General features: G+C 61.6%; 111 protein-coding genes, 2 pseudogenes and 1 riboswitch (2 of these 114 only partly in view). Of the genes and pseudogenes, 68 read left to right on the forward strand and 45 right to left on the reverse strand.

What is annotated here, in order from left to right:
- Positions 1-282: the 5' end (the start) of a trypsin-like peptidase domain-containing protein gene (locus tag QM694_RS01735; protein ID WP_415005224.1), read on the reverse strand. Its footprint begins 546 nt before the window's first position; only the first 282 of its 828 coding nucleotides appear in the window; the start codon lies at positions 280-282; its stop codon lies beyond the left edge, outside the window.
- Positions 283-415: 133 nt separating this feature from the next.
- Positions 416-1,645, reverse strand: coding sequence for a hypothetical protein (locus QM694_RS01740; RefSeq protein ID WP_415005225.1), 1,230 nt, complete (start codon positions 1,643-1,645; stop codon positions 416-418).
- A gap of 408 nt (positions 1,646-2,053) precedes the next feature.
- On the opposite strand from QM694_RS01740, the gene QM694_RS01745 reads away from it, so the two are divergent.
- From QM694_RS01745 to QM694_RS01760, 4 genes are read left to right on the forward strand one after another with little or no spacing between them, the layout of a single operon-like run.
- Positions 2,054-4,603, forward strand: coding sequence for an Ig-like domain-containing protein (locus QM694_RS01745; protein ID WP_415005226.1), 2,550 nt, complete (start codon positions 2,054-2,056; stop codon positions 4,601-4,603).
- A 1-nt stretch (position 4,604) separates the two neighbouring features.
- Positions 4,605-4,883 (forward strand): OmpA family protein, encoded by a 279-nt coding sequence (locus QM694_RS01750; protein WP_415005227.1) that lies wholly within the window; start codon positions 4,605-4,607, stop codon positions 4,881-4,883.
- 10 nt (positions 4,884-4,893) lie between these two features.
- Positions 4,894-5,040, forward strand: coding sequence for a hypothetical protein (locus tag QM694_RS01755; protein WP_415005228.1), 147 nt, complete (start codon positions 4,894-4,896; stop codon positions 5,038-5,040).
- A complete protein-coding gene (locus tag QM694_RS01760) occupies positions 5,037-5,621 on the forward strand; it encodes a hypothetical protein (RefSeq protein ID WP_415005229.1) in 585 nt (194 codons plus the stop codon). The genes QM694_RS01755 and QM694_RS01760 overlap by 4 nt, the downstream gene beginning before the upstream one ends.
- On the opposite strand, the gene QM694_RS01765 is transcribed toward QM694_RS01760, so the two are convergent.
- Both QM694_RS01765 and QM694_RS01770 read right to left on the reverse strand, forming a co-directional pair.
- Positions 5,618-6,484 (reverse strand): alpha/beta fold hydrolase, encoded by an 867-nt coding sequence (locus QM694_RS01765; RefSeq protein WP_415005230.1) that lies wholly within the window; start codon positions 6,482-6,484, stop codon positions 5,618-5,620. The genes QM694_RS01760 and QM694_RS01765 overlap by 4 nt on opposite strands.
- Positions 6,485-6,486: 2 nt before the next feature.
- Complete coding sequence (locus QM694_RS01770; RefSeq protein ID WP_415005231.1) at positions 6,487-8,586, reverse strand: transglycosylase SLT domain-containing protein; 2,100 nt, start codon at positions 8,584-8,586, stop codon at positions 6,487-6,489.
- 202 nt (positions 8,587-8,788) lie between these two features.
- On the opposite strand from QM694_RS01770, the gene dapA reads away from it, so the two are divergent.
- From dapA to QM694_RS01785, 3 genes are read left to right on the forward strand one after another with little or no spacing between them, the layout of a single operon-like run.
- Positions 8,789-9,670: a 4-hydroxy-tetrahydrodipicolinate synthase gene (dapA, locus tag QM694_RS01775; RefSeq protein WP_415005232.1), complete on the forward strand. Its 882-nt coding sequence runs from the start codon at positions 8,789-8,791 to the stop codon at positions 9,668-9,670.
- A gap of 1 nt (position 9,671) precedes the next feature.
- Positions 9,672-10,169 carry an SsrA-binding protein SmpB gene (smpB, locus tag QM694_RS01780; protein WP_415005233.1) on the forward strand — a complete coding sequence of 166 codons (498 nt, stop codon included), beginning with the start codon at positions 9,672-9,674 and terminating at the stop codon, positions 10,167-10,169.
- Positions 10,169-10,669 carry a peroxiredoxin gene (locus tag QM694_RS01785; protein ID WP_415005234.1) on the forward strand — a complete coding sequence of 167 codons (501 nt, stop codon included), beginning with the start codon at positions 10,169-10,171 and terminating at the stop codon, positions 10,667-10,669. Before smpB ends, QM694_RS01785 begins: the two co-directional genes overlap by 1 nt.
- Here the strand turns inward: QM694_RS01785 and QM694_RS01790 are convergent.
- Together QM694_RS01790 and QM694_RS01795 are read right to left on the reverse strand one after the other, a co-directional pair.
- Complete coding sequence (locus tag QM694_RS01790; protein WP_415005235.1) at positions 10,657-11,331, reverse strand: uracil-DNA glycosylase; 675 nt, start codon at positions 11,329-11,331, stop codon at positions 10,657-10,659. The two genes, QM694_RS01785 and QM694_RS01790, sit on opposite strands and share 13 nt — an antisense overlap.
- Positions 11,276-11,893, reverse strand: a complete 618-nt coding sequence (locus tag QM694_RS01795) for an NYN domain-containing protein (protein WP_415005236.1) — start codon at positions 11,891-11,893, stop codon at positions 11,276-11,278. Before QM694_RS01795 ends, QM694_RS01790 begins: the two co-directional genes overlap by 56 nt.
- A 69-nt stretch (positions 11,894-11,962) precedes the next feature.
- Here QM694_RS01795 and folK point away from each other — a divergent pair, with 69 nt between their 5' ends.
- The 4 genes from folK (at position 11,963) to QM694_RS01815 (ending at position 15,353) form a co-directional block, all read left to right on the forward strand.
- Entirely contained in the window at positions 11,963-12,451 is a 489-nt protein-coding gene (gene folK, locus QM694_RS01800) for a 2-amino-4-hydroxy-6-hydroxymethyldihydropteridine diphosphokinase (protein ID WP_415005237.1), read from the forward strand.
- Between the two features lie 68 nt (positions 12,452-12,519).
- Positions 12,520-13,146: a L,D-transpeptidase gene (locus QM694_RS01805; RefSeq protein WP_415005238.1), complete on the forward strand. Its 627-nt coding sequence runs from the start codon at positions 12,520-12,522 to the stop codon at positions 13,144-13,146.
- Between the two features lie 86 nt (positions 13,147-13,232).
- Positions 13,233-14,591, forward strand: coding sequence for a peptidoglycan DD-metalloendopeptidase family protein (locus QM694_RS01810; RefSeq protein WP_415005239.1), 1,359 nt, complete (start codon positions 13,233-13,235; stop codon positions 14,589-14,591).
- 93 nt (positions 14,592-14,684) lie between these two features.
- Entirely contained in the window at positions 14,685-15,353 is a 669-nt protein-coding gene (locus tag QM694_RS01815; protein ID WP_415005240.1) for a glutathione S-transferase family protein, read from the forward strand.
- A 3-nt stretch (positions 15,354-15,356) separates the two neighbouring features.
- Here QM694_RS01815 and QM694_RS01820 read toward each other — a convergent pair whose 3' ends face one another.
- Entirely contained in the window at positions 15,357-16,220 is an 864-nt protein-coding gene (locus QM694_RS01820; protein ID WP_415005241.1) for an ATP-binding protein, read from the reverse strand.
- A gap of 114 nt (positions 16,221-16,334) precedes the next feature.
- Between QM694_RS01820 and yajC the strand changes: the two genes are divergently transcribed.
- The 6 genes and pseudogenes from yajC to QM694_RS01850 all read left to right on the forward strand — a co-directional run bounded on the left by yajC (position 16,335) and on the right by QM694_RS01850 (position 20,334).
- Positions 16,335-16,679, forward strand: a complete 345-nt coding sequence (gene yajC / locus QM694_RS01825) for a preprotein translocase subunit YajC (protein ID WP_415005242.1) — start codon at positions 16,335-16,337, stop codon at positions 16,677-16,679.
- A gap of 8 nt (positions 16,680-16,687) precedes the next feature.
- Positions 16,688-17,689 (forward strand): annotated as a pseudogene (locus QM694_RS01830) (SecDF P1 head subdomain-containing protein); the annotation flags it as partial.
- A 139-nt stretch (positions 17,690-17,828) separates the two neighbouring features.
- A complete protein-coding gene (locus QM694_RS01835) occupies positions 17,829-18,302 on the forward strand; it encodes a SecD/SecF family protein translocase subunit (RefSeq protein WP_415005243.1) in 474 nt (157 codons plus the stop codon).
- 15 nt (positions 18,303-18,317) lie between these two features.
- Entirely contained in the window at positions 18,318-19,280 is a 963-nt protein-coding gene (gene secF, locus QM694_RS01840; RefSeq protein WP_415005244.1) for a protein translocase subunit SecF, read from the forward strand.
- On the forward strand, positions 19,277-19,648 hold the full coding sequence (locus QM694_RS01845; protein ID WP_415005245.1) for an Mth938-like domain-containing protein: 372 nt from the start codon (positions 19,277-19,279) through the stop codon (positions 19,646-19,648). The genes secF and QM694_RS01845 overlap by 4 nt, the downstream gene beginning before the upstream one ends.
- Positions 19,645-20,334: a phytoene/squalene synthase family protein gene (locus QM694_RS01850; protein WP_415005246.1), complete on the forward strand. Its 690-nt coding sequence runs from the start codon at positions 19,645-19,647 to the stop codon at positions 20,332-20,334. The genes QM694_RS01845 and QM694_RS01850 overlap by 4 nt, the downstream gene beginning before the upstream one ends.
- Positions 20,335-20,337: 3 nt before the next feature.
- Here the strand turns inward: QM694_RS01850 and trmFO are convergent, their stop codons facing one another.
- Positions 20,338-21,741, reverse strand: a complete 1,404-nt coding sequence (gene trmFO / locus QM694_RS01855) for a methylenetetrahydrofolate--tRNA-(uracil(54)-C(5))-methyltransferase (FADH(2)-oxidizing) TrmFO (protein ID WP_415005247.1) — start codon at positions 21,739-21,741, stop codon at positions 20,338-20,340.
- A 37-nt stretch (positions 21,742-21,778) separates the two neighbouring features.
- Positions 21,779-23,881 (reverse strand): tetratricopeptide repeat protein, encoded by a 2,103-nt coding sequence (locus QM694_RS01860; RefSeq protein ID WP_415005248.1) that lies wholly within the window; start codon positions 23,879-23,881, stop codon positions 21,779-21,781.
- A 119-nt stretch (positions 23,882-24,000) separates the two neighbouring features.
- Between QM694_RS01860 and QM694_RS01865 the strand changes: the two genes are divergently transcribed.
- From QM694_RS01865 to QM694_RS01925, 13 genes are all read left to right on the forward strand, one after another.
- Positions 24,001-25,197, forward strand: a complete 1,197-nt coding sequence (locus tag QM694_RS01865; protein WP_415005249.1) for a glycine C-acetyltransferase — start codon at positions 24,001-24,003, stop codon at positions 25,195-25,197.
- On the forward strand, positions 25,194-26,231 hold the full coding sequence (gene tdh, locus QM694_RS01870) for an L-threonine 3-dehydrogenase (RefSeq protein WP_415005250.1): 1,038 nt from the start codon (positions 25,194-25,196) through the stop codon (positions 26,229-26,231). The genes QM694_RS01865 and tdh overlap by 4 nt, the downstream gene beginning before the upstream one ends.
- 3 nt (positions 26,232-26,234) lie before the next feature.
- Positions 26,235-26,783: an SIS domain-containing protein gene (locus tag QM694_RS01875; protein ID WP_415005251.1), complete on the forward strand. Its 549-nt coding sequence runs from the start codon at positions 26,235-26,237 to the stop codon at positions 26,781-26,783.
- Between the two features lie 44 nt (positions 26,784-26,827).
- Positions 26,828-27,841, forward strand: a complete 1,014-nt coding sequence (locus tag QM694_RS01880; protein ID WP_415005252.1) for a magnesium transporter CorA family protein — start codon at positions 26,828-26,830, stop codon at positions 27,839-27,841.
- A complete protein-coding gene (locus tag QM694_RS01885; protein ID WP_415005253.1) occupies positions 27,832-28,485 on the forward strand; it encodes a lysozyme inhibitor LprI family protein in 654 nt (217 codons plus the stop codon). Before QM694_RS01880 ends, QM694_RS01885 begins: the two co-directional genes overlap by 10 nt.
- A 154-nt stretch (positions 28,486-28,639) precedes the next feature.
- Positions 28,640-29,017 (forward strand): fluoride efflux transporter CrcB, encoded by a 378-nt coding sequence (gene crcB / locus QM694_RS01890; RefSeq protein WP_415005254.1) that lies wholly within the window; start codon positions 28,640-28,642, stop codon positions 29,015-29,017.
- Entirely contained in the window at positions 29,014-30,000 is a 987-nt protein-coding gene (locus tag QM694_RS01895) for an RluA family pseudouridine synthase (RefSeq protein ID WP_415005255.1), read from the forward strand. Before crcB ends, QM694_RS01895 begins: the two co-directional genes overlap by 4 nt.
- Positions 29,997-30,671, forward strand: coding sequence for an HAD-IA family hydrolase (locus QM694_RS01900; RefSeq protein WP_415005256.1), 675 nt, complete (start codon positions 29,997-29,999; stop codon positions 30,669-30,671). The genes QM694_RS01895 and QM694_RS01900 overlap by 4 nt, the downstream gene beginning before the upstream one ends.
- Positions 30,668-31,354 carry an ATP12 family chaperone protein gene (locus tag QM694_RS01905; RefSeq protein ID WP_415005257.1) on the forward strand — a complete coding sequence of 229 codons (687 nt, stop codon included), beginning with the start codon at positions 30,668-30,670 and terminating at the stop codon, positions 31,352-31,354. The genes QM694_RS01900 and QM694_RS01905 overlap by 4 nt, the downstream gene beginning before the upstream one ends.
- 117 nt (positions 31,355-31,471) lie before the next feature.
- Positions 31,472-31,852 (forward strand): hypothetical protein, encoded by a 381-nt coding sequence (locus QM694_RS01910; RefSeq protein ID WP_415005258.1) that lies wholly within the window; start codon positions 31,472-31,474, stop codon positions 31,850-31,852.
- A gap of 164 nt (positions 31,853-32,016) precedes the next feature.
- Positions 32,017-32,571, forward strand: coding sequence for a hypothetical protein (locus QM694_RS01915; protein WP_415005259.1), 555 nt, complete (start codon positions 32,017-32,019; stop codon positions 32,569-32,571).
- Positions 32,572-32,727: 156 nt separating this feature from the next.
- Positions 32,728-33,435, forward strand: a complete 708-nt coding sequence (locus QM694_RS01920) for a hypothetical protein (RefSeq protein ID WP_415005260.1) — start codon at positions 32,728-32,730, stop codon at positions 33,433-33,435.
- A gap of 3 nt (positions 33,436-33,438) precedes the next feature.
- Positions 33,439-34,260, forward strand: a complete 822-nt coding sequence (locus tag QM694_RS01925) for a hypothetical protein (RefSeq protein WP_415005261.1) — start codon at positions 33,439-33,441, stop codon at positions 34,258-34,260.
- Here QM694_RS01925 and rimO read toward each other — a convergent pair.
- Positions 34,257-35,582 (reverse strand): 30S ribosomal protein S12 methylthiotransferase RimO, encoded by a 1,326-nt coding sequence (gene rimO, locus QM694_RS01930; RefSeq protein WP_415005262.1) that lies wholly within the window; start codon positions 35,580-35,582, stop codon positions 34,257-34,259. The genes QM694_RS01925 and rimO overlap by 4 nt on opposite strands.
- Before the next feature lie 99 nt (positions 35,583-35,681).
- Between rimO and QM694_RS01935 the strand changes: the two genes are divergently transcribed.
- The 3 genes from QM694_RS01935 to QM694_RS01945 all read left to right on the forward strand — a co-directional run bounded on the left by QM694_RS01935 (position 35,682) and on the right by QM694_RS01945 (position 40,055).
- Positions 35,682-35,885 carry a type II toxin-antitoxin system HicB family antitoxin gene (locus QM694_RS01935; RefSeq protein ID WP_415005263.1) on the forward strand — a complete coding sequence of 68 codons (204 nt, stop codon included), beginning with the start codon at positions 35,682-35,684 and terminating at the stop codon, positions 35,883-35,885.
- 276 nt (positions 35,886-36,161) lie between these two features.
- A complete protein-coding gene (gene aspS / locus QM694_RS01940; protein WP_415005264.1) occupies positions 36,162-37,943 on the forward strand; it encodes an aspartate--tRNA ligase in 1,782 nt (593 codons plus the stop codon).
- 93 nt (positions 37,944-38,036) lie between these two features.
- A complete protein-coding gene (locus QM694_RS01945) occupies positions 38,037-40,055 on the forward strand; it encodes a beta strand repeat-containing protein (RefSeq protein WP_415005265.1) in 2,019 nt (672 codons plus the stop codon).
- 310 nt (positions 40,056-40,365) lie between these two features.
- Here the strand turns inward: QM694_RS01945 and QM694_RS01950 are convergent, their stop codons facing one another.
- On the reverse strand, positions 40,366-41,571 hold the full coding sequence (locus QM694_RS01950) for a hypothetical protein (RefSeq protein WP_415005266.1): 1,206 nt from the start codon (positions 41,569-41,571) through the stop codon (positions 40,366-40,368).
- Positions 41,572-41,704: 133 nt separating this feature from the next.
- Here QM694_RS01950 and QM694_RS01955 point away from each other — a divergent pair, with 133 nt between their 5' ends.
- Entirely contained in the window at positions 41,705-42,427 is a 723-nt protein-coding gene (locus QM694_RS01955; RefSeq protein WP_415005267.1) for a L,D-transpeptidase, read from the forward strand.
- A 554-nt stretch (positions 42,428-42,981) separates the two neighbouring features.
- Here the strand turns inward: QM694_RS01955 and QM694_RS01960 are convergent.
- From QM694_RS01960 to QM694_RS01975, 4 genes and pseudogenes are all read right to left on the reverse strand, one after another.
- Positions 42,982-44,158: pseudogene (locus QM694_RS01960) on the reverse strand (fumarylacetoacetate hydrolase family protein).
- A gap of 3 nt (positions 44,159-44,161) precedes the next feature.
- Positions 44,162-45,616: a biotin carboxylase gene (locus tag QM694_RS01965; RefSeq protein ID WP_415005268.1), complete on the reverse strand. Its 1,455-nt coding sequence runs from the start codon at positions 45,614-45,616 to the stop codon at positions 44,162-44,164.
- Between the two features lie 87 nt (positions 45,617-45,703).
- On the reverse strand, positions 45,704-46,303 hold the full coding sequence (locus QM694_RS01970; protein WP_415005269.1) for a PilZ domain-containing protein: 600 nt from the start codon (positions 46,301-46,303) through the stop codon (positions 45,704-45,706).
- 81 nt (positions 46,304-46,384) lie between these two features.
- Complete coding sequence (locus QM694_RS01975) at positions 46,385-47,014, reverse strand: PAS domain-containing protein (protein WP_415005270.1); 630 nt, start codon at positions 47,012-47,014, stop codon at positions 46,385-46,387.
- Between the two features lie 105 nt (positions 47,015-47,119).
- Here QM694_RS01975 and QM694_RS01980 point away from each other — a divergent pair, with 105 nt between their 5' ends.
- Together QM694_RS01980 and QM694_RS01985 are read left to right on the forward strand one after the other, a co-directional pair.
- Positions 47,120-47,863, forward strand: coding sequence for a rhomboid family intramembrane serine protease (locus QM694_RS01980; RefSeq protein WP_415005271.1), 744 nt, complete (start codon positions 47,120-47,122; stop codon positions 47,861-47,863).
- Between the two features lie 48 nt (positions 47,864-47,911).
- The gene (locus QM694_RS01985; protein ID WP_415005272.1) at positions 47,912-48,343 is read left to right on the forward strand and encodes a CBS domain-containing protein; all 432 of its coding nucleotides are present in this window, start codon (positions 47,912-47,914) and stop codon (positions 48,341-48,343) included.
- Here the strand turns inward: QM694_RS01985 and hisI are convergent, their stop codons facing one another.
- Positions 48,344-48,751: a phosphoribosyl-AMP cyclohydrolase gene (gene hisI / locus QM694_RS01990; protein WP_415005273.1), complete on the reverse strand. Its 408-nt coding sequence runs from the start codon at positions 48,749-48,751 to the stop codon at positions 48,344-48,346.
- Positions 48,751-49,365, reverse strand: a complete 615-nt coding sequence (gene folE, locus QM694_RS01995; RefSeq protein WP_415005274.1) for a GTP cyclohydrolase I FolE — start codon at positions 49,363-49,365, stop codon at positions 48,751-48,753. Before folE ends, hisI begins: the two co-directional genes overlap by 1 nt.
- Before the next feature lie 100 nt (positions 49,366-49,465).
- On the opposite strand from folE, the gene QM694_RS02000 reads away from it, so the two are divergent.
- Both QM694_RS02000 and QM694_RS02005 read left to right on the forward strand, forming a co-directional pair.
- Complete coding sequence (locus tag QM694_RS02000; RefSeq protein ID WP_415005275.1) at positions 49,466-49,909, forward strand: iron-sulfur cluster assembly scaffold protein; 444 nt, start codon at positions 49,466-49,468, stop codon at positions 49,907-49,909.
- The gene (locus QM694_RS02005) at positions 49,902-50,375 is read left to right on the forward strand and encodes a cupin domain-containing protein (RefSeq protein WP_415005276.1); all 474 of its coding nucleotides are present in this window, start codon (positions 49,902-49,904) and stop codon (positions 50,373-50,375) included. Before QM694_RS02000 ends, QM694_RS02005 begins: the two co-directional genes overlap by 8 nt.
- A gap of 1 nt (position 50,376) precedes the next feature.
- Here the strand turns inward: QM694_RS02005 and QM694_RS02010 are convergent, their stop codons facing one another.
- Positions 50,377-51,864: a flavin-containing monooxygenase gene (locus QM694_RS02010; protein WP_415005277.1), complete on the reverse strand. Its 1,488-nt coding sequence runs from the start codon at positions 51,862-51,864 to the stop codon at positions 50,377-50,379.
- A gap of 197 nt (positions 51,865-52,061) precedes the next feature.
- On the opposite strand from QM694_RS02010, the gene QM694_RS02015 reads away from it, so the two are divergent.
- Positions 52,062-53,174 (forward strand): MFS transporter, encoded by a 1,113-nt coding sequence (locus tag QM694_RS02015; protein WP_415005278.1) that lies wholly within the window; start codon positions 52,062-52,064, stop codon positions 53,172-53,174.
- Here the strand turns inward: QM694_RS02015 and betC are convergent.
- A complete protein-coding gene (gene betC, locus QM694_RS02020; protein WP_415005279.1) occupies positions 53,171-54,715 on the reverse strand; it encodes a choline-sulfatase in 1,545 nt (514 codons plus the stop codon). The genes QM694_RS02015 and betC overlap by 4 nt on opposite strands.
- 31 nt (positions 54,716-54,746) lie before the next feature.
- On the opposite strand from betC, the gene yidD reads away from it, so the two are divergent.
- Positions 54,747-55,001, forward strand: a complete 255-nt coding sequence (yidD, locus tag QM694_RS02025) for a membrane protein insertion efficiency factor YidD (RefSeq protein ID WP_415005280.1) — start codon at positions 54,747-54,749, stop codon at positions 54,999-55,001.
- Between the two features lie 30 nt (positions 55,002-55,031).
- On the opposite strand, the gene QM694_RS02030 is transcribed toward yidD, so the two are convergent.
- Together QM694_RS02030 and QM694_RS02035 are read right to left on the reverse strand one after the other, a co-directional pair.
- Positions 55,032-55,730, reverse strand: coding sequence for an outer membrane protein (locus tag QM694_RS02030; protein ID WP_415005281.1), 699 nt, complete (start codon positions 55,728-55,730; stop codon positions 55,032-55,034).
- Between the two features lie 132 nt (positions 55,731-55,862).
- The gene (locus QM694_RS02035) at positions 55,863-56,498 is read right to left on the reverse strand and encodes an outer membrane protein (protein ID WP_415005282.1); all 636 of its coding nucleotides are present in this window, start codon (positions 56,496-56,498) and stop codon (positions 55,863-55,865) included.
- 278 nt (positions 56,499-56,776) lie between these two features.
- On the opposite strand from QM694_RS02035, the gene thrS reads away from it, so the two are divergent.
- Positions 56,777-58,735: a threonine--tRNA ligase gene (thrS, locus tag QM694_RS02040; RefSeq protein WP_415005283.1), complete on the forward strand. Its 1,959-nt coding sequence runs from the start codon at positions 56,777-56,779 to the stop codon at positions 58,733-58,735.
- On the opposite strand, the gene QM694_RS02045 is transcribed toward thrS, so the two are convergent.
- Genes QM694_RS02045 through QM694_RS02060 form a run of 4 tightly spaced genes read right to left on the reverse strand, consistent with a single transcriptional unit; the run spans position 58,736 to position 61,933 of the window.
- Positions 58,736-59,494, reverse strand: coding sequence for a class I SAM-dependent methyltransferase (locus tag QM694_RS02045; RefSeq protein WP_415005284.1), 759 nt, complete (start codon positions 59,492-59,494; stop codon positions 58,736-58,738).
- Positions 59,491-60,435, reverse strand: coding sequence for a GNAT family N-acetyltransferase (locus QM694_RS02050; RefSeq protein ID WP_415005285.1), 945 nt, complete (start codon positions 60,433-60,435; stop codon positions 59,491-59,493). Before QM694_RS02050 ends, QM694_RS02045 begins: the two co-directional genes overlap by 4 nt.
- Positions 60,425-61,516, reverse strand: coding sequence for a DegT/DnrJ/EryC1/StrS family aminotransferase (locus tag QM694_RS02055; protein WP_415005286.1), 1,092 nt, complete (start codon positions 61,514-61,516; stop codon positions 60,425-60,427). Before QM694_RS02055 ends, QM694_RS02050 begins: the two co-directional genes overlap by 11 nt.
- Positions 61,517-61,933: a sugar 3,4-ketoisomerase gene (locus QM694_RS02060; RefSeq protein ID WP_415005287.1), complete on the reverse strand. Its 417-nt coding sequence runs from the start codon at positions 61,931-61,933 to the stop codon at positions 61,517-61,519.
- Positions 61,934-62,037: 104 nt separating this feature from the next.
- Here QM694_RS02060 and QM694_RS02065 point away from each other — a divergent pair, with 104 nt between their 5' ends.
- Complete coding sequence (locus QM694_RS02065) at positions 62,038-63,051, forward strand: LLM class flavin-dependent oxidoreductase (protein ID WP_415005288.1); 1,014 nt, start codon at positions 62,038-62,040, stop codon at positions 63,049-63,051.
- Here QM694_RS02065 and QM694_RS02070 read toward each other — a convergent pair.
- Positions 63,048-64,970 (reverse strand): potassium transporter Kup, encoded by a 1,923-nt coding sequence (locus QM694_RS02070; protein ID WP_415005289.1) that lies wholly within the window; start codon positions 64,968-64,970, stop codon positions 63,048-63,050. The genes QM694_RS02065 and QM694_RS02070 overlap by 4 nt on opposite strands.
- Positions 64,971-65,125: 155 nt before the next feature.
- Between QM694_RS02070 and QM694_RS02075 the strand changes: the two genes are divergently transcribed.
- The gene (locus tag QM694_RS02075) at positions 65,126-66,043 is read left to right on the forward strand and encodes a pirin family protein (protein ID WP_415005290.1); all 918 of its coding nucleotides are present in this window, start codon (positions 65,126-65,128) and stop codon (positions 66,041-66,043) included.
- 5 nt (positions 66,044-66,048) lie between these two features.
- On the opposite strand, the gene adhP is transcribed toward QM694_RS02075, so the two are convergent.
- Both adhP and QM694_RS02085 read right to left on the reverse strand, forming a co-directional pair.
- On the reverse strand, positions 66,049-67,080 hold the full coding sequence (gene adhP / locus QM694_RS02080; protein ID WP_415005291.1) for an alcohol dehydrogenase AdhP: 1,032 nt from the start codon (positions 67,078-67,080) through the stop codon (positions 66,049-66,051).
- Positions 67,081-67,093: 13 nt separating this feature from the next.
- The gene (locus QM694_RS02085; RefSeq protein WP_415005292.1) at positions 67,094-68,062 is read right to left on the reverse strand and encodes a hypothetical protein; all 969 of its coding nucleotides are present in this window, start codon (positions 68,060-68,062) and stop codon (positions 67,094-67,096) included.
- Positions 68,063-68,216: 154 nt separating this feature from the next.
- On the opposite strand from QM694_RS02085, the gene QM694_RS02090 reads away from it, so the two are divergent.
- From QM694_RS02090 to QM694_RS02120, 7 genes are all read left to right on the forward strand, one after another.
- Positions 68,217-68,804, forward strand: a complete 588-nt coding sequence (locus QM694_RS02090) for a nitroreductase (protein WP_415005293.1) — start codon at positions 68,217-68,219, stop codon at positions 68,802-68,804.
- A complete protein-coding gene (locus tag QM694_RS02095) occupies positions 68,801-69,508 on the forward strand; it encodes an HAD family hydrolase (protein WP_415005294.1) in 708 nt (235 codons plus the stop codon). Before QM694_RS02090 ends, QM694_RS02095 begins: the two co-directional genes overlap by 4 nt.
- A complete protein-coding gene (locus QM694_RS02100; RefSeq protein ID WP_415005295.1) occupies positions 69,508-70,104 on the forward strand; it encodes a flavin reductase family protein in 597 nt (198 codons plus the stop codon). The genes QM694_RS02095 and QM694_RS02100 overlap by 1 nt, the downstream gene beginning before the upstream one ends.
- 64 nt (positions 70,105-70,168) lie before the next feature.
- Positions 70,169-71,131 (forward strand): hypothetical protein, encoded by a 963-nt coding sequence (locus tag QM694_RS02105; protein WP_415005296.1) that lies wholly within the window; start codon positions 70,169-70,171, stop codon positions 71,129-71,131.
- A complete protein-coding gene (locus QM694_RS02110) occupies positions 71,131-73,263 on the forward strand; it encodes a hypothetical protein (RefSeq protein ID WP_415005297.1) in 2,133 nt (710 codons plus the stop codon). Before QM694_RS02105 ends, QM694_RS02110 begins: the two co-directional genes overlap by 1 nt.
- Before the next feature lie 270 nt (positions 73,264-73,533).
- Positions 73,534-73,902, forward strand: a complete 369-nt coding sequence (locus QM694_RS02115) for a response regulator (protein ID WP_415005298.1) — start codon at positions 73,534-73,536, stop codon at positions 73,900-73,902.
- Between the two features lie 27 nt (positions 73,903-73,929).
- Positions 73,930-75,144 (forward strand): DUF2336 domain-containing protein, encoded by a 1,215-nt coding sequence (locus QM694_RS02120; RefSeq protein ID WP_415005299.1) that lies wholly within the window; start codon positions 73,930-73,932, stop codon positions 75,142-75,144.
- Here the strand turns inward: QM694_RS02120 and cobO are convergent.
- Genes cobO through cobW form a run of 3 tightly spaced genes read right to left on the reverse strand, consistent with a single transcriptional unit; the run spans position 75,141 to position 80,523 of the window.
- Positions 75,141-75,758: a cob(I)yrinic acid a,c-diamide adenosyltransferase gene (gene cobO / locus QM694_RS02125; RefSeq protein ID WP_415005300.1), complete on the reverse strand. Its 618-nt coding sequence runs from the start codon at positions 75,756-75,758 to the stop codon at positions 75,141-75,143. The genes QM694_RS02120 and cobO overlap by 4 nt on opposite strands.
- On the reverse strand, positions 75,755-79,486 hold the full coding sequence (gene cobN, locus QM694_RS02130; RefSeq protein ID WP_415005301.1) for a cobaltochelatase subunit CobN: 3,732 nt from the start codon (positions 79,484-79,486) through the stop codon (positions 75,755-75,757). Before cobN ends, cobO begins: the two co-directional genes overlap by 4 nt.
- Positions 79,486-80,523: a cobalamin biosynthesis protein CobW gene (cobW, locus tag QM694_RS02135; protein ID WP_415005302.1), complete on the reverse strand. Its 1,038-nt coding sequence runs from the start codon at positions 80,521-80,523 to the stop codon at positions 79,486-79,488. Before cobW ends, cobN begins: the two co-directional genes overlap by 1 nt.
- Before the next feature lie 86 nt (positions 80,524-80,609).
- A riboswitch (cobalamin riboswitch) is annotated at positions 80,610-80,817 on the reverse strand.
- 109 nt (positions 80,818-80,926) lie between these two features.
- Here cobW and QM694_RS02140 point away from each other — a divergent pair.
- Together QM694_RS02140 and QM694_RS02145 are read left to right on the forward strand one after the other, a co-directional pair.
- Positions 80,927-82,144: an SPOR domain-containing protein gene (locus tag QM694_RS02140; RefSeq protein WP_415005303.1), complete on the forward strand. Its 1,218-nt coding sequence runs from the start codon at positions 80,927-80,929 to the stop codon at positions 82,142-82,144.
- Between the two features lie 106 nt (positions 82,145-82,250).
- A complete protein-coding gene (locus QM694_RS02145) occupies positions 82,251-82,874 on the forward strand; it encodes a restriction endonuclease (RefSeq protein ID WP_415005304.1) in 624 nt (207 codons plus the stop codon).
- Between the two features lie 4 nt (positions 82,875-82,878).
- On the opposite strand, the gene QM694_RS02150 is transcribed toward QM694_RS02145, so the two are convergent.
- Positions 82,879-83,088, reverse strand: a complete 210-nt coding sequence (locus QM694_RS02150) for a dodecin family protein (protein ID WP_415005305.1) — start codon at positions 83,086-83,088, stop codon at positions 82,879-82,881.
- Between the two features lie 107 nt (positions 83,089-83,195).
- Here QM694_RS02150 and QM694_RS02155 point away from each other — a divergent pair, with 107 nt between their 5' ends.
- Entirely contained in the window at positions 83,196-83,612 is a 417-nt protein-coding gene (locus QM694_RS02155; protein ID WP_415005306.1) for a DUF1489 family protein, read from the forward strand.
- Positions 83,613-83,616: 4 nt separating this feature from the next.
- Here QM694_RS02155 and panC read toward each other — a convergent pair whose 3' ends face one another.
- A complete protein-coding gene (gene panC, locus QM694_RS02160; protein ID WP_415005307.1) occupies positions 83,617-84,459 on the reverse strand; it encodes a pantoate--beta-alanine ligase in 843 nt (280 codons plus the stop codon).
- Positions 84,456-84,962, reverse strand: coding sequence for an Lrp/AsnC ligand binding domain-containing protein (locus QM694_RS02165; RefSeq protein WP_415005308.1), 507 nt, complete (start codon positions 84,960-84,962; stop codon positions 84,456-84,458). Before QM694_RS02165 ends, panC begins: the two co-directional genes overlap by 4 nt.
- Positions 84,963-85,076: 114 nt before the next feature.
- On the opposite strand from QM694_RS02165, the gene QM694_RS02170 reads away from it, so the two are divergent.
- The 3 genes from QM694_RS02170 to QM694_RS02180 all read left to right on the forward strand — a co-directional run bounded on the left by QM694_RS02170 (position 85,077) and on the right by QM694_RS02180 (position 88,796).
- The gene (locus tag QM694_RS02170; RefSeq protein ID WP_415005309.1) at positions 85,077-86,441 is read left to right on the forward strand and encodes a proline dehydrogenase family protein; all 1,365 of its coding nucleotides are present in this window, start codon (positions 85,077-85,079) and stop codon (positions 86,439-86,441) included.
- The gene (gene putA / locus QM694_RS02175) at positions 86,428-88,203 is read left to right on the forward strand and encodes a bifunctional proline dehydrogenase/L-glutamate gamma-semialdehyde dehydrogenase PutA (protein ID WP_415005310.1); all 1,776 of its coding nucleotides are present in this window, start codon (positions 86,428-86,430) and stop codon (positions 88,201-88,203) included. Before QM694_RS02170 ends, putA begins: the two co-directional genes overlap by 14 nt.
- 71 nt (positions 88,204-88,274) lie before the next feature.
- Complete coding sequence (locus QM694_RS02180; protein WP_415005311.1) at positions 88,275-88,796, forward strand: autoinducer binding domain-containing protein; 522 nt, start codon at positions 88,275-88,277, stop codon at positions 88,794-88,796.
- Here the strand turns inward: QM694_RS02180 and QM694_RS02185 are convergent, their stop codons facing one another.
- The 3 genes from QM694_RS02185 to QM694_RS02195 are packed head-to-tail and all read right to left on the reverse strand — an operon-like array spanning position 88,797 to position 91,033.
- Positions 88,797-90,077: a DNA polymerase IV gene (locus tag QM694_RS02185; RefSeq protein WP_415005312.1), complete on the reverse strand. Its 1,281-nt coding sequence runs from the start codon at positions 90,075-90,077 to the stop codon at positions 88,797-88,799. It abuts the gene before it with no gap.
- A gap of 18 nt (positions 90,078-90,095) precedes the next feature.
- Entirely contained in the window at positions 90,096-90,755 is a 660-nt protein-coding gene (locus tag QM694_RS02190; RefSeq protein ID WP_415005313.1) for a hypothetical protein, read from the reverse strand.
- On the reverse strand, positions 90,752-91,033 hold the full coding sequence (locus tag QM694_RS02195; RefSeq protein ID WP_415005314.1) for a DUF3572 domain-containing protein: 282 nt from the start codon (positions 91,031-91,033) through the stop codon (positions 90,752-90,754). Before QM694_RS02195 ends, QM694_RS02190 begins: the two co-directional genes overlap by 4 nt.
- A gap of 198 nt (positions 91,034-91,231) precedes the next feature.
- Here QM694_RS02195 and QM694_RS02200 point away from each other — a divergent pair, with 198 nt between their 5' ends.
- From QM694_RS02200 to QM694_RS02235, 8 genes are all read left to right on the forward strand, one after another.
- Positions 91,232-91,639 (forward strand): response regulator, encoded by a 408-nt coding sequence (locus tag QM694_RS02200; protein ID WP_415005315.1) that lies wholly within the window; start codon positions 91,232-91,234, stop codon positions 91,637-91,639.
- Positions 91,636-93,006: a PleD family two-component system response regulator gene (locus QM694_RS02205; protein ID WP_415005316.1), complete on the forward strand. Its 1,371-nt coding sequence runs from the start codon at positions 91,636-91,638 to the stop codon at positions 93,004-93,006. The genes QM694_RS02200 and QM694_RS02205 overlap by 4 nt, the downstream gene beginning before the upstream one ends.
- A 151-nt stretch (positions 93,007-93,157) precedes the next feature.
- Positions 93,158-93,376 (forward strand): twin-arginine translocase TatA/TatE family subunit, encoded by a 219-nt coding sequence (locus tag QM694_RS02210; RefSeq protein ID WP_415005317.1) that lies wholly within the window; start codon positions 93,158-93,160, stop codon positions 93,374-93,376.
- A 32-nt stretch (positions 93,377-93,408) separates the two neighbouring features.
- Positions 93,409-93,753, forward strand: a complete 345-nt coding sequence (gene tatB, locus QM694_RS02215) for a Sec-independent protein translocase protein TatB (protein ID WP_415005318.1) — start codon at positions 93,409-93,411, stop codon at positions 93,751-93,753.
- A 6-nt stretch (positions 93,754-93,759) separates the two neighbouring features.
- Complete coding sequence (tatC, locus tag QM694_RS02220) at positions 93,760-94,530, forward strand: twin-arginine translocase subunit TatC (RefSeq protein WP_415005319.1); 771 nt, start codon at positions 93,760-93,762, stop codon at positions 94,528-94,530.
- Positions 94,531-94,587: 57 nt separating this feature from the next.
- On the forward strand, positions 94,588-95,868 hold the full coding sequence (serS, locus tag QM694_RS02225; protein WP_415005320.1) for a serine--tRNA ligase: 1,281 nt from the start codon (positions 94,588-94,590) through the stop codon (positions 95,866-95,868).
- Positions 95,868-96,629 (forward strand): 5'/3'-nucleotidase SurE, encoded by a 762-nt coding sequence (surE, locus tag QM694_RS02230; RefSeq protein WP_415005321.1) that lies wholly within the window; start codon positions 95,868-95,870, stop codon positions 96,627-96,629. Before serS ends, surE begins: the two co-directional genes overlap by 1 nt.
- A 73-nt stretch (positions 96,630-96,702) precedes the next feature.
- Entirely contained in the window at positions 96,703-97,437 is a 735-nt protein-coding gene (locus tag QM694_RS02235; protein WP_415005322.1) for a hypothetical protein, read from the forward strand.
- A 34-nt stretch (positions 97,438-97,471) separates the two neighbouring features.
- On the opposite strand, the gene QM694_RS02240 is transcribed toward QM694_RS02235, so the two are convergent.
- Both QM694_RS02240 and QM694_RS02245 read right to left on the reverse strand, forming a co-directional pair.
- Positions 97,472-98,380, reverse strand: a complete 909-nt coding sequence (locus QM694_RS02240) for a DMT family transporter (protein WP_415005323.1) — start codon at positions 98,378-98,380, stop codon at positions 97,472-97,474.
- A 32-nt stretch (positions 98,381-98,412) separates the two neighbouring features.
- On the reverse strand, positions 98,413-100,836 hold the full coding sequence (locus QM694_RS02245) for an FAD-dependent oxidoreductase (protein ID WP_415005324.1): 2,424 nt from the start codon (positions 100,834-100,836) through the stop codon (positions 98,413-98,415).
- A gap of 433 nt (positions 100,837-101,269) precedes the next feature.
- Between QM694_RS02245 and QM694_RS02250 the strand changes: the two genes are divergently transcribed.
- Positions 101,270-102,187 (forward strand): tetratricopeptide repeat protein, encoded by a 918-nt coding sequence (locus QM694_RS02250; RefSeq protein WP_415005325.1) that lies wholly within the window; start codon positions 101,270-101,272, stop codon positions 102,185-102,187.
- On the opposite strand, the gene QM694_RS02255 is transcribed toward QM694_RS02250, so the two are convergent.
- On the reverse strand, positions 102,165-102,569 hold the full coding sequence (locus tag QM694_RS02255) for a YbaN family protein (protein WP_415005326.1): 405 nt from the start codon (positions 102,567-102,569) through the stop codon (positions 102,165-102,167). The two genes, QM694_RS02250 and QM694_RS02255, sit on opposite strands and share 23 nt — an antisense overlap.
- Before the next feature lie 51 nt (positions 102,570-102,620).
- Here QM694_RS02255 and QM694_RS02260 point away from each other — a divergent pair, with 51 nt between their 5' ends.
- Positions 102,621-103,370 carry a DUF502 domain-containing protein gene (locus QM694_RS02260; RefSeq protein WP_415005327.1) on the forward strand — a complete coding sequence of 250 codons (750 nt, stop codon included), beginning with the start codon at positions 102,621-102,623 and terminating at the stop codon, positions 103,368-103,370.
- On the opposite strand, the gene recG is transcribed toward QM694_RS02260, so the two are convergent.
- Positions 103,357-105,471 (reverse strand): ATP-dependent DNA helicase RecG, encoded by a 2,115-nt coding sequence (gene recG / locus QM694_RS02265; protein WP_415005328.1) that lies wholly within the window; start codon positions 105,469-105,471, stop codon positions 103,357-103,359. The genes QM694_RS02260 and recG overlap by 14 nt on opposite strands.
- Positions 105,472-105,531: 60 nt before the next feature.
- Here recG and QM694_RS02270 point away from each other — a divergent pair, with 60 nt between their 5' ends.
- On the forward strand, positions 105,532-105,795 hold the full coding sequence (locus QM694_RS02270) for a succinate dehydrogenase assembly factor 2 (RefSeq protein ID WP_415005329.1): 264 nt from the start codon (positions 105,532-105,534) through the stop codon (positions 105,793-105,795).
- On the forward strand, positions 105,792-109,271 hold the full coding sequence (gene mfd, locus QM694_RS02275; protein ID WP_415005330.1) for a transcription-repair coupling factor: 3,480 nt from the start codon (positions 105,792-105,794) through the stop codon (positions 109,269-109,271). The genes QM694_RS02270 and mfd overlap by 4 nt, the downstream gene beginning before the upstream one ends.
- A gap of 1 nt (position 109,272) precedes the next feature.
- Here the strand turns inward: mfd and QM694_RS02280 are convergent, their stop codons facing one another.
- The 4 genes in view from QM694_RS02280 to QM694_RS02295 are tightly spaced (at most 56 nt apart) and all read right to left on the reverse strand, a layout consistent with a single transcriptional unit that may run on beyond the window.
- Complete coding sequence (locus QM694_RS02280; protein WP_415005331.1) at positions 109,273-109,722, reverse strand: hypothetical protein; 450 nt, start codon at positions 109,720-109,722, stop codon at positions 109,273-109,275.
- Positions 109,719-110,363 carry a DsbA family oxidoreductase gene (locus QM694_RS02285; protein ID WP_415005332.1) on the reverse strand — a complete coding sequence of 215 codons (645 nt, stop codon included), beginning with the start codon at positions 110,361-110,363 and terminating at the stop codon, positions 109,719-109,721. Before QM694_RS02285 ends, QM694_RS02280 begins: the two co-directional genes overlap by 4 nt.
- 11 nt (positions 110,364-110,374) lie before the next feature.
- Complete coding sequence (locus tag QM694_RS02290; protein ID WP_415005333.1) at positions 110,375-112,159, reverse strand: extracellular solute-binding protein; 1,785 nt, start codon at positions 112,157-112,159, stop codon at positions 110,375-110,377.
- 56 nt (positions 112,160-112,215) lie between these two features.
- On the reverse strand, positions 112,216-113,136 hold the 3' portion of the coding sequence (locus QM694_RS02295; RefSeq protein WP_415005334.1) for a homospermidine synthase. The gene runs 510 nt beyond the window's last position; 921 of the gene's 1,431 nt are visible here — the last part of the coding sequence; its start codon lies beyond the right edge, outside the window; its stop codon occupies positions 112,216-112,218.

The following is a 113,136-nucleotide window of genomic DNA, read 5'->3' on the forward strand; positions in this document are numbered from 1 at the left end:
GCCAGATGGATCGACGATAAAGCCGCTGCCCGAAGTGAGCGCCACGGCCCGCGCATCCTTGCTGGGCGTGCCGGATTTCTGATCCGATTCAGATACGGTCAGCGTCACATAGCTGGGGCCGGAGGCGCTGACGAGGCCGCTGATGCCCGCAGGCGCTGCGGCAGAGGCGGGGACGGCATTCTCGTCAACCTGGATGTTGCGGCTTTCGAGATCGGCGTCGGGTGTGGAAACGCATCCCGTCAGCGCCAATCCAGACAGCACCACCAGAACGCTCTTCTTCAAATTGAATCACCCGCTCAAATTGCTTGAAACACAGTCTTTAGGTTCAAAACACGGCGGCAGCAAGACGGGAGTGGCCGCCAAAAAAGAAATGGCCCGCCGAAGCGGGCCATTCCCAACAGATATTCAGCTTCGATTAGAAGCGGAAAACCGTCACGAGGTCGGCGCTGTAGTGCGTCACGTCGTCAACGTCGCCACCCTTGTTCTTGAACCATTCACCTTCAAGACCGATGGTGAGCTGGCTGACCGGATCATAGTAGATACCGGCGAGAACAGCGTTCACGTCCTGACCATAGTAGGTGTGATGCGTGTGGCCGTAAGCCACTTCAGCATGCACCGCGTCAGACAGATTCACGCTGCCGAGGATGCTGGCGCGCCAGAACTTCGTTCCGTTGCGATACTTACCGATCTGAGCGCCGGCCGAGATGGTGGCCATGTCACCCAGAGCGAAAGCACCGCCCGCACCCACCGCGTAGGTGTCGTTGGAGTAGGAGTCGTCAGCTTTACGCCACAGGCCAGAGATCTCGCCGTTGAACACATCGCCAGTGTACTTGATTTCACCGGCAACGCCGAGGCTGTCGTCAGAGCCCGTGTTACCAGAGAAGCCAGCGTCGCCGCTCCAGAAGCCGCCCGTGCCGCCCGAAGCGTCTTCGAGAGCGACTGCAGCGGTGAAGGGGCCCGTGGCGTAGGTCAAGCGGATCTGCGAGGTATCGCCGGGGTTCAGCTCAACGTCAGCATTGTCCGTGTAGTAGCAGTTGCAGGCGCCATCATAGCCATAGCCGATGTTGCCCAGCGAACCGGTGTAACCACCACCGAGCGTCAGCTCGGGGGTCATCGCCCACCAGCCCCACGCTTCCTTCGCGTAGACGTCGGGGTTGTATTCGCCGTTGAAGTTTGCGCGCAGCTTGATGGACGCGCCGACTTCACCAACCGCGGTGTCGGTCTTGCCAACAACCTTGATCTGCAAGCGGGCGGGAACGCTCAGGTCCTTGCTGGACGAGCTGTCTTCACCGTCAGAATACTTGTAGTGGCTGTAAACAACCGCAGCGCGGGCATAACCAGACCACTCGATCGTGGTGGTGGCCGGAGCATCAGCCGTCGGGAGGACGCTGATGATCGTGGCCTTCTTGCCCGAACCCTTGTCTACGTTGAGGTCGCCGCCGCCAGGAATGACGGTCGCGTCACCCGTGGTCACGGTCATCAGCGAGTAACCAGCCGGAACCGACGGAGTGGCTTCGAGCTGCGCGACGCGCGAGTTCAGGGCTTCGATCTCGGCCTTGAGGGCGCTGAGATCATCGGCCTGAGCGCCAGCGGCAGTCACAGCGAGAGCTGCACCACCCAGGAGCGCCAGTTTCATCATCTTCATTGTTCTTCTCCTAAAGAGTCTCTGGAGTTGAGCAGCCCCCCCATCCCCTGCAAATGGTCCTGGAAGGCGATGCACGAGTCGTTCATGCACAGTGGTGTTCTCGCCGTAATCCCGATTAAGGTCAACGCAGATCGGGCACTTTCGGCCAGAATTTCGCCATATGTGGCGGGATTGCCACACACTTGAACCGATCCCGTTAACCATTCATTTACCTATGTAAATCAACGGCATAGATCGATGGTTAAGGCATTGTAACCAGAGACCGGGAAGTGTGGTCAGGCCGCTATCCATTATGCTAACACAATTGGCGGCGGCAGGGAATTTTGGCTCCAAGAAGAAATTTCCGGCCCGACTCACACGCCTTCCGCGGAGGCTGCGGAAGTTTTGCAAGCAGGGGGACTTTCGCGCATGCCTTTCCGGCCTTCGAAATGGATCCAGTATTCTCCGGTCGCCGTTTTGCCCTTCGTGGCCGCGCTGATGATCAACAGTGCAGGGGTCCATGACGACCTGGTGAAGCGTGGCGCGGCCGCGTTGGCGTCCGTCGGGGCGGATTGGGCGAAACTTGAGGTGCAAGGGCGGGACGCGACCGTTTCCGGCGACGCCTGGAGCCAGAAGGCGCTGGATGATGCTGTAAAGGCGGTGGCCGGCACCTATGGCATCCGTACCGTGGCGTCTGCCGCGCATATCGTGCCGCCCCCCGATCTGGTGGCTCCGACTGTCGCCGATATCGATTCGAACTCTCCAACGCCCACGCTCAAGGGCACCTGGCCCTCGGCCATCGCCAATATGCTGAAGGTGACGCTTGGCCCCACGGTCTATGAGTTGGGCAAAGCCCCCGAACTCAAGACGGACGGCGATAACTGGACGCTGACGCCTTCCGCGCCGATTCCCAACGGCACGCTGGATGTGGGCGTGGAAGTGGGAGACAAATATGGCCGCAGCGCCAAGACGGCCACTCCGGGCCATCTTTTGGTGGATACAAAGCCTCCTGCCACCCCGGCGCTGGGCAATATCGCGGTTGACAATGGTCAGGTGAAAATTACCGGCAACTGGCCGGAAGGCGATGCCGTCTCGCTGGTGATCGGACTGGCCGGAAAGCTCTGGCAGCTCGGCAAGGATGCAGCACTCACCTCCGATGGCAAGGGCACATTCACCTTCGCACCGGACACCAAGTTCGATCCCGGCACCTATGATCTCGATGTGACGGTGAAGGACAAGGTGGGAAATGCCACCACCAGCACGGCCAAGGGCGCCGTTGTGGTGCCCGCGTCGCCGCCGCCCATGAAGGCCCCCACCGTGACGTCTCTGGACTTCACCTCGGCGCGGCCGGTGATTACCGGCACATGGTCGGAAATCGGCTCCTCCGCGCTGTCGGTGGCGCTGGGCGCTGCCAATTATGTGCTGGGCAAGGATGAGGCGCTGAAATCGGACGGCATCGGCAACTGGACGCTGACCGTGCCGGAGCCGCTGAAGGATGGTTCCTATCCCATCCGCGTGACCTCGACTGACACGGCGGGAACAACGCTCACCAATGCCGCCACAGATTCGATCACCATCGACGCGGTGGGGCCGGGAACACCCACGGTCGTGCTCTATGCAGGCACCGAGAGCCCGCCGTCGATTTCCGGCCATTGGGATTCGGCCAACGCCAAGCAGCTTAAGGTTGCCATACCCGCCGCCAGCCTGTCTGCCGAACTGGGCAAGGATCAGGCTCTGACTGCTTCGGGCGATGCCTGGACGCTGGCGCTCGCCAAGCCGCTGCCGCCGGGCAGCTACGATGTGGCCGTCACCACGATTGATTCGCATGGCCGCGTGTCGTCAGACCAGACCAAGTTTGAAATCTTCATCAAGGAGGCGGAAGCCCCGCCGACGCCCACACCGCCATCCGAACTGAAGGTGCCGACCGTCGCTCCCTATTCGGGCGAGGCGAGTCCGGCGTCGATTTCGGGCACCTGGGACGAGGGCAATGCCACCATGCTGAGCGTGGCGATTCCGGGCGCTCATTTCACCGCCACGCTGGGCGGCGATTCAGGCCTCACCAGTGACGGCGCGGGCAACTGGACCTACGTGCTGCCCGGACTTCTGGCGCCGGGCACTTATGAGGTGGTTGTCACCAGCACGGCGAAGGATGGCAGGAGCGCCAGCGATGCCAGCCTCAATGAAATCGAGGTGAAGGCCGCGCCGACAGCCCCGCCGCCAGCCCCCGAGTTCAAGGCGCCCACCATCAATGCCTATGCGGGAGCCGATAGCCCCGGCTCCATCTCCGGCACCTGGGATGACGTGAACGGCCAGTCGCTCACCGTTGCCATTCCGGGCGCCAAGCTGTCGGATACGCTGGGCGCGAGCAAGATTCTCACCGGCGACGGCAAGGGCAACTGGAGCTACGCCATTCCGAATGCTCTGCCGCCCGGCATCTACGATGTCGAGGTGACGGCGACGGCCAAGGACGGCCGGGTGGCGAAAGATCAGAGCACGGCGGAAATCTATGTGAAGGGCACCGTGCCGCCCACGCCGCCGCGCCCGCCGGCCCCTCCGGCATTGAAGCCGCCAACCATCAATGCCTATGCGGGAGATACCAGTCCTACGAGCATCACCGGCACCTGGGACGAGGGCAACGCGACCATGCTCACGGTTGGCATTCCCGCCGTGAAGCTCTCGGCCACGCTGGGCAAGGACACGGCGATCTCCACCGACGGCAAGGGAAGCTGGAAGCTGGCGATTCTCAATCCGCTGTCACCCGGCATCTATGATGTGACCGTCAAGACGGCGGCCAATGACGGCCGCGAGGCGACCGATGGCAGCACTGCGGAAATCTATATCAAGCAGCCTCCTGCGCCGCCTCCACCACCTCCGCCGCCCGAGCCGCCCTATGACTGCGCGGGCGCGATGGACACGCTCACCAATTCCGCCCCGATCCTGTTTGCCTTCAACAGCAGCGTGATCGAACTCGTCCTATGACGTGGCGCTGAAGCAATATGCAGCCTTGCTCACCGACAAGCGCTGCCTCGAGACGAAAGCGGTGGTGACGGGCCATGCCGACTATATCGGCGGCAGCCTCTACAATGTCGCCATCAGCATCGAGCGCGCGCAACGCGTGGCCGATCGTCTGGCGGCGGATGGCGTCGATCCCGGCCGCCTCGAGGTGGCGGGCGACGGCAAGAACGAGCCCGTCGATCCGGCACGCACACCCGACGCGCGCAGCAAGAACCGCCGCGTCACCATCAGCATCGCGAAATGAGGGACAGATCATGAATGAACCCTTCAACTTTCATGACGGCTGGTATGTGATCCAGCAGAACTGGGTGTGGATTCTCGTGGCGCTGGCCATTGGCCTGTGGGTGGGCTGGGTAACCAACCGCCCCGATGAGGAAAGCGCCAAGGGAGACATCGCATGAACGCCAATTTCAACGGTCACTATCTGCTTGAACTGGCGATCTGGGTGCTGCTGGCCTATTTCATCGGTTGCCTGTTGAGCGCCCTGTTGCGGCGCATGTTCGCGGCTGACGAGCCTGCAGTGGCCACGCCATCACCAATGCCGCGCGTGCAGCCCGAACCTGTTCCAGCTCCCGTTTATCAGCCCGAACCGATCAAAGCGCCCGAACCCGGCGTTGCCGATGTGGTGCCGGCGGCGGTCATGCCCTTGCGCATGGAGCGCCCGCAGGGCCTTGCCAAACCGCGCGCCGACAAGCCCGACAATCTGCAGCAGCTGAGCGGCGTCGGCCCCAAGAACGAAGCGATCCTGCACACGCTGGGTTTCTTCCACTTCGACCAGATCGCCGCGTGGACGCCGGAACAGATCGCCTGGGTGGATGATCATTTGCGCTTCAACGGCCGCATCGAGCGCGAGGAGTGGGTGGAGCAGGCGAAACTGCTCGCCGAAGGGCGCATGGAGGAATTTCATCGCCTCTATGGCACCGGCGGCCTCAAGAACCGCAGCGGCGACACGGAATCGGGAACGCGGACGAGGCGGAGCTAGGTCTGATCCACCTGCGCGAGCCAAGTCTGGATCGCCGCGACGGCTTCCGGTTCATCGAGAAACGGCACATGGCCGCGATCCGCAACCTCAACGGCTTGGGCTTGCGGATTGTGCCGCTGCATTTCAGCAACCGTCTCCACACTCAGCAGATCGGATTTTGCGCCGCGCAGGATGAGCAGGGGCAGGGGCGCGATTAGATCGTAAAGCCCCCAAAGCTCAGGCACCTTTCCCGCTGAAATATCCTCCGCGGACGGAAAGGTTGCCGTGAGCCGTGCATCATAATCGGCGCGCGGCACGCCATCTTTCTCCGCGAACACCCGCTTGGCGAATATCAGCCATTGGGCGTTGCTGAGCGATTCGAATCCGGGATTGGTTGATTTGAGCGCCTTCACCGCATCCTCCCAGCTTGCGAATTTCGGGTCGGCCCCGAGATAACTCCGTATACGGAGCAATCCTGCTGTCTCGATTTTCGGCCCGATGTCGTTGAGGCAGATGCCGGCCAGGCGGTCCTTCGCTTGCGCGGCCATCAGCATCGCCACGATGCCACCGCGCGACGTGCCGATGATGGCGGCTCTGGCGATGCCCAGATGGTCCATCAGCGCCAGCGTATCGGCCATCTCAACATCGGGGCGGTAGGTTAGGGGATTGCTGGCATATTCCGAGCGCCCGCGTCCGCGAAAATCGGCACTCACTACCCGGCGCTTTCCCGCGAGAAGCCACGAGAGTGTCTTCTCGAAGTCCTTGGAGTTCCGCGTCAGGCCGGGCAGGCAAAGAACCGGCGTAGCATCGCCGGCCTCCAGACCTTCGTCGCGCGCATAAAGCTTCAGCCCGTCGGCACTCGAGTACCAGACGTCACGCGCCATGCTCAGTTACACGCGGCGATCATGTCGGTGATCGACCCGCCGCCGCAATCGGCTTCCTTGGTGGCGCCGGGCTCATCGGAGACAGCCACCGCATTGGCAGAGCCGCGCGCCAGATCGGCCGTCATCGGCCTGACCGTGTTGGGAGCGAGGCGCGAGCGGTAGACATGGATGTTCTGCATCACCTTCTGCACATATTGCCGCGTCTCCTGGAACGGAATCGATTCCACCCAGTCGATGGGGTCAACTTCGCCGGTGCGGAGGTCGCCATATTCGGCCAGCCATTCCTTCGAGCGGCGTGGACCGGCGTTGTAAGCCACAAAGGTCAGCACATAGGAGCCGCCGAAATCATCCACGAGATCGCCCAGATGCGCCGCGCCGAGTTTTACGTTGTAGGCCGGATCGCCGGTCAGCATGCCGTTGCGGTAGGGCAGCCCATATTGCTTGGCGATGAGCTTTGCCGTGCCCGGCATGATCTGCATCAGGCCCTGCGCGCCCACGCTCGATCCGGCGGTGGGGTTGAACTCGCTTTCCTGACGCGCCAGGCCGAAGACCAGTGCCTTCTCCACCGGCTTGCCGATCTGCTTCCAGTCCGGCAGCGCCCGGATGGGGTAGCTCCATGAATCGATGTCGATGTTGCGGATGCCCGCCGCCTTGGCAAGGCGCACCGCCATGGTGGCGCCGCCCACATTATAAGCGGCCTGCGCCGCGGCGTTCATCTCGTCCACCGAGTTGAAGCGCTGCGCGAAGGCGGAGAGGAACATGTAGAGGTCCTTGGGGCTGCCGGCCTGATCCATGATGCGGAAGGCGCGCACTACCTCGTCATTGTCGATGGTGGAGATGGCGGCAGCGCTCGGCGTGCCGGAACTGATTTCCTCCGGTACCCGGCCCAGGCCGATCTTCTCACGCGCCAGCTGGCCGTAATAGATCGTCGAATATTGCGAAGCCTCGCGATAGGCGGATTTGGCGTCGCTCTTATTGCCCATCGCATCGAGCGCCCGGCCTTGCCAGTATTTGGCGCGCGCCTTTTCGGTGCGCGAGGTGGCGACAGTTTCCAGCCGGTTGAAATGCGTGAGCCCCGTCTTGGCGTCTTTCAGGTAGCGGAGCGCGATCCAGCCGGCGAGGAACTCGCCTTCAATGGCGCCGTCACCGGCCTTGAAGCCATTGGCGCGGGCGATCTGATAGGCCGCCTTGGCACTGTCGGGATGCGTGACGCCGATCGAATGACGGGCCACGATGCGGCGCTCCACCCAGATGGCGTCACGGTCGCCCGCATCCGCAGGAATGGTGAGCAGCACGCTGCGGGCGGCGGAATATTTCTCCTGCTTGCGGTAAAAATAGACCAGCGCGTATTTCATCGCCGTCTGTTCGCGCATCGAAGAGGGGAGCTTGGCATAGGCCTTGTCGGCACCGCTGCTACGCGCCAGAAGCAGCTGTGCCACCTTGGCCGCCGTCTGATAGCCGCTGTCGAGGCGCTTCGACATGCGCACCGCCGCATTGCCTTCCTGCGCGAAGACAAGGCCCCACATGCGGCGCTTGTTGTCCTCAGTGCCGATCAGCGAGCCGAATTCGGAAGCCGCCTTGCGCTCGAGATCGGCATCCATGTCGGGATCGGACCACACCTGCTGCACCAGCGCGTCGGCACCCGCGCGGTCACCACGGGCCAGCGTGGCGCGGGCCAGGGCAAGCTTGCCTTCGTCCGTCATCGGTGTGCGGTTGGCGAAGTGCCGGAGCACCACGTCAGCGCCGTCGTTGTTGTTGTAGAGCGCGCGCTCGGCCCGCTTCATCAGGCTGTCGGTGAGCGGCCATTTGGGCGCGACGTTGAGGAAATCCATGATGCGGCCATAGCCCGCGTCATTGGGCCGGTCGCGGAGGAAGATCAGTTCCACAAGCTTGATGGCGGCTTCATCGCGCGAGCGTTCGGCGGCGGAACCGGCGCCCTCGAAATCGCCCTTGAGCGCCAGCTTGGCGGCCTGAACGGCAAGGCCGGAGGGCTGCGGCGCGGCCATGGCTGGCGCGCTCAGCGAAATGCCGAGCGGCAGCGATAGCGCCGTCGTTGATGCAAGGCCCAGAACCATCATGCGGGCAAATTCACGTCTCGTCATTCCACCACTCACCCTGCACGTCCCGTCTTTCCAGTCCCGCTAATTGCCAAATACGTCAACCCTGTGGCTCCTGGGGGAACACGCGGGATCGGCGCTTGCCGGTGCGGGAGTGATTGTCTATGGTGCCGCGCCGTTTGGAGGGGCGCGTGCCTCATCCAGATTATGCGCCCATGGTTTCCAAGAGATTACCGGAGTTTTCAACGTGACGTTCCGCGGTTCAAATCCTGCCCTCATCACCCCGTTCAAGAATGGCAAGGTGGATGAAGCCGCGTTCCGCAAATTCGTGAACTGGCAGATTGCCGAGGGTAGCCACGGGCTGGTTCCCGTCGGCACCACGGGCGAAAGCCCCACCGTGACGCCGGAAGAACACAAGCGCCTCGTTGAAATCTGCGTGGAAGAGACGAAGGGCCGCGTTCCGGTGATCGCCGGCACGGGCTCGAACTCGACCGCCGAGGCCATCGAATACACCGAACATGCCAAGGAAGCGGGCGCCGATGCGGCGCTCGTCGTGGTTCCCTATTACAACAAGCCCACCCAGGATGGCATCTACGCGCATTTCCGGGCGATCGCCGATGCGGTGGACATTCCGATCCTTGTCTACAACGTGCCGGGGCGCACGGTGGCCAACATCAGCGTGGAAACGCTGGCGAGGCTTGCCGCCGATTGCCCCAACATCGTCGGCACCAAGGATGCCTCCGCCGATCTCACGCGTCCGTCGCGTCAGCGTTTGGTATCGGGTGAAAAGTTCATCCAGCTTTCGGGCGAGGACGGAACGGCACTGGGCTTCAACGCCCACGGCGGCGTGGGCTGCATCTCGGTCACCGCCAACGTGGCGCCGCGCCTTTGCTCGGAATTTCAGGAGGCGACGCTGCGCGGCGACTACTCCTCCGCGCTCAAGCTGCAGGACCGGCTGATGCCGCTGCATCACGCGATGTTCGTGGAAACGAGCCCAGGTCCCGTCAAATATGCCGTGAGCCTGCTGGGCCTCTGCGAGCCGGAGGCGCGCCTGCCCATGGTGCCGGTGAGCGAGAGCACCAAGAAGGCGGTGCGCGAGGCGATGATCCATGCCGGGCTCTTGAACTGACATGAGTTCAAAGGCGGGCGGCGCGAAGGCGTCGCGCAGGCAGGACGGCATCAAGGTCATCTCCGATAACCGCCGGGCCCGATACGACTATGAAATTCTCGAAACCTTCGAGGCAGGCGTCGAGCTGAAAGGCTCGGAGGTGAAATCCCTGCGCACCGGCACCACCAATCTGGCCGAAGCCTATGCGGCGATGAAGAACGGCGAGCTCTACCTCATCAATTCCAATATCCAGGAATACCGCGAGGCTAACCGCTTCAACCATGAGCCCAAGCGGCCGCGCAAGCTTCTCCTGCACAAGAAGGAGATCAACAAGCTGGCGGCGGGCGTGTTGCGCGAGCATCTCACCATCGTGCCGCTCAAGATGTTCTTCAACGGCCGCGGGCGCTGCAAGGTGGATATCGCCCTGGCGCGCGGCAAGAAACTTCACGACAAGCGCGACGCCATCAAGGAGCGCAGCTGGGACCGCGAGAAAGCGCGTCTTCTGAGGGACAAGGGATGATGATGCAACATCTCATCGGCAGGAGGCTTCCCGATGCGGAGCTGCCTGCCACCTCGGGTTCAGCGGTGAACGGCGCCAAGCTGCAGGGGCCGGCGGTAATCTTCTGCTATCCCTGGACGGGCAGGCCCGGCCACGCCAACCCACCGCACTGGGATGACATTCCCGGAGCACACGGCTCGACGCCACAAGCTTTAGCCTATTCAGATGTTTACGGCGAATTCCGCAGACTTGGCGTGAAGCTGTTTGGATTGAGCCTGCAGGATACGCCGTGGCAGCAGGAGTTCGTGAAGCGCAACAGCCTGAGCTACCGGCTGCTCTCCGATGCGCAGCGGAAATTTTCAGGAAGGCTGGGACTGCCGCTGTTTGAAACCGGCGGCGTCGATTACATCCAGCGCCTCACCATCGTGGCGCAGGATGGCATCATCCGGCATCTGCGCTATCCCATCAAGACGCCGGAAGCCGATGCCTCGGAAACGCTGGCGCTGATTCAACCGAGATAGGCGCGGACCGCCGCGAACACGCTTTCAAACATTGGGGCCGTCAGCACGCCCGTGTTGGTGTTATAACGCGAGCAGTGATAGCTGTCGAATAGCCGGATTGCGCCCATCTCATGCGCAGCGCCATGTCCGAAGGCGAAATGCGCGCGCTTGCGTTCAAGCGCCGAGACGGTTGCGTCATGCGCTACCCGACCAAGAACGGCGATGGCGCGGAGACGGGGCAGGGATGCAATCTTCGCCGCCAGGAAGCCGTTGCAATGCCTGATCTCCGAAGGCTCGGGCTTGTTCTGCGGCGGCACGCAGCGCACCGCATTGGTGATCATCGCGTTGCGGAGCTGAAGCCCGTCCTGCGGATCGGCGCGAAACGTGCCGGTTGAAAATCCGAACTTCGCCAGCGTGCCATAGAGAAGATTACCCGCATAATCGCCGGTGAAGGGCCGGCCTGTGCGGTTTGCGCCTTTGACACCGGGCGCCAGCCCCACGATCAGCAATTCCGCATCGGGATCGCCGAAGGAGGGGACCGGCGCATTGAACCAGTTGGGCTCAGCCTTCCGCAAGGACTCGCGATAGGCCACGAGCCTGGGGCACAGCGGGCAATCGCGGCCCGGTTCAGATGTCGGCAAAATCCTCGAAGCTTTCCTTGGGCGTGGCGGGCGATGAGGCATAGCTGCGCTCGCGGCTCCGGCCTTCACGGTCCACCGGATCGCGGCCGATTTCATCGCGGAGATCGGCGAGGTCGATGAACTGATCGGTCTGGCGGCGCAATTCGTCGGCGATCATGGCGGGCCGTGTGGTGAGGGTGGAGACGACCGAGACGCGACGGCCCTTGGCCTGCACCGCCGCCACCAGCGAGCGGAAATCTCCATCGCCCGAGAACAGCACGATATGATCGAGATTTTCGGAAAGCTGCATCACGTCGATGGCAAGTTCGACATCCATGTTGCCTTTCACGCGGCGGCGGCCCATCGAATCCGTGAATTCCTTGGCGGGCTTCGTGACCACGCGATAGCCATTGTAATCAAGCCAGTCGATCAGCGGCTTGATCGGCGAATATTCGGCGTCGTCCAGCAGGGCTGTATAATAAATGGCGCGGATCAGGCGGGCGCGCTTGCGGAAGAAGCCGAGCAGGCGCTTGTAATCGATATCGAAGCCCAGCGTCTTGGCGGTTCCGTAAAGATTTGCGCCGTCAATAAAAAGGGCCACGCGCTCATCGGGATAAAACTGCATCGCTAAAATCTCCAGAACAGGTAATGGAGGGGGTTCTAGTCGGGCGCTGAAAGAGGCTCAAGCAAAAACATGATCGTCGTCGCCCTTGGCAGCAACCGCGCCGGACCTTGGGGAAACCCCAGCCAGACAGTGGAGCATGCGCTTGCCGAATTGAACAAGGGGCCGCTGCGGCTGCTCAAGGCATCCCGCCTGCTGTTCACCGCGCCATTTGGCCGCGTGAACCAGGCGCCTTTCGTGAATGCCATCGCCATCGTGCAAAGCCATTTGCCGCCGCAGGCCCTGCTGCACCGCCTGCATGCCATTGAATTTCAGGCCGGACGCCGCCGCGCCATGCGCTGGGGGCCGCGGACGCTTGATCTCGACCTGATCGACTATGATGGCCGCGTGACGGGCCCGCTGGCGCGGCCAAGATTGCCGCATCCGGGGATCGCCGAGCGCATCTTCGTGCTGAAGCCCTTGGCCGAGATCGCGCCCAACTGGCGGCATCCGGTTTCAAGGCTTGGCGTGAAGGCGCTGCTGAAGCGGCTTCATCCGCAAGGCGAGGGTGCTGAGCTTTAATCAGCGATTAACCGCGCTGAAGCATCCTTCCCGCTGTGACGCCGGTGTGGTTTCGCGTCAAGGTGGGTATGCGTATGCGTGTTTATTCTCTGGTAATGGCCGGAACCGCCTTGGCGGTTCTGGTTTCCACGCCTGTTCAGGCAGGCAAGATTACGTTTTCGCCGCAGGCCTTTCAGGTGATCGGCGGCATGAACAGCCCGCAGAAGAAAAGGCAGCTGTTCAGCTTCGGCCAGGATAGCAATGATGCCCTGACCCATCAGACGGTGGTGTTTGAGGGGCCTTACCAGCCCGGCACCATCGTGGTGAGGACGGAAGAGCGGAAGCTCTATTACGTTCTGCCCGGCGGGCAGGCCATTCTCTATCATGTCGGCGTGGGGCGCGAGGGCTTTGAATGGTCCGGCACCAACAAGGTTTCGCGCAAGGCGGAATGGCCGGATTGGCGGCCGCCGCAGGAAATGATCGACCGCGAGGCGGACAAGGGCCACTTTATTCCCGCCTATATGCCGGGTGGCCTCGACAATCCGCTGGGCGCGCGCGCCATCTACATCGGCAACACGCAATATCGCATTCACGGCACCACGCAGCCTTGGAGCATCGGCCAGGCCATGTCGTCCGGCTGCATCCGCATGATGAATGACGAGGTGATCGATCTTTATCAGCGGGTGAAGGTGGGCGATACGGTTGTGGTCGAATAGTTCGTGCACGGAGGGTTTGGGCGATAACCCTCCCTTAACCTAAACAAGTCATTATCCTCCCATCAGTTTGTAGTGGAGTCCGGGGTATGTCGAGTTCTCTTCCGCGCGCCGTCAGGGGTATGAAGGCGCATTATATCGTCACAGCGTTCGCCGCCGTCATGCTCGCCGGGTGCTCGTCCTCGGTGGAGCGCTTCGCCTCCAGCGGCGGTTCTTCCAATCCGTCAGACGCCGATCCAGTCTACACCGCTTCCGTGCCGAAGCAGCAGGTGGCGTCGTCTGACGACGACGTGGTAACCTCGAAGCCGCTGGGCGGGAGCAATTACCGGACCACCACCGGATATAACTACGGCTCCAATGCCAAGAAGCCCATCTACAAGCAGCCGGTTCAGCAGGCCAGCACGCAGAGCTTCGATGACGGCGCACCCGTGGCGGGTGGCGGCAACACCGTCACCGTCGGGCAGGGCATGACGCTCTATTCCATCGCCCGCAGCCACAACCTGACCGTCGCGGAACTCGCCGCCGCCAATCATCTGAAGGCGCCCTATGCCGTACATCAGGGCATGGTGCTGAATGTTCCCGAAGGCCGCATCGCCATGGCTGCGCCGACCCCGGTGAAGCTGCAGAAAACCGCCAGCGCCGAAGTTGAAACGCAGCCGAAGCAGCATATTGCGGGCGGCGCGACCCATCAGGTTGCCTCCGGCGAAACGCTCTATTCCCTCGGCCGCAAATTCGGCGTGAAGCCGCAGACGATTGCCGATGCCAACGGGTTGAACCACAACGCCACGCTGCGTGTCGGCCAGACGGTGAAAATCCCGGGCAGCAATGCCGCCCGCGTGGCAACCGGCGCGCCGCCAACGACGCTCAAGGTTCCATCCAAGACGGCGGCCGTGGCTGACGATGATGCTCCGTCCACGGAGCAGCCCGCACCCGCCAAGATCGCAACGGCAGCACCTACGGCGATCCCCGATGCGAAATCAACAACCGCGGCTGATACCGCCGCGGCAACGCCTGACACCACGGCTCCGACACCGTCGCTCGCCGATGCTGGCGCCCCCGGCATGCGCTGGCCGGTGCGCGGCAAGGTGATCTCGGGCTTCGGTGGCAAGCCGAACGGCCTCAAGAATGAGGGCATCAACATCGCCGTTCCGGAAGGCACCAGCATCCGCGCCGCCGATGATGGCGTGGTGGCCTATGCCGGCAATGAGCTCAAGGGTTATGGCAATCTCGTGCTGATCCGCCATCAGGATGGCTACGTGACGGCCTACGCCCACGCCAAGGAACTGTTCGTCAAGCGCGGCGACACGGTGAAGCGCGGCGACGTGATTGCCAAGGCCGGACAGACGGGTTCTGTCTCCAGCCCGCAGCTTCACTTTGAGGTGCGCAAAGGCGCCACGGCGCTCGATCCCATGCAGTTCCTCGGCTCGTCTACGGCCGCCAACGGATAATCCTCCATACCCCTGCATAACCTCGAGCCCGGACATGAAATCCGGGCTCTTGCTTTTTTGCGGCAGCGTTCCATGCTCCCCGGCATAGGAGACATGCCGATGATCAGAGTGTGGGGACGGAAAACCTCCGTCAATGTGCAGAAGGTGCTGTGGACGCTGGGTGAGCTGGATATTCCCTTCACCCGCGAGACGGTGGGCGGCAGTTTCGGCGGCAACCGCGATGCCGATTTCCTGCGCATGAATCCAAACGGCCTGATCCCCGTCATCCTCGATGGCGATGTGACGATGTTCGAGTCCAACGCCATCGTGCGCTATCTCTCGGCGCGCTATCGCGCCGGTGTGCTGCGCCCGGAAGAACCGCATGCGCTGGCGCTAGCCGAGCAGTGGATGGAATGGCAGCAGACCACGTTTTATCCGCTGGTGGGCACGATCTTCTTCCAGCGCGTGCGGTTGCCGGAGAACGCGCGCGACTCTCAAATTCTCGACAAGGCGCGCGGCGACATGCGCAATGCCATCGCCATCGCCGACCGGCATCTTTCGCAGCACGACTGGTTCGCGGGCGAGGCGTTCAGCTTCGGCGATATCGTGATGGGTTGCCTGTGGTGGCGTTATTCCGGAATTGGCGAAGAGGCAGGCGCGGCGCCCCACATCGCGGAGTGGTTTGAAGCGGTGAAGGACCGGCACGCCTTCCGCGAACACGTGATGGTGCCGCGGGCCGCGAGCCCGGAAGACTGGACGCGGATCGAGAAAGAGGTGGGGTGAGACTCAATCCTCGATCTTCTGTCCCAGCCGCCCGGCCAAATCCTGCACGAACTGCCAGGCCACGCGGCCCGAGCGGCTGCCGCGCGTGGCCTGCCATTCGATCGCCTGCGCCCGCACGTCGTCATCGCTGATCTTCAGGCCATAATGCTTCACATAGCCCATGATCATGTCTAGGAATTCGTCCTGCGAGCAGCTGTGGAAGCCCAGCCACAGGCCGAAGCGGTCTGACAGCGACACCTTTTCCTGCACCGCTTCGGAAGGATTGATGGCGGTGGAGCGCTCGTTCTCGATCATGTCGCGCGGCAGCAGATGCCGTCGGTTCGAGGTGGCGTAGAACACCATGTTGGAAGGCCGCCCTTCAATGCCGCCATCGAGCGCCGCCTTGAGGGATTTGTAGGACGTGTCATCAGCATCGAAAGAGAGATCGTCGCAGAACACGATGAAGCGGTAGTCCGGCGCATTGCGGATCAGCGCCATGAGATCGGGCAGGCTTTCAATATCCTCGCGGTGGATCTCGATCAGCCGCAGCGTGCCGCCGGTCTCCGCATTGATCGTATGATGCCCCGCCTTGACGAGCGACGACTTGCCCATGCCGCGAGCCCCCCACAGCAGCACGTTGTTGGCGGGAAGGCCCTTGGCGAAACGCCTGGTGTTTTCGATCAGCAGGTCGCGCGTGAGGTCGACGCCCTTGAGCAGCGAAATCTCGACCCTGTTCACCTTCGGAACCGGCTGCAGCACCTTCTCCCGCGCGTTCCACACGAAGGCGGCGTTCGCCGAAAGATCGGCGGGCGGGGGAGGCGGCGGCGCAAGGCGCTCCAGCGCCGAGGCGATGCGGTGCAGCAGGTCTGACTTCTTTTCCTTTGTCATATGAGCCTCTTAGCCGCCGCACGCGGCTCCGTAAAGAAGCCCCAATCCACCGGTTGCAATGGGCTGATCCGTCGCTATATTCCGCGCGACCTTCATTAGCCGGAGACGAACCCCGTGACCTTCACCCCCATTTTCGCGCAGGCCGCTGGCGGCGCAGCCCCGGGCCTTGGCGATTTTGCCAGCATGATCGTGCCGCTGGCCGCCATCATGGTGGTGTTCTGGTTCCTCCTCATCCGCCCGCAGCAGAAGAAGATGAAGGACCATCAGGACCTTCTCAAGAAGATCGCCAAGGGCGACACAGTGATCACCAATGGCGGCCTGATCGGCAAGGTGGTGAAGGTGGTGGATGACAATGAATTGCAGGTGGAAATCGGCGAGAACGTGAAGGTGCGCGTGCTGCGCGCCGGCATTTCCGACGTGCGCGCCAAGGGCGAGCCCGTGAAAAGCGACACCAAGTAAGATCGACGATGCTGCACTTCACCCGCTGGAAGGCCCTCGGAATCCTCGGCTCGGTTCTGCTCGCCATTCTGTTTGCTCTTCCCAACGTCCTTCCCGCCAAATGGAACGATGCGCTGCAGGCCAACAGCTTCACGCAGGCCTTCCGCCCGCTCACCCTCGGCCTCGACCTGCAGGGCGGCGCCAACGTGCTGCTCGAACTCGACCGCAACGACCTGAAGAAGAAGCTGGCGGAGCAGGAAACCGCCGATATCCGCAATGCGCTGCGCACCGCCAAGATTGGCTATAGCGGCATCAATGCCACCGACGCCGGCATCAGCGTGCGCATCCTGAAGCCTGAAGATGCCCCGGCGGCGCGCACCGAGCTTTTGAAGCTGCTGCAGCCGGTCAATTCCGGCATCTTCGGCACCGGCGCGGCCGTCAATCTCTTCAATCTCTCGCAGGATGGACAGCAGTTCACGCTTGCCTATTCCGAAGCTGGCATCGACGCCAAGATCACCGGCGCCATCGACCAGACGGTGAAGATCGTGTCCAACCGCATCAACGGCCTCGGCACCCGCGAAGCGACGATCCAGCAGCAGGGGCAGAGCCGTATCGTCATCCAGCTTCCCGGCGAAACAGACCCGGACAAGGTGATTGACCTCATCGGCACCACCGCCAAGCTCACCTTCCAGATGGTGTGCGAAGCGCAGCCGACGGCGCCCGGCCAGATGCCGCCGCCGGAATGCCGCGAACTGCCGATGAAGGAAAATCCTGACCAGAAAATCTGGGTGCAGACGGCGACGACCGCCACGGTGGACGGCGCCGATCTGACGGACGCAAAGCCCAGCTTCGACCAGAACGGCAGGCCGGTCGTCACCTTCCGGTTCAACACCAAGGGCGCGCAGCGCTTTGGCCAACTCACCACCAACAATGTCGGCAAGCGCTTCGCCATCGTGCTTGACGACGTGGTGATGAGCGCGCCGGTTATCAATGAACCGATCATTGGCGGTTCCGGGCAGATTTCCGGCAACTTCACCGTCGATGAAACCTCGAACCTCGCCATCGTGCTGCGTTCGGGCGCTTTGCCCGCCAAGCTGACCGTGGTGCAGCAGACGACAGTAGGGCCAAGCCTCGGCGCCGAATTCGATCAAGGCGGGCTTCCATGCGGCGGTGCTGGGCCTCATCCTGGTGATGATCTTCATGATCGTCGCTTATGGGCTATTCGGCATTTTCGCCAACATCGCGCTGCTGGTGAACCTGGTGATGCTGATTGCGCTGATGTCGCTGTTCGGCTTCACCCTCACGCTGCCCGGCATCGCCGGCATCGTGCTCACCATGGGCATGGCGGTCAACTCCAACGTCATCATCTTCGAGCGCATCCGCGAGGAATGGCGCAATGGCCGGAGCGCGCTCAGTTCCATCGAGACGGGCTTCAAGGCGGGCCTCGGCACCATCATCGACTCGAACCTCACCGCGCTTATCGCCGCGGTGGTGCTGTTCGGCGTCGGCTCGGGGCCGGTCAAGGGCTTCGCCATCGCCCACGCCATCGGCATTCTCACCACCATGTACACGGCATTCACCGTCACGCGCTTTATCGTTACCCTCTGGGTGCGCCAGACGAAGCCCAAGGAGGTTCCGCTCTAGGAGCGGAGAAAATTCATGCGCTTCAAGCCAATCCGCTTCATCCCCGACGACACCAAGATTCACTTCATGCTGCTGTCGCGGCTGGGGTTCTTCTTTTCCGGCCTTCTCTGCGCGGCGGCCATCCTGCTGTTTATTTTCCTCGGCCTCAACATGGGCGTGGATTTCAAGGGCGGCATGGTTTTGACGGTGCGCGGCGAACAGCCGATCGCCGTCGATCAGCTTCGCGAGCGGGTGAACAGCCTCAACCTCGGCGAGGCTGAAATCCAGCAGTTTGGCTCTCCCAATGATGTGCTGATCCGGCTGCCCGCGCCCGAAGGCGGCAATTCGGCACTTCAGGCGGCGGTCGAGAAGGTGAGCGCCGTTCTGGGTGATGGCGTTGAAATCCGCTCCAAGGAAGTGATCGGCCCCAAGGTTTCGGCTGAATTGACCGAGCAGGGCATCATCGCCGTGGTCGTCGCCATCATCGGCATCGTCATCTACGTGTGGTTCCGCTTCGAGTGGCAGTTCGCCATCGGCGCCGTCGTTTCGCTGCTGCATGACGTGCTGATCACCATCGGCGTCTTCTGCCTGCTGCGCATCGAATTCAACCTGCAGATCATCGCGGCGATTCTCACCATCGTCGGCTATTCGCTGAACGATACGGTGGTGGTGTTCGACCGCATCCGCGAATATCTGCGGAAATACAAGTCCATGCCGCTGGCCGATCTGATCGACTTCTCGCTGAACTCGGTGCTGCCGCGCACCATCCTCACCTCCGTCACCACCATGCTGGCGCTGGTGGCGCTCTATGTGTTCGGCGGCGAGGTGCTGCATGGCTTCACCTTCACCATGATCCTCGGCGTGATCATCGGCACCTATTCCTCGATCTTCATCGCCGCGCCCGTGCTGATCCTTCTCGGCACCGAGCGTGAGCAGAAGAACGTGCGCGCCGCACCCGGCAGGCCCGGATCGGGAAAGCCGGCCGCTTCGCGCCCGTGACGGGATTTTTCCCCGGCAGGCCAGCGATCGATGTCTATGGCGGCGGCGGCTTCGGCTTTGCCGGCATGTCGCACAAAGGCTCAATTCTGGCGCTGCCCAGCGGCGTCTATGCGTGGGGTCCGTCGCAGCCGCTAACCGTGGCCGACTTCACTGGCGTGTTCAACGAACGCGCATCCCTCGATCTATTGATTCTCGGCACCGGCGAAGCCATGACGCCGCCGCCGCGCGAGGTGCGCCGGGCATTCAGCGAGCGCGGGCTGATGATGGATTTCATGATCACCGCTTCGGCCGTCACCACCTACAATCTGCTGCTGGGCGAGAAGCGCCGCGTCGCCGCCGCCCTGGTCGCCGTCGAACGCCCCGCATGAGCGCCGCTGCCATCGCGGACATCGTTCGGGCAGGGGACCGCGACCGCTATCTTTCAACCCTGTTTGCCCCCGATGAAAAGCGTAATCCGCTTCTGGCGCTTTATGCTTTTGCCGTTGAGGTGGCGCGTATCCCATCGCTGGTGAGCGAACCGCAGATCGGGCTCATCCGCCTGCAATGGTGGCATGAGGCGATTGAAGCGCCTGCCACGGGGCACCCGGTTGCCGAAGCTCTGGCAACTCTTGGATTGCCCAAGGCTCCCTTGCATGCGCTGGTGATGGCGCATGAGGCGGAGCTTTACCGTGAACCGTTTTCATCCGTCACCGCGCTCGAAACCTATCTCGGCGAAACGGACTCGGCGATGATCCAGCTTGCGGCGATGATCCTCGCGGGTGACGGCGCGCGCCGCTGCGCCGATGCGGCGGGCCTGGGCGGCGTTGCCTTCGGCCTCGCCCGGATGCTGCATGATCCGAAGCGTGCGGCTCTTCTGCCGCAGGGTTTTGACGCAAAGGCCCATGCCATAAAGCGGCTAACGGAAGCGCGTGCCGCCGCCGGGAATAGTCCCGCCGCAGCGCTGCCAGCCTTCCTGCCTGTGAGCCTGACAGATCTCTATTTGCGCGCCCGCCCGCCATCCGCACTCCGCCGCCAGTTCACGCTGTGGAATGCCGCACGGCGGGAGCGCTTCTGAGAATTACTTCGCCGCCAGCGCGGCAGCGCCTTCCAGCCATGCCGTGAAATCAGCCATGGCGCGTGAGGTATAGCTGCGCTTTCGCGCCACCGCCTTGTCGGTGTGGGAGAGGCGTTTGCCGTCGATCTTTTTCGGCGCATCGACGGGCGGAAACAGGCCGAAATTCACATTCATCGGCTGGAACGAGGATTTGTGGTCCGTCGTCTCGATATGGCCGCCGGTAATGTGGTTGATGAGCGCGCCATGCGCCGTGGTAGCCGGCGGCACTATGAAGGCCGCACCCTTCCGCTCCGCCGTCGCCATGCGCCCCGCCATCAGGCCCATGGCCGCGCTCTCGACATAGCCTTCAACGCCAGTGATCTGCCCTGCGAAACGCAGGCGCGGATCGGCCTTGAGGCGCAGGTGCTCGTCCAGAACCTTCGGGCTGTTGAGGAAGGTGTTGCGGTGCAGGCCGCCGAGGCGCGCGAATTCCGCATTCTCAAGGCCGGGGATGGTGCGGAACAGCGCCGCCTGTGCGGCATATTTGAGCTTCGTCTGAAAGCCCACGATATTGTAGAGCGTGCCGAGCTTGTTGTCCTGCCGGAGTTGCACCACCGCATAGGGCTTCTGCTCGGGCTGATGCGCGTTGGTGAGGCCGCGCGGCTTCATCGGTCCGTGCCGCAGCGTCTCCGGCCCCCGCTCGGCCATCACTTCGATGGGAAGGCAGCCGTCGAAATAGGGCGTCGAGGCTTCCCACTCCTTGAAATCGGTCTTCTCGCCGTCCATCAGCCCACGGATGAAAAAGTCATACTGTTCGCGCGTCAGCGGGCAGTTGATGTAATCCTTGCCGGTGCCGCCGGGGCCGACCTTGTCATAGCGCGACTGATACCACGCCACATCCATGTTGATGGTGTCGCGGTGGACGATGGGGGCGATGGCATCGAAGAAGGCAAGATCATCCTCGCCCGTCAGCCCGCGCACCGCTTGGGCCAGGGCGGGCGAGGTGAGGGGGCCGGTGGCGACGATCACATTGTCCCAGCCGTGAGGCGGAAGGCCTGCGATCTCACCGGTTTCGACGGTGACGCGCGGATGACCTTTGAGCGCCGCCGTGACATCCGCTGAAAAGGCATCACGGTCCACCGCCAGCGCGCCGCCAGCGGGCACCTGATGGCGGCCGGCCATCTCCATGATGAGCGATCCCGCCTGCCGCATCTCCCAATGCAGGAGGCCAACCGCATTCTGTTCGGCATCATCCGAGCGGAAGGAATTGGAGCACACCAGTTCGGCGAAGCCATCGGTCCGGTGCGCGTCGGTGGCAACCAGCGGCCGCATTTCATGTAGCACCACAGGTACGCCCGCTTCCGCCGCCTGCCACGCCGCTTCCGACCCCGCCATGCCGGCACCGATGATGTGAATGGGTTCTGTCATGGCCAGCGCCCTAGCATGCGGCTGAAGGCGCTTCAATTCAATCGGGGAACGGGCCGGCGCTGGATTGCTGCGGATATCCGGGCAGGTCATGGAGCGGCGGTGGAGCCTTTGAACGCAAACGGTTCATGCGGATTGCGGCGGCTGTGGCGACTTCGGGCACCCCCGATGAGACGGCTGCGCGATAATCCTTTATGGCGGGGCCCGGAAGGCCGAGTTCCTGCAGGCTGTCGCCGCGCAGAAGAAACAACTCGCTTTTGCGATAATTGCGGGAAATCGCCGCAGAAAAATCCGCGCGCGCCTGGTCATATTTTCCTTCCTGCATCAACATACGCCCCCTGTCGTAAAGGGCTGGGCCATAGACCGGATTGAGTTTCAGCGCCTGGCGGAAAGCCGCCACGGCGGCATGAGTGAGGCGCTGCGCAGCGCGAACATTTCCCACACACCAGTAACCAGCTGGCGATTTTGGCATGAGTTCGAGCGCCTTCTGGCAATCCTCCATGGCTTGGCTGAAATTTTCCTGCCGCGCCAAGGATGTCGATCTGTAAATTCTCGTCCAGGCGTCGGACGGATCGAGGATCAAGGCCCGGCGGTATGCGGCGACCGCCAGCACATCGTCGCCAAGGCTGGACATGATGTCGCCGAGCCGGACGAAATCAACGGCGTTGGTGTTGTCGAGTGCGATCGCATGGATGACATCCTCCCGGGCGCCCTCATAATTGCCGAGTTCGTTGCGCACGGCGGCGCGTTCGGAAAACGCGGAAGCATATTGCGGGTCGATGGCGATTACGCTGTTGTAGTCGGCCTCCGCCTGTTGATAGTTCCCGAGCCACCAGTGCGCGTAGGCCCGCCGGTAAAATCCGTCGCGGCCTTGGGGATCGAGTGCAATTGCACGCGATGCGGCCGCCAAAGCCTCGCCGTACTGTCCGTCGCTGTTGAGCAGATAGGCCCGGAATGCGTGCGCATCCGCGAAGTCCGGATTGGTTGCCAGCGCGCGGTCGGCGGCTTTCAGCGCCTCCTGCCAGCGGTCGAGCGCATTGAGAGCCTTGGCGCGTTCGAGGTTTGTGAACTGGTCGGACGGGTCAATTCGCAGGACCGCATCGAAATCCGCGAGAGCCTTGCCGTAAGCCTGGCCATCCGCAAGCTGCAGTCCACGCCAGTAATGCCAGTCCACGGCGTCGGGCCAGCGCCGCGCAGCTTCGGCGTAATATGCCAAAGCTCGGGCATCTGCGCCGCGGGCATGAGCAATCCTGGCTTTCAGCACCATCGCCCAAAGCTCATCCGCATCCCGCATTTGCATGGCGGCGGCCACGTCGCTCTCGGCGGCGTCGAGGTTTCCGAGGTTGAAGTTCGCCGCAGCCCGCCCGAGATAGGCGTCGGAAAATCCTTGCGACGCCAGCACGCGGTCAAGAATGGCCAGGGATTCGCCGGGACGGTTCAGATCGAGGACGGTGCGGGCCAGGGCGATTTTCGCGTAGGCGTTTTCCGGCGCCAGGTCGGAGGCCCTTCGCAGATCGGCTTCGGCTTTTGTCAACAGGCCGATGCGTGCGTAGAGTTGCCCTCTCCGGCACCAGTAATCGCCGTTAACGGGCCAAAGCCGCAACGCCTGATCGAAGTCGGCAAGCGCCTTCGTATCGTTGCCCATGTTCTGATAGACCATGCCGCGTGCTTCGGCATAACGCGCCGCAGCGGGGTAGGCGGCAATCAGGCCATCATAGGTCTTGAGAGCTTCGGCGAAGTTCCGGGTCTCGTTCTGATAATATGCGAGGTCTTCCTTCAGGCGCACTTTGTCCGGATCGAGTTTAACGGCGCGCTGCACATCGGCCAGCGCTTTCTTGTTTTCACCAAGCGCATCGAGAATATAGGCGCGGAGCTGATAGCTCTTGGCCTGCTGGCTGTCACCGGCAACTGCGGCATCAATGTCCGCAAGCGCCTTCTTGTAATCCTTGAGGAGATACCAGCCGTAAGCCCGCCGCCGCTGTGCCCGTATATGTTCCGGGCTGCCCGGCGTGGCGGCGGAGACGGCGTCCGAACATTGGCCGACCATCTCTTGCGGATTTTTCGTTTCAAAGCATCCCGCTGCCCCGGCGGGCCCTGAAACCGCGAGGACGCAGACGATGATTGCCAGGAAAAGACGGTGCATTTCTGGCAGTTTTCGGCAAATTCTGTCATCCCGCAATCGAAATCCAGCGCGGTGGTTGAGAAAATCTCACGGCTTGCGGTTCGCGCCCGCTGCTGGTTCAAGAGGGATACCGGAGAACCGTGATGCCCACATTTCTTGCCGATTTGACAGCCGAACTCGACGGCATCCGCCAGCAATCCCTGTGGAAGACGGAGCGGCCAATCCTTGGCATGCAGCGCCCGCATATCGCGGTGGAGGGCGGCCGCGAGGTTTTGAATTTCTGCGCCAACAACTATCTGGGCCTGGCCGATCACCCCGCGCTAATTGAAGCCGCCAAGCAGGCGATGGACAGCCATGGACTCGGCATGGCGTCGGTGCGCTTCATCTGCGGCACCAGCGACATCCACGAACAGCTTGAAAGCCGCATCGCCAGTTATGTGGATATGGACGCGGCGATCCTCTTTGCTGCCTGTTTCGACGCCAATGGCGCGGTGTTCGAGCCGCTGTTCGGCGAGCAGGATGCGATTGTCTCCGATGCCTTGAACCATGCCTCGATCATCGATGGCGTGCGGCTCTCGAAAGCCAAACGCTACCGCTTTGCCAATGGCGATATGGATGATCTTGAAACACAGTTGAAGGCAGCGCGAGGCGCTGGCGCGCGGCGGGTGATCATCGTCACCGATGGCGTGTTCTCCATGGACGGCTATTTCGCCAAGCTGGCAGACATCCGAAAGCTCGCCGATGCGCATGAGGCGCTGGTCATGGTGGATGATTGCCACGCCACCGGCTTCATCGGTCCGCAAGGCCGGGGAACGCCAGCCCGCGCGGGTGTGAAGGTCGATATTTTGACCGGCACGCTGGGCAAGGCGCTGGGCGGCTCCGCAGGCGGCTATATCGCGGCGGCAAAGCCTGTTGTGGATCTGATGCGCCAGCGGGCACGGCCCTACCTTTTTTCCAACGCGCTGCCCCCGGCCATCGTCGGCGCATCATTGAAAGCGATTGATATGGCGGAGCGGGGCGATGAACTGCGCGCCCGCCTCTTTGGGAATGCCCGGCGATTCCGGGAAGGGATGGCGAAAGCGGGCTTCACGCTGCTGCCGGGTGAGCACCCCATCATCCCCGTCATGCTGGGCGAAGCGAAGCTGGCGCAGGATCTGGCCGCAAAGCTCTATGAGAAAGGCGTCTATGTCTCGGGCTTCTTCTTCCCCGTGGTGCCGAAAGGCCAGGCCCGCATCCGCACCCAGATGTCCGCCGCCCACAGTCCTGAGGACATCGACGCCGCCATTTCAGCCTTCACCGCAGCCGGGCGCGAGCTTGGCATTATTGCGTCACCTTGAGAGACATCATGCGCGCCCTTGTAAAAACCGAACCGGCGGAAGGCCTCGTCCTCCGCGATGAACCGAAGCCCTCCGTTGGCTCCGATGATATTCTGATCGAGGTGGCGAAAACCGGCATCTGCGGCACCGATCTTCACATCTGGAAATGGGACCAGTGGGCGCAGAAGACGATCCCCGTGCCCATGGTGGTGGGCCATGAATTTGCGGGGCGCGTGGTGGAGGTTGGCCCTCATGTGAGGACCGTGAAGGTGGGCGATCGCGTCTCGGGCGAGGGCCATCTCATCGGCATGAAAAGCCGCATGGCGCGTGCCGGGCATTTCCACCTTGATCCCGAGACGAAGGGCGTGGGCGTGAATGTGCCGGGCGCCTTTGCCGAATATCTCAAGATTCCCGCCTTCAACGCCATCCACCTGCCGGAAGAGGTGGACGACGAGATCGGGGCCATTCTCGATCCGCTCGGCAATGCCGTTCACACCGCGCTGTCTTTCGATCTGGTGGGCGAGGATGTGCTGATCACTGGCGCAGGCCCTATCGGCATCATGGCGGCCGCCGTGTGCCGCCATGTGGGCGCGCGGCACGTGGTGGTGACGGATATCAACGACTATCGGCTTGAGCTTTGCAATCAGGTGACCGACGCCGTGACGGTGAATGTCTCGCGCGAGGATTTGCGCGATGTGATGGCGAAGCTGAAGATGAGCGAGGGCTTCGATATTGGCCTCGAAATGTCGGGCGCTCCCAAGGCTTTCGACCAGATGGTGGACCACCTCATCATGGGCGGCAAGATTGCGCTGCTCGGCATTCCATCCGGCGCCACGACGGTGGACTGGAATCGCGTGATCTTCAAGTCGCTCACCATCAAGGGCATCTATGGCCGCGAAATGTTTGAGACCTGGTACAAGATGATCGCCATGCTGCAATCGGGCCTGGACGTGCGCAAGGTCATTACCCACCGCATGAAAGCCGCCGATTTCGCGCAGGGCTTCGCCTTGATGAAGCAGGGAAGCTGCGGCAAGGTCGTGCTGGACTGGAGGTAACGCATGTCCCTCTACACCGAAGCCCTGAATGATCTCTCAGAAGTCTGCGCCAGCATGGATGATGGGGCGGTGGACCGGGTGGTGGACCTGATCGCCAAAGCGAAAACCGTCATCGTTTATGGTTGCGGGCGGGAAGGGCTGGCCATCAAGGGCTTTGCCATGCGCCTCCACCATCTGGGGCTCGAGGTGGCGGTGACGGGCGACATGACAACACCGCCCGCCGGTCCGGGCGCACTATTCATCGCCACCGTGGGGCCGGGCGTGCTTCCCACGGCGGCGGCTCTCTTGAACATCGCCAATCAGGCGGGCGCGGAAACGCTGGTTGTTACCGCGCAGCCGGAAGGTTCAACCTCCAAGCTGGCCAAGCATCTTCTGGTGATCCCCGCCCAGACCATGGCCAATGACCGGCGCGCCAAGGTTTCGGTGCTGCCGATGGGCTCGGTCTTCGAGGGGGCGGAGTTTATCGTCTTCGAGGTGATCGTGCTGAAGCTGCGTGAAAAGCTCAAGATCACGCCCGAGGCGATGCGCGCCAACCATACAAATCTGGAATAATTCCGCCCCTTGGCGGCCCGCTGCGGCCTCGCTAAGGATAGGCCATGCTCAATGCCTACGGAACCGCCAATGGCTGTCTCACGGGCCTTGCCGCCACCATCGGCGGCGAGGTGCCGGCGGATGCCGTGTGGCTCGACCTCGTGGAGCCGACGGCGGAAGAGGAAACCCATGTCGAAGCCTCGCTCGGCATCGATATTCCCACCCGCGAGGAATTGGCGGAGATCGAGGCGTCAAGCCGTCTCTATCAGGAGGACGGGGCCGTCTTCATGACCGCCAACCTCATCCGGCGGGGCGACAATGACCAGCCGGAATCCTCACCCGTTACCTTCATTGTGAAAAATAACCTGCTGATCACAATCAGGTATCACCATCCGCAGGCCTTCCCGGTCTATGTCAAGCGGGCGATGAAACCGCAGGCCACGGCCATGACGGGCTGGGGCGTTTTCATCAGCCTGCTCGAGGCCGTGGTGGACCGCGCCGCCGATCATCTGGAGCGTGTCGGGCAGATCGTTGACGACACCTCGCGCAAGACCTTCGGCACCGGCCGCCTGATGGGCGGTGCCGCCACCAAACCGCTGGCCCGCCCGCGCGGCGTGAACCTCGAGGTGCTGATCCAGAACATCGGCGAGGAGGGCGATTTCACCTCCAAGATGCGCGAGAGTCTCGTTTCGATTGGCCGGGTCGTGGCCTTCGCGCAGGCGATCTTCGACCAGTTGAAACAGTCGCGCGAGATGAAGGACAACCGCGCCCGCATCAAGATCGTGCAGCGCGATATCCAGTCCTTGACCGATCACGCCACCTTCCTGTCGGGCAAGATCAGTTTCCTTCTCGATGCGGTGCTGGGGCTTATCTCCATCGAGCAGAATGGCATCATCAAGATTTTCTCGGTGGCCGCCGTGGTGTTTCTGCCGCCCACGCTGGTGGCGTCGATCTATGGCATGAATTTCCACATGATGCCGGAGTTGAACTGGGAATATGGCTATCCCATCGCCATCGGGCTGATGATCCTGTCGGCGATCCTGCCGTGGCTCTATTTCAAGCAGAAGGGATGGCTGTGATGCGCGTGGCGCTGTTCGCCCTGTGCCTGATGGCAACACCGGCCCTTGCCGATCCGTCCTTCGATTGCGCCAAGGCCAAGGGCGATGTGGAGACGACGATCTGCAATGAAGACAATGCCGACCTGGCGCTGAAGGATTCGGTGATGGACCGGCTGTTTCAGGCGCTGAAGAAATCCGGCGGCCACGCCGTAACACTCGCCGCCCAACCCGCCTGGCTCAAGACGCGCGATGCCTGCGGCACCGATGTCGATTGCCTGACCAAGGCCTATGACAGCCGCCTCGCCGAACTCGCGCACGAGGCAGGCGACACCACGCGCATCACCGGCAACTTTCATTCCGGCCTGTCCGGCGGGCAGGATGCAGGCGATGCCTTCGTGGTGCGCGAGGATGACGGCACGCTGACGGGATACATCTCTACCGTCACCGGTGCTGCGCAGAACACTTGCGATGTGGCCTTCGAGGGCGCCAATCCCATTGGCGACGCCTTTGTGTGGGATGATCCGGAGACGACCGGCAGCGAGGATGATTTCTGCCGCATCCTCTTTCGCCCCTCAAGCGGCATGCTGCGCATCGACAGTGATACCTGCCAGACCTATTGCGGCGCCAACGCAAGTTTCGACGGCAGTTATGCGGGCGTGAAATGATCATCAGGCTGTTCAATTCTTCCTTCTCCCCTTGCGGGAGAAGGTGCCCCGAAGGGGCGGATGAGGGGTCGCTCCGCCGTCACCCACCCCCTCATCCGTCTCGCGCTGCCGCGCGATCCACCTTCTCCCGCAAGGGGGGAAGGAGTGAAAGAGAATGACCATTCTCTGGGTCGCCCTTGGTGGCGCGATTGGTTCGGCCTTGCGCTATCTCGTGAACATCACGGTTGGCCCCGCCTATGGTAGCGAGTTTCCCTGGCATACGCTGATCATCAACGTCATCGGATGCTTTGTGATGGGTGCGATTGTCTCGCTCATGGCGCTGAAGCTGAATGTGTCGAATGACATGCGCGCCTTTCTCACTACCGGCATCATCGGCGGCTTCACTACCTTCTCGGCCTTTTCGCTGGATTTCGCCACGCTGGTGGAGCGCAAGGCCTATGGCTTTGCAGGCGCCTATGCGATGGGCTCCGTGGTGTTTTCGCTGCTGGCCGTCTTCGCGGGGCTCTGGCTGGTGCGGGCGGCGCTGGCATGAATGAGGTGAAGCGCCATGTCGTCTCCGCCGATGAGGCGGGGATGCGGCTGGACCGCTGGTTCAAGATTCATTTTCCGCAAGTGACCTTCGCCTATCTCAACAAGCTCACCCGCACCGGGCAGGTGCGGGTGGCGGGTGCCCGCGCCAAGACGAGTTCGCGGCTTGAGGTGGAGCAGGAAATCCGCGTGCCGCCGCTCGCCTTCGACAAGCGCCCCGCCGATACGCCCAAGGCCGACATCAAGCCGCTGACCCGCGGGGAGCGCCGCCTCTTTGATTCCTTGGTGATCCACGAGGACAGGGACGTCTTCGTGCTCAACAAGCCATCGGGCTTCGCCGTGCAGGGCGGCAGCAAGACGCACCATCATCTCGACGGCCTGCTTATGGGGCTGGGCGTTGAACTGGGCGAGCGGCCTTTGCTGGTTCACCGGCTTGACCGCGATACGTCCGGCGTCATCGTGGTGGCCAAGCGCCGCGCCGTGGCGTCTGCACTTGGCAAGCTGTTCGCCACCCGCGCGGTGAAGAAAACCTATTGGGCTGCTGTCAAAGGTGTGCCGAAGCCGGCGCAGGGCAAGATCGACGTGGCGCTGATCAAGGCCAAGGGGCCAGAAGGCGACCGCATGCGCGCCAGTGGTGAGGGCGAGGAGGATGACGAGCAGCGCGCCGTCACCCACTACTGCGTGATCGACAAGGCGGGACACGTTACCGCCTGGGTCTCCCTCAAACCGGTAACAGGCCGCCAGCACCAGCTTCGCGCCCACATGGCGCATATCGGCCACCCCATCTTTGGCGATGACAAATATCACGGCGATGAAGACTTGCCGGAGGGCGTTCCCAACCGGTTGCATCTGCACGCGCGGCGCATCGTGTTTCCGCATCCGCGGGGCGGCACGGTGGATGTCTCGGCGCCCTTGCCGCCGCACATGCTGGAAACGTGGAAGCTTTTTGGCTTCGATCCCAACCGCTATGACGGGCCAGAGGAATGAAGCTCGCGCTGTTCGATGTTGACGGAACGCTGGTCGATTCCCGCGCCATGATCACCGCCTCGATCGTCGAGGCGTTTTCGGCCACCGGGCTGGTGCTGCCACCGCGCGAGACGCTGATGGATTTCGTCGGGCTGTCGCTGGTGGATGCGATGCGGGGGCTGGCGCCTGCCGCATCTGACGCGGACCACCACCGCCTTGCCGATGCCTACAAGGAGGCCTTCTGGGGCTTCCGGTCGCGGGGCGATCACCTGGAAGATTTGTTTGACGGCGCGCGCGAACTTCTGACCAATTTGCATGGGCGCGATGACGTGCTGCTGGGCATCGCCACCGGAAAATCGCGGCGCGGCGTGGCGCATCTCCTTGCGGCGCAAAAGCTGGAGGGTTGGTTCGCGACGGTGCAGACCTCCGACGATCATCCCTCCAAGCCGCATCCCTCCATGGTGGTTCAGGCATTGTCGGAAACCGGCGTAAGGCCGGAAGACGCCATCGTCATTGGGGACACCAGTTTTGACATCGGCATGGCGCGGGCTGCAGGCGCCGGAGCCATCGGCGTGACATGGGGCAACCATCCGATGGGCGAACTGGAGCACGCGGGCGCTCATGTGATTGTCAGCGATTTCAAGCAATTGGCGAGCGCCCTTGAATCACTTTGGCAGGAGCGCCGGGGATGAAGCGCTTCTACAAAGAAGTTACCGTCACGCCGGGCAACGGCATCGCGCTGGACGGCAAGGCGGTGAAGACTCCGGCCAAGCTGCCGCTCGTGCTCCCCACGCCCGCGCTGGCGGAAGCGATTGCAGCGGAATGGCTGCAGCAGGGCGAGACCATAAATCCCCACAGCATGCATCTCACCAAGCTGGCCAACACGGCCATCGACCGCATCGCTCCCGATCATCATCCCGCCCTTCAGGAGATCGTCGATTATGCCGGAAGCGATCTCATCTGCTACCGCGCCGACCGCCCGCCCGAACTGATCGCCCGCCAGAAGGCGGCATGGGACCCGGTGATGGATTGGGCGCTGTCCGCCCTCGACGCGCCCTTCGAGCAGGTTGTGGGCGTGACGCATCATCCGCAGCCGCCCGAGGCGTTGCGCGCGGTGGGCACGGCGATTAAATCCTGTTCCGCCTTTGAGATTGCGGCGCTCCACACCCTCACGACGCTCACCGGCTCGGCGCTTCTGTCGCTCATGCTCTTTCGCCAGGCGGCGGACGAAGAGGCCGTGTGGTCTGCCGCCCATGTGGATGAGGATTATCAGATTGCCCAATGGGGCGAGGATCACGAGGCGAAGCAGCGCCGCATGGGCCGACATGCCGAGTTTCTGGCCTGCGCGCGATTCCTGCGGCTGCTTTCAGGATGAATGCCTAAAAGTTTAGAGGCTCACTGAACCGGCGATTAGCTTCCTGTGCGTAACGTGAGGCAATCGAACAGGGGCTTCGCCATGCGTCTCATTCTCGCTTGTTGCGGAATTTTCGGAATGCTGACCGCCTCCGGTCACGGGCCCTTCGACGGCACGATGCCGGAACAGCGTGCCCGTGCGCCGCTGTGGATTTCGCTTCCGCGCTCCGCCATGATCGACACCATCGAACGCACGGGCGTGGACAGCGGCATCGTGCATGTGAGCTTCGACCACGCCGCCAGCGCCGAACTGACCGTGATGAAGGAACGCCTGGCGCTGCGCGGATATGAAATCAGCGAAAACCTGAACCCCTCCGCCGGCGTCTCGTCATTCTCCAAGGCCGAGGATCCGACGACCGGCCGTAGCCTGAGGATTTTCGAGATGCAGCATCCAAAGGGTGACGCCTGGCGGGTGGCTTATGCCGATCCCACGCAGCTTGTCGCAACGCTGATCCAATAACCGGATTTTCTAAAACATCAGTAATTTGCCTTGCCGCGCTTCAATGGCGCAGCTTGCCTGTCCATGGTTCATGGAGGCGGAAGATGCGTCGGCGGTCTATAGTTTTTGGCGCTTTTGCGTGTCTTTTATCGGCACCGGTCTTTGCGGCCGAACCAGTGAGTCCCATGGCGGTAAAAATTTTCGCGGTGATCGATGGGCTTGATGTGGTTCAACGGTGGCCCGCCGGTGTCCATGTAGACTGGCAAACCGGCATTCCCGATGGCAGGCCGGAGAAGATGGAGGGCAAGCACACCCATTGCAGTGCCTTTGCCGCCGCTGCTGCCCAGCGTCTCGGAGTTTACCTGCTTCGCCCGCCCGCCCACAGTCAGGTGCTGCTGGCAAATGCGCAATATGACTGGCTGCAGGGAGAAGGCGCATCGCAGGGCTGGACCCCGGTCCAGACGATGGCCGAAGCCCAAGATGATGCAAACCGGGGCCAGCTGGTCGTCGCTGTCTATCACAACCGCGACGATGACAGGCCGGGGCACATCGCCATCATCAGGCCGGGTGAAAAATCAACGGCGCAATTGGCCAGCGAAGGCCCGGATGTCACGCAGGCGGGTGGCACCAATTACCAGAGCACCAGTCTGAAACAGGGCTTTGCCGGCCATCCGCGCGCATGGCGTGAAAAATCATTCCTCCTGTTCGCGCATCCCGTCGATCCGAATGCTCTGAAATAGCGCGCAGTTTGACGGTTCGGGTTCCGCTGCTAGACTTAGGCCTGACTCGCAGGAACCCCTCACGTGCGCCAGCTACCCGTTACAGCCGCTTTCGGACACGCCGTCCGTTCGACCATCGACAATCTGGCTTTCGCATTTTACGTCAGCTGGCCGTGGATGCTGGTGCTCTTTCCGGTCAATCTTGCAGCGGAATTCTACCTGCAGAGTTTTGGCGCGGCCTTTGATCCGCAACATCTCACGCCCGGCCAGGCGGCGGTGCTGATGGCGGTGGCGATTGCCGGCACGATTGCCTTGGCATCCATCGCGGTGAACTGGCATCGCTATGTTCTCCTCGACGAAATCCCGGATGGACGCCGCCTTCGTCTTGATGCAACCGTCTGGCGCTACATCGGCAACAGTTTGCTCATCTTGCTCATTCTCGGCTTGGTTTGGGTGGCAATCCTCATCGCTGCCACGTTTCTGGCTGCGATCCTGAACACGATCATCGGGCGCACGGCGGGAGCAGTCCTTGCAACCATTGTTGTTCTGGCCTTTGCCGTGCTTGTTGCGGCGTTCTACCGGCTGAGCGTGAAGTTGCCGGCCATCGCCCTGGGCCGCCAGGATTACCGCTTCCAGAATGCCTGGGCCGATACCACGGGAAACAACGCGCGGCTCATTGGTCTGGTATTGCTGATCTGCCTCGCGGCGATTGCCATGCTGGCAATCAACATGGTGATCCGGCTTGCGCTCCTGTCTTTTCCGGGAGTCGCGGGAACTGTCGTCGCCATTGCCGTGAATTTGGTCATTCAATGGATTTTGACCATTCTGCTGGTGACCACACTGACCAGCCTTTATGGATTTTTTGGCGAAAAAAGGGACTTCTGATCCATGGCTGACCGCCGCCCGCTGCCGCCCATGTCGACGCTGGAGCACGCGATCTCCAATACGTTCCGCCACAGTTTCTTCGCGCTCAAGCTCGTGCTGGCATGGGCTTTGGTTCTGGTGCCCGCTTTCGCGCTGGCGATGTTGCCCTTGCGGGGATTGAACTTGCAGGATGCCGCGCATCTGCCGCCGCATGCTATCGCCATCCTTGCGGTGCTGGGCGTTCTCGTGCTGCTGGCGCTTCTCTCGATGGGCGTCAATTGGCAGCGCCGCCTGTTGCTGGGCGAAAGCCCGAAAGGCCTCGCGTGGTGGCGGCTGGACGGGCATGTGTGGCGCTCGCTCTTCGCGCATCTCATGGTGTTCGTGGCGCTGGCGATCTTCGCGGCATTGGCGGCGGCGATGAAGACATTTGGCGAACCGTGGCTCACCGCCAGGATCGGTGGTGCTGCCAAGCCCGTCACCATTCTGGTGCTGGTGATCCTTGGCATCATCGGCCTGACGACCGGCTATCGTCTGGCTGTGAAGCTGCCGGGCGTCGCCATCGGCAGGCGGGATTACAAGTTCCGCCACGCCTGGGGCGATACCCGCCGCAACACGCTGCGCTTCCTGGGCTTCACCTTCTGGTATCTGTTTTCGCTGGCCGTCGCGGGCGCCATCTGTGCCGGAGCCTTTTTCGCCCAGAAAGCCGAACCCACGCTATGGGCGCAAATCGCCGCTGCCGTGGTGATTGCACTCGCCATCTGGTTTGCGCTGTGGATGAGCCTCACCGTCTTCGCCAGCATGTACAGCTACTGGGGCGAGAAGAAGGATTTCCCTTCGCCGGTTTAGACGCGCTCGCCGACGAGGTCATATTCCTCGGCTTCGACGATCTTCACCCGCACCATGTCGCCGGGCTTGAGATCCGTCTCACCCGGCAGGAACACGTTGCCGTCGATCTCCGGCGCATCCCATGGCGAGCGGGCGACGGCCTCGTCGTTTTCGGTGTCGATCTCGTCCACCAGCACGTCGATCTCGCGTCCCACCTTGGCCTGGAAAATCTCCGCTGAAATCTCCTGCTGCGCCGCCATGAAGCGCTCCCAGCGCTCCTGCTTCACCTCATCCGGCACCTGCGGCAGGCCCAGGTCATTCGCCTTCGCACCCGAGACGGGCTCATATTTGAAACAGCCCGCGCGCTCGATCCGCGCCTCCTTCATCCATTGCAGGAAATATTCGAAATCCGCATCCGTCTCGCCGGGGAAGCCGACGATGAAGGTGGAGCGGATGGTGATGTCCGGGCAGATGGAGCGCCATTTCGCCAGCCGTTCCAGAACCTTTTCCTGATTGGCCGGGCGGCGCATGGCCTTCAGCACGTTGGGCGCGGCATGCTGGAAGGGGATGTCGAGATAGGGGAGGATTTTTCCCTCCGCCATCAGCGGGATCACGTCATCCACGTGTGGGTAGGGGTAAACATAGTGCATGCGCACCCAGGCGCCGAGATCGCCCAGCTCCTTCGCCATATCGTAGAATTTGGCGCGCACCTCGCGTCCACGGTATTTCGACGGCGCGTATTTGATGTCGACGCCATAGGCGCTGGTATCCTGTGAAATCACCAGCAGCTCCTTGACGCCCGCCTTCACCAGCCGCTCAGCTTCATAGAGAACCGAGGCGACGGGACGCGACATCAGATCGCCGCGGATCGAGGGGATGATGCAGAAGGTGCAACGGTTGTTGCAGCCTTCGGAGATTTTCAGATACGCATAATGCTTAGGCGTCAGGTGCAGCCCCTGCGGCGGCACCAGATCGAATTTCGGATCATGCACGGGCGGCAGGGCGGTGTGAACCGCGCCCACCACCGCTTCATACTGATGCGGGCCTGTCACGGCCAGAACGCCCGGATGCGCCTTCATGATGGTATCGGCTTCAACGCCCATGCAGCCGGTGACGATCACCCGGCCGTTCTCCTCCATCGCCTCGCCGATCGCCGCGAGGGACTCGGCCTTGGCCGAGTCGAGGAAGCCGCAGGTGTTGACGATCACCACATCGGCCCCGTCATAGCCCGAAGACATGACATAGCCCTCGGCCCGGAGTTGCGTGATGATCCGCTCGGAATCGACCAGCGCCTTGGGGCAGCCCAGCGAAACAAGGCCGATTTTGGGGACGTGCGTGTTCATGGGGCGGGCTCTTAGCTGAAGCAGCGGGAGAGGGCAAACCGGTAGCGCATGCCTTTTTTGAGGCGGGCAGGGATGCTATATGAGGAGAAGGAGAATGGAATGAAACTGAAGGCTATAGTCCATAACGCGTCAGAAGGTGGCTTTTGGGCCGAGGTGCCGTCGATTCCCGGTTGCGCGACGCAAGGCGAAACCATGGAGGAGCTTCTCGCAAATCTGCGCGAAGCGATTGAGGGATGCCTGTCCGTTGACGTTGAAACACCCGTTCCGGGGTCGGGAGACCGCGTTCTGGAAATCGCCGTGTGAAGTCAATTTCCGGCAAGCAGCTTGCCAAAATTGTCGAGCGCCATAGCTGGCAGCTTTTGAGGATTGCAGGAAGTCATCATATTTATGGGAAGCCGGGTCGATCATCCGGCTTTCAATCCCCGTTCATGCCAATCGCCCCCTGAAAACTGGGCTTTTGGCCCATCTTTTGAAGGCAGCTGAAATTCCAGAGAGCGATCTGGACTAAAGGGCTACCGCGCCTTGACAAATCGCCCCTCGCATGCGCTCTAGCGCGCGATTTTGAAGGATTTGCAAGAGATGACGCACGCTTATCGCAGCCACACCTGTGGCCAGTTGAGGGATACCGATGCTGGCACGGAAACCCGCCTGTCGGGCTGGGTTCACCGCGTGCGCGACCACGGCGGCGTGCTGTTCATCGACCTTCGCGACCACTACGGAATCACCCAGGTGGTGGCGGATCCGGATTCGCCCGCCTTCAAGACGGTGGAAAAGGTGCGCTCGGAATGGGTGATCCGTATCGACGGAAAGGTGCGCCCGCGCCCCGCCGGCACCGAGAACAGAGACATGCCGACAGGCCTGATCGAAGTCTACGCCACGGCCGTCGAAGTGTTGTCCCAGGCGGCGGAACTTCCGCTGCCGGTGTTCGGAGAACCTGATTATCCCGAGGACACGCGCCTCAAATACCGCTTCCTCGATCTCCGCCGTGAGACGCTGCACAAGAACATCATGACGCGCACCAAAGTTGTCAGCCACATCCGCCGCGCCATGAATGACATCGGCTTCAGTGAATTCTCGACGCCGATACTCACGGCGTCATCACCGGAGGGCGCGCGCGACTTTCTGGTGCCCAGCCGCATTCACCCCGGCAAGTTTTTCGCGCTCCCGCAGGCGCCGCAGCAATACAAGCAATTGCTGATGGTGGCGGGCTTCGACCGCTATTTTCAGATCGCGCCGTGCTTCCGCGATGAAGACCCGCGCGCCGACCGCCTGCCGGGCGAGTTCTATCAACTCGACCTCGAAATGAGCTTCGTCACGCAGGACGATCTCTTCGCCACTATGCAGCCGGTGATCCTTGAGCTGTTCGACACGTTCAAGGGGTCGAAGACCGTGCGCGCCGACGTGCCGCGCATTCCCTATGATGTGGCGGTGCGCAAATATGGGTCCGACAAGCCCGACCTGCGCAACCCGATTGAAATGCAGGCGGTGACCGAACATTTCGCAGGCTCGGGCTTCAAGGTCTTCGCCGGCATGATTGCCGGCGACCCGAAGGTGGAAGTGTGGGCGATCCCCGCCAAAAAGGGCGGCTCACGCGCCTTCTGCGACCGCATGAACTCCTATGCGCAGAGCCAAGGTCAGCCGGGGCTTGGCTATGTGTTCTGGCGCGAAGGTGAAGAGGGAGGCGCTGGCCCCATCGCCAAGAACATCGGCACCGAGCGCACCGAGGCGATCCGCACCCAGCTTGGGCTGGGGGTGGGGGATGCGTGCTTCTTCGTGGCCGGGCGGCCGGAGAAATTCTACAAATTCGCGGGCGAGGCGCGCACGCAGGTTGCCAAGGAACTGAACCTCACCAACGAAAATGAATTCGCCTTTTGCTGGATCGTCGATTTCCCCTTCTACGAGTGGAGCGAGGAAGACAAGAAGATCGACTTCGGCCACAATCCCTTCTCGATGCCGCAGGGCGGGTTGAAAGCGCTGGAAACGCAGGATCCGCTGAGCATCAAGGCCTTCCAGTATGACATGGTGTGCAACGGCTTTGAGATTGCCTCGGGCTCGATCCGTAACCATTCGCCGGAAACCATGGTGAAGGCCTTCGGGATCACCGGCGTCAGCAAGGCGGAAGTGGAAGAGCGTTTCGGCGGCATGTACCGCGCCTTCCAGTATGGCGCTCCGCCGCATGGCGGCATGGCCTTTGGTGTGGACCGTCTGGTGATGCTGCTGTGCGGTGCGGCCAACCTCCGCGAGATCACGCTGTTCCCGATGAACCAGCAGGCCGAAGACCTGCTGATGGGGGCGCCTTCGGACGCCACGCCCAAACAGCTCCGTGAACTGCATATCCGGCTGAACCTGCCCGAGGCCTAAGCTCCGTATTGCGGCTGCGCCCCGTCCATGGCATGCTTGTTGCTGAGGCGGGTATGACCGGCGTGCTTTTGGGCGCGCGCATGAGGAGTTGTCATGGCCACCTATGATTCCACCACCAGCAAGGGCGATGCATCGGCGGACGCCAGCTATGCCCTAACGATTGCCGCAACCGCTACCACATTCACGTGGCAGACGGCGGACGGAAGCTGGATCACCGCCACCGGAACCGGCTTTACCTACGATACCAAGGGCACCTCCGATGTGAGCGATGACACGCCCACCGGCGGCACGGTGACCCAGATCACCTTTAACTGGGTGGAAAACAACAATACCGTGGGCGATGACCTCGGTTCGGATGATGCCAGCATCTACAATATTTCCGTTGCGCTGACCGCCGTTGCGAGCGGAAGCAATGCGTTCTGGGCCAATCTTCTCGGCGGCAATGACACCATCAAGGCAGGCCCGCTGATCATTCCTACAGGGATCAACACGTCTGGCGGCATCTTCACTGGGGACTATGCCACGGTGCTGGGCACGGTCCTGAATACCGCGAGCGTCACGGGCGGCAACGACACCTTCACCTCGGCAATTCCCTCCGGCAGCTTCGGCATAAGCCTGAGCCGTGGCGGCAATGTTTCCTCCAACGCGCTGGTGGGCGATGCGCTGTCGGTGGATGGCACGGTGTTTCACAACATCCTTTTCTCGGGTCATGTGACGGGCGGCGATGACATCTTCCGCATCTCGGCCAAGTCCGGCTTTATGATCGTCGGCGATGTGCAGCAAGTCGGGCAATATGGCGACGTAACAGGCGGCAAGGACACCATCGTCAGCAATCTCGACTATATCAGCGCCATTGACGGCGGGGCCGGGACTTACACGGGTGATGTCGAATACAGCATCGGCACCGTGCGGGGCGGCAATGACAAGATCACCGGTTCAAATTCGAGCTTCACGAATGAAGGAATCTCCGGCGATGCCTGGACTATCGCCGGCGGCACGCTCACCGGCGGCAACGACAATCTGAGTGGCCGCGCCGGCCTGGATTTGATCGCTGGCGATTTATACTATCAGAAGGGCGGTGAGATCGACGGTGGCAATGACATCATTTCCGGCGGCGACGACAGCGATATCCTTTCGGGTGATGTGCTGCGCATGCAAGTGGGAGATTCGGCCACAGCCACTTTGTCGGGCGGTAATGACACCATTCACGGCGGCCTCGGCAACGACGTCATCGTGGGCGATCTCTGGCGCGTCGAGAGCGGCACGGCCGATACGGTCACCGTCTATGGCGGCAATGACACGCTCTACGGAGATGACGGCAACGACTTTATCTATGGCGACATCGGGCCGGACAGCACCGGATTCCTGGATATCGGCGGCTTTGACACGCTGGATGGCGGCCTGGGCAATGATTATCTCGACGGACAGGGCGGCACCGATACTGCATCCTATGCCCGGATTGCCGCCGCCGTGACGGTCGACCTCCAGACCGGCAAGGCGACGGGGCAGGGCACCGATACGCTGGTCTCCGTCGAGAATGTGATTGGATCGAGCCTCGCCGACCGGCTGATGGGTGATGCCGGAAACAACGTGCTGACCGGAGGCGGCGGCAATGACACGCTGTCCGGCCGCGATGGCAATGACTATCTGATCGGCGGCGCTGGCGCGGACACGATGAATGGCGGCCGCGGCAACGATACCTTCATTCTGGATGCCGATGGCGTTGCCGATACCATCATCGGTTCGGCTGACATCGACACCATCAGCCTCGCCAATGCAACGTCGGCCACCACGGTTAACATGGCTTTGGGCACCATCACCGGCGGAGGCTTCGGCAACGATAGCTTTACGGGCATCGAAGTGATCGCCGGGTCCAATTCCGCCGTCTTTGCGGACACGGTCATCGGCAGTGCCGCAGCGGATGTGATGTTCCTGCAGGCCGGGAATGATGTGGCGAACGGCGGCGGCGGCAATGACGCGATCGCCGGGCAGGACGGGAACGACACGCTGAACGGCGGCGCCGGAAACGATACGCTGGAAGGCGATGACGGAAGTGACACCTTCGTGTTCGACACGGCGCTCTCGGCCACAACAAATGTGGATACGATTTAGGATTTCGTATCCGGCACGGATCACATCAAGCTCGAAAACGCGATCTTCAGTGGCCTGTCTTCCGGTGCGCTGAACGCCAACGCCTTCGTCTCTGGTTCCGGCGTCGTTGCGGCGCAGGATGGAAGCGACCGTATCGTCTACGATACCAGCACCGGCTTTCTCTATTTCGATGCAGGCGGCACGGGAGGGGCGGCACCCATCCACTTCGCCACGCTGACCGGGCATCCGGCGCTGGCGGCATCGGATTTCCAGATCATCTGAAACAAAAAAGGCCCCGCGAGGGGCCTTTCTCATTCCAGAGTTTCAAGGATCAGTCGTTCGCCGTGACGTTCACGCCCAGCTTGGTGATCGCCTCACCGGGGTTGTTGGGATTAAGCGTCATGATCTCCTGCACCTTGAGGGGCGCGTCGGGCTTTAGCGACACGGTGATCGATTTCGGATCCTTGAGGAAGTTGTTCACCGCCGTCACCACCTGCGTGGTGAAGGCGGGATTGTTCAGAGACATGGTGCCGACCTGCACCATGGCCCCCGCATTGGCCACCAGCGCATCGGCTGTTGTGCCCTGCATGGCGGCGATCAGGGGGAGGAGCTTCTTGGTGATCGAACTGTCCTCAAACCGGAAGGTGAAGCTGTTCACCAGCACGCTCTGCAACTCCGGCATCAAGGCGGAGAAATCCGGCGGAGCGCCTGTCTTCTGGGACTTCTGCAACTCCGCATAGGCGGCAATCGGCACGTCCGCCACGCCGAAGCCGAAGCGGAGATTGCCCATGTCTTTTCCGATGAACGCGAAATTATAATCGAGCCCCAGCTTGCCGGAACTCACGTCCATCTTGCCGTCGCCCGTGAGATCAAAGGTCAGGCCGGAATATCCAAGCTGCTTGAGGATGCCCTGCTGGTCCATCATCGCGATCATGCCTTCCGGGATCACGATATTGCTGACCTTCGTCGAGAAGGTGCCAGCGCCCGTCTTGGGGTCTCCATCCCAGTTTGATTCGTAGCCGTCCGATGTGACGGTCTGGCCCATGGCATCGAGGGTGACTTTGCCGGTCGTCACTTTTTTGGCAACCGTCATGGCGGCGCGGAACGCATCGTCAGGCGTGGGATTGCTGCCCGCATCCTTCACATAGACGCCTTCGGCGGAGCCGGAGGGCATCGAAACGAGAACCTTGCCCTGGGGGCCATCGACATCAAACACCAGATTGTCGACGGCGATATTGGAGATCTGATAGACATTGTTGCCTTCGTCGGTCACGCCCTTCAGGTCCACCTCGTCGATGACGAGATTCATGGCCGGGTCTTCGCCCGCCGCGGGCTTGATCACGGAAAGCTTCTTGATCGTGATGTTTCCGGCCCCGTCGTCTTCCAGCGAATCGTAGGTTGGCTGGACTTGCAGCTGGGACGACCAGTTGTCGATCATGGCCCTCACCACCGGCGGCACGCTATCCGCGCGGGCGGGCAGCGAAAGCGCGGTGGTCGAAAGGCAGATCAGAAGGAAAGTGTGCGCACGAGTTTTCATTTGTTGTTCCCGTTGGATTTTTAGCCCGCTCTCTGTGGCCGATCATAAGTGAATGGCTGGTGAACCGCAAAGCCCATTGCTGGAACATGGTTGCGCCGCTAGGGTCCGCCCGATTCAAGGCTGGGGAAAAGGTATGATCCACAAATTATCTGTTGCAGGGCTTGCCCTGCTGATCGCAGGGGCGGTGCCTGCGTTCGCCGCCACAAAGGCTTCGCCGGAACAGAGCGTCGTTCTGAAGAAAAAGAAGATGCAGGCAGAGCTTTCGGCGAAACCCCGGAAGCAGCCAGGGCCGCGCAGCGTGTGCGGCAGCTTTCTGCAATGCCTGTTCAGCCCTGACCGCAAGGTAAAGGTCGTCCGCACCAGCGTTGCCAGCGCCTCGGCTTCAAGCGTGGATGACACCGAGACTGGCGAGGACATCGCCTGGAAGGATGCGAACAAATATGCCATCGGCTCCATCGTGGTGAAAACCCCGGAGCGGCGGCTCTATTACATCCTCGGAAATGGAGAGGCGCGGGTTTACAAGGTGGGCGTGGGCCGCGAGGGCTTCCAGTGGGGCGGCACCTCGAAGGTGGTGGCCAAGGCCGAATGGCCGACCTGGCGCCCGCCGCAGACGATGATCGACCGCGAGGCGGCCAAGGGCCATTATCTTCCCGATGTGATGGAAGGCGGCCCGGATAATCCGCTCGGCGCCCGCGCCATGTATATCGGCGGCACCATGTACCGCATTCACGGCACCAACAATGCCGCCTCGATCGGCGGCGCCGTGTCGTCTGGCTGCATCCGCATGATGAATGCCGATGTCATCGAGCTTTATGAGCGGGTGAAGGTGGGCGCCAAGGTTTATGTGATCCAGTAGGCGCCAAAAAACTGACCCCGGAGGCTTGTGCTTCCGGGGTCCGATCCTGAAGATAAACTTCGGGACGATCAGTTGGCCTACTTCTTGGCCTTCTTGGCGGCCTTCTTAGCCGGTTTCTTCGCAGCCTTCTTAGCGGCCTTCTTCGCCGGCTTCTTAGCAGCCTTCTTCGCAGCCATTGTCTTCTCTCCTAGAGTGTTGTTAGTGCCCCACAACGCAGGTAAGCTCACACACAACAACGGCACCGCATCTTCGCTGTAACGTTGTTATTGATAATTCATGTGTACCCGTTTGTGTGATTCGGCAATATGCCGTCAACATCTGGTATATCGCCGGAATTCTCCTAACATCCCGTAAATGCTTGTTCCGAAGCGGAATTCATCCGCATGCGGATGATCTGCGCGGGATTTCGCGATTTATACGCAGAATCACGCGCGATTCATATGATGTCCGTATACGGATCATGGGCCGTTTTCGGCCACTGTTTGCCGATTACCGCCGCCGCAACGCCCACTGTTGCAACAATGCACGCCCGAAAAAAATTGTGGATGACGACGCTACAGCAGCCCGCGCTGCGCCAGATTCCGCATGAGATGGCTGGTGCCATAGGTCCATGGCGGCGCGGCATCGGTGGAGGTCATGCGGTTGGTGAGAGCGCCCAGATCGCGCGATGAGACGGTGACGATGTCGCCATCCTTGTGCGTGAAGCCCTGTCCTTTCTCGCCGCGGTCCTCCACCGGCGCGAAGAGGGTGCCGAGAAACAGCACCGCGCCATCCGGATATTGGTGATGGGCATTGAGCATCTGCCCGACGAGATCAGCCGGATCGCGGCTGATCTTTGCCATATTGGACATTCCCTTGAGCACGTAGCCGTCTTCACCCTCCACGCGGAGCGACAACTCCATCTTCCGCACGCTGTCGAGTGTGAATTCAGCGTCAAACAGCCGGATGAAGGGCCCAATGGCGCAACTCGCGTTATTATCTTTGGCCTTGCCGAGCAGAAGACCGGAGCGGCCTTCGACATCGCGGAGGTTCACGTCATTGCCCAGCGTGGCGCCTACGATGCGGCCTGCCGAACTCACCACCACGACCACTTCCGGCTCGGGATTGTTCCAGCTTGAAATTGGATTGAGTCCTGCTTCCATGCCGTGGCCGACGGCGGACATCACCTGCGACTTGGTGAAGATTTCCGCGTCAGGCCCGATGCCCACTTCCAGATATTGCGACCACACGCCTTTTTCGATCAGCACCTTCTTGAGCGCCATCGCTTCGGACGAGCCGGGCTTGAGCTTCGAGAGATCGTCGCCAATCAGCGTCTGGATGGAGGCGCGAATGTCGGCAGCGGCATCCGGGTTGCCGCGCGCCCGCTCTTCAATCACCCGCTCGAGCATCGAGATCGCGAACGTCACGCCGCAGGCCTTGATCGCCTGGAGATCAATGGGGGCCAGGAGCCACGGCTTTTCAGGATCACGAGTTCCCGCGCGGCGTATTGGCCAGTACATCCTGCAGAAGTGCCAGACTTTCGCCCTCGGCGGCGGCCGCCTCGGCAGCGGGATCGGCCGCCTCGCAGAGGTCGCGCATGGTGGGGAATGTCCGCGTGATGTCGATCAGCGCGCCGGCTTCCAGCTTCACCACGCAGGGGCCCCCGGCTTTTGGCGACCAAACGCGGCCCACGAGGAGGCCCGATTGCGGAATGGTGGCAGCGGGGATGAGATAGGTTGAAAGGCTGGGCATGGATCAAAACATCTTGTTGCTGTCGTGCATCGGCGGCGGAACCGGCGCCGAAGATCCGGTCACGGGAATGGCCTCGAACTGGGCGTTGATCGCCTTCACCCAGGCCTTCGCGCGGTCATTCAGCTTGCGGTCATCCGTCTGGAATCGCCCGCGCGAGACGAGGATGCCCATATCGGCGCCATGATAGCGATAGTCCCCCGCTGTGTAGACACGGAGATAGAAGGCTTCATCCTCGCCTGAGACCAGGAACCAGTCGATGGATTTGCGCACCAGCGAAATGTCTCCCTTTGCATCCATGCGCCAGATGCCGGAGGCGGGGGCCTTGGTGATCATCTCCACCCGGTCTACCGGATATTTGAGGATGAGCTGGCTCCAGTTGTCGAACTCGGCCCAGCGCTGCTGCACTTTCGAGAGGTCGATGTCCCAGTCGACGCCCATGAATTCCAGCATGTGGAAGAGATAGACGGGGCAGCCGCCATAGGTGGAGGTGATGAGGTTGGTCATTGGCGAAGCGCCGGAGACGCGGGGATTGATTTCGCCGAGATAGACGTCGCGCGTATCGGTATCGATCAGGAAGTCCATGCAGAAGGCGCCCTTGTAGCCCGCCTTGTAAAGCTGATCGCCCAGCTTCTGCGCCATCACCCGCACGGCCTTGCGTTCTTTTTCCATGCTCCCGGTGAACACGTCATTTCCGCACCAGCCGCCCTTGTAGGGTGTGACCTCGGCAAATCCGGTGATGTCGGTCTGCATGGGGCCGACGAGCGTGCCGTGTTTGGTCGCCACCGCTTCGACCGTGCCGGGAAGATGATTGATGCGGCGCATCACCTTGAGCTGTTCCTTTACCAGGACATCCTCGTTCTTCTTCCAGTCTTCGGGTGACTTGATGAAGAAGGTGGTGCGGCCGGAATCGCCATAGGGGGTCTGCACCACAAGGTCTTTGCCGAGTCTTGCGCCAGCCGCCAGCTTCATCAGCGCATCAAAGGATTTGGCGCGGCCCATCGAGTTGGGCGCGCTCTTGATGCCCGCCGCATTGCCAAGCTTCGTGGTGGTGATCTTCGAATCGATGTGCTTGCGGAGCTTCGCCGGAGGCAAGGCGATTTTCTGGCCCAGTTCCTTGGCCAGCGCCTCCGTCTCCTCGTCGAACATCACCAGCAGCAGGTAGCCAGGCCCGCGTTCCTTCAGCTTGGCGCGCACTTCCTTGTGGCGGAGAAGATAGTTGTTCACATCCTCGATCGAGCGGAACTCATGCGCACCTTGCTCGCGCGGCACCATGATCTTGGGATGGCTGTTGTCGAAGCTGTCGAAGAAATTGATGTATTCGAACTTGTTGATCCAGCGCCCCAGGCCGAGAAGATTGTAGGGTGTGGGTGAGAGAAAGGTGATGGGCGTCTGGTTCTGGCGGAAGAAGGCGTAAATCTCCGACAGGCTCTTGAGCGTACGGGCTGGTGTCCGGGCCATTCTGAAAGCTCCCCCTTGGCGCCGTTCACGCGCCTTGCGGTCACTTTATGCAGAAGTCGGGGAGGATGAAAAGCGGAAGCGGCGGCGTCAGCCCACGTGCTCGCTTAACTGGCCCTTTTCGAGCGGCTTGATGAATTCGATTCCGACGCCGTTCTCGAGATAGCGAACCACGCGGCCGCGCATTTTTCCGAGTAGCAAATTCGTGCCGAGGCTGGGCATCACATCCACCTTGATGGCCGCACCCGAGAGCGAAATGTCGATTACCTCGCAAGGATACTCGCGGCCATCCGGCATGGTGATCTGCGAGCGTGAGTCCTTCGGCTCATAGCGCGTGTGGCGGCGGTCTTCGATGCTGCCGCCTTTTTGTTTCTGAACCAGCCAGCGCAGGCGCTGCTCCAGCCGGTCGCGCCGCGCGCCCGTGAGCGAGAACGTGACCTTGAATCCGCCTTCGACCGGTTCCGCCGTCGTCGCTTCAATGCGGCCGAGTTCTTCGAGATAGGCGACGATAGGCAGACCTTCGGCGGCCGCCTGTGGCGTAATGAAGGTGGCGCCGTCAATCGTGATGCCGTTGACCTGGCATGGGTGCTCGCTGGTGTCGGGCAGCATGAAACGGCCGAACAATGTCTGTTCGACGGGCTTGAGCGGCGCTGCTTCAATCGAATGCTGAGCCATGGCCGTAGCGTTCACGCGGGAGTCCCCTAGTTTCCAGAGGGTGACCGTAGCGGCAACCGCGTAAAGGACGGGTTAAAATGGATCGGTTTTACCTTGTCAGCTCAAGCCGCCGGCAATCACCTGGAATGGCCTGAACTGGCGCTGCGATTTCTCAAGCTGGCGCACCAGCCGGTCGCCGGGCAGGTGTTCGGTCCAGATGCTCCGCGCGCCGGACAGCTCGCGGTCGACGATCCGCCGGTAGCCGAGCGCCTCACTCTCCCGGAACGGGAAAACTCCGCCAAAGACGTGGACTGTGGCCTGGTCCCTGGCCAGCATCGGCAGCCCCACCATTTCCGCCCCTATGGTCTGTCCATGATCGGTATGCAGCCGGAAGCGCAACACGCACGGTTGCAGTGTATGGATGGTGGCGTTCAGGAACCGCCGGATGACATCGGCTTCAAAACTGTCCCATCCCTCAACCACGTTTTCGCCTGTCAACTCGCGGCGAAACAGGTCGCAAACCTGCGTGCCGGCGAGGCGCCACCGCAGTTTGGCTGGCGATGCTGCCCGCTCCACCATGACAAGATTGGGCACTTGGTCCCTGATCTGGCGAAGATCAAGATCGGTACGGCACGGCGCTGAATCTGCCCCACGCATGCCCTCCCAGAAGCGGAACAGCGCCCGGCTTCCCGGGTGAAGAATATGGGAATCGGCTTGGCTGACGTCTATGTCTTCGTTAACGAGCATGATCCATCCTTTCGGCGCCGGGCAGAGCGCCGGGGGCTTTGTGTCAATTCAGTACCTGTGCGCCTTGAGGGTGCAGAGGCTATGCCAGCCGGAGGAGTTTCAGCCGTGGTGCAGGCCAGTCCGCAGCAATCCAATTGGCAGCAGGGCACGCCGCCGGTTTTCAATATTCCTGCCGTGGTACTTGGGCTGGTGGTGGTCCTGATTATTATTCACGCTGTTCTGGCTTATGCGGGCCAGAACTGGCAGGTGTGGGCGCTGGCGGTGTTCGCGTTCATTCCCGCCCGGCTCGGTGGCGGGCAGGTGATTCCGACGATTCCGGGGTCGCAATACTGGAGCTTTCTCACCTATGCGTTCCTGCACGGTGGCTGGCTGCATCTGTTCGCCAATTGCCTGTGGCTCACCGTGTTCGGCACGGTTGTGGCCCGGTTCATGGGCGCCTGGCGGTTTCTGGCGCTCTCGGCGATCGCGGCCATCGGCGGTGCCGCCGTTACCGAACTCATGCATATCGGAGAGTTTTATCCAATGGTCGGCGCTTCGGGCGCGATTTCTGGCCTGATGGCGGCGGCTGTTCCCATCATGTATGGCAGCGGGCGCTTTGCCCGCCATCTCCCCGCCGGCCATCCCGATGCGGGGCATCCCCTCAGCTTCAGGCAATTCCTGAATAACCGGAACGCGCTCATTTTCACGGCCGTCTGGCTGGTGATCACGCTGGTATCGGCCTCAGGCGACCCGACGGGCGGGGCGCTAACCGGCGGATATACCATCGCCTGGGAAGCCCATATCGGCGGGTTTTTCGCTGGCCTTGCCGCTTTTTACCTCCTCCGGCCAGACAGGGTGCATCAAACCTGAATTTATGGTAATGTTCCACACCCTGACCGATGTGAAAGGAGGCCGGACATGTCCGTAGCTCACATCCTGAAGAAAAAGGGCCGTAACGTCATCACGGTTACGCCGGGGCAGACACTCCATGAGGTGGCGGCAATCCTCGCCAGGCACCGGATCGGCGCCGTGGTCGTTAGCTCCGGCGGCGGCATTTCCGGCATCATTTCCGAACGTGACGTGGTGCGGGTATTGGCGGAGGCGGGGTCGTCCGCCCTGTCGCGCCCGGCGCAGGATTTCATGACCGCGAAGGTCCGCACCTGCACGCCCCATGATTCCGAACAGCATCTGATGGCGCTGATGACCGAGCATCGCATCCGCCACCTCCCGGTCATGGAAAACGGCAGGCTGGCTGGCATGGTTTCGATTGGCGACGTGGTGAAGCTCCGGATCGAATTGATCGAGAGCGAAGCCGAGCAGATGAAGACCTACATCGCGACGGCGGGCTGACTATTTGCGATAGACGGCTTGAGGGTCGAACAGCGGCTGATCGCCGGTGAACACCAGACTGTTGCCATCCACACGGCGGTAAAAGCAGGAGCGCCGCCCAGTGTGGCAGGCCGCGCCATGGCCTTTGACGATGGCCTTCACCTGCAGCACATCCTGATCACAATCGGTCAGCACCTCGCGGACTTCGAGAAGATCGCCGGAGGTTTCGCCTTTCTTCCACAGGCTATTGCGCGAGCGGCTCCAGAAATGCGCGCAGCCGGTTTCGAACGTGAGACGCAAGGCTTCTGCGTTCATGTGCGCCACCATCAGCAGCGTGCCGTCACGGGCATCGGTGACGATGGCGGTGATGAGGCCCGCCGCATCAAACCTCGGTTGAAACATGTCTGTTTCGTCGAGGCTGCCGGCCATCAGAGTGAAAAGCCGCCGGATGGCGAGCGCACCAGTTCCATGAAGCGCGCCTGCATGGCAGGCTTGTCGCGGAATTCGCCGGTGAAGCGTGTGGTGATGGTGGCGACGTTCCGCTTGCCGATGCCGCGCATCGACATGCAGGTGTGAACCGCCTCGACCATCACGGCCACGCCGCGCGGCTTCAGCGCATCTGAAATGGCGTTGGCGATCTGGGCCGTCATGGTTTCCTGCGTCTGCAGGCGGCGGGCGAAGATTTCAACGACGCGCGCCAGCTTGGAAATGCCCACCACATCCTTGGTCGGCAGATAGGCCACATGGGCGCGGCCGATAAATGGCGCGATGTGATGTTCGCAATGGCTGTTGAACTCGATGTCGCGCAGCATCACGATATCATCATAGCCGCCGACGTCGCCGAAGGTGCGCGACAGCACTTGCGCCGCATCTTCGCCATAGCCCGAGAAATATTCGCGGAACGCCTTGGCGACGCGCTTGGGCGTGTCCAGCAGGCCCTCGCGCGCCGGGTCATCACCCGCCCAGGCGAGCAGGGTGCGCACGGCGGCTTCGGCCTCTTCCTGTGTGGGGCGGGTGGCGGGTTTCTTCACTCTGGCGTCCATCGGTCTTGTCTTCATTTCCTGTTGCGCGCCCCCATATCATAGGGGTTCCCCCGAAGGCAAACGGGCTTGCCGAAGCCTCCGAAGGGATTAGGATATCGGCATGCTCGATGACATCTACAACAAGCGCATATTGGCCTTCGCCGCCGATATTCCCCGGCTGCAACGCTTAAGCGCGCCGGACGCAACGGCGGTGGGCCATTCAAGGCTTTGCGGCTCCAAGGTCACCGTCGATCTTGCCATGAAGGATGGCGTGGTCACCGATTTTGGCCATGAGGTGAAGGCCTGCGCGCTGGGACAGGCATCATCCTCCATCATGGCTCGCCATGTGGTGGGATCCACGGGACCGGAACTGAAGGCGTTGCGCGAACAGATGTATCACATGCTGAAAGATAACGGGCCGCCGCCCACCGGCAAATGGGCCGATCTCGAAGCCTTGCTGCCAGTGCGCGATTTTAAGGCCCGCCATGCCTCAACACTTCTCACCTTCGACGCCGTGGCCGATGCCGTGATGCAGATCGAGGCCAAGCAGGCCGCCCATGTCTGAAAAACCGCCGAAGGCATTGCAGGCGGAAGAGGTGACGCCCCGCATCGGCTCCAACTACCCGCCCGATCTGGCCAAGGCCGTCGCGGGCCGGGCCAAGCGGGTGCTGGGCGACAAATTTGGCCTCGATCAGTTCGGCGTGAACCATGTGGCGCTGGAACCGGGTGCGGCATCCTCTCATCGCCATTGGCATGAACGCGAGGATGAATTCGTATTTGTCCTTTCCGGCGAAATCACCCTCCACGACGATGACGGGTTTCATGTGCTGACGCCCGGCATGTGCGCCGGCTTCAAGGCCGGTGCTGCGAATGGCCACCGCCTCGTCAATCGCAGCGAAGCACCGGCGAGCTATCTGGAAGTGGGCACAAGGTCGGCTGACGAGCGCAGTCACTACCCGGATACCGATCTCAAGGCGTGGAAGACCGCCGGCAAATGGCACTTCAGCCGCAAGGATGGCTCCGACCTTTAGCTCACCCGTAAACCAGCGCGCCGTCGTCCAGATCGATGGCCGGATAGGCCTTGCGGTCGAAATGGTAATCCTGCGTGTGCTGCCATTCGCGCTTCGAGCCGCAGCGGGGCAGCATGTGAACGCCGCGCATCACATAGCTGGGATTGAAATTGTCGGGCGTCAGCCATGGCCTGAGTTCCATGTCTTGATCTTCCGGACGGAGATGCGGCACCACGCTGTGAACACCCATCGCATCCATGTGATTGAGCAGGCGGCAGACGAATTGCGCCACCAGTTCGACGCGCGGTGTCCAGGCAAAGCGGAAATAGCCGAACACCCAGACGAGATTGGGCAGTCCCGTGAACATCATGCCGCGATAGGTGACGGTGTCCGAAGGCTTCACCTCCTTGCCATCAACCATGAAGCGAATATCGCCCAGCACGCACAGATCAAAGCCTGTGGCCGCCACGATAATATCCGCCGCGAGCACCTCGCCCGTTTTCAATTCAATTCCTTGAGGCGTGAACCGCGCGATCTCGCCCGTTGTGACGGACGCCTTGCCAGAGCGGATAGGCTTGAACAGATCGCCGCCGGGCACGAAGGCCACGCGCTGCTGCCAGGGGCGGTAGCTTGGGGTAAAATGCTTTTCGACATCGACGCCATCGCCCACATGGGCGCGCACATTGTCGATCATCTCCCGCTTCACGGCCTCGGAATCATTCATGCAGCGGTCCACGAACATGCCTTCGTTGATCAGGACCTTGCGCCGCATGATCTCGTGAAACCACGCAGGTTCCACATCAAGCGCCTTGAGTTCATCCGCCAATGCCTGCGCGCTGAAATCCGTGGCGTAATAGGTGGGCGAACGCTGCAGCATCGTCACATGCGCGCAATCATCCGCGATGGCCGGAATGATCGTTGCGGCACTGGCGCCCGAGCCGATGACGATAACCTTCTTGTTCTTGTAATCCAGGTCCGCTGGCCACGTCTGGGAATGCACGATCTGGCCCTTGAAACAGTCCATGCCGGGCCATTGCGGCGTGTAGCCTTCCTCATGCTTGTAATAGCCTTGGCACATCCAGAGGAAGTTGGCGGTCACCCGCACTGTTTCGCCGGTATCGCCGCGCGTCGCCGTCACTGTCCAGCGTTGCGCCGTGCTTGACCATTCCGCCGTGCTGATGCGGTGGCGGTAGCGGATGTGTTTTTCGAGATCGTTGTCAGCGATGATCTCACGGAGATAGGTGCGGATTTCACCGGCGGTTGCGACAACAGCGCCGGTCCACGGCTTGAAGCTGAAGCCATAAGTATAAAGATCGCTGTCGGAGCGGATGCCGGGATATTTGTGGGTGAGCCACGTGCCCCCGAAGCTTTCCTGCGCTTCGAGAATGAGAAAGCTTTTGCCCGGGCATTGCCGTTGCAGATAATAGGCCGAGCCAATCCCCGAAACGCCCGCGCCGACGATCAGCACATCGACATGCGCCAGCTTGTTTTCTACCACACGATCCATCATTCACTCTCTTGCATTCGGCATGAGCGTAGCGCCGCAGGGAATGCTTTTCCAGCGATTCAACCCATGTGCATCACACAAACCCCGCCTTCGCAAACGGCGCTTCTGCAGGATCGTTCGAGTCCCTAAAGGGTTGAGGCTTGGATCAGCTTTCAACCCAAACAACTGGATCTGTTCTCGGCAGGGGCCTCACCTTCGCAATGGCCATGGCTGCGGGCCTCGCCGTGGCCAATATTTATTACAACCAGCCCATGCTCGGGGTGATCTCGCGCGACCTCGGCAGTCCTGGCGTGACGGGACTGATCCCGACCGCCACGCAACTGGGATATGCGCTGGGACTCATGCTGCTCGTGCCGCTTGGGGATCTGATGGACCGGAGAAAGCTCATCGTCACGCAATATGTGATGATGGCAGTTGCCGTCCTGGGCGTGGCGATGGCGCCGACGCCTGCGCTCATCATCGCCGCATCGCTTCTTCTTGGCATCTGCTCCACCGCCGCGCAGCAGCTTATTCCCTTTGCTGCAGCCCTTGCTCTGCCGGAGAACAGGGGCAAGACGGTGGGCATCGTTGTTTCGGGCGTCCTGTGCGGCATTCTCGCCAGCCGCACCGTGTCGGGCTTCGTGGCTGCCTATCTGGGCTGGCGCAGCATGTTCGTGCTGGCCGCGCCGCTCGCACTGGCTGCGGGCGCGCTCATGGCGTGGCTTTTGCCGCGCAACTTTCCCTATGCTCATCTCTCCTATGGCGCGGCGCTGAAATCCGTGGGCCTGCTCTGGCTCCGGCATCCAACACTACGAGCCGTCACGCTCTCGCAAGCGGCACTCTTCGCCACCTTCAGCACCTTTTGGACGACGCTGGCACTTCACCTGCAGGAGCCGCCCTATGAGCTGGGCTCCGATGTGGCGGGGCTGTTCGGGCTGATCGGAATTGCGGGCGTTCTCGCCGCACCTTTGGCGGGGCGCGTTGCCGACCGGCGAGGCCCCCGCGCCGTGGTGATCGCCTGCTCACTCATTACCCTGCTGTCATGGGCGGTATTCGGCCTGTGGGACAAAATGCCGGGGTTGATTCTTGGCGTGGTGCTCCTCGATTTCGGCATCCAGGGCGCGCTGGTGCCCAATCAAACCCTGGTCTTCACGCTCGATCCCGCAGCCCGCAACCGCCTGAACACGGTGTTCGTCACCGGCATGTTTCTGGGCGCGGCATTTGGCTCAGCCGGGGCCGCCTATGCGTGGCACCATTGGGGCTGGACTGGTGTGAGCGCCTTCGGGTTTGCGCTTGCAGCCCTGGCCACGCTGCTGGCGCTTCGCAAGCCCTAGCGCCGCCGCTTGCCTTCGATATCCGGCGCCTGCGGGAAACGCGATTTGAGGTCGCGGTCCGTCACGCTCATGTGGTTGCGGGTATATTGTTCGGAGGCATCGCGCAGCGGCTGGAAGTCCCACGGGAAATGATTGCCGTGCTTCAGCGCCTCGAACATCATGAGGCGGGCCTGCTGGCTCTGCATTACCTCGCGCAAGGTGCGGGCCGTGTCGAATTTCAGACCCACTTCGGCGCGAAACTGCGCGGCGAGCGGATTGCCATGCGCGAGATTGTTCTGTTCTTCGGGGTCGTCTTCCACATTGAAAAGCTGGTCTGGATCAACCGGCGTGTGGATGAATTTCCACGGGCCCCGCCGCAGCATGTACAATGGCGCGATGGCGCCTTCGGCCAGATATTCGCCCCATGCTGTCGCATCGCTGTTTTCTGCGGCGCCGGTGAGCAGGGGATAAAGCGAACGGCCATCAACGGGGCTCGCCAGCTTCGCCGCGCCCTCGTGGCCAATATCCGCCAGCGTCGGCAGCAGGTCGGCCAGCGTCACCGGCTCCTTGACGCGCCGCGCCTTGAATCGTTTTGGTGCCCACACCAGCAGCGGCACATGGGCGGAGGGTTCGAGGAAGGACATTTTATACCAGAGGCCGCGCTCGCCCAGAAAATCGCCGTGGTCGGAGGTGAAGACGATCACCGTGTTGTCGAGCTTGCCCGTGGCCTCCAGCGCGCCAATCAATTGGCCCACAAGGCTGTCGACATAGCTAATGTTGGCATAATAGCCGTGCCGCGCCGCCCGGAGATCGGCTTCGGTGACGGTGTAGTCATCCATCGCCGACATATCATAAAGGCGCTGGCTGTGCGGATCGAGCTGATCCCGCGAAAGACGCGGCGTCTTCGGCAGGTCGATGTCCGCGTCGCGATAGAGGTTCCAGAACTTCGCCCGCGCCGCATAAGGATCATGCGGATGCGTGAAGGACGCCATCAGGCAGAAGGGCGTGTCATTGCCGAAGCGCGCATAATCGAAAATCTTGCGCACGGCGAGGAAGGCCACCTCGTCATCATATTCAAGCTGGTTGGTGATTTCGGCAATGCCCGGCTGCAGTACGCTGGTCATGTTGTGATACCACCAGTCGATGCGCTCCTGGCGGAGACGCCAATCCGGCGTCCAGCCGAAATCGGCGGGATAGATATCGGTGGTCAGCCGCTCTTCTAGACCGTGCAACTGGTCGGGCCCCACGAAATGCATCTTGCCGGAAAGGCATGTCTTGTAACCGGCAAGTCGCAGGTAATGCGCCCAGGTGGGAATTGAGGAAGGGAACTCCGCCGCGTTGTCATAAACGCCAGTGCGCGACGGAAGCAGGCCGTTCATCACCGTGGCGCGGGCGGGCGAGCAGAGCGGGCTTGAGGAATAAGCGTTCTCGAAGACGATGCCCTCCGCCGCCAACCGCGACAGGTTGGGCGTCTTCACCAAAGGATGTCCGTGGAAGGGCAAGCAGCGCGCCGCCAATTGGTCGGCCATGACGAACAGGATATTGGGCTTGGTTGCGGGCATGGCTCACTCTATATGCAGCGCGGCAACACCCATGAAAACCATCCTCCTGGCTGTCATCCGGCTCTATCAGCTGACCTTATCCGCCTTTCTCGGGCGGCGGTGCCGCTATTTACCGACCTGTTCCGAATACGCGAGCGACGCCATCCGCAAGCATGGCGCATGGCATGGCTTCTTGCTGGGGCTGGCGCGCGTGTCGCGCTGCCATCCCTGGGGCGGGGAGGGGTTCGATCCGGTGCCGGACGTTTATGAAGGCCCGGAATGGAAGCAACGGAAAAAGGGCCCGTGAGGGCCCTTTCGCCTTTTCAAGCTGCTAGTCTTACCAGACGAAATTGTAGGTCAGGCCGGCGCGCACCATTTGTACGCTCTCGAAATGCTGCTTGGCGTCGAGAGTCGTCGTGGCGCTGTCTGTCATGCTGAACTTGGCATTGGGCAGCCCGACATAGAGATATTCAAGCCGGCCATGGAAGTTCGGCGAGAAGGCATGCTCGATACCGGCACCGGCGGTCCAGCCGTAGGTCCAGCCGCTATCGCTTTCCTTGCTGGCCATCACGGCGTTGAATTCGGCGTTTACGGCAGCGGCACCACCCGTCACGTAGATGAGGGTGTTGTCGTCAGCCAGCCAGCCAGCGCGGGCGCGCAGGGTGGAAATATATTTGAACTTCAGATTGGTATCGATCGTCGGCTCGTCGTTGCTGGCCACTTCGCCGCCCCAGGCCCAGTCGCCTTCGATACCGAGCACGGCGCTGTCCATCTGGTAGTTGGCGCCCATCATCAAGCCGCCACCGTAACCGATGCCGCTGTGTTCGATCTTGTCATAGGTTGCGGCGCAGGAGCAGACGCCGTCATAGTTGCCATCCACTGAAATGGCGGTGCCGAAAACACCTGCATAGACGCCGCTCCAGTCGGAGCCGCGCAATTCGACAGGGGCTGGCGCATCAATATCCGCGGCAAGAGCGGGGGCAGCGGCAAGGATAGCGGCAGCGGCGAGCGTAAAACCGAGGAGATGCTTCTTCATAGAGAGACCCAGAACCAGTTGTTGCGTTGCAGTTCGGGGTTATGATGAAGCGTTAAGGTTAATACGGGGTTATCGGCAAAACAAAAGGCGCCGGAAAGCCCGGCGCCTTTCACAAGTCGGAACTTTATGAAATCAGAACTTGTAGTTCAGGCCGAAACGCACTGTCTGGAATGAGGGGGTAGCGAGTGTAACCACGTCATCCCCGTGCAGCTTTTTCTTGCCTAAGCCGACGTAAAGATACTCGGCCTTCATCGACCACTGGCTGTCAAACGCATATTCGATGCCGCCGCCGACCGCATATCCGAGGCGCGTGAACGAGTCGTTGATGCCCGTGCCGTTCACCTTGTAGTCCATGTTGGCGAAGGCCAGACCGCCGGTGGCGTAGATCAGCGCATTGTCGAACGCGAAGCCGCCGCGCAGGCGCGCTGTGCCATAGAAGTCGATGTCATTTTTGCCGCTATAGCGGTTGGAGAACTTGTCGGAAATGCTTCCGCCCAGAAGGTCGCCTTCGAGGCCCAGCACAATCGAGTCATGCTGGAAGTTGTAGCCCGCTGTCACGCCGCCGGCAAAACCGCTGACGTCAAGCTTTCCGATATTGCCGATGCCTGTCAGGCCAACCTTGTCGTCGCCGCCGAACGCATATCCGCCCACGATGCCGACATAAGCGCCAGACCAGTCATATGCAGGGGGCGGCGCGATATCCGCCGCAAAAGCCGAACTGCCGATCAGACACATCGACACGCCCGTCAGGAGAGAAATCTTACGCATTGTCAACCTCCACCCACTTACTGAGTTCATCATTACCCCAGCGAATCGCTCGCGCCTAGCAAAACCCTTTAGTTTTCGTTAATTGGTGTCCAGCTATGGCAAAAACGTCACATAATTCGGCGTTTGGCCTGCAATTTGAAAGAGTTATGTGCGGTATTGTACTTAACGGCGCAGCTGCACGGCTTGACTGTATTGCTGCCCGAAGCTACAGGGCGAATTCCGCTAGCCCATTGAAATCGCTTACCTGCATGTGTGCGCAGGAGTGAGCAGGAGGAAAAATGATTACCTTGACGTTCCCGGACGGCGCAACGCGCCAGGTTGAATCGGGTACCTCGGCCGCCCAGGTGGCGGCTTCCATATCCAAATCGCTGGAAAAGAAGGCCGTTGCCGCTGTCGTGAACGGTGCGGTGAGCGATCTCGCCGATCCCATTCGTGCGAACGCGACCCTGCGTATCCTCACACGCGACGACCCGGAGGCGCTGGAACTGATCCGCCATGACGCGGCGCATGTGCTGGCCGAGGCGGTGCAGGAGCTCTTTCCCGGTACGCAAGTCACCATCGGCCCGGTGATCGAGAACGGGTTTTATTACGATTTCTTCCGCAACCAGCCCTTCACGACGGAGGACTTTGCCGCCATCGAGAAGAAGATGCGCGAGATCATCGCCCGCGACAAACCCTTCACGAAGTCGGTGAAGACGCGCGAGGAGGCGAAGCAGTTTTTCCGTGACAAGGGCGAATTGTTCAAGGTTGAACTGGTCGATGCCATCCCCGGCGATCAGGATATCAAGTTCTACGACCAGGGCGGCTGGACCGACCTGTGCCGCGGCCCCCACATGACGTCCACCGGCAAGGTGGGTAACGCCTTCAAGCTGATGAAGGTGGCGGGTGCTTACTGGCGCGGCAATTCCAACAACCCGATGCTCACCCGCATTTATGGCACGGCGTGGCGCAACGATGCCGAGCTTCAGGCCTATCTGACGGCGCTCGAGGAAGCTGAGAAACGCGACCACCGCAAGCTCGGCCGCGAGATGGATCTCTTCCACTTCCAGGAGGAGGGGCCGGGCGTTGTCTTCTGGCACGCCAAGGGCTGGACGATGTTCCAGCAGCTCATTGCCTATATGCGGCGCAGGCTCTCGAAGCTCGACTATCAGGAAGTCAACGCGCCGCAGCTTCTGGACAAGTCGTTGTGGGAAACCTCGGGCCACTGGGGCTGGTATCGCGAGGCCATGTTCATGGCCAAATCCGCCGGCGATGAAACCGACGACGACCAGATCTTCGCCATCAAGCCGATGAACTGCCCGGGACATGTGCAGATTTTCAAGCACGGCTTGAGAAGCTATCGCGAATTGCCGCTGAGGCTCGCCGAATTCGGCAGCGTGCACCGCTATGAGCCTTCGGGCGCGCTGCATGGCCTGATGCGCGTCAGGGGCTTCACGCAGGATGACGCGCATATCTTCTGCACCGAAGAGCAGATGGCGGAGGAATGCCTCAAGATCAACGACCTGATCCTCTCCACCTACAAGGACTTCGGATTCGAGGAGATCGTCGTCAAGCTCTCGACGCGGCCCGAAAAGCGCGTGGGCTCGGATGCCGCATGGGACCGTGCCGAAGACATTATGGGCAGGGTGCTGAAGCAGATTGCCGATGATTCAGGCGGCAAGATCAAGACGGCGGTGAATCCCGGCGAGGGCGCGTTCTATGGCCCCAAGTTTGAATATGTGCTGCGCGATGCGATCGGCCGCGACTGGCAGTGCGGCACCACGCAGGTGGACTTCAACCTGCCGGAACGCTTCGGTGCGTTTTACATTGGCGCGGATGGCGAGAAGAAGGTGCCGGTGATGATCCACCGCGCCATCTGCGGCTCGATGGAGCGTTATCTCGGCATCCTGATCGAGCATTTTGCCGGCCATTTCCCGCTCTGGCTGGCGCCCACGCAGGTGGTGGTATCGACCATCACGTCTGAAGGCGATGCCTATGCGATGGAAGTGCGCGACATGCTGCGCAAGGCGGGCCTCCGCGCCGAAGCCGATCTCCGCAACGAGAAGATCAACTACAAGGTGCGCGAGCATTCGGTGCTCAAGGTGCCGGTGATCCTCGTGGTCGGCAAGCGCGAAATGGACGAGCGCGCCGTGAACATCAGGCGGCTTGGCTCGCAGAACCAGCAGTCGATGGCGCTCGATGCCGCCTTGGCGGCGCTGAAGGACGAGGCCACGCCGCCCGATCTCAAGCGCGGCTGATCAGGGCCTCGCGATGACGATATCCTCCCGCCGCGTGGAAAGCGGGAGGGCTTCAGGCTGCGGCATGATCCAGGCGTCGAAACCGGCCAGCCGGATATGGGTGAGCAGCCCGAGCACGAAGCCGTCATCCAGCCTGTCCTTGTGGAGCGCGAAGGGCGGCACATCGGGCGCGTCTTCGGTCTTCATGTATTCCTTGTGATGCGCGATGCCTGCGTCACTTGAAAGGAAACGGCGCAGTTTCGACACGTTGGGAATATCGCCGAGTAGCAGCCTCCCGCCGGGCTTCAGAAGCTCAAGTGCATGGTCCACGAAGAGGAAGGGATTGCGCTCCGCCGCCACCACCTGCAGCACGCTGTAACAGATGATGGCATCGAACCCGTAAGGCGTGGCCGCGCCCACCGCTTCGGCGCAATCCGGAAAGCGCCCGGCGATCTTGACCCCCCCCTCAGGCAGTTGCGCCAGCATGTTGGCATGGTCGTTCAGAACTGCATGCTGCTGCAGCCGCGTGGCTTCCGCCATGAGCTTGAGAGGCAGGGGGCCACAGCCGCAACCGATATCGAGAATCGCAGCGCCCCGTTGCGCGAGGCGCGGCAGTTTAAGCTGAAAGTCGCTCCAGATGACGTTTGTCAACCCATCGCGGAAGGCCTCCGGGAATCCGATTTTCTCATTGGCGCTCATGCCGGGATCGAGCGCGCGCCGCCCGAAGGCTTCAAAATCGATGTCCTTGAACCGTTCGGTTTCCTTTTTGCCGTCGATCACAGCGTCACCTCATAGCGGTCATAGGCAATCCCGCGCGCGCCGAAGCCTTCCTTGTAGGCGATCAGCCCTTCATCGAGAACCCGCCCGTTCTCCAGCGTGGAGATGCCGAAATCAAACCACCGTCCCTCCGACTGCGCCCGCGCGATCAGGCGGGCGACGATGTGGTCAATCGCGCCGCTGTCCCGGCCTTCCGCGTCGCTGGCAATATACTGCGTATGGATGACTCGCGATGTCTCGAAGGTGAGGCATGCGGCGATCATCCGGCCTTCCAAGTGCGCGGCATGAAGCCGGATTTTCGAGGAAAAGCGGGATGTTAGGAGTTTGATTTCATCAACCGTATGAACCGGCGAAAGCCCGCGCCGCTCGGCCAGCCTTTGGGTGAGCAGGGCGTGAAATCCGGCAAAGTCGGTGCTTTCCGCGAAACTTAGACCGGGCTTTCCGCTCGCCCGCTGCACCAGTGCCTTGCGGCCCTTGCGCAATGGCACTGGCGCATGAGGCGCGATGGCGCTCGACAGGTCGCGCCGCGTGAGTTTCGCCCCCAGCCGGAACAGGGCGGAGAGATCGTCTTCCGAAGGCGCACGATGATAGATGTGCGGCACTGGCTTGTAGACGAAGCGCTTTGCGCCAAACGCCGCCAGTCTTTCGGCGATCATCGTCAGCATGCGGAAAATATCGGCAGCGCCCGTGTGCCGTTCGCCTACGATCAGCCCGCCATAGGTTAGCCCGCCATGCGAGACGATCGCCGTGCCGTCCTGGCTGGCGGGAAGGGCGGCCAGCATGCGGCCGTCCTCCATCACGCAGAGCGATGCATCCGTGAAGCGGTGGGCGTGATAGTCCATGAAGCGCCGGTCGAACAGAAATGTGCCGTTGCGGCTTTCCGCCACCAGCGTGTTCCACGCCGACTCAAGCGTGGCGGAGTAAGGGATTACCTCAAGCCGCATAGGCGTTCACCGCCGCGATGACGCGCGCAATTTGCGCGTCGCTCATTCTCGGCCAGACCGGCAGGCTGACCGCCTCGCGCGCGAAATCGCGGCTCACCGGAACGGATGCAGCATCAAGCGCCAGCATGCGATAGGCTGCTTCCTCCATCGGCAGGCGCGGATAATGCACCTGCACGGCGACCGCTTCGGCTTCCATATGCGCCATGAAGCGCCCCCGGTCTTTCACCCGCACCACGAAGAGATGCCACACATGCGTGCGGTCATTCAACGTGACGGGCAACGAAACACTGTCGTTTGAAATCTCCGAAAGATAACGCCCTGCGATGCGTTGCCGCTCACCATTCCACCCGGCGAGGCGAGGCAGCTTGGCGGCAAGGAATGCAGCCTGCAGTTCATCCAGCCGGCTGTTGAATCCCAGTTCATCGAAAACATATTTCGACGGGCTGCCGTAATTCCGCAATTGCCGAAGGCGCGTGACGAAACCTGCATCATCTGATGTCACCGTGCCGCCATCCCCCAGCGCGCCGAGATTTTTGGTGGGGTAGAAACTGAAGGCCGCCGCATCGCCCAGGCTTCCCGCAGGCCGTCCCTGATATGATGCGCCATGGGCTTGTGCTGCGTCTTCCAGCACCCGCACATTCCGCGCGCGGGCGATCTGCACGATGCCCTCCATGTCCGCAGGCTGGCCATACAAATGCACCGGGATCACCGCTTTGGTGCGGCTGGTGATGCGCGCCGCGAATGAGGAGGCATCAATCGTTGCCGTGTGCGTGATATCTGCCGCCACCGGCGTGGCGCCCACCTGCGATACCGCAAGCCATGTGGCGAAGAATGTGTGGGCGGGAACGATCACCTCGTCTCCCGCGCCGATGTTCCAGGCGCGCAGCGACAGCATCAGGGCATCAAGGCCCGAGGCAACACCCACCGCCTGACGCGTGCCGCAACTCTCCGCGAAGGCCGCCTCGAACGCCTCAAGCTCCGGCCCCAGAATGAACTGCCCTTTGGCGATCACCCGCGCCGCGACTTCGGCGAGGCCGTCATTCACCGGGTCAAGATCGACAAAGGGAACGTGCTCTTTCACTCACGCCCCGCGCAGATAGGCGTGAAAGGACTCGCGGTCGGGAATGTAGTCCGCCGCATCATAGGGAAGCGACGCCAGCACCCCCAGCACCGCGCCCGGGGTGAAGGTGATCTCACGCCAGATGGCAGGCTCGAGCAGCAGCGCCTGTTCGGGCGTGGACAGCGTGAAAATTTCCGCCTTCAGGCCGTTGTCGGTTTCAACCCGTGCCTCGCCATGCATGGCGACAAGCACCTGCCGAAGTTGCTTGTGCGCGTGAACGCCGCGCGCCTCATGGCCATCGAGCTCGTGCAGGATGTAGATGCGCTGCGCCATGAAGGGCAGGCCGCTCCCCATCTCCGCAACAGACAGCGCACCGCGATGATTGCGATGGGTCTTGAGGGTGACGAGTGTGGCCGAGCCATGGCGGGAATCCTGCATGGCAGCGTTTTCGCACGGCAAGGGCGCATCGGCAAACGCGCGCAGCTCTCCCCTTGATCCGTAATTGATGGAGATACATATAAACGCCCAAAAGGAATCTCTGCATGGAAATCGGCGTTTATACCTTTGCTGACATGAAGCCCGGTGGCGATGCCGGCTTGCGGCTGCGCCAGCTTGTCGAGGAGATGGAGGTGCCCGATCAGGCAGGCCTCGATGTCTTTGGCGTCGGTGAGCATCACCGGGCGGATTACGCCGTGTCCTCGCCCGCCGTGGCACTGGCCGCAGGCGCATCGCGCACCAAGAACATCCGCCTCACAAGCGCCGTGACGGTGCTGAGTTCCGATGATCCGGTGCGCGTGTTCCAGCAGTTCTCGACGCTCGATGGCCTCTCCAATGGCCGCGCCGAAATCATGGCGGGCCGGGGATCCTTCATCGAATCCTATCCGCTCTTCGGTTATAACCTCGACGATTACGATGCGCTGTTCGGCGAAAAGCTGGACCTGCTTTTGAAGCTGCGAGATGCCGAGCGCATCACCTGGAACGGCGCGCTCCGTCCATCGCTGGAAAACGCCGCGATCTATCCGCGCCCGGTGCAGAATCCCCTGCCGGTGTGGATCGCCGTTGGCGGCACGCCGCAATCGGTGGTGCGCGCGGCGTCTCTCTCTTTGCCGCTGGCCCTGGCCATCATCGGCGGCGAACCGTCGCGTTTCGCGCCCTTCTTCGATCTCTATCGCCAAGCAGGAGCGCGCGCCAATGTGCCGTCAGAAAAACTCAAGACCAGCCTCAACATGCACGGCTTCGTGGCCGGAACCACGGAAGAGGCGAGGGATATTTTCTTTCCCCCGCATTCCGAAGTGATGAACCGCATTGGCCGCGAGCGTGGCTGGGGACCGCAGTCGCGCGCACAGTTTGAAACTTCCTGCGGCCCGCGTGGCCATCTGCTGATCGGCAATCCGGAGGTGGTGGCGGAAAAGATCATCGGCCTCCACAGGATTTTCAGGAATGACCGCATCATGGTCCAGATGGCGATCGGCACAATGCCGCATGACAAGGTGCTGAAAGCCATCGAACTCATGGGCACAAAGGTCGCGCCCATGGTTCGCGAGGCAACTTCCTAAACGGTGATCTGCGTTCCCACCTCCACCACCCGGTCGGTGGGCAGGCGGAAATAATTGCTGGCGTCATCGGCATTGCGGGCAAGCTGGATGAACAGCTTGTCCTGCCAGTGCGGCATGCCGCCACGTTTCGATTCACGCACACTTCGCCGCGACAGGAAGAACGATGTGGTCATGATGTCGAACTTCCAGCCCAGCTTGCGCGCCAGCCCCAGCACGCGCGGCACATTCGGCGTCTCCATGTAGCCGAAGGTGATGATCAGCCGGCTGAACATATCGTTGATCTTCTCCATCTTCACCTTGTCGGCGGGTGCGACGATGGGAAGATCGCTGGTGCGGATGGTCAGCACCACGTTGTGCTCGTGCAGAACCTTGTAGTGCTTGAGGCTGTGCAGCAGGGCGGTTGGCGCTGACTCGGCATCGGAGGTGAAGAACACCGCCGTTCCCGGCACGCGATGCGGCGGGCGGCGCGCCAGCGATCCCGCGAGATCGGCCAGCGGCACCTCGAGCCTGCGCGATTTCTCGAACAGGATGCGCGAGCCCCGCCGCCACGTCCACATGATGACCATGATGGATGCGCCGAGCGCCAGCGGCACCCAGCCGCCATCGACGATCTTTAAGGCGTTTGCGCCGAGGAACACGAGGTCGAGCGCGAGCAGCGGGGTCATCAGCGCAATGGCGCCCCACAGCGGCCATTTCCAGTGCCGCCAGATCACATAGATGGCCATGCCGGCGGTGACGACCATGGTGCCCGTCACCGCGATGCCATAGGCCGAGGCCAAGGCCGACGAGGACCGGAACAGCAGCACGAGGATCAGCACACCCGCCAGCAGCAGCCAGTTGATCTGCGGCATATAGATTTGGCCCGCATGGGCTTCCGAGGTGAAGCGGATTTCCATGCGCGGCAGAAGGCCAAGCTGGATTGCCTGCCGCGTCAGTGAATAGGCCCCGGTGATGACGGCCTGGCTGGCGATCACCGTGGCGGCGCCGGAGAGAAGCACCAGCGGCAGCAATGCCCATTTGGGCGCCATCAGGAAGAACGGGTTGTCGATGGTTTCGGGATGGCTGATAAGCAGCGCGCCCTGTCCAAGATAGTTCAGCGCGAGCGAAGGCAGCACAATGGCAAGCCAAGCAAAGCGGATCGGCGCTTTTCCGAAATGCCCGAGATCGGCATAGAGCGCTTCTGCACCTGTCACCGCTAGGAACACGGCACCCAGCGTCACCAGTCCGATCACGCCATGATGCGCGAGAAACTTCACCGCATGCACGGGGTTGAAGGCCCAGATCACCGAAGGATGCTCGCCCAGATGCAAAAGGCCGAGTGCTGCAATGGCCGCAAACCACACCACCATGATCGGCCCAAAGAAACTCGCGACCCGCGCCGTGCCATGCGACTGCACGACGAACAGCGCAATGATGATTGTTAGGGTAATCGGGAGGATATAGTCGTTGAAATTGGGTATGGCGATGCTCAGTCCCTCAGCCGCGGAGAGAACCGAAATCGCGGGCGTGATGATCGCATCGCCATAAAACAGCGCCGCTCCGATCATGCCCAGAACGGGAATGGCCCAGGCGCTGTGGCCCGCCGTGCGCTGCGCCAGCGCCATGAGGGACAGCGTGCCGCCTTCGCCCTTGTTGTCGGCATTGAGAAGGATCAGCACGTATTTGACTGTGACGATGAGGATGAGGGCCCAGAGGATCAGCGAAGTCACGCCAAGGATCAGGCCTTCGGAAATCGCGCCATCGCGCTTCATGGCGGCGGCGACCGCTTCGCGCATGGCATAGAGCGGGCTGGTGCCGATGTCGCCATAGACGACGCCGATTGATCCCAGCGCCAGAACCCAGAAAGACGGCGGCCGGTGGCCGTGTCCCTCAAGTGCGGGATCGTCTGGTGCCTCTTCGGATTTTTGAACAGCGGTCATATGTTGCTCCTGTTGTGCTGCATTGCAGCAAGGCGCGGCGATATGCGCTTGCGCCGGGCTGAACGTATGCGCAAAGAAGGCATGGCTGGCCTGAGCGGCGCGATGGGTCAGCTTGACTGACCCGGTTCCCATATCGTTGCAAAACGGAGGACAAGATGAGTCTGCCCCATATTCCAGACCCCTTGCCGGGCGATGCCGCGGCTGCTGATGCGATTGAAACGATCATCGTGCCGAGGGTGCGCGACCTTGGCGATTTTGAGGTGCGGCGCGCCCTTCCGGCGGCGCAGCGGCAAATGGTGGGGCCGTTTATCTTCTTCGACCAGATGGGGCCGGTGCTGATGCGGAAGGGGCAGGGCGTGAACGTGCGCCCGCATCCCCACATCGGCCTTGCCACCGTCACCTGGCTGTTTGACGGCCAGATCTATCACCGCGACAGCTTGGGCTCCTCTCAGGCGATTGCGCCGGGGGAATTGAACTGGATGACGGCCGGGCGCGGCATCGTGCATTCCGAGCGCACCGCCGAGATGGAACTGGCGCGCGAACGCAAGGTGTTTGGCATCCAGAGCTGGGTGGCGCTGCCGAAGGAATATGAAGAAACGGCTCCGGCATTTCTGCATGTTGGTTCGGGCGAGCTGCCTCGCATCGAAGCTGATGGATTGGATGTGCGCGTGATTGCCGGATCGCTGTTCGGCGCGTCATCGCCGGTCAAGACGCTTTCGGAGACATTTTACGGCGAAGTGGTCATGGCGCCGGGCGCGGCCTTGCCGGTGCCCGTCGAACATGAAGAGCGCGGGCTTTATATCGCCGAGGGCCAAGTGGAGGTGGCGGGGCAGAGCTTTGAATCGGGCCGCCTCATCGTCTTCCGCGCCGGGGATGCCATCACCGTGCGCACGAAAAACGGCGCGCGCGTCATGCTGCTGGGCGGCGAACCGATGGACGGTCCGCGCCATATCTGGTGGAATTTCGTTTCCTCCTCGAAGGACAGGATCGAGGCCGCCAAGAATGACTGGAAACAGGCCCGTTTCGACATCGTGCCCGGCGACGAGAAAGAATTCATCCCGTTGCCTTCGTAATCGGCTCAGGCCAGCGCCAGCACCACGCGGCCGTTGATCTGGCCCCTCCGCATGCGTTCGAAAATGCCGGCGATGTTTTCCAGCGGCTGCTTTTCGATGCGGGCCTTGACCAAACCCTGTGCGGCGAAGTCTATGGCTTCCTGAAGATCTTGCCGGGTTCCGACATTTGATCCGCGTACGGACATTTCGCCGTTGACGACGCTCGAAATCGCCATGCGGATGTCATCCTGCTTGCCGCCGGGGATGCCGATCCAGCACACCGTGCCGCCGTTGCGCAACACGCTGATCGACTGCTCGAAGGCTTTGGCGGAAACCGCTGTTACCACCGCGCCGTGCGTGCCGCCGATGGCCTTGCGGATTTCCGCGCCGGGATCGGCCTGCGCCGCGTTGACGAGAATTTCAGCGCCATAAGATTTGGCGAGGGCCAGCTTTTCATCGGAAACATCCACCGCCGCCACCCGCATGCCCATGGCTTTTGCATATTGAACGGCGATATGCCCAAGCCCGCCGATGCCCATGACCGCCACCCATTGCCCGGGCTTCACGCCGGTGCGTTTCAGGCCGCGATAGGTGGTGACGCCCGCGCACAGGATGGGCGCCAGTTCATAAGGGTCCGTGCCGTCAGGGATGTGGCCGCAGAAATCCGCTTCGGCGATCATGTGTTCGGCATAACCCCCGGGCTTGGAATAGCCGGTGGCCTGAGCCTCAAGGCAGATGGTCTCCATGCCCGACAGGCAGAACTCGCAATGACCGCAGGCGGAATACATCCACGGCACGCCAATCATGTCGCCCATTTTGAAATGCGTAACGCCGTCACCCAGCGCCGCCACTGTGCCGATCACTTCATGGCCGGGGACGAGGGGCAGGGTGGGTAATGGCTGCCAGTCGCCATCTACCGCATGTAGATCGCTGTGGCACACCCCGCAAGCTGTGACCTTGATCAGCACTTCGCCGCGGCCGGGCTGGGGGATGGGAAGCTGTTCGATCTTGAGCGGCGTGCCGATCTCGCGCAGCACGGCGGCTTTCATGGTGGGCATTTCTCAAATCTCCTCAGTTGCCGAGGATGATATCGCGCGCCTCGCCCGGCTCAATGACAAATTTGGCAGTGAGCACTTCTCCGCCTGCATGGGCGGTTGCGACATAGGTGCCCGGCTTCAATACCATGTCGGCGGACAGGCCCGACACGGCAGGAAGCATCGCGCCGTGGCTATCCTCGACCTGCCATTTGACGGCGGTGGCCGGTGCGCCCACGAAGGCAAGCCGCGCGAGGCCTGCCTGATGATCAATTTCAACCGCGCTCATGCGCCCGGCATTCACATGCACATCGGCGACGGCGCTGGCATTGCCCGCCGCAAAATGACTTTCAATCCTGTATTCGCCCGCCGGAACGCGAATGATTTCACCGGGTATATTGGACGTCGCAATCAACTCGCCGCGCCTTACGCCGTCGAGCGCATAGATCAGGCTGACCGACGCCGTTGCCGGCATGCCAATCTGCTTCACGCGCGGCAGCACGCGGATGCCGCCCGCATCGAGCACAAAACTCACGATCATTCGCGTTCCCGGGGGCAGAGACACGGACTGCGAAAGATGCACCGCATCATAATCAATGCGGATGAGATAATCGCCCGGAGCGAGCCTGGCCTGGGCGATGGAAGCCGTATCCGAAAACACCTGCCCACCATCGGCGGACGTCACCGTCCAGCCCACGGGGCGCTGGATGATGCCGCCGTCCTCGGTCAGACGCGCGGAAAGCTCCAGGCCCTCTTCGCCGCGGGAGACCGTTTCGAGCGCCACGTCCTGCGCGGTGGGCGCGGGCAGGGCGGTTGTAGTTTTGGGTGGAAGGCTTGCGATATCAGCGTCGCTGGAAGCGGCGGAGCGGGCGAGCGAGGGTGCCACGATGGTGACGAGGGCGACCAGAAAAAGAACCGCCGCCACGCTCAGTATTGATCGTGCTGTATCGTGGCGGCGGAAATGCGCAGCACGGATGATGGTGTCGTGCGTGCGTTCAGTCCCCATACTCAACTCTCCCCCAGCCAATGGACCGGCCGGTGCAGGAAAGGTGCCACGCCGCCCTCCGCGCCCGCAATGGCATTGTTAATGAATGGTTAACGGGGCTGTTTAAATTGGCGGGATTGCCTTTCCATTCGTCCCCCGCCAGAGTGCCATCACCATGACAATGCTCAACGATACCTCGTCTGTTCTCTCGCTTCTTGCCACCCGGAAATCCGCCTCCGCCAAGGCCATGGGCGAGCCCGGGCCGACGCCGGAACAATTGCAAACCATTCTCTCATGTGCCGTGCGCGTGCCCGATCACGGCAAGCTCACGCCGTGGCGGTTCATCCTGTTTGAGGGAGATGCAAGAGCCCGATTTGGCAAGGAAATGCGCCAGCGGTGGTCTGAGCTTAACCCCGCGCATGGCGACGACACGCTGGGCTTTGTGGAGCGCCTGTTCCTCCGTGCGCCAGCCGTGTTGGCGGTCATCTCCCGCGCGGCGCCGCACCCCAAGATTCCGGAATGGGAGCAGACTCTGTCATCCGCTGCCGTGTGCCAGAATATTCTCCTCGCCGCCACGGCACTCGGCATCGGCTGCCAGTGGAACACCGACTGGGTGGCTTACGATGAAGGCATGGCGAAAGTTATGGGCCTCTCGCCCACCGAGAAGGTGGCGGGCTTCATCTATTTGGGCACATCGTCTGTGCCATTGGAGGACAGGCCGCGCCCCGATCCGGCAGCACTCCTCACCCGCTGGGGCGCATGATGGCCATTCGCGGTGTTCTCTTCGACAAGGACGGAACCCTGATTTCGGTGAACGACACCTGGGTGCCGATCTATCGCCGCATGCTCTCCGATCTTTTCCACACCGATGCCGACGGCGCGGATGCGCTGATGGAAAAGGCAGGGCTTGACCGCGCCACCGGCACCTTCAAGGCCGGATCAATCCTCGCCGGCGGCACCACCCGGCAATTGATCGACATCTGGTGGCCGGGTCTGGATGAGAAGGGCGTGGCGGAGAAAATCCGCATCCTCGATCACGACTATGCGCCAATGGTGAAGGAGTCGCTCAAGCCCCTCATGCCGCTGGAGCCGATCTTCACGGAGTTGCGCGCCATGGGCCTGAAGCTGGGCGTGGCCACTAATGACAGCCATGTTTCCGCTACAAATCACATGGCGCATATTGGCGTGGTTGAGCATTTCGAGGAGATCATTGCCGCCGATACGGTGCCGGTGGCAAAACCCTCCGGCAACATGATCCGCCGCTTCGCAGACATCACCGGATTGAAGCCCGCCGAGATCGCCATGGTGGGCGATAACTCCCACGACATTGAAGAGGCGCGCAACGGCGGGGCAGGGCTCGCGGTCGCGGTTCTCTCTGGCAATGCAGCGCGCGAGGATCTGGAGCACTTGGCCGACCACACCATCGCCAGCGTTGCCGATCTGCCCGCCCTGCTGAGATCGCTCTGATGTTCTATGACGCCATCCGAAACGACCACGGGATGGAGGTTGATCCTTTCAAGGCCATTGTCGCGCCAAGGCCGATCGGCTGGGTCTCGACGCTCTCGCGCGATGGCATCGCCAATCTGGCGCCTTTCAGCTTCTTCAATGCCGTGGCCGATGATCCGCACTATGTCGTGCTGGGGATCGGCGCAGGAAAGGACACGCTGCGAAATGCCCGGGAGACGGGTGAGTTCGCGGTGAACCTCGCCACTTATGCGCTTCGTGAACAGATGAATGCCAGTTCGGCCAATGCCGCGCCTCATGTGGATGAATTCGAACTGGCGCACCTCGCCAAGGCGCCATGCCGGATGATCCGCAGCCCCCGCGTGGGCGAAAGCCCTGCCTGCCTCGAATGCCGCGTGCACAAGATTGAGGATTTGCCTGATGACGAAGGGCGGATGCATTATGGACTTATCATTGGCCGCGTCATAGGCATCCACATTGATGACCGCTTTATCGCCAACGGCCGTGTGAACACCGCCGCCATGCAGCCCATCGCCCGCATGGGCTACAGCGAATACGCCACCGTCACCGAAGCGTGGCGGATGCGGAGGCCGAATTGATTGGCGGCGCAGGAGAGCGTGAAGCGGGAAGCTCAGCCGCCCGGTATGGAAAGGCAGGTGCCTGATGCGCCTCGCATTTGATCCCTCGGCAAGATCGCGCTTCGATACTGTTTCGTACACTCCACTCGATGCGCCCGCCCGGCTGGCCCTGATAACTGCGAAGTCCAGCCGGACGCCGGGGTTCGATGTGATGCTCACCGATCCGCAGGACGGCGACGTGCTGCGCTGGCGGCGGTCTTCGGTGGCGGATGGCGTGGTGACTGTGGAGCACAAGCTCACCAAATCAGAAATAGCAGCAGGCGTTCTGGTGACCGGATTTGGCGTCATTCCGAACGAGACGTATGACTTTAGCGTGGCGCATGGCCGGGGTGGGTTGTTCTCGGCATTCTCGAACATTGTGCATGCCCGGATCAGCGATGCGCAGGCGGTGCTCACGCCCAACAGCCTGAAGAGCGTGAAAAGCGGTGTGAATGCCGCGGACAGCGTAACTTTCTCCGATATCCCTCTCACCCTCGGCAAGCGCACGCTGATTGTGGCGTGTTTCTACAGCAATGGTGCAGCACCCACGCGGGGCAATACCTCCTGTATGATCGATGGCGTTCCTGCCTCTTGCATCGCCTGGACGGGCGGCGGGGATACGCATGTGATCGCGCTATTTCTCGGCAGCGCCGCAACACACGGCAAGGGGCCGGTGGTTTTGAGCTACCCCGGTGAACAGGCCTTCGTGGTGGATTGCGCCAGCTATGCCGTGGACAATTTTGACGGCACGGTGAGCGAGATACGGTCCACGGGCGGCGGCGCGGCGGACCGGAGGGACAATTTCACCATTCCAGACAAAGGTTGTGTGCTGGTGGTGTTTCTCTCGACAAACGGCGCGCCTGCATGGAAGTGGCCCGGCAGCGCAGCCGGGCCAGGCGATGATCTGATCTATATCCGCCACATCAACAACGGCAACACGGCGGCAAGTTACACCGTTGGCAATGGCGGGTATGGCCAGGCGACTGCCTTCGTGCTGGAGAACGGCTGATGCCTGTGGGCAATGCACTCGTCAATTGGGATTGGCCGCACTGGGGCGCTGTGCCTTACCCGATCAATCTCTTCAAGATGTGCTACAGCCAGCAGGCCCCGACCGCGCCTGCGGACTTCGTGTGGCAGCGCCAGTTGGACATCTACGGCTTTCCCAATGTTCCGTGGCTGAAGCATCAGATCAACAACTACTTTCAGACCTTCAACGACAAATCCGGATACGCCGGAAAATATCACCTCAGGTGGGATGGCAAGGCGGGCAAGACGGGTCTTGGGTTCACAGGCGGCATTTTCAATGTTGCGGTGAAAGGCGGAAGAGGCATCAGGATTGAGCTTGTTGGCAACGGCACGGGCCTGGAGTTTTCCGGCACGGACGGTTTTGTCGAATTCAATATCGGTGAGACGGTGCAGGCTTCGGTCAGTTTCTTGACCGATGGCGTGCCATGGGATGGAACATGCCGCAACATGCGCCTGTTCCGAGCCGATGATGCGGCCGACGAGGCGGCGGGCAAGCTCATCAGGCAGGAGGCGAAGGATTATTTCAAGGCGCTGAAGGTGCGGGCGATCCGCACCATGGACATGAACGGCGTCAACAATGGCTCGGGCGCTTTGTGGAAGTATCGCCGCAAGGCGGAAGATTTCGACTGGTATGGTTCCTCGCGCTACATGGCAGGTGCGTGGGTGGGCGATATCGCTGGCGCAAACACCTTTATCGCCGGCCTCGGCAGCGATCACGATGTGAAGGACTGGCAGGACGGAGAAACCTATCAGGGCTTGGTGCTGCATCAGCAGACGGCGCAGGCCAGCGTGGATTTTGGGGGGCGGGGCTTCAAGGATGTGGTGGCGATTGGCGGCTGGCCTGTCACGTCCCCGACGGGCACGGTCACCGACACCATCATGGCCCGTTCCAATACCTTTGTTTATCACGGGCTCCTCGACAAGGTGATCTGGAACGCCATCAATTTTCAAAGCGGTTTCGGCATGGATGACGGCGTGCCGTGGGAAGTGATCGCCGAAATCTGCATTGGCGTGGGCTGCGACTGCTACATCACCATCCCGGTCAACTACACGCCCGACTCCATCCGGTCGCTGGGCGCGCTGATGGGCAAGCTGCTGGCGGGCACGGGGCTCACCTGTTACGCCGAACTGGGCAACGAATGCTGGAACGGCCAGTTCTCGCAGGCTCAGATCATGGTGGAACTGAGCCGCAAGCTTGGATTCAACAAGGACGTTTATATCGGGCGTTTCTCGGCGCAGGGCATGCTGCACCGGCGCGCCATGGAAGCGTTCGCCGCCGGCTGGCGGGAAGCCGGCGCGTCAATGGATTATCTCCGGCGCGTGCTCGGCGTGCAATTGGCGACAGGCAATCCTGCCGGCATTGCGCCGTATCTGCTCGAAGGCATCGAACTCTCTTCATACGGATACGACACGCCCGGCAACCGCCCGGTCGATCATACCGATCTGGTGGCGGCTGCGCCCTATGTGATGGGCGGCACTTTGCAGGCGAGCTACAACTGGAAGCCTTCGGTTCATAACGTCTCGATGCTTCAGGCCGCCTGTGACGCTGCGGATGCATATGCAGGCGGTGGCGCGGGCATCAATACCGCTTTGGCCTGGGTCGACAATGACATGCGGCGGGGCGTGGACAACACAGGTGTGCCGTGGATGATGACTTTGTCGCGTATCATGACATTCATGCAGCGTTGGAACGACTTGCTGGACGGTTATAACAAGACGCGCGCCAATCCGGTTCGCATCGGCTGTTATGAGGGTGGCACGGAAATCTTCTGGCCCAATGTCGATCAATGCACCGCCCTTGGCGTTCCGGCGGCGTATGGCTCTGGCACCGGCACGGTTTCTCCGAACAAGGATGTCAAAGGCGGCGACAGGATCCGGAACATGGTGATCGCCTGGCGCAACAGCCCGCTCGCCTCCGCTTTCCTGCAGGATTATTATTCCGGCCTTCAGTCTCTCTCGAATATCGGGCTTGCGGGGCAGTATTGCCATGTGCTGGGCAGCGAGGCGAACTGGGGCAACCAGTGGGGCTTTTACACGCCCGACAGCGGATTGACGGCAGGGTTGAAGGCAGCCAATGCCAAGCCAGCGCGCCTCATGCGGGCGAATGGAAACTGAATCCATAAGTCCACTGCAATATTGGGTTGCAACCCGCTACGCGTGAGTCGCGGCGCGAGTCGTGAACAGGGCCGGAACGCCGCAATTCGGCCATTGTTCATAAACCTGTTGAAAAGCCAGCTTTCTTAATATCTTTCAAACACTTCACGCCTGTGGAAAAGCTGTGGATAACCCTGTTAACAGCTCATTAACCATGGGCGCGCAGGAGTTGAAACAACAAGAGACCGCAGGGCGATGGGGATGCCGGTAAGGCTGAAAGGACGAGTAGACATGACACGGTGTCTGCTGATTGACGAAGACGGGATGGAGGCTGATCGCTTGCAGTCCCTGCTCGGCGCGCTCGGGATCGATACCGCCAAACGCGCCGGTGCCGAGGATGCATTGGCCTATTGTAACGACAATGCGCCGGATGTGGTACTGCTGTCCGCCGTTGGAGCGTCGGAACGGCCGGGTGATTTTGTGCGCCGACTGCGCCGCAAGGTGGGCGGCAAGCAGCCTGTCGTGTTTCTCTACGCCGATACGCCCGACACCGAGATGATCGGCCAGAGCATCCTGCAGGGCGCGGCGGATGTGCTGATGAAGCCGTTCGACCACGACATCCTGGCGTTCAAGCTGCGGCAGGCGGGGATCGTCGGTTAACAGGCGTGGTGAACCGAATATTAACGAGTGACTGCCACGCTGACCGGGTTCCTGCACGCAGCCACGGTGCCCGCCTTGACCGACACAGTTTCTCCCGCTCTCGACACAAGCATTTTTGATCGGGTTCTTGATCAGGGATCGCCCGCCCAGCGGATGACCTTGGCCCGCCAGCTTGCGGCCTTCACGGCTGATGCGGAAACGCCTGCCGTTGAGCGCGATCACATCGTTCCAGTGATGCTGAAGCTGGCGGTTGATATCGATCCCGATGTGCGCCGTGCGTTGGCTGATGGCGTTTCAGCCACGGACCTTCTTCACGCCGATATCCTGTTTTCGATCATTGCCGATGAAGACGACATTGCGCTGCCGTTCTTGGGCGCCACGCCCGCGCTCACCTACTGGCACATGCTGGCGGTATTGAAGGTGGGCGATCCGGCCCGCCAGTCCGCTATTGCGCTGCGGGCCGATCTGTCCGCAGAATCACGGGCCTTCATCATCAAATCAGCGCCGCTCGAGGCCTGCCTTGCCCTGTTCGATAACCCCGCCGTGCATCTGACGAACGAGGAGTATCAGACGCTCTACACGCGCTTCGGCCAGTCGCAGGAGATGGCGGAACGCCTGCTGGCCTGCACCGACCTGCCGCTCGATATCCGCATCCTGCAGGCCAAGCGCGCCTCGAACCGCATGCACCAGTTGATGGCGGAGCGCGGCTGGGTGGCGGCAAACGACGCCGCCGAACTGGTGGCCGATGCGGAAGAAACGGCGATCCTCAACATTCTGGTGTCAGCGGAACCCAAGGAACTCGTTCATGTCGTCGAGTTTCTGGTTTCCAGAAACATGCTCACGCCCTCGATCATCGTGCGCGCCGCGTGCCTTGGCGAAATGCATGTGGTGGAGTGCGCCATGGCCAATCTGGCTGGCGTTCATGTGCTCCGCGCGCGTGACCTTATGGCGGGGCGCGCTATGGGCGGGTTCAAGAGCCTTCACGCCAAATCGGGTCTGCCGCCATCCTGCCTTGCCGTTCTGCAGGCGGCCTGCGATGTGGCGCGCGACGAAGCGGAAGAGGGCATCACCCTTGACGGTGAAGGCTTTGGCCGCCGCCTGATCGAGGCGCTGATGACGCGCTATGAGAGCCTGGGCTTCAAGGACCGCGCCAAGCATCTGGAAGTTGTCGGCCGCTTCGCCGAAGACCGCGTGCGCATCATCGCCCGCAGGCTTCGCGCCGACATCGTTCGCGCCGCCTAAAACTCGACACCCGCCTGCGCTTTCACCCCTGAACGGAAGGGATGTTTCACCTGTTCCATCTCGGTCACGAGATCGGCGATCTCGATCAATTCATCCCTTGCGTTGCGCCCGGTGACGATCACATGCTTGTCAGCCGGTTTTGATTTCAGCACCTCGATCACATCCTGAAAAGGCAGATAATCGTAGCGCAGCACGATGTTGAGTTCGTCCAGAAGCACCATGCGGTAGGATGGATCGGCGATCATCTTCTTCGCCTCGTCCCACGCGGCCTTGGCGTGGGCCACGTCGCGCGCGCGGTCCTGCGTTTCCCAGGTGAAGCCTTCGCCCATCGCCTTGATGGTGACGAGTTCGGGGAATTTTTCCAGGATCGTGCGCTCACCTGTGCCCCACGCGCCCTTGACGAACTGGATCACCCCCGCCTTCATGCCATGGCCCATGGCGCGGAATACCATGCCGAAGCCTGCCGTGGACTTGCCCTTGCCCTTGCCGGTGTGAACGATCAGCAGGCCCTTCTCGATGGTCTTGCCCGCCATGATCTTGTCGCGCGCCGCTTTCTTCTTCGCCATCTTTTCGTGGTGGCGGGCTTCGTCGTGGTCATTCTCGATATCGCTCATCGGGACAGCTCCTTCAGAAGGTCGTGGACGGAATTGAGGCGGGGCGCCCACAAGCCGCGGCTTATTGCTTCTTCAAACCGCTGGGCGATTTCCTTCAGCGCCGAGGGATTGTTGTCGGCGATGAAACCGCGCGTTTCAGCATCGGCCAGATAGGTATCATAGGCCAGATCGAAATGATGGTTCTTCACCGCGCCGGTGGTGGCGGCAAAGGCGAACATGTAATCCACCGTCGCGGCGATTTCGAACGCGCCCTTGTATCCATGCCGCTTCACGCCAGCGATCCATTTGGGATTGATGACGCGCGAACGCATGACGCGCGACACTTCTTCCTCGATCGTGCGAATGACGGGCCGCTCGGGCCGTGAATGATCATTGTGATAGACGCGGGGGCGGTTGCCGGAGGCCTGTTCCACCGCCGCCGTCATGCCGCCTTCAAATTGATAATAGTCGTCTGAATCGAGCAGATCATGCTCGCGGTTGTCCTGATTGTGCACCACCGCTTCGATGCGTGACAGGCGCTCGGTGAAGGCCCGCGCATCGTTCACGCCCTGGGCTTTCGCTCCATAGGCATAGGCGCCCCAGGTGACATAGGCGGCGGCAAGATCGGCGCGGCTATCCCAGATTTTCTCATCGATGAGCGCCTGCAATCCCGCGCCATACGCGCCCGGCTTCGCGCCGAAGATGCGGTGGCCGGCAATCTCCTGCGCCGCCTCTCGCGCCACGCCGGAGGAGGCGAGCGCCTCAGCCTCAGCCTTCATCCGTTCGGCGATGGGATTGTCCGAACCATCTTCATCAAGCGCGCCTGCGGCGCGCATGGCCTTGTCGAGCAATTCGATCTGGGCCGGGAAGGCATCGCGGAAAAAGCCGGAGATGCGGAGCGTCACGTCCACGCGCGGGCGGCCAAGTTTTGCCAGCGGCAGCAGTTCGAAGCCCGTGACCCGCCAGCTGGAGGGTTCCCACACCGGCCGCGCGCCAATCAGCGCCAGCGCCTGCGCAATGTCATCGCCGCCGGTGCGCATGTTGGAGGTGCCCCAGGCAGAAAGCCCAATGAATTTAGGGTATTGGCCAAAATCCTGAAAGTGCCGTGTGAGCAGGTCTTCCGCCGATTTCTGCCCGAGCGCCCAAGCCGTAGGGGTGGGCACGGTGCGGTTGTCGAGGGAATAGAAATTGCGGCCGGTGGGCAGAACATCCACGCGCCCGCGCGTCGGCGCCCCGGAAGCACCCGCCGCCACTCGCCGCCCATCCAGCCCGGCCAGAACAGCGGCGATCTCGGCAGGGCCGCAAGACCGGAGAGCGGGCCTGAGGCGATGGGTTATCTCTTCCATGACCAGCGCGGATGCCGGGCCTGCTGGCGCGAGTGTGGCGGCAAAAAGCTCCAACCGCTCCACAGTATCTCCGGTGCTGCGCCAAGGGTCGGATGTAAGATGGTCCAGTTGAGCGAGCTTTGGCCCCGTCCATGGCTTTGCCATGTGGCAGGTCAGTGGGTCGAAATCGCCAAACCCGAAATCTTGGGCGAGCGCGCGAATGAGTGAAGCGTCTCGGCCTTCGCCCAGCCCGCGCGGCACGCGGGCCAGCGCCACAAGAAGATCGATTTCGAGCCTGCCTTCCGGGCTTGAGCCGAGGATGTGCAGGCCATCCCTGATCTGCGCTTCCTTGAGATCGCAGAGAAAAGCGTCGAGGCGCTGCAGATCGTCATCCTCATCGCCCGTAAATCCTGCATCCACGTCGAGCCGCGAACTTCGCGTGATATCGATGATCTCCCGCTTCAACGCGCCGAGACGCCGCTGGTCGAGGCCCGAAGCCAGATAATATTCATCGACCAGCGCTTCGAGGTCTTTCAGTGGACCATAGGTTTCGGCGCGCGTCAGCGGCGGGGTGAGATGATCGACGATGACGGCGGAGGTGCGGCGCTTGGCCTGGGTGCCTTCGCCGGGATCATTGACGATGAAGGGATAGAGCTGCGGCAGAGGCCCGAGCACTGCTTCAGGAAAGCACTCCGCCGAAAGGGCCGTCGCCTTGCCTGGCAGCCATTCGAGATTGCCGTGCTTGCCATTGTGGATGATGGCCTGCGCGCCGAACACATGGCGCAGATAAAAATAGAAGGCGAGATAGCCATGCGGCGGCACGAGGGCCGGATCATGATAGGTCGCCTTCGGGTCGATGTTGTAACCGCGCGCAGGCTGGATGGCGGTGGCCACGTTCCCGTGCAGGCGGATCGCCAGGTGAAACGCGCCATCCCTGAAGAAGGGATCGGAGGAGGGCGCGCCCCATTGCGCGGTGATCCGTGTGCGGACGGACTCCGAAAGGGCATGGAATGCCGAGAGGTACTCCGAAAGCGATAGTTCCACTGGCTTCGGAACCTTGTCTTTTCTGTCATTCCGGCGAAAGCCGGAACCCAGACTTCCAACCGGTTGCATGCTGGACGATGGGTCCCGGCTTTCGCCGGGATGACAGGTGAAAGGAGCTTTCCGCGTGGCGATCAGCTCTTCCACCAGCGCGTTGCCGGAAGAGGGAATGGAAGAGACGGAATATCCCGCATCCGCAAGCGCCTTGAGGATGGCAATTGTGCTGGCGGGCGTATCATAGCCCACGCCATTGGCCACGCGGCCTTCCTTGTCGGGATAGTTGGCAAGGATGATCGCGACCTTGCGCTCTCTCGCCGCTGCGCGCCTCAGCTTCACCCAGTTGGCCGCGAGATCGGCAACGAATTCCACGCGGTCCGTCAGCGGACGGTAGGTGACAATGCGGCATTGCGTTTTTTCATGCCATGCGCTGTCGGCCTTGAAGGAGATGGCGCGGCTGTGGATGCGGCCATCCAGTTCCGGCAGCACCATGTTCATGGCGAGATCGCGGGCGCTGAGGCCCTGTGCACTCTCCCGCCAGCTTGCCTCGGAGGTTCCCGCCAGCACCACTTGCAGAACCGGGCAATCAAAGCGGGCAAGCGGATCGCCCTGGCCGCCGGAGGAGGCGGCAAAGCTGGTGGCGTTGAGGATCACATCGGGCACCGCCAGATGTTCCGCAATAAGAGCAACACTTGCCGCATCTTTCAGGCTGGCGATGGCCAACGCTACGGTTCCGATACCGCGCTGGCCGAGTGCCGCGATCAGTGCATCGATGGGCGCGGTCTGGCCGCCTTCGAGAACCGAGCAGTAGAAGAGTAATCCGGCCACCGGTTGTCCGGGTACGGAGGAATTTCTGTAGGCTAGCGCCTTGGGCAGGGGTTCTGCTGGATCGGGAGGCGGTGTGCTTTCGAGGAGGTGGCGGCAATAGCTGAAAAACGCCTGTGCATTGGGTTCCCCGCCCGTCACGAGATATTGCCGCAGCCGCTCGCAATCATGAGGCGGCATCGTCGAACGTGCAGTTAATTCCGGGTCCGGCTGCGCATCGCCCGGCAACACGGCAAGCGGGATGTTCCGGCCGCGCGCCAGCACCTCGATCTGCTCAAGCCCATAGGGCCAGTATGCCGCACCGCCCAGCAGGCGCAGCACGATGAGCCGCGCATGCGCCAGCGTCTTCTCGCAATAGAGATCGACGGACATGTTGTGCTGCAACTGCAGCAGATTGGCGAGGCGGATGGACGGCCCTCGAAATCCATCCGCCGCGCGGGCCAGCAAGGCCAGCTCGCTATCCGCCGCCGACAGCACGACGATATCGCCGGGCGGCTGCGCAAGGTCGATGGCTTCAGCGCCTTGGCCGATCACGCCCGATGTGGTGGCGAGGAGATGCATCAGCCTGTGAGCGAGGCCTCGATCGCCGCCTTGTCCATGTGCTTCTCGCCGATGACCACAAGCTGCGTGCCGCGCGTTTCGCCGGGTTTCCACATCCGGTCGAAATAGCTGTCGAGCCGGGGGCCAACAGCCTGCACGACGAGACGCGACGGCGAGCCGTTCACATCCGCGAAGCCCTTGAGCCTCAGGATGTCGTGCTTCTCAAGGGTGCGCGCAATGCGGGCGGCGAGGCCTGCGCGGTCCTGCGGCCCGTCAAGCGTCACGATGAAAGTGACGAAATCATCATGGTCATGCTGAACCTCCCCTTCCATCTCGTGGTGCGAAAGGCGGTTGCCCAAATCGTCCTCGGCGGCGGCGCTTACGCCGAGCAGGGCCGCCGTATCGATCATGCCATGGGTGGTGGGCACCAGCCTCGTGCCCTTGCGCACCTGGGTTTTCAAATCCGCGGTGATTGCCGCCAACTCATCCTCGCCCAGCAGGTCCGTCTTGTTGACGATTACCATGTCGGCGCAGTTGAGCTGGTCCTCGAAAAGTTCTTCGATGGGGTTTTCGTGCTCGACGTTGGGATCGGCGGCGCGCTGGGCGGCGACAGCCTCTTCATCATCGGCGAAGCGGCCTTCGGCGAGCGCCTTGGCGTCCACCACCGTCACCACGCCATCGACGGTGACTCGGGACTTGATTTCCGGCCAGTTGAAGGCGCGCACCAGCGGCTGGGGCAGGGCGAGGCCCGATGTTTCGATGACGATGTGAGACGGCGGATCGGCGCGGTCGAGCAGCTTTTTCATCGTCGGCACGAAATCATCGGCCACTGTGCAGCAGATGCAGCCATTGGAGAGCTCGATTACATCCTCCTCGCGGCACAGCGCATCGCCGCAGCCTTTGAGAATGCCGCCATCCACGCCCACATCGCCGAATTCATTGATGATAAGGGCGATGCGGCGTCCATCGGCATTTTCAAGGAGATGGCGCACCAGTGTCGTCTTCCCAGCGCCGAGAAAACCGGTGATGACGGTGGCGGGAATCTTTTGCGGGGTCATGACGCGCAACCTCCGCGCGGCAGAACATCAGGCAGGCATAAGGTCATGGACACCCTCCGTGAGACCAGTTGTTTCAGGGCGCGTGGACGCCCCTTGGATGACACGGCAGGTCTCCTGGCTTCGCGGGTCTTCGGCATCCTGCGGCCTTCCCGGTTTCCCAGTGGCATTTTGCAGGAGGCCTCGCCGCTTACAGTTGCGGGGGCAGCCGCGGATTTGGCCTCGTCCATGGGCCGCACCGCATTCCCTCTTGGGCCCCGGTTTTAAGGCCGGGGCACCGTGTCGGGGGCTATGTGGCAGAGATCGCGCTTTCCCGTCAATGCAGGGCGCGGCAGATTGGAAACAGGATGCGGCAGGCGGTGGGCGAAACGGTCTCTTAACCCTATTCCCCGACAATCGCCGGATCATGAGCCCGCGTAAACTTCTTCTCGCGTCTGTCAGTGCTGTGTTCCTTGCTGCATGTGCGGCGGCTTCCGGCAATGCGGCAGCAGCCACGCCAAGCGACAGCGCCCAACTGGCCAGCAGCGCCTACCAGGCATTGAGTGCGGGCGATCCCACGACGGCTGTGGATCAATATACCAAGGCCATTGAATCCGGCGATCTCACCCCCGCCGTCCTGGCCAACGCCTTTCTCAACCGTGGCCTCGCCTATCAGCGCCTCAACCAGCACAACGAGGCCGTGAGCGACTATACGGCAGCCCTCCGCATCGACCAGATGACGCCTAAGCTGCGAGCCATGGCGCTTTATAATCGCGGCCTTTCCTATCAGAAATTGCAGCAGCCGGCGCTGGCGATGGAAGACTATACCGGCGCACTGTTCATTGATCATGGTTTCGCGCACGCCTATTACAGCCGCGCCAATCTTTTGCGCGCCAGCGGCCAAAACCTGTTTGCGCTTCAGGATTATGAGAAGGCTTTGGCCTCCGGTCATCCCGATCCGGCGCGCGTCCATTATGGTGAAGCGCTCACCTACGAAGCCATGAACCGCCCCGACAATGTCCGCGAGGAGTTGACGAAGGCGCTCGCCGCCAATCCCGATTTCGCGCCCGCCAAGGATAAGCTGGCCAGCCTTTCCACGACGCCGGTGACCGAAACCGCCGACCAGATCGTGACGGCGTCCGTCGAACAGGATGTGCCTGCCAAGCTGGGGCAACTGCCTGTCGCGCCAGCCACCAAGCCGCACAAGAAATCGATCACTGACCGCATCCCAGTTCAGGACGAACAGGCTCCGCCACAGGACGAAAAGGTCGTGGCGATCGAGCCGGCCGGAGACAGCGCAACCCCTGCCGCCGAGGATACGCAGCCGGCCGTGGAGCAAGTTGCGTCTGCCGACGCCGCGCCTGCGGCAACTGAAGAGGCCGCTCCCGCCGTCACCGGCTGGACGGTGCAGATCGCTTCCGCTGGAACCGAAGATGCGGCCTGGTCCACCTTCAAGAAGATGCAGGCGAAGTATTCCGTGCTGGCGGACAAGAAGCCGGTGGTCGTCAAAGCCGATCTCGGGGCCAAGGGCACATTCTACCGTGTGCGCCTCACCGGTTATGATGAACAGGACGGAGCGAAAAGCGCCTGCTCCAAGCTGAAAGCAAAGGGTGTGCGGTGCTTTGTCAGCAAGGCTGCATCGTAGAATTGCCTCCGCCACAATCCTTAAGACTGTATGGATTGACTTAGGGGCAGCTTAAATCGCCTCTCATATATTACGCCGCCGTAATAGTGAGATGGCGAGAACGTGCATGCTTTCGGAATACCAGCGCCTGATGTGGCAATGGCAGCAGGATGAATCTGCCTCATCCCCGGAGGAAAATTCGCATCCATTCGGCGCCGAACTCACAAGCGCCTACAGTTCCTATTTCGCTGAAATTTCCCAGCAGCTCATCGCTGCAATTCATGTCAATGAACCGGCATTTTTCGAGGCGCTGATTATCGATGTGATGCTTGCCATGGGCTATGGCGGGCGCAGGCGCGATATGGCCAAGCGGCTGGGGCGCACCGGTGACGGCGGCGTGGATGGCCTGATCTCACTGGATTTTCTGGGCCTCGATCTTGTTTATCTGCAGGCCAAGCGCCTGAAGCCCGGCCATGTCGTTCCGATCACCGATGTGCGTGATTTTGCGGGCAGCCTCGATGCCCACCACACGGGCAAAGGCATTTTCGTGACAACCAGCCATTTCTCGCCGCAGGCACTGGATTTCTGCGCCCGCCTGCCGCGCCGCATCGCGCTCGTGGATGGCAAGCTCTTCGCCGAACTGATGCTCCGACACAACATCGGCGTGCACGTTCAGGCGTCTTACCAGTTCAAGCGGATCGACCGCGACTATTTCCGCCTGCGCAGCAGGGAGCCTGCCGGGCCGCGCTGAGGCACTATTCCTTGAGCAGGAAGGTGACTTTCATGTTCACCCGCCATTCGGAAATCTTGCCGTTCTTCACCACGCATTTCACCTCCTGAAGCCAGGCGCCTTCCACATTGTCGAGCGTGGCATCTGCCCGCCGGATGCCGTTTTCCACCGCATCTTCAATGGACTTGGAGGACGAGGCGGTGAGTTCGATAACCTTGGCGACTGAATCGGACATGGGAATCTCCTGACTGCTGGAACCGGGGAAAACCGCCGCAAAATGGTTTTCCCGGCGGCGATGGTATCATAGATTGCCGCCCGCAGCCGGGTTTTTGCAAAAGGTCCATGGCCCTCAATCTCATCAAGCTTTGCGTCGGCGTCAGCGAGATCAGCGAACTGCAGCACTGGATCAGGGAGTGCAAAAAGGGGCGCGATACGCTGGACCATGTGACGCGTATGTTTCCCAAGCGGCGTGAGGAAATATTGCCCGGCGGATCGCTCTACTGGGTGATCAAGGGGTTGGTGCTGTGCCGCCAGCCCATTCTCGGACTTGATCCGGTCAAGGGCGATGACGGGATTGAGCGCTGCCGCATCGTGTTTGCGTCGAAGATAATCGCTGTTGAACCGCAACCGCGCCGGGCCTTTCAGGGCTGGCGCTATCTTGAAGCAGAGGATGCGCCGCGCGATGTGAAGCAGGGAGCGGTGGCCACCGGCATGCCCGAAAAAATGCGCCGCGATCTGGCCGAACTCGGGCTGCTGTAAGGTGCTAAACCGCGATGTTGTCGATCAGCCGCGTCTTGCCATTCCAAACGGCGGCGAGAAGACGGAGGGGTTCTGCCGATGTGGCAGGTTCCGCCAAACTCAACGCATTCCGCGCGGCAATATAGTCGATCTTGAAACCGTCACCAGTTAGGACATGTTCTGCACGGGATGCAGCGGCATGGGGCGTTTCGCCAGCCCGGATATGATCGGCGGCGTACGACAGTGCCCGATGGATCGCCGTCGCCTTCTTCCGTTCTTCCGGCGAGAGATAGGCATTGCGCGATGACATGGCGAGGCCATCTGCCTCCCGCACGGTTGGAATGCCGATCACCTCAATGGGAAGATCGAGATCGCGCGCCATGCGCGTCACCACCATGAGCTGCTGGTAATCCTTCTCGCCGAACATCGCGAAGTCAGCACCCGTCTGGATGAACAGTTTGCTGACGATCGTTGTGACGCCATCGAAGAACTGCGGGCGGAAGCGGTCTTCAAGTCCCGCCTTTGCTGGTCCCGCCACCGAAACAGTTGTGGCAAACCCAAGGGGATATACCTCCTCCGGTGGGGGCGCGAAGACAAGATCGCATCCTGCTCCTTGGAGTTTCGCTAGGTCTCCCGCTTCGTCGCGGGGATAGCGGCCAAGGTCTTCAGTGGCGGCAAACTGCCGGGGGTTCACGAAAATCGTCGTGATGACCTTGGGCGCGCGCTTCAATCCCTCCCGCACCAGTGTCAGGTGGCCCTCATGCAACGCCCCCATGGTCGGCACCACCGCATAACGGAGGCCTTCGGCGCGCCATTTTGCAGTCTCTTGCCGGAGTGCCGCAACGGTGCGAACGACTTTCGGCGTCATGCGCGGCGCTCCCGCGTCTTGGGAACGGGAAGCAGCGGGCTTTCTTTCACCTCTTCCATCACGAAATAGGAATGCGTGCTCTCAACCATCGGCAGCGCCCCGATGACGCCGCCCAGAATGTCGCGGTATTCGCTCATGTCGCGCACGCGGATTTTCAGGAGATAGTCGAAGCCGCCGCCCACCATGTGGCATTCGAGGATGGGCTTCACCGGCTTCACCGCCGCATTGAAGGCTTTGAGCGTCGCCTCATCCGTGGCCTTGAGGCTGACGGTGACGAACACCATCAGGGCCTGTCCCAGCGCCTTGGGATTGAGCCTTGCGTGATAGCCCGAAATCACGCCATCCTGTTCCAGCCGCCGCATGCGGAGCGTGACGGGCGTGGGCGACAGGTTGATGCGTTTTGCTAGCTCGACCACAGGCAGTCGTCCATCGGTCTGGAGCGCGTCCAGAAGTGCCAGATCAGCGGGATCAAGATTCTCCACGGTATGCTGTTGGATCGGCATGTTTTCTCTCGTAACAGTCTCATACTTGGCAAAAAATGCCACATCTGCCGTCTCAATTGGTGAGAAGCATTTTGCGGATTATGGCATATCCATCCATCCCTGAGGAGGCCCTTCATGCCCGCATTGCCCAGCCGCTCCGCCATCGCAGCCAAGCTTTTTGCGGATGAAACCGCGACCGTGCGCCAGCTCGCGGCAGAAGCCGCGCTATCCGCCGAAGACAGAAAGCGCGTCGCCGAACTGGCCCGTCAGCTCGTGGCGGCGGTGCGGGCCGGCAGGCGGCAGCAGGGCGGCATTGATGCCTTCATGCAGGAATATTCGCTCTCCTCCGAGGAGGGCGTGGTGCTGATGTGCCTGGCCGAGGCATTGCTGCGCATCCCCGACGGCGGCACGGCCGACAGGCTGATCGCCGACAAGATCGGCGGCAAGGATTGGGAAGGCCATCTCGGCCAATCGGAATCGCTGTTCGTCAATGCCTCGGCCTGGGGGCTCATGCTCACCGGGCGTTTCGTGGAATTGGGCAAAGGTGCGCGAACGGATGTGGGCGGCTTCCTGAAGCGCCTCATCTCGCGCTCGGGCGAGCCCATCCTGCGGCAGGCCATGAAGCAGGCCATGCGCATCATGGGCAAGCAATTCGTCCTTGGGCGGACAATTGACGAAGCCCTCTCGGTGGCCAAGGCGCAGGAAGCCGAAGGCTATCGCTTCTCCTACGATATGCTAGGGGAGGCGGCCTTCACCATGGAGGATGCGAAGCGCTATTTCGCCTCTTACCGGAACGCGCTGGAAACGCTGGGCGCCAAGACCAAGGGCGATGACATTTTTGCCCGCGCCTCGATCTCTGTGAAGCTCTCCGCCCTTCATCCCCGGTACGAAGAGAAGGAAGAGGCGCGCGTAATGGCGGAGCTTTTGCCGAAAGTGGCGGAACTTTGCGCGCTGGCCAAGAAACTCAATGTCGGCCTCACCATCGACGCGGAAGAGGTAAACCGCCTCGATCTCTCCTTCGAGCTCTTGGGGCAGCTGGCGCATGATCCGGCCCTTGCGGGATGGAACGGGCTGGGGCTTGCCGTTCAGGCTTACAGCAAGCGCGCCAAGCCCGCGCTGGAGTGGCTGGCGCAACTCGCCCAGCAATCCGGACGCAAATTCCCGGTGCGCCTCGTCAAGGGCGCCTATTGGGACACGGAAATCAAGCGTTCGCAGGAAGCGGGCTTCCCGGCCTATCCACTGTTCACCCGCAAGGTCTCGACAGACGTTTCATATCTCGCCTGCGCCAAATATCTGTTGAGCCGCCGCGACGTGTTCTACCCGCAATTCGCAACGCATAACGCACACACGCTGGCGGCGATCTCGGTGATGGCGGGAAATGACCGGAGCTTCGAGTTCCAGCGTCTGCATGGCATGGGGCAGGCGCTCTATGAGCAGGTGGTTGGCCTCACCAAGATGAAATCAGCCGTGCCGCATCTACGCGCCGGTGGGAAGCCATGAGGACCTGCTCGCCTATCTGGTGCGCCGCCTGCTGGAAAATGGCGCCAACACCTCCTTCGTCAACCGCCTTGCCGATGATGAAGCGCCGATTGCCGCCATCATCGCCGATCCGGTGGAGGAGGTGGGACAGCTCACGCAAATTCCTCATCCGCGCATTCCGCTTCCGTCCGATATTTTCCCCGGCCGCAAGAACTCCGCCGGCCATGCCCTGTGGGATGATGGCACGCGGGAAGGAATCCTGCGCGGCATTGAGAAGGAAATTTCAAAGCCGGTCGAGGCCTCGGCCCTGATCGATGGCGCTGCGAGGGCAAAAGGCCCGCAGCGCATCATCACTTCACCGCATGACCGCCGCGTGGTGCTGGGCGCGGTCCGTGAAGCGGATGATGCAGCCGTCGCCGCCGCCATGTCATCTGCCGCTTCGGCACAAGAGGGCTGGGACGAGATGGGCGGTAACGCCCGTGCCCAAATCCTCGAACGCGCCGCCGATCTCTATGAGGCCAACACCAACCGGTTCATCGCCTTGCTGGTGCGCGAGGCCGGCAAGAGCCTCGACAATGCGGTGGCCGATCTGCGCGAGGCCGTCGACTTCCTGCGCTACTACGCCACCCGCGCCCGTGCTGATTTCTCCAGCGCCCTGCACCTGCCGGGCCCCACGGGCGAGCGCAATGAAATGTCGCTGCATGGCCGCGGCGTCTTCGCCTGCATCGCGCCGTGGAACTTCCCCGTGGCGATTTTCACGGGCCAAGTGGCAGCCGCTCTTGCCGCCGGAAACAGTGTCGTGGCGAAACCCGCCGAACAGACGCCGCTCGTCGCCCATGAAGCCGTGACGCTGTTGCACCGGGCAGGAGTTCCGTCATCGGTTTTGCAATTCATTCCCGGCGATGGCGCGCGCATCGGCAAGACACTGCTGGCGCATCCGGCACTGTCGGGCGTCGCTTTCACCGGCTCGAATGAAACCGCTTCCATCATCAACCGGGCGCTCGCCGCGCGGGATGGCGCGATCCCGGCGCTCATCGCCGAAACCGGCGGCATGAACGCCATGATCGTCGACTCCTCCGCGCTTCCCGAACAGGCCGTGCGCGATGTTCTGGCCTCTGCCTTCGACAGCGCCGGCCAGCGCTGTTCCGCCGCGCGGCTGCTGTTCGTGCAGGAAGACATCGCAGGCCGCGTCATCCCGATGCTGAAGGGCGCGATGGAAGAACTGGTGACGGGCGATCCGCTGGACTATGCGACGGATGTGGGACCGGTCATCGATGATGACGCAAAGTCGATGCTCAACGCCCACAAGGCGCGGATGGCGAAGGAAGGCAAGGTGATCGCCGACCTGCCCTTATCCGCAGCCTGCGCCCATGGCACCTTCGTCTCGCCAGCGGCTTATGAACTCTCCTCGATCTCAACGCTGAAACGCGAAGTGTTCGGCCCCATCCTGCATGTGGTGCGTTTTGCCGGAGACCGCTTGGATGATGTTTGCAATCAGTTGAACGCCACCGGCTTCGGTCTGACGCTCGGCCTGCACACCCGCATCGAAAGCACGGTTGACGAAGTCCGCCGCCGCGCCCGCGTCGGCAATCTCTATGTGAACCGCAACCAGATCGGCGCCGTGGTGGGAGCCCAGCCGTTTGGCGGCGAGGGACTTTCCGGCACAGGCCCCAAGGCGGGCGGCCCCAACTACCTCCACCGCTTCGCCATCGAGCGCGTGTGCTCGATCGACACCACGGCGTCGGGCGGCAATGCGGCGCTCATGTCGATGGAGCCTGCTTGAGGCGGATTTGCAGATAATTGTCGTAGCGGGGTTAAGAGAGCGGAAGCAGTTCCGCCCCAAAGTCTCGCGGCATGGTGGCTGACGAACATTCGCGCATCGATGCACCCTTCGTGTCCTTCACGGAGGCGACGCGTTATCTCGAACAGATGTGCAAGGAATATCGCGTGCGCCATCTCTCCTACTGGAGCCTGGACATGGCGAACGGCCTGCCCGATCAGGTATCGTGGATCGCAACCTATGATCCGGCCTATATGAGCCATTACATGGCGCGCTTCACGCCCTTGGGCGATCCGGCGTTCGAGCCGGGCGAACGCCGGCTGATCGACTGGGACGATCTCAATGCAACGGCTGATGCAGCCGAAGAGATACAGCGCGAAGCAGCGCCCTTTGGCATCGGCCGTCATGGTCTTTCCTATCAGTTTTCTGACGGACCGTCCCGGACGATCATGTTTTCCGCCAATGTTGCCTGCACAGCGGAAGAGTGGCCCGGCGAACGCCAGCGCGTCAGCCTGGGCCTTCCGGCATTCGCGCGGCATTTCCATGAGCGGGTGAAGGCGATGGTCGAAGCGCGCCGCATCTCCGACGCCGCCTGATCAGCGTTCCCTGATATTGCGCAGCGCAAGCCCGCGGGCAATTGCGGCATCACCGAACTTTTCCCGAAGCCGGTCCATGGCCAGTTCCGCTTTGGTCTGGGCCGCCACCCGGCTGTCCAGCGTGCCGGTTTCCTGTGAAGGCTGTGCGTCTCGAAGGCCGCTGATGCCGACGCCAATCAGCCGGAACAGGGTGCCCGTCGCCTCGCGCTTCAGCATGGGCGCAGCCGCGTCGAAAATCCGCCGCGCCATGAGGGTCGGCTCTTCCAGCGACACATTGCGGGTACGGGATTTGAAGTCCGCCGTCTTGAGCTTCAGCACCACCGTGTGCCCCGCCAGCCCTTGCCCCTTGGCGCGGGCCGACACGCGCTCGGCGAGCCGCCACAGGATGGGTTCCAGCGCGTCATAGTCCGAAATGTCCGTGTTGAAGGTCGTTTCCGAACTGATGCTTTTGGAGGGATCATCGTTGGACACCTGACGCGCATCTTCGCCCCGCGCCAGATGGTAAAGCCGTGCCCCCATGCTGCCATAGCGCCGCATAAGGTCTGACTTTTCCATGCCCTGGAGCTGGCCGATCAGCGTGATGCCGCCGCGTTCCAGTTCCTCCTGCATCGCCTTGCCCACGCCCCAGATGAGGCTGACCGGCTTTTCCGCCAGAAACGTCAATGCTTCGGCTTTTCCAAGGACGGAAAAGCCGCGCGGCTTCTCGAGATCGGATGCAACCTTGGCCAGGTATTTGTTGTAGGAGAGCCCCACCGACGCCGATATGCCGAGCTTTGCCTCAATCTCTTTCATCAGCCGCGCCAACGACATCGCGGGGCTCATGCCGTGCAACCGCGCCGTGCCGGTAAGATCGAGAAAAGCCTCATCGATGGAGAGCGGTTCGACGAGCGGCGTCAGCTCCTGCATCATGGCGCGCACCTGCCGGCCTACCTCAACATATTTTTCCATATCAGGCTTGATGACCACGGCCTCGGGACACAGCTTCAACGCCTTGAACATCGGCATCGCCGATTTCACGCCCTTGATGCGGGCGATGTAGCAGGCGGTGGAGACGACGCCGCGCACGCCGCCGCCGACGATCACCGGCTTGTCCACAAGTTCAGGCCGGTCGCGTTTTTCCACCGCCGCATAAAACGCATCACAATCGATGTGGGCGATCGACAGGCCGTGGAGTTCAGGGTGGCGCACCACGCGGGGGCTCCCGCAGACATGACACCTCCGGCCTTCCGCGGAAGCGGGCGTCAGGCAATCCCGGCAAAATCCCTGGAGAGGCGCGTCCATGCCCCGAACTTAGCCCGGTCACGCCCCTTTGGCGATCAGTTGCAGTACATGACGGCGCGTTTCTTCCCACGTGGCGCTGCGCAGGGAGACATAGTCCAGAGGCTCGAGATGGCGGGCAAACCGCTCGTCCTGCAGGAAATGGATGAGATGCACCTGCGGCGCATGTTCCCGCGCCGAGGCGATGAACTGCGGGCTGTCGTCGATAAAAATGGTTGTGCCGTGGCCGGAAAGCCCTGCCAGTTCCAGCACGGCGGGCCCCTTGGCGCCTGAATTGGTGATGACGGGGTAGGGCAGGCCCAGGGCTTCGAGGTTGCGCCGCCGCAGGTTTCCCGCCGTGTGGGGTAAGTTGGTGAGCAGCACCACATCAGCCTGCTTGCCGAACTCCAGCAGCGCCGGGATGGCGCCTGATATGGGTTTCATGTTCAGGGTGCGCTCGTGGAAGAAAAGGTCCAGAAGCTGCCCCAGATGACGGCCGGCGACGGCCTTGCCGCTGCGCCTTTCGCGCACATTGCCATTCAGCGCGAAGCTGTCCGGCACCAGATGCAGGCCGCGCTCGCCCAGAAAGGCTTCAAAGTCGCTTGTAAAATGCAGAACCACCTCGTCAACGTCACAGATGATGAGGGGCCTGCCCGAAAAATGGAGCGTGGCGATCTGTTGTTTGGTAATGTCGGGGATCATGGCGTGCCGGACAGAACATAGGCTGCGGCGTCGATTCGCGCAGGATCCATGTTTTCACCACTTGAAAACTCCAGCAGCAGGCTCTGGTCGCCACGCAAATAGTCCAATATCCCGGCGAGAAACGCCGGATTTTGTGCCGCCCGCCGAATATCCGAAGGATCAACGCCCGACAGGCTTAGAAAACGTGATATGCGTTCGCTGTCGGCCGCGATGAATCCCAGGGCTTTCAGGGCAATCGTCTCGGCATCGCTTCGATTTACGGGGTGTTTTAGACGCATTTTCTCGAGTAGTTAACCACTCGGCGTTGAAGCCGCGCAAGAGGGACACCGGATTAAGCTGTTGGTTACCTGCTCCACCCACAATCCCGGCAAAACAACGCGGGAGCATGCCACTGTGCGCGCTGGGGAGTGCGGCGGTGACAGAGGGCAGTGTCGGGTACAGGGATGAATGTTTCAGTTTCAAGTTCGGTGGGACAGATGAATTCACCCGATGTGGTGCCGGTCACACCCAAGCGGGTGCTGATTGTTGAAGACAACGAGCTGAACATGAAGCTCTTCAATGACCTGCTGGAGGCAAATGGCTATCAGGTCATCCAGACCCGTGACGGCCTTTCCGCGCTTGACCTGGCGCGCAAGCACATGCCGGACCTTATCCTGATGGACATCCAGCTTCCGGAGGTCTCCGGCATCGAGGTGACCAAATGGCTGAAAGAGGATGACGAACTCCGCAAAATCCCGGTGATCGCCGTCACGGCATTTGCCATGAAGGGCGATGAGCAGAAAATCCGTGAGGGCGGCTGCGAGGCCTATATCTCCAAGCCTATCTCGGTCGTCAGCTTTCTGCAGACCATAGATGGTTTCCTGAAGCAGGCTGAACCAAAATGACTGCACGCGTTCTGGTCGTTGACGACATTCTGGCCAATGTCCGCCTGCTTGAAGCCAAGCTGGCGGCGGAATATTTTGAAGTCGTCACCGCCATGAACGGCGTGGATGCTCTGGAAACGGTGCAGCGCACGAAGCCCGATATCGTTCTGCTCGACGTGATGATGCCGGGGATCGACGGCATCGAAGTGTGCAAGCGCATCAAGTCGAATCCGCAGACGCAGCATATTCCCGTTGTCATGGTGACGGCGCTCGACCAGCCGGAAGACCGTGTCCGCGGCCTCGAAGCCGGCGCCGATGACTTCCTCACCAAGCCGGTCAGCGATATTTCGCTTTTTTGCCGGGTGAAGAGCCTTGTCCGCCTCAAGATGCTCACCGATGAGCTGCGCAACCGCTCGCTGGATTCCGGCGCGCTGCAGGTGATGGGGTTGAACCGCCCCCAGGTTGAAAACGTGCCCGGCCGCGTGCTCGTCATCGACAACCGCACCGCTGTTTCGTCCCGCATCAAGACGGCACTGCAGGGCAAGCATGAAGTCACCGTGGCCGAGGAACCTCAGCAGGCCATTGCCATTGCGACGGAAGAAAACAACCGCTTTGAGCTGATCGTCGTCAACCTCGACATGGAAGGGATCGACGCGCTCAGGATGTGCTCGCAGTTGAAGTCACTCGAGCATACGCGCCAGACGCCGATCCTCATTATCGTCGATCCCGATGATCACCAGCGCCTGCTCCGGGCGCTCGACATGGGCGTCAACGACTATCTGATCCGCCCGATCGACAAGCAGGAACTTCTCGCCCGCGTCAACACGCAGATCCGCCGCTGCCGCTACACCGAGCAATTGCGCCTTTCCGTTCAGGCGTCGTTGGAAATGGCGGTCACCGATCCGCTCACCGGCCTTTACAACCGGCGCTATCTCGAAACCCATCTGACGCATCTGGTCGAGCATTCGATCAACCGCGGCAAGCCTCTTTCGGTGCTGACGCTGGACGTCGATTTTTTCAAATCGGTCAATGACACGTACGGCCATGACGCCGGCGACCGCGTGTTGCAGGAACTGGCGGGACGCATCCGCGCCAATGTCCGCAATGTCGATCTTGCCTGCCGCACCGGCGGCGAGGAGTTCGTGATCGTGCTGCCAGCGACGGACTTGGGCGTTGCCGAGCGGATCGCCGAACGGCTGCGCAAATCCGTGGCGGGAAAACGCTTCAACACCGGCGTCGAAGGCGGCCTGGCGGTTACGGCTTCAATCGGTGTTGCCGCCTTGTCGGGTATCGATGACAAGGTCGAATTTATTCTGAAGCGCGCCGACGAGGCGCTTTACCGCGCCAAGCGTGAAGGCCGGAACAGGGTCATCAAGGCCGCGGCCTGATCGCGGCCGTCTTTCCACCTTTCCAAACGGCAATCTTCTTCCCATTTCAGTAGTGTCGTAGTTTGGTTGCAGCCTGTTTGGGTTTCTGCAATATTGCGCGCCAATTCGGAATTGAGGGGCGTCTGCCCCCTGCACAACAGGAGTGTGTTCAATGGGTTCGCTTTCGATCTGGCACTGGCTGCTGGTCATTTTGGTGGTCGTGCTGCTGTTTGGCCGCGGCAAGGTGTCCGACCTGATGGGTGATGTCGCGAAGGGCATCAAGAGCTTCAAGAAGGGCATGGCTGACGACGAGGTTGATACCGCCGCCCAGAAGACCATCGACCAGCAGGCGGCTGCCGCCAAGGCTGAAGCCGAGAAGGCCAAGAGCTAAAGCTCCCCACGGCCCCAAGGCCGGAGACTGTCATGTTCGACTTTGGCGTCGGCTACACCGAAATGTTTGTCATTGCCGTGGTGGCGATCATCGTGATCGGCCCCAAGGACTTGCCTAATGTCTTGCGCGCCTTCGGCAAGACGGTGGGCAAGCTGCGCGGCATGGCGCGGGAATTCCAGGGCCATCTCGACGGCGCCATGAAAGAAGCGGGCCTCGAAGACCTCAAGAAGGAAATGCAGGGGCTGAAAAACCTCACCAACACCGATCCCATGGCCCCGGCCTCCAAATCCAGTGCTCCCGCCAAGGCGGCAGACAACAGCTTCAACACTTATTTTGGCGACCCCGCGAAGCCCTCGTCTTCCCCGGATGCACAGTAAGACGCAATGACCAAGGAAGACATCGACAATAGCGAAGCCCCACTGATCGAGCATCTGATCGAACTGCGCAAGCGGCTGATCTGGTGTGTCGTGGGATTTGCTCTCGCGTTCGCGTTTTCCTTTTATTTTTCAACGCGCATCTTCGAACTCCTGATCTACCCCTTCAAATGGGGGACGGGCGTCGATCCCAAGCTGATTTCGACCGAGCTTCTGGGCTTCTTCATCGTCAAGCTGAAGATCGCTTTTTTTGGCGGGTTGTTCATCGGCTTTCCGCTGATCGCCACGCAGATCTACCGCTTCGTGGCGCCGGGCCTGTACAAGCACGAGCGCAACGCGTTTCTGCCCTATCTCATCGCCACGCCGGTGTTTTTCCTGCTGGGTGCCTGCCTCGTTTATTTCTTCCTGCTGCCGGTGGCGATCAAGTTCTTCTATTCGCTGGTGTCCGACCTCAACATCGAGCTTCTGCCGGACGTTAAGGCCTATCTGGATTTCGTGATGATGCTGATGCTGGCCTTTGGCCTGTGCTTCCAGCTTCCGGTGATCCTGACGCTTTTGGGCCAGATCGGCGTCGTCAGCTACGAGACGCTGAAGAAGGGCCGCAAATTCGCGGTGGTGGGCGTGTTCATCGTGGCGGCTGTTCTGACGCCCCCCGATCCCATTTCGCAGATCGCCATGGCGGTGCCGCTGATGGCGCTTTACGAGCTTTCCGTGCAGTCCGTGCGCTTCCTTGAATCCCGCCGCAAGAGGGCCAGCGACGCCAAGGACCTCGAAGCCTGACGGCCTTGCTGTTTCGGCCCGAACCCCTATAGAGGGGCCAATCCGGGAATCACCTTCATGCACGATATCAAAGCCATCCGCGACAATCCCGCCGCGTTCGACCAGGGGCTGGCGCGCCGCGGCCTGGCGCCGCTGGCCGATGAACTGCTGCGCCTCGACAGCGAGCGCCGCGACCATCTCCAGAAATTGCAGGAGGCGCAAAGCCGCCGCAACACGCTCTCCAAGGAGATTGGCGATGCGATGAAGGCGGGCGACAAGGCGCGCGCCGAAACGCTGAAAGGCGAGGTTGCAAGCCTCAAGGATTTCATTGGATCTGGCGAGCAGGTAGAGCGCGACTTGACCGCCCGCCTGACGGACGCGCTGGTGGTGATCCCCAACCTGCCGCTTGAGGATGTGCCGGATGGCAAGGACGAAACCGGCAATGTGGAAATGCGCCGCTGGGGCACGCCGCCAACATTCGCGTTCGAGCCGCGCCAGCATTTCGACATTGGCGAATGGCTGGGCCAGATGGATTTCGACACGGCGGCGAAAATTTCCGGCGCGCGCTTCGTGGTGATGAAAGGCCAGCTTGCGCGGCTGGAGCGTGCCCTGGCGCAGTTCATGCTCGACCTGCAGACCGGCGCCAACGGCTATACCGAGCATTACGTGCCCTATATGGTGAATGACGCCAGCATGTTCGGCACCGGGCAACTGCCGAAATTCGCCGAAGACCTGTTTCGCACCATCGATGGCCGCTGGCTGATCCCCACGGCGGAAGTCTCGCTCACCAATTTGATGCGCGAGAAGACCGTGGAGGAAAAAGACCTGCCGATGCGGCTTACGGCCTATACGCCGTGCTTCCGCGCCGAAGCGGGGGCGGCTGGCCGTGACACGCGCGGCATGATCCGCCAGCACCAGTTTTCCAAGGTCGAGATGGTGTCGATCACCACGCCCGAACAGTCACGCGATGAGCTTGAGCGCATGACGGGCTGCGCCGAAAGCGTGCTCAAGGCTCTGGGCTTGCCCTATCGCGTGATGCGCCTGTGCACCGGCGACATGGGCTTCGGCAGCCGCATGACCTATGATCTCGAAGTGTGGCTGCCGGGGCAAAACGCCTATCGGGAAATCTCGTCTTGCTCCGTGTGCGGAGATTTTCAGGCCCGCCGCATGGAGGCACGCTACAAGCCTGCCGATGGCAAGGGCACGCGTTATGTGCACACGCTGAACGGTTCTGGCCTTGCGGTAGGCCGCACGCTGATCGCGGTGCTGGAGAACTATCAAAACGGCGACGGCAGCGTCACCATTCCCGAAGCCCTGCGCCCCTATATGGGCGGAAAAGACAAGGTCACGAGGCCCTGATGCGCATTCTGGTAACGAACGACGACGGCATTCACGCGCCGGGCCTTGTGGTACTTGAGAAAATTGCCCGCGAGATTTCAGATGATGTGTGGATCGTGGCGCCGGCGGAAGAAAATTCCGGGGCAGGGCACTCCCTGTCGCTCGCTGATCCGCTGCGCTACCGCGAGATCGAGAAACGCCGCTATGAGGTGGCAGGCACGCCAACGGATTGTGTTGTCATGGCGGCGCGTAAGATTCTTCCCGGCGATCCCGATCTTGTGCTGTCAGGCGTGAACCACGGCCAGAACATCGCCGATGACGTGACCTATTCCGGCACCATCGCGGCGGCGATGGAGGGAACGGGTCTTGGATTCAAGTCGATTGCGCTGTCGCAGGTGACGGGCATCCATAACAATGGCTTCAGCTTCGCGGTGGCAGAGCACTATGGCGCGGGCGTCGTGAAGAAACTCGTCGGCATGGATTTCGGGCCTGGCGTCCTGATGAACGTGAACTTCCCCGATTGCCGCCCCGATGAATTGCAGGGCGTCGAGGTGACGCGGCAGGGCAAGCGCGACCAGAATCTTTTGACGGTGGATGAGCGCGTTGATGCGCGCGGCCGCAACTATTATTGGCTGGGCTTCAAGCGCGAGCGCGGCAACCCGGCCATCGGCACCGATCTGTGGGCCGCCTTCAACAAGCGCATTTCGGTGACGCCCCTGCACATGGACTTGACCCAGGTTGCCGCCATGGATGCCGTGCGCCAGGTTCTGCTCGCCAAATAGCGCCGTCACACTCCTGCCGGTTTGTTGCCGCTGTGTTAGATTTAGGCGAATCATTACGGGGGAGGAGATCGCGATGAAAAGACAAGTCTTCGCAACGGCTGCGCTTGCGCTGGTGCTGCTCTCGGGCAGCGCCATGGCGCGCGAGAACTGGCGGCTGATCGGGTCTGTGACGTTTGACGATCCATGGCAGCGCAGCGTGGTTGTCATTCCGCAAGGGGTCGGCCCACTCGACGCCCTGCGCTTCGATGTGAAGGGTGCTGATCTCGAAGTCGGCAACGTCACGGTGACTTATGGCAATGGGCAATCGGTGGATGTGCCGGTGCGGTCCATTTTTAAAGGTAACAGCACGTCCCGCGCCATCCCCTTGGGCGGCCAGCCGAGGCAGGTGAAGCAGGTGACCGTGCTCTACCGTGCCCACGGGCCGACGCGCTTTAACGTGATGGGCGACATTGCCGATGCTCCGCCTCCGCCCCCACCGCCCGCCTGGGCGGACTTGGGCTGTAAGTCCGTTGGGTTTCTTGTCGACCGTGACATCATCCCGGTTGGCCGTCGGGATGGCGCTTACAGGGCGATCAAGCTGTCGGTTTCGGGAACGGCTGTCGAGTTCCTCAACGTGAATGTCGTCTATGGCAACGGCCAGCGCGACCAGTTGCCTGTCCGGCAGGTCATTCCGCCGGGCGGTCAGACGCGGGCCATCGATCTGGCCGGCAAGCAGCGCGGTATTGACCGGATCGAACTTTTCTACCGCGCCATCCCGACGATCAAGACGAAAGCGAAAGTCTGCGCGGCGGGCCTTCTCGGCAATTGAACGTGACAAGCGGCAGCATCTTCGGGTGCTGCCGCTACGGCTGCTCGAATTCCGTCGGCGGCGGGATGTTGTTGGCGCGTTCGCGGAATGAAATATAGATCGCCGAGGCAATGAGAACGCCCACGCCCGCGAAGGTCCAGCCATCGGGAAAATCATTGAAGAACAGCCAGCCCAGAAGGGTTGCCATGATGATTTCCGTATAGGCAAGCGGCGCCAGCAGCGATGCCTCGGCGAAATCATAGGCGCGCACGATGAGATAGTGTCCCACCGCCGCGATGATGGCGAGAAGGGGAAAAAGCGCCCATTGCGTCGCCGTGGGCGTGGTCCAGTCCAGTGGAACAAGCGCCGTCGCAATCAGCGCGCCGGCAAGGCTGGTGTGGAACGTCGTCACCATGGCATGGGCGCGGCCGGAAATGCGCCGCGTCATGATCATGTAGATGGCAAGCGAGCACCCCGCACCGAGGCCCATCAGCATGCCGGGATTGATGGTGGCGAACCCCGGCCGGATGATGATCAGCGTCCCGATGAACCCCACCGCCACGGCCGCCCAGCGGCGCGGCCCCACTTTTTCGCCCAGCGCCCAAGGTGAAAGCATGGTGACGATGAGCGGCTGCACGAAAAACACCGCCAGCGTATCGGCGATGGACTGGTATTTCAGCGCCCAGAAGAAAAACCCGGTGGCCGCCATCAGGAATGCGGCGCGCACCAGATGATAGAGGGGAATGCTTGGGATCAGCGCCTTGGCGCCGCCCGCCCGCCAGGCGAAGGGCAGGGTGAGGATGGCGCCAAACATCATGCGGGCCCAGACGATCTGCAGCACCGGCATGCCCATGTTGCCCAGATGCTTTGCCACCACATCCAGAAACGGCAGCAGCGCCATGGCCGACAGCATGAGGCCGATGCCGAGCAGGGGATTGGCGGAGCGTGCCTGATTTTTGATCATGGCACGCGCTTAGCGTGAATCGCCTGTGATTTCTATGCCTTGAGCCGCGCGTTCTCCGCATCCCAGATCGACTCGGGGATGATCTTCGCCTTCCGCCGCTCATCGAACACCAGCACCTCGAATTCGGTGCCCACATCCGCGAGCTTCGGATCCACATAGGCAAAGGCCAGCGACTTGTTCACCGCATGGCCAAAGCCGCCCGAGGTGGTGAGACCCATGATCTTGCCGCCCTGATAGACCGGCTCATTGCCCATGCAATCGGAATCGGTGTTGGCCACTTCCATGTAGACAAGCTTCATCCGTGGCCCGCGCTGCTTCATGGAAAGGCTGGCCGCCTTGCCGATAAAATCCGGCTTGTCGAGGCGGATGAAGCGTTCCATCGAGGCTTCGAACATGTCGATCTCGGTGGTGAGTTCGGAACCCCAACCGCGATAGGCCTTCTCCATGCGGAGCGAGTTCATTGCATAGGTGCCGAACAGCCGGATGCCGTGAGGCTTTCCGGCCGCCATCAGCGCATCATAAACCTTTGGCATCTCTGCCATCGGCACATGCACTTCCCAGCCCAGCTCGCCCACATAATTCACACGCAACAGCCGCACGCCCGTAACGCCCGCCACGGTCGCCTCCTTGGCGGTGAGCCAACGGAACGCTGAATTGGAAAGATCGGTTGACGTGCATTGCGCCAGCACGTCGCGCGCGCGGGGCCCCGCTAGAACCAGCACGCCGAAATCATCCGTGACATCGGTGATGGCAACGGACTCTGAAGGGAGCTTCCGCCAGTTCAACTGGTCAAGGTCATGCAATTCCGCGACCGCTGCCGAGAGCACGTAGAAATGCTCGGGGCCAAGCCGGGTGACGGTGATTTCGCTTTCGATGAATCCGTTAGGGTTGAGAAGGTGGCCCAGGATAATGCCGCCATCCTTGGCAGGAATCTTGTTGGCACAGATCCGTTCAAGGAAGGCGTAGGCGTCTTTGCCCTTCACCTCATATTTGGAGAAGGTGGAAAGATCCATCAGCCCCACGCGCTCGCGCACCGCCAGCGCCTCGCCGCGCACCGCTTCCCACCAGTTGGAGCGGCGGAACGAATAGGCCTCGCCCTTGCCGCTCTTGTCGTACCAGCGCGGGCGCTCCCAGCCGAAAATCTGCGAGAACTGCGCGCCCTCCGCCTTGAGCTTGTCATAGAGCGAGGATTTGCGCAGGCCTCGCCCAACTTCGTGCTGCTCGGCGGGCTTGTAGCAATAATACATGTGGTGATAGTCAGCGACCGACACATCGGACGTATAGTCCTTCGTGGCCCAGTTGCCGAAACGGCGCGGATCGAACTCGCGCATATTGATCTCGGCCTGGCCGTGCACCATCCATTGCGCCAGATATTTGCCCGCACCGCCGCCCTGGCAGATGCCGATCGAGGCGCCGCAATGCATCCAATAGTTTTTGGGCCCATGCGCCGGGCCGGAAAGATAGACGCCGTCCGGCGTGTGGGTGATGGCGCCTGAAATGATTGACTTGATGCCGGCCTTGCCGAACAGCGGCAGCCGTTCGGTGGCTTTTTCAAGCCACGGCATGATGCGCTCAAGTTCATTGGGTTCGAGTTCTGACTCATAGTCCCAGCGCGGCGGCTGTCCGTCCCAGCAGGTGTGGGCGGTGGCAGTCTCATAAGGTCCGATCAGCACGCCATTGGTTTCTTCGCGCAGATAGGCGTGGGAGTAGGGGTCGCGCACCACCGGCAGCTCCAGCTTCAGGTCGATCAGCTCCTGCAGCGGTTCGGTGATGATGTATTGATGCAGCATGTTGGCGATGGGCACATTGTGGCCCGTCCAGCTTCCCACCACATCGCAATAGCTGCCTGCGCTGTTCACCACATGCTCACAGTCAATGTGGCCCTGTTCGGTGAACACGCGCCATTCGCCATTGGGCAGCAGCTTGATGTCCGTCACGCGGTTGCGGCGGTAGATTTCGGCCCCCAGCTGGCGCGCGCCCGCCGCCATGGCGTTGGTGATGTCTGCCGGGGCGACATGGCCGTCCGTCACGGTGCGGAAGGCGGCCTTGATGCCAAAGGTTTCGAGATAAGGGTGATATTGCTTGATCTCGGAAGGCCCGATGATCTCACCCTCGTAGCCCGCCAGTTTCGAGATGCCATGGACGTATTTCAGCCAGTTCACTTCCTCGTCGGTCACGGCAAGGCGCAAGCCGCCGCAGCCATGCCATGACACCGCCTGGCCGGTCAGCTTCTCCAGCTTGGGATAAAGCTCGGTGCCATAGACATGCACCTTGGTCATGTTGAGGGAGCCATTGAAATGCGGGCATTGGCCCGCCGCGTGCCAGGTGGAGCCGGAGGTGAGTTCGCCCTTTTCGATGAGGGCGATGTCTGTCCACCCTTCTAGCGCCAGGTGATAGAGCAGCCCCACGCCCATCACGCCGCCGCCCACGATCACCACCCGCGCATGCGATTTCATCATTGTCTCCGGAAATTCACCTGTGCGGGCTATGTATCATCTCAATCGCAGAAGCGCAGGCCCAAATCCGCCATGGACGGTGAACCACATTCACCAGCCAGGGAATCGCTGCGCAGTCTGGATCCAGCGGCATGATGCTGGTCAGAGAAATCACTTTCGGCCGATGAACGGGCATAGTCATTGTGTCTTTCCCGCAACAGAGTGTCGATTTGTGTACGCTGCCCAAATGGCTGCCATATTGATCCTTTCATCCGCCAAAATTGGTCAATAGCCTTCAACAGTTGAGGGGATGAGGGTTGCGCCGTCCGGCATGCGGCCCGTGATCCAGGGGACATTGGAAAACGCTGGTGGCAATGCCATCGCGGGGATGCGGCAGCGCATCCGGGAGGATTGAACGGCCGTGTGTTGGAGTGAAGGCAGCGGGCTCAGTGTAATGAGCTGGAAAGCGCGGCGGGGGCTGATCGCTCTTGCCACGCTCTGTGCTGTCATCATTTGCGCTTTGACGCCTGCGGTGGCGGCGGACGGCACCCCCGATGATCCGGGTTTTCTCGGCGAGTTCTATTCCTATCTTCCCGCCGCTCCCGATATCAAGCTGCCGGACATCAATATCCCGTTCTGGACAGATGATTTCAAAACGGCGAAAAAGGCTTATAATAAAGCTAATTACGACAAGGCGCTGAAGTATTTCCGCAAGTGCTCGGATGATGGCAACTTCGTCGCCGACTGGTATCTCGGCCATATGTACCGGCTGGGCCGTGGCGTTCCGCGCGACGATGCAACGGCCTATTCCTATTATTCCCGCGTCGCAGATCATTACGATCCCGACGAAACCGATCTGACCCGCCTCCGCATCACCGTTGATGCCATGGTGCAGATTGCGGATTATCAACGCACCGGCGCAGCCTCCGCTGGCATTCCACAGAACGCGCCGGCCGCAGCACAGACCTATCTCAAGATCGCCATCACCTATGGCCATCCGGCGGCGCAATATGCGCTGGGGGTAATGAACATCAAGGGCGAGGGCATGCGGCCGAATCCCCAGCAGGGACTCAAATGGCTGATCGCCGCAGCGCGGAAGCGCAACCCGCAGTCAGAAGCTTTTCTGGGTGAACTCTATCTGCAGGGCAAGTTCGTGCGGATCGACTCGACGCGCGCGCTCATGTGGTACATCCTCGCCGCCCAATCCGCCCGCCAGGATGAAAACCCGGAAATCTTCAACCGACTGCAGCAGATTGAGGCTTCAACCCCGGAAGAAGCCAGGCTGGAAGCCGAAGCGCGCGCCCGTGTCTGGGATGAGCAATATCCCATTGGCGGCCATTCGATGCCCGTCAGCGATCAGGGCGATCAATAGGCTCTGGTCTTTTACCCGGCCGCGTGACGACAAAGGCAATCGCCGCCAGCGCCAACGCGCCAAGGGCAGATTCCAGCCACCAGGGTGCATGCGCGAAGAAATGCGCATAGCCCAGCATGGCCCCGAACATGACGATGGCAGTCAGCTTGCCCAAAGGCGGAATCACCCCGGCGTCCTGCCAATCCTGCACGGTCTTGCCGATAAAGCGGTTGTTGCGCAGGCGCTCTTCCATCTCGGGTGATGAGCGCGAAAAGGCCCAGACGGCAACCAGCACGAGAATGGTGGTAGGAAACAGTGGGACGAAAAGGCCCAGCAGGCCCAGCGTCAGGCAGAACCACCCCAGCATCAGAAAAACGTAGCGGGCGAAGGTTTGGCGGGTCATTTCAGCTCAATGCTTGCCATGCGACGGCGTTGATGCAATCAAACGCAGGAGATGGCAAGGAAACTCCCGAAAGACGGCCAGCCGGCCCCGCTGAAGGCGCAAGCGCCGGTGCTGGCCAAGCTCCGCACCTATTTCTTCACCGGGCTTGTGATTACCGCCCCCATCGCCATCACGGTGTGGGCAACGGTGTGGTTCATCACCTTCTTCGACAGCTGGGTAAAGCCGCTTCTGCCGTTGCGCTATACGCCCGATACCTATTTGCCGATCAAGGTTCCGGGCGTCGGTCTCGTCCTCACGCTCGTAGCCATTACGCTGATCGGTGCGCTGGCCCGCAATCTCGTAGGCCGCACGGTGATCGGCCTGTGGGACAAGCTGCTCGACCGGACGCCCGTTGTGCGCTCGATCTACAAGGGCTCGAAGCAGATTTTCCAGACCATCTTTTCGGAGCAGGGCGCCTCCTTCCGCTATGTCTGCCTCGTCGAATGGCCGCGCCGCGATGCCTGGTCGATTGCCTTTGTCTCTCGTGAAGTGGATGGCGGTCAAATCGGGCTGAGGGCGGGCCGCGAGATGTATGCAATCTACGTGTCCACCACGCCGAACCCCACCTCCGGCTACGTCTTCTTCGTTGATAAGAAGGATGTGCAGATTCTCGACATGAGTGTCGAAGACGGTTTGAAGCTGGTGATCTCCATGGGTCTGGTGTTCCCGGAACAACCGGTGCCGCCCGCCGTAGAGGACGCAATGGCCATCGTCGCGCCGAAAAAGCCGCGTAGCCGGCGAAAGAAGGTCAACCAGCCGTGAGCAGCCGCACGGCCTCGTTGCGCTCGAAGAGATAGAGCAGCACACGTAAAGCCTCGCCACGGGATGATTGAAGATCGGGATCGCGCGCAAGGATGAGGCCCGCATTATCCCGCGCCATGGCCAGCAGATCGCCATCCAGCGCCAGATCGGCGATGCGGAACAGCGGAACGCCGGCTTGCCTTGTGCCCAGCAATTCACCAGCACCGCGCAATCGCAGATCCTCCTCGGCGATCAGGAAGCCATCATCGGTATCGCGCATGATGGAGAGTCGCGCCTTCGCCGTTTCCCCAAGCGGTTCCTGATAGAGCAGGAGGCAGGTGGATTTGGCCGAGCCGCGCCCCACGCGGCCGCGCAATTGGTGAAGCTGCGCCAGGCCGAAGCGCTCGGCATTCTCGATCACCATCACATTGGCTTCCGGCACATCGACGCCTACTTCGATGACCGTGGTTGAGACGAGAAGCGACAGCGCGCCCGATTTGAAATCGGCCATCACGCGGTCTTTTTCCGGTCCCTTCATGCGGCCGTGCACAAGGCCAACCTGTCTGGGAAAATGCGCGGCTAGCGCGGTAAGGCGGTCTTCGGCCGCCGCGAGATCGACAACCTCGCTCTCTTCCACCAGCGGGCAAACCCAATAGGCGCGGTTGCCCTGCGAGATCGAACGCGAGAGGCCCGCGATGACCTCATCCATCCGCGTCATGGGCAACACGCGCGTGTCGATGGGCAGCCGTCCCGCCGGCTTTTCGGTGAGCTTTGAAACCTCCATGTCGCCATACAGCGTGAGCGCCAGCGTGCGCGGAATGGGCGTGGCCGTCATCACCAGAAGATCAGTCGCCGCTCCGGCTTTGGCCTGCAGGGCAAGGCGCTGGTGTACGCCGAAGCGGTGCTGTTCGTCGATCACCACCAGGCCGAGGTCGTGAAACATGACGCCCTCCTGAAACAGGGCATGGGTGCCAATGAGGATCTGCGTTTTCCCGCTCGCGAGCCGCTCCAGAACGTCTTCGCGCGCGCGGCCTTTCTCGCGGCCCGTCAGAAGATCAACCGTGATCCCGGCATCGGCGCAGAAGCGCGACAGCGTTGCAAAGTGCTGGCGGGCAAGAATTTCCGTCGGCACCATAAGCGCCCCTTGCACGCCGCTTTCAGCAGCGGTGGCGAGCGCCAGCAGCGCCACGACGGTCTTGCCCGATCCCACATCGCCTTGCAGCAATCTAAGCATCCGGTCGGGCGCCGCCATGTCACGCAGGATATCGGCCAGCGCCTGCTGTTGCGCTGAGGTGAGGCTGTAGGGCAGCGCCTTCACGATCTTCTCACGGAGAGCGCCGCTGCCGCGCAAGGCCCGCCCCGCCGCGCGTTTCATGTGTGACCGCACCAGCGTGAGGGCAAGCTGGTTGGCCAGCAACTCGTCATAGGCGAGCCTGCGCCGCGCGGGTGAGGGCGCGTCCGCCGCAACGATTTCTTGCGGCACATGCAGGCCGCGCAAGGCCGTGGCGAAATCCGCCCAGTTTTCCCGCCGCGCCAGCGCCGCATCCTGCCAATCCGGCAGCGCCGGCAGCGTGTCCAGTGCCGCGCGGATGGCGCGCGCCAGGATTTTCCCGGAAACGCCTTCGGTCAGAGGATAGACCGGCTCGAGCAGCGGCAGTTTTTCAAATTCATCAGCGCTCACCGCATAGTCGGGATGTGGCATCTGCGGCTGGCCGTTGAACCATTCGACGCTTCCCGAAATGAAGCGCCGTTCGCCCTCCGGCAACATACGCTTCAGACTGTCCGCATAGGCGTGGAAATAGACCAATGTGAGCGTGCCGGTGTCATCATGCACCTCCACCCGATAGGGCAGGCGCTTGTTGTGCGGCGGCGGGGGCCTGTGGCGTCCAACCGTTACTTCGACGGTCACGATGCCGCTCAAGGGCAGATCGGCGATCTTCGGGCGAAATCGCCGATCCACAAGTCCTGACGGCAAATGGAACAAAAGGTCCACCACCCGCGCGCCATCGCCTTCCGCCGCCGCAGGGCGAAGGAAAAGCCCAAGCGTCTTGTCCAGCTTGTCGCCGATTCCTTTGATGGATCGGGCGCTGGCGAATAGCGGGTTGAGGAGGGGCGGACGCATGGCGCCATTTTCAGGAGAATGGGTTGCGGCGCAAGATGGGATGGGGCAAATCACTCGCTCATGCCCCAATCCGAGACCATCGAGACACGCCGCAAGCGCCTGCTCTGGCGCGCGACCCATCGTGGCATCCGCGAGATGGATATTCTTGTGGGAGGCTATGCCATTGCCCATATCAACGCGATGAGCTCAGGCGATCTCGACCAGCTTGAGGCGATCATCGCGCTTCCCGATCAGCAGATGCTGGCCTGGGCGACTCAACAGGAAGAAACGCCCCCTCAACATCAGAGCGCCATGCTCTCCGCCATTCTCGCATTCCGCCCATGATCGATCTTGCCAAAGTGAAACCGCGCCTTGGTACGCCAGGCCGCATTCAGGCGGGCGGTGTGCCGCAGGGGCTGGATGCGATGCTGTTGCCGGAACTGGCGAAGGCGATCGCGCCGCGCGCGCTGCTGCATGTGGCGCTCGATGACCAGCGCCTTGCGGTTCTGGCCGACCAGCTCGCCTTCTTCAATCCCGGCATCGAGGTGGTGCGGTTTCCGGCCTGGGATTGTCTGCCCTATGACCGCGTTTCCCCCAATGCCGAACTGGTGGCGCGGCGGCTGGCCACGCTGGCGAGGCTGGCGCGCGGCGTCACGAAGCCGTTGATCGTTCTCACCACGGTGAACGCCGTGCTGCAGCGCGTGGTGGCCAAGACGGTGATCTCTGGTGCAACCTTCACCGCAGCGCCCGGCAACCGGGTGGAAAGCGAAAAGCTGCTGGCCTTCCTCGCGCATAACGGTTTCTCGCGCACCGGAACGGTGGTGGATCCTGGCGACTTCGCGGTCAGGGGCGGCATCATCGACATCTTTCCGCCAGGCGCTGAAAATCCCGTGCGCCTCGATTTCTTCGGCGACACGCTGGAATCGATCCGCAGCTTTGATGCGCAGTCGCAGCGCTCGCTCGCCACGCTCAAGTCCTTCGCGCTCAACCCCGCCAACGAAGTGCTGCTGAACGATGAATTGATCGGCCGCTTCCGCAAAGGCTATGCGGAAGCCTTTGGCGGTCTCGACATTCACGATCCGCTTTATGAAAGCGTCACCAATGGCCGCCGCTATCAGGGGCAGGAACATTGGTTGCCGCTGTTCCACGATCATCTGGAAACGCTGTTCGACTACGTGCCGGATTGCGCGATCAGCCTCGATCACGAAACGGACGAGGCTGTCACGGCGAGGCAGGAGCAGATTGCCGAGTTTTATGATGCCCGCCGCGAGGCGCTGGACAAGCAAAGCTTTGGCGCCGCACCCTACAAGCCGCTGAAGCCTGATGCGCTCTACCTCACGGACACCGAGTGGCGCAGCCAGCTTGCCGATCATACAACGCTGGCGCTTTCGCCTTTCGAAAGCCCGGACTCGTCCGCCGTTTCCTTTGGCGGCAAGCGTGGCAGGAGTTTCGCGGCGGAGCGCGCTGAAGCGGGCGGCAATGTCTATGAAGCGGTGAAGGCGCACACCGAAGCCTTGCGCGCGGGCCGCAAACGCACCGTCATCGCCTCATGGACGGAAGGCTCGCGCGAGCGCCTGCAGACCATCCTCAAGGACCATGAGGTTGTGCCCATGGCAGCGGCGCAAAGCTGGCAGGAGCTGAAGGGCTGGGACACATCCATCCTGGCGCTGGCCGTGCTCGGGCTGGAAGAGGGGTTTGAGACCTCCGATCTCGCCGTCATCTCCGAGCAGGATATTCTCGGCGACCGGCTGGTGCGCAAGGGCCGCAAGACCAAGAAAGCGTCGGATTTCATTTCAGAGCTTTCCGCCCTTTCGCCCGGCGATCTCGTCGTGCATGTGGACCATGGCATCGGCCGCTTCGAGGGCCTGAAAACCATCGAGGTGCAGGGCGCGCCGCATGATTGCCTGTTCATCATGTATGCTGGCAATGACCGGCTGTTCCTGCCCGTCGAGAACATCGAACTCCTGTCGCGCTATGGCGCCGATGAGCAGGGCGCCAATCTCGACAAGCTGGGCGGCGGCGCCTGGCAGGCCAAGAAGGCCAAGCTCAAGGAGCGCATCCGCGAAATGGCGGAGCAGCTCATCAAGACGGCGGCGGCGCGCGAGCTGAGACATGGCGACATCCTGCCGCCGCCCGAAGGCGCTTATGACGAGTTCTGCGCCCGCTTCCCTTATGAGGAAACCGAGGACCAGCTGACCTCCATCGAAGCCGTGCTGGACGATATGCAAAAGGGCCGCCCGATGGACCGTCTCGTGTGCGGCGACGTGGGCTTCGGCAAGACGGAAGTGGCGCTGCGCTCGGCCTTCGTGGCGGCAATGAACGGCAAGCAGGTGGCCGTTGTGGTGCCCACGACACTTCTGTCGCGCCAGCACTTCGCCACCTTCCAGGCGCGGTTCAAGGGCCTCCCACTCAACATCGCACAGGCCTCGCGCCTTGTTGGCCGCAAGGAGATCGAGAATGTGAAGGAGGGGCTCGCGAAAGGCGATATCGACATCGTCGTCGGCACTCATGCGCTGCTGGCCGAGAGCGTGAAGTTCCGCGACCTGGGCCTTCTCATCATCGACGAGGAACAGCACTTCGGCGTGAAGCACAAGGAACGCCTGAAGGAGATGAAGACCGGCATCCATGTGCTGACTCTCACCGCCACGCCCATTCCGCGCACCCTGCAACTGGCGCTGTCGGGCGTGCGCGAACTCTCGCTCATCACCACGCCGCCGCTCGACCGGCTGGCGGTGCGCACCTATATCTCGCCCTTCGATCCCGTTATCATCCGCGAAAGCCTGCTGCGTGAGCATTTCCGCGGCGGGCAAAGTTTTTATGTGGTGCCGCGCATTTCCGATCTCGATGAGATCGCCGCCTTCCTGCGCGAGAATGTGCCGGAGGTGAAGTTCCGCGCCGCCCATGGCCGCATGGCGCCGACGGAGCTTGAGGACATCATGTCCGGCTTCTATGACCGCGCCTTCGACGTGCTGCTCTCCACCACCATCGTGGAATCGGGCCTCGATATTTCAACCGCCAACACGCTGATCATCCACCGCGCTGATATGTTCGGCCTGGCGCAGCTCTATCAGCTGCGCGGCCGCGTGGGCCGCTCGAAGCAGCGCGCCTATGCGCTGTTCACGACCCCCGCCAACCGCGCGCTGACCGAAGCGGCGGACAAGCGCCTGAAGGTTCTGCAATCCCTCGATTCACTGGGCGCCGGCTTCACGCTGGCCAGCCATGATCTGGATTTGCGCGGCTCCGGCAATCTGCTGGGTGAGGAGCAGTCGGGCAACATCAAGGAAGTAGGCTACGAACTTTATCAGACCATGCTGGAAGAAGCCGTCTCGAAACTCCGCACCGGCGGCGAGCCGATGGAGGCTGAAGGCACATGGTCGCCGCAGATCAACACTGGCGCATCCGTGCTGATCCCCGAAAGCTATGTGGAGGACCTGCAGGTGCGCCTCGGGCTTTACCGCCGCCTCGCTGATCTCGCCGACCAGACCGCCATCGACGGATTCGCGGCGGAACTGCACGACCGCTTTGGTCGGGTGCCGGAAGAGGTGCGGCATCTCCTCGAAGTGGTGGCCATCAAGCTCATGTGCCGCACCGCCAATGTGGCGAGCGTGGATGCCGGTCCCAAGGGCGCCGTCATCGGCTTCCGCGGCGATGCTTTCCCCAATCCGCCCAAGCTCGTGCAATGGATCACCTCGCAGGGCAATCTCGCCAAGCTGCGCGGCAATGACATGAAGCTCGTTTTGATGCGCAATTGGGACAAGCCCGAAGATCGCCTCAAAGGCACCCGGCAGCTCATGCAAACGCTGGTGAAACTGGCGGCGTAAATCAAACCGTCCAGCGTCCGCGTCTTGCCTCAAGAAATTCTATATCGTTGCAGGCGGCCAGCACGTCACCGCCGGTGATGGGATTAAAAATCACCGCGTAGCGATATGTCAGGGCAGCGAAGTCAAATTCCAGCCCCTTGGAGAAAAACGGCAAAAAGCGTTCTTTCAGGGGATTCTGCCCTTCGTGGATATGAATACTGTCGATGACATTCTGGAGATGATTGGACCAGAAAGAAAAGAACGATGGCTGCACCAGAACCATCTTGATCGTGGATTGGTTCACAAGAATGTCGGCTGAAGAGTTTGTGAAGCTACCGCCATTCTCCAGCGTGATCTCAATGGCGGATAATGACATTGATATGTTTTTGACTTCAGAGTCTCCGATAAATCGCGGGAGCATCACACGGTGGTCTTCATCGAACTCCCACTCAACCCGCGAGAAACCGCTCATGCCTGCGTTTCCGCCATGACTTTTTCAATCGCATCGGCCAGCACATCGGGTTCCTGCGCGCCGGTGAGGGCGTAGCGGCCGGCGAGAAGGAAGGTCGGCACACCACGCACGCCGATGTCGCCTGCATGCTGTATCTCGGCCTTGACGTTTTCCACATCCTGATCACTGGCCAGAAGCTCGGAAATCTGCGCGCCGTTGAGGCCCACATCGGCGGCGCAACCGGCCAGAACGGCGCGGTCGCCCACGTCCTTGCCCTCGCTCCAATAGGCCATGAAAAGCCGCTCCACCATGTCAGTCTGGCGGTTGGCGGTGTGCGACCAGCGGATCACCCGGTGCGCGTCGAGCGTATTGGGCGTGCGCGTTATGGCGTCGAAATTGTAGGGAACGCCCAGTTCATTTCCCGCCGCGATCAGCGGATCATGAACGGTCTTGAGCCGTTCGGGGCTGAACTTCGCTGCCATATAGTCGCTACGGCTCATGCCCTCCGGCGGAATGGTTGGATCGAGCATGAAGGGCCGCCAGCGCAGGAAGACATCGGGATCGCCCAACTGATGCAACGCCGCATCCAGCCGCCGCTTGCCGAGAAAACACCACGGGCAGATCACGTCCGAGACAATGTCGATGGTGAAGCGGTCCGCCATGAATTCCTCTTTTACGGGTTATGCCACAGCGTCGTGGCTTCAAAGCCGGGAAGCGGCTGCGTGGCTGGGCGGCCGATCGTGTTCCACCGCGCCACCCATTGCCCGCCCGCGTCATAGAAAGGCACCATATAGAACCCCGCCACCAGCAGTCTGTCTTCCGCATGAACGGCGGCAACAAAATCCTCGCGCGTTGCCGCCTTCAGCATCGCGCCAATCGCGCGGTCAATGGCAGGATCTGCAATGCCCGAAAAGTTCCGCGTGCTTGGCACGTTGCGGGCCGCCGAACCAAAATATGTGAACTGCTCATTGCCCGGAGAAAGCGAATTGAACCACGTCGCCGGGAGCATATCGTAATCAAAATTGTTTTGGACACGGATGAACTGCGCGGCGTCGAGCGTTCTCACCGTGGCGTTGATGCCGATCTGCTTGAGAGTACGCTGGTAGTGCAGCGCCAGCTTTTCCTGGTCGCGGTTCTGCACCGAGATGGCGAAGGTGAACACCTCGCCCTTCTGGTTGGTGAGGCCCTGTTCGGTGATCGTCCATCCCGCCTCGGCCAGAAGCGCCACGGCCTTGCGCAACACTTTCCTGTCATGCCCCGAGCCATCGGTGGCAGGCAAACGGTAGGAGCCATCCAGCATGTCAGGCCGGAGAGTCTTGACTGCATCGCCCAGAACCGCGCGCTCGCGGTCATCGGCAGCGATCCCCAGCGAGGAAAGCTCCGAACCCGCATAATAGCCGTAAGTGCGTTTGTAGGCGTTGTTGAACAAATTGGCATTGGCCCATTCGAAATCGAAGGCCATCACCAAGGCCTCGCGCACGCGCGGGTCCGCGAAAATCTCGCGCCGCGTGTTGAAGGCGAAGCCGGAGGCCGGTGCGGGCGATTTCTGTTCGATCTTTTCCAGCGTGATGCGGCCATCCTTCACGGCGGGAATGTCATAGCCCGTGGACCATTGCACGGGATCGCCCTCGATCCGCACATCGGCAAGTCCGGATTTGAAGGCCTCGAAAGTAGCGTTGGCATCGCGGTAATAGTCGAACTTCACCGCATCGAAATTCCACACGCCGCGATTGATCGGCAGGTTCTTCCCCCAATAATCCTTGTTCTTCACATAGGTGATGGACTCGCCCGGCTTGATATCGGTCATCAGATAGGGGCCGGAGCCGATGATGGGATCGAAATTCGTCACGTCGAAGGGCTTTCCGTCCCACACATGTTTCGGAAGCACGGGCATCAGGCCGATGATGAGCGGCAGTTCGCGGTCGCCCGCTGTCTGGTGAAACACGATGGTTTGCGCGTCCGGCGTTTCCATCGCCGTCACCTTGCTGAAATTGGTCTTGAAGTTGGGCCGCCCCTTGTCCATCAGCATGCGCATGGAGAACGCCACGTCTTCGGATGTGACAGGTGTGCCATCGGAGAATTTTGCCTCCGGCCTGATCTTGAACGTTACCATCTGCCGGTCATCCGAGACGTCGATTGACGAGGCCAGCAATCCATAGAGCGAGAAGGGCTCGGCCCAGTTCCGCCCCATTAGGCTTTCAACCGTATAGGTGCGCACGCCATAAACGGCATTGCCTTTGACGATGAAAGGGTTGGTACTGTCGAAGGTGCCGGTCATCGCCTGCCGCAATATGCCGCCCTGCGGCGCGTCCGGGTTTGCATAGGGAAGGTTCTTGAAATCGGGCGGCAGGGCAGGCTGGCCCTGCATGGCGATCCCATGCTGGGGCGCCGCGAGGGATGGCTGCGCGGCAAGCACGGCCACGCAGCACAGGAGCGTCAAAAATCGAATCGCGGTCATGCGGCAACTCTACGTTAAATCCAGCAGGCGCTCGCGCCCCCGGAACAGCCGATCAGCTACCGCACAATAATGTTCGAAAATTGCCACGGATCACGGCGGTCCAGCACCTCGGGAAACAGGCTCTCGCGGCCTTTCAGCGGGTTCCAGTCTGTATAATAGCCCGCCACATTGCCGAGATAGGGCAGCTGCAGTTCAAGGCAGCGGCGGAAGTCCATTTCGTCCGTCTCGACGATGCCGGCGCTGGGGTTTTCGATGGCCCAAACGATGCCCGCCAGGACAGCGGACGTCACCTGAAGGCCGGTGGCATTCTGATAGGGCGCGAGCTTCCGCGCTTCTTCGATGGTGAGTTGAGAGCCGTACCAATAGGCATTCCTCTTGTGCCCATAAAGCAGCACGCCCAGCTCGTCCATGCCGTCGATGATTTCATCTTCGGCGAGAATATGGATGGTTGACTGCTTGCGCCCGCCAGCGCCGAACATTTCATGGAGCGAAAGAACGGCGGCGTTTGAGGGATGATAGGCATAGTGGCTCGTCGGCCGGTAGGTCACCTTCCGGCCATCGCGCACCGTGTAGTAATCGGCAATCGAAATCGCCTCGTTGTGGGTCACGAGGAAGCCGAAATTGGCGCCCGCCGTTGGCACCCAGGTGCGCACCCGCGTGTCGGCGCCGGGATGATCGATATAAATCGCCGCCCCCGTGCCGGATTTGTGCCGCTTGCCCTTGGAGGGCAGCTTCTTCTCGTGCGTGCCCCAGCCAAGCTCCGCAGGCTGGAGCCCTTCGGAGATGAAGCCCTCGACCGACCATGTGTTGACGAAGCAATCCAGCGGCTTCGGGTTGCGGGACCGTTGCGTATCACGCTCCGCAACGTGAATGCCTTTCACGCCGACGCGCTTCATGAACTTTGCCCAGCCCTCGCGTGTGGTGGGCTCCTTGATATCCAGTTTCATGTCGGCGGCGAGATTGACGAGCGCCTGTTT

The sequence above is a fragment of the Aestuariivirga sp. genome (genome assembly GCF_047602625.1).
Taxonomy (GTDB): domain Bacteria; phylum Pseudomonadota; class Alphaproteobacteria; order Rhizobiales; family Aestuariivirgaceae; genus Aestuariivirga.

Bases quoted from the DNA above. Each gene is read 5' to 3' on its own strand.
- QM694_RS02270 (WP_415005329.1), top strand. From the start codon at position 105,532: ATGCCCCAATCCGAGACCATCGAGACACGCCGCAAGCGCCTGCTCTGG.
- panC (WP_415005307.1), bottom strand. From the start codon at position 84,459: ATGACGCCGAAAGTCGTTCGCACCGTTGCGGCACTCCGGCAAGAGACT.
- QM694_RS01745 (WP_415005226.1), top strand. From the start codon at position 2,054: ATGCCTTTCCGGCCTTCGAAATGGATCCAGTATTCTCCGGTCGCCGTT.
- QM694_RS01975 (WP_415005270.1), bottom strand. From the start codon at position 47,014: ATGCTCGTTAACGAAGACATAGACGTCAGCCAAGCCGATTCCCATATT.
- QM694_RS01915 (WP_415005259.1), top strand. From the start codon at position 32,017: ATGGCGGTAAAAATTTTCGCGGTGATCGATGGGCTTGATGTGGTTCAA.
- QM694_RS02255 (WP_415005326.1), bottom strand. From the start codon at position 102,569: ATGACCCGCCAAACCTTCGCCCGCTACGTTTTTCTGATGCTGGGGTGG.
- QM694_RS02100 (WP_415005295.1), top strand. From the start codon at position 69,508: ATGTTCTATGACGCCATCCGAAACGACCACGGGATGGAGGTTGATCCT.
- QM694_RS01880 (WP_415005252.1), top strand. From the start codon at position 26,828: ATGCTCAATGCCTACGGAACCGCCAATGGCTGTCTCACGGGCCTTGCC.
- QM694_RS02065 (WP_415005288.1), top strand. From the start codon at position 62,038: ATGGAAATCGGCGTTTATACCTTTGCTGACATGAAGCCCGGTGGCGAT.
- tatC (WP_415005319.1), top strand. From the start codon at position 93,760: ATGACCAAGGAAGACATCGACAATAGCGAAGCCCCACTGATCGAGCAT.
- QM694_RS01935 (WP_415005263.1), top strand. From the start codon at position 35,682: ATGAAACTGAAGGCTATAGTCCATAACGCGTCAGAAGGTGGCTTTTGG.
- QM694_RS02170 (WP_415005309.1), top strand. From the start codon at position 85,077: ATGCCCGCATTGCCCAGCCGCTCCGCCATCGCAGCCAAGCTTTTTGCG.
- QM694_RS01770 (WP_415005231.1), bottom strand. From the start codon at position 8,586: ATGACGAGACGTGAATTTGCCCGCATGATGGTTCTGGGCCTTGCATCA.
- QM694_RS02140 (WP_415005303.1), top strand. From the start codon at position 80,927: ATGAGCCCGCGTAAACTTCTTCTCGCGTCTGTCAGTGCTGTGTTCCTT.
- QM694_RS02290 (WP_415005333.1), bottom strand. From the start codon at position 112,159: ATGACCGCGATTCGATTTTTGACGCTCCTGTGCTGCGTGGCCGTGCTT.
- adhP (WP_415005291.1), bottom strand. From the start codon at position 67,080: ATGCCCACCATGAAAGCCGCCGTGCTGCGCGAGATCGGCACGCCGCTC.
- thrS (WP_415005283.1), top strand. From the start codon at position 56,777: ATGATTACCTTGACGTTCCCGGACGGCGCAACGCGCCAGGTTGAATCG.
- QM694_RS01875 (WP_415005251.1), top strand. From the start codon at position 26,235: ATGTCCCTCTACACCGAAGCCCTGAATGATCTCTCAGAAGTCTGCGCC.
- QM694_RS02235 (WP_415005322.1), top strand. From the start codon at position 96,703: ATGAAAAGACAAGTCTTCGCAACGGCTGCGCTTGCGCTGGTGCTGCTC.
- rimO (WP_415005262.1), bottom strand. From the start codon at position 35,582: ATGAACACGCACGTCCCCAAAATCGGCCTTGTTTCGCTGGGCTGCCCC.
- QM694_RS02250 (WP_415005325.1), top strand. From the start codon at position 101,270: ATGAGCTGGAAAGCGCGGCGGGGGCTGATCGCTCTTGCCACGCTCTGT.
- QM694_RS02115 (WP_415005298.1), top strand. From the start codon at position 73,534: ATGACACGGTGTCTGCTGATTGACGAAGACGGGATGGAGGCTGATCGC.
- QM694_RS01755 (WP_415005228.1), top strand. From the start codon at position 4,894: ATGAATGAACCCTTCAACTTTCATGACGGCTGGTATGTGATCCAGCAG.
- QM694_RS02280 (WP_415005331.1), bottom strand. From the start codon at position 109,722: ATGAGCGGTTTCTCGCGGGTTGAGTGGGAGTTCGATGAAGACCACCGT.
- QM694_RS02090 (WP_415005293.1), top strand. From the start codon at position 68,217: ATGACAATGCTCAACGATACCTCGTCTGTTCTCTCGCTTCTTGCCACC.
- cobN (WP_415005301.1), bottom strand. From the start codon at position 79,486: ATGCATCTCCTCGCCACCACATCGGGCGTGATCGGCCAAGGCGCTGAA.
- recG (WP_415005328.1), bottom strand. From the start codon at position 105,471: ATGCGTCCGCCCCTCCTCAACCCGCTATTCGCCAGCGCCCGATCCATC.
- aspS (WP_415005264.1), top strand. From the start codon at position 36,162: ATGACGCACGCTTATCGCAGCCACACCTGTGGCCAGTTGAGGGATACC.
- QM694_RS02070 (WP_415005289.1), bottom strand. From the start codon at position 64,970: ATGACCGCTGTTCAAAAATCCGAAGAGGCACCAGACGATCCCGCACTT.
- QM694_RS01895 (WP_415005255.1), top strand. From the start codon at position 29,014: ATGAATGAGGTGAAGCGCCATGTCGTCTCCGCCGATGAGGCGGGGATG.
- QM694_RS02245 (WP_415005324.1), bottom strand. From the start codon at position 100,836: ATGAAATCGCATGCGCGGGTGGTGATCGTGGGCGGCGGCGTGATGGGC.
- QM694_RS02010 (WP_415005277.1), bottom strand. From the start codon at position 51,864: ATGATGGATCGTGTGGTAGAAAACAAGCTGGCGCATGTCGATGTGCTG.
- QM694_RS01945 (WP_415005265.1), top strand. From the start codon at position 38,037: ATGGCCACCTATGATTCCACCACCAGCAAGGGCGATGCATCGGCGGAC.
- serS (WP_415005320.1), top strand. From the start codon at position 94,588: ATGCACGATATCAAAGCCATCCGCGACAATCCCGCCGCGTTCGACCAG.
- QM694_RS01765 (WP_415005230.1), bottom strand. From the start codon at position 6,484: ATGGCGCGTGACGTCTGGTACTCGAGTGCCGACGGGCTGAAGCTTTAT.
- QM694_RS01925 (WP_415005261.1), top strand. From the start codon at position 33,439: ATGGCTGACCGCCGCCCGCTGCCGCCCATGTCGACGCTGGAGCACGCG.
- smpB (WP_415005233.1), top strand. From the start codon at position 9,672: ATGAGTTCAAAGGCGGGCGGCGCGAAGGCGTCGCGCAGGCAGGACGGC.
- QM694_RS02240 (WP_415005323.1), bottom strand. From the start codon at position 98,380: ATGATCAAAAATCAGGCACGCTCCGCCAATCCCCTGCTCGGCATCGGC.
- tatB (WP_415005318.1), top strand. From the start codon at position 93,409: ATGTTCGACTTTGGCGTCGGCTACACCGAAATGTTTGTCATTGCCGTG.
- QM694_RS01850 (WP_415005246.1), top strand. From the start codon at position 19,645: ATGAGCGCCGCTGCCATCGCGGACATCGTTCGGGCAGGGGACCGCGAC.
- QM694_RS01790 (WP_415005235.1), bottom strand. From the start codon at position 11,331: ATGCCTCATCGCCCGCCACGCCCAAGGAAAGCTTCGAGGATTTTGCCG.
- QM694_RS01885 (WP_415005253.1), top strand. From the start codon at position 27,832: ATGGCTGTGATGCGCGTGGCGCTGTTCGCCCTGTGCCTGATGGCAACA.
- QM694_RS02110 (WP_415005297.1), top strand. From the start codon at position 71,131: ATGCCTGTGGGCAATGCACTCGTCAATTGGGATTGGCCGCACTGGGGC.
- QM694_RS01965 (WP_415005268.1), bottom strand. From the start codon at position 45,616: ATGGCCCGGACACCAGCCCGTACGCTCAAGAGCCTGTCGGAGATTTAC.
- QM694_RS02190 (WP_415005313.1), bottom strand. From the start codon at position 90,755: ATGATCCCCGACATTACCAAACAACAGATCGCCACGCTCCATTTTTCG.
- QM694_RS02260 (WP_415005327.1), top strand. From the start codon at position 102,621: ATGGCAAGGAAACTCCCGAAAGACGGCCAGCCGGCCCCGCTGAAGGCG.
- QM694_RS02050 (WP_415005285.1), bottom strand. From the start codon at position 60,435: ATGCGGCTTGAGGTAATCCCTTACTCCGCCACGCTTGAGTCGGCGTGG.
- QM694_RS02210 (WP_415005317.1), top strand. From the start codon at position 93,158: ATGGGTTCGCTTTCGATCTGGCACTGGCTGCTGGTCATTTTGGTGGTC.
- QM694_RS02005 (WP_415005276.1), top strand. From the start codon at position 49,902: ATGTCTGAAAAACCGCCGAAGGCATTGCAGGCGGAAGAGGTGACGCCC.
- QM694_RS01985 (WP_415005272.1), top strand. From the start codon at position 47,912: ATGTCCGTAGCTCACATCCTGAAGAAAAAGGGCCGTAACGTCATCACG.
- QM694_RS02195 (WP_415005314.1), bottom strand. From the start codon at position 91,033: ATGCGTCTAAAACACCCCGTAAATCGAAGCGATGCCGAGACGATTGCC.
- QM694_RS02105 (WP_415005296.1), top strand. From the start codon at position 70,169: ATGCGCCTCGCATTTGATCCCTCGGCAAGATCGCGCTTCGATACTGTT.
- crcB (WP_415005254.1), top strand. From the start codon at position 28,640: ATGACCATTCTCTGGGTCGCCCTTGGTGGCGCGATTGGTTCGGCCTTG.
- QM694_RS02165 (WP_415005308.1), bottom strand. From the start codon at position 84,962: ATGCCGATCCAACAGCATACCGTGGAGAATCTTGATCCCGCTGATCTG.
- QM694_RS01820 (WP_415005241.1), bottom strand. From the start codon at position 16,220: ATGACAAAGGAAAAGAAGTCAGACCTGCTGCACCGCATCGCCTCGGCG.
- QM694_RS01860 (WP_415005248.1), bottom strand. From the start codon at position 23,881: ATGCACCGTCTTTTCCTGGCAATCATCGTCTGCGTCCTCGCGGTTTCA.
- QM694_RS01910 (WP_415005258.1), top strand. From the start codon at position 31,472: ATGCTGACCGCCTCCGGTCACGGGCCCTTCGACGGCACGATGCCGGAA.
- QM694_RS02035 (WP_415005282.1), bottom strand. From the start codon at position 56,498: ATGCGTAAGATTTCTCTCCTGACGGGCGTGTCGATGTGTCTGATCGGC.
- QM694_RS01955 (WP_415005267.1), top strand. From the start codon at position 41,705: ATGATCCACAAATTATCTGTTGCAGGGCTTGCCCTGCTGATCGCAGGG.
- QM694_RS02000 (WP_415005275.1), top strand. From the start codon at position 49,466: ATGCTCGATGACATCTACAACAAGCGCATATTGGCCTTCGCCGCCGAT.
- QM694_RS02060 (WP_415005287.1), bottom strand. From the start codon at position 61,933: ATGCAGGATTCCCGCCATGGCTCGGCCACACTCGTCACCCTCAAGACC.
- trmFO (WP_415005247.1), bottom strand. From the start codon at position 21,741: ATGACAGAACCCATTCACATCATCGGTGCCGGCATGGCGGGGTCGGAA.
- QM694_RS01740 (WP_415005225.1), bottom strand. From the start codon at position 1,645: ATGAAGATGATGAAACTGGCGCTCCTGGGTGGTGCAGCTCTCGCTGTG.
- QM694_RS01760 (WP_415005229.1), top strand. From the start codon at position 5,037: ATGAACGCCAATTTCAACGGTCACTATCTGCTTGAACTGGCGATCTGG.
- cobO (WP_415005300.1), bottom strand. From the start codon at position 75,758: ATGAGCGATATCGAGAATGACCACGACGAAGCCCGCCACCACGAAAAG.
- QM694_RS01805 (WP_415005238.1), top strand. From the start codon at position 12,520: ATGCGTATGCGTGTTTATTCTCTGGTAATGGCCGGAACCGCCTTGGCG.
- QM694_RS02185 (WP_415005312.1), bottom strand. From the start codon at position 90,077: ATGGACGCGCCTCTCCAGGGATTTTGCCGGGATTGCCTGACGCCCGCT.
- QM694_RS02180 (WP_415005311.1), top strand. From the start codon at position 88,275: ATGGTGGCTGACGAACATTCGCGCATCGATGCACCCTTCGTGTCCTTC.
- QM694_RS01900 (WP_415005256.1), top strand. From the start codon at position 29,997: ATGAAGCTCGCGCTGTTCGATGTTGACGGAACGCTGGTCGATTCCCGC.
- mfd (WP_415005330.1), top strand. From the start codon at position 105,792: ATGATCGATCTTGCCAAAGTGAAACCGCGCCTTGGTACGCCAGGCCGC.
- QM694_RS01795 (WP_415005236.1), bottom strand. From the start codon at position 11,893: ATGCAGTTTTATCCCGATGAGCGCGTGGCCCTTTTTATTGACGGCGCA.
- QM694_RS02145 (WP_415005304.1), top strand. From the start codon at position 82,251: ATGCTTTCGGAATACCAGCGCCTGATGTGGCAATGGCAGCAGGATGAA.
- folE (WP_415005274.1), bottom strand. From the start codon at position 49,365: ATGGACGCCAGAGTGAAGAAACCCGCCACCCGCCCCACACAGGAAGAG.
- QM694_RS02155 (WP_415005306.1), top strand. From the start codon at position 83,196: ATGGCCCTCAATCTCATCAAGCTTTGCGTCGGCGTCAGCGAGATCAGC.
- hisI (WP_415005273.1), bottom strand. From the start codon at position 48,751: ATGGCCGGCAGCCTCGACGAAACAGACATGTTTCAACCGAGGTTTGAT.
- QM694_RS02075 (WP_415005290.1), top strand. From the start codon at position 65,126: ATGAGTCTGCCCCATATTCCAGACCCCTTGCCGGGCGATGCCGCGGCT.
- QM694_RS02285 (WP_415005332.1), bottom strand. From the start codon at position 110,363: ATGGCGGACCGCTTCACCATCGACATTGTCTCGGACGTGATCTGCCCG.
- QM694_RS01810 (WP_415005239.1), top strand. From the start codon at position 13,233: ATGTCGAGTTCTCTTCCGCGCGCCGTCAGGGGTATGAAGGCGCATTAT.
- betC (WP_415005279.1), bottom strand. From the start codon at position 54,715: ATGCCCGCAACCAAGCCCAATATCCTGTTCGTCATGGCCGACCAATTG.
- cobW (WP_415005302.1), bottom strand. From the start codon at position 80,523: ATGACCCCGCAAAAGATTCCCGCCACCGTCATCACCGGTTTTCTCGGC.
- QM694_RS02205 (WP_415005316.1), top strand. From the start codon at position 91,636: ATGACTGCACGCGTTCTGGTCGTTGACGACATTCTGGCCAATGTCCGC.
- QM694_RS01950 (WP_415005266.1), bottom strand. From the start codon at position 41,571: ATGAAAACTCGTGCGCACACTTTCCTTCTGATCTGCCTTTCGACCACC.
- secF (WP_415005244.1), top strand. From the start codon at position 18,318: ATGCGCTTCAAGCCAATCCGCTTCATCCCCGACGACACCAAGATTCAC.
- QM694_RS02095 (WP_415005294.1), top strand. From the start codon at position 68,801: ATGATGGCCATTCGCGGTGTTCTCTTCGACAAGGACGGAACCCTGATT.
- QM694_RS01815 (WP_415005240.1), top strand. From the start codon at position 14,685: ATGCCGATGATCAGAGTGTGGGGACGGAAAACCTCCGTCAATGTGCAG.
- QM694_RS02030 (WP_415005281.1), bottom strand. From the start codon at position 55,730: ATGAAGAAGCATCTCCTCGGTTTTACGCTCGCCGCTGCCGCTATCCTT.
- QM694_RS02200 (WP_415005315.1), top strand. From the start codon at position 91,232: ATGAATTCACCCGATGTGGTGCCGGTCACACCCAAGCGGGTGCTGATT.
- QM694_RS01785 (WP_415005234.1), top strand. From the start codon at position 10,169: ATGATGCAACATCTCATCGGCAGGAGGCTTCCCGATGCGGAGCTGCCT.
- QM694_RS02015 (WP_415005278.1), top strand. From the start codon at position 52,062: ATGGCCATGGCTGCGGGCCTCGCCGTGGCCAATATTTATTACAACCAG.
- QM694_RS02150 (WP_415005305.1), bottom strand. From the start codon at position 83,088: ATGTCCGATTCAGTCGCCAAGGTTATCGAACTCACCGCCTCGTCCTCC.
- surE (WP_415005321.1), top strand. From the start codon at position 95,868: ATGCGCATTCTGGTAACGAACGACGACGGCATTCACGCGCCGGGCCTT.
- QM694_RS01905 (WP_415005257.1), top strand. From the start codon at position 30,668: ATGAAGCGCTTCTACAAAGAAGTTACCGTCACGCCGGGCAACGGCATC.
- QM694_RS01920 (WP_415005260.1), top strand. From the start codon at position 32,728: ATGCTGGTGCTCTTTCCGGTCAATCTTGCAGCGGAATTCTACCTGCAG.
- yidD (WP_415005280.1), top strand. From the start codon at position 54,747: ATGAAAACCATCCTCCTGGCTGTCATCCGGCTCTATCAGCTGACCTTA.
- QM694_RS02085 (WP_415005292.1), bottom strand. From the start codon at position 68,062: ATGGGGACTGAACGCACGCACGACACCATCATCCGTGCTGCGCATTTC.
- folK (WP_415005237.1), top strand. From the start codon at position 11,963: ATGATCGTCGTCGCCCTTGGCAGCAACCGCGCCGGACCTTGGGGAAAC.